The following is a 113,739-nucleotide window of genomic DNA, read 5'->3' on the forward strand; positions in this document are numbered from 1 at the left end:
CGGCGTCGAGCCGGGCGTCTGGTTGTACTTCAATGGCGAACTGATGCATGGCGCGCGCGTCACCAAGCTGCGCAGCGAGGCCTTCGATGCCTTCGCGGTACTGCCGCGCGAGCGCAAGGGTGAGCGTGCGGCGCTGCTTCCTGGCGAACTGGATTACCGCCAGCCGCGCCAACCGGTGAACCTCTCGGTGCTGCCGCTGTTCCCCGGCCTGCGTGCCGAACACCTGCGCGCGTTGCTGGGCAGTGGCGTACAGGCGCTGTTGCTGGAGTGCTACGGCAGTGGCACCGGTCCGTCGGATAACGAGGAATTGCTGGCGGTATTGCGTGAGGCGCACGCCCGTGGCGTGGTGTTGCCCGCCATCAGCCAGTGTCCGCAAGGGCACGTGGCGTTCGACGTCTATGCCGCGGGCAGCCGCCTGCGCGATGCCGGATTGGTGTCGGGAGGGGGAATGACCCGCGAAGCCGCGCTGGGTAAGCTGTTCAGCCTGATCGGCAGTGGTCTGGCGCAAGACGAGGTGGAACGCCTGTTCGCCCTCGACCTGTGCGGCGAGCGCGTCGACACCGAGTAAAGGAAGGCGCCCCGTTCAGGGGCGCGATTCTTCCAGCGGCACGTTGAGCACTTCGCGCACCAGCATGGCGATGCTGCTCACGCCCATCTTTTCCTTGATCTTGGTGCGGTGCACATCGACCGTCTTGACGCTGATATTCAGCTCGCGGGCGATGACCTTGCTGGCCTTGCCGTCCACCACCATCATCAGGATTTCCCGCTCCCGCCCGGTCAAAAGGTCCAGCTTGTGCTGCAGGACCTGCTTCTGCTCCTGCCCGGCATGCACCTGCACTGCGCTTTTCAGCGCCGCCTGGATGCGATCGAGCATCTGCTGCGGGTTGTAGGGCTTCTCGACGAAATCCAGCGCGCCGTTCTTCATCGCCTTCACCGACATCGGGATATCGCCGTGGGCGGTGACGAAGATGGTCGGCAGGGCGATGCCCTTGTCGTTGAGCATCTCCTGCAGCTGGAAGCCGCTGGTCTCGGGCATGCGCACGTCGAGCACCAGACAGGCGGGAAGCTTGGGGTCGTATTCGCGCAGGAACTCCTCGGCGCCGCCGTAGCACAGCGATTCGATGCTGACCGATTCGAGCAGCCAGGCGAGGGAGGTACGCAGGTCCTTGTCGTCGTCGACGATGTAGACCACGGGTTTTCTAGCATCCATCAGGCGTTGCCACTTTCTTTTTTATCGTTGTAGAGCTGCACGTAGGCCGCGTACGCCGGGCTTTGGCCCGGTCGCCGCAATGGCATGCCCCGGAGCATACCCATAGTCGGCGATGCTGACGATAAAGAAACCACCTACATGACTAGCGGCCACCACCCTCTGGCGTGGTAATCGTCTGAATGTTTCGCGCCCTGGCGCTGCCCTACGCTGGCCCCATACAAGAAAGGCCGGGCGTGCCGGCCACTCCAGCACAAGGGGCGATGACATGGCCAACACCCTCAGCCAGACCCAGATCGATTTCCGCAACGCCATGGCGCAACTGCCGGCGGCGGTGAACATCATTACCACCAATGGCCCGGAAGGCCGCTGCGGCATCACCGCCAGCGCGGTCTGCTCGGTCACCGACTCGCCACCCACCGTGCTGGTCTGCGTCAACCGCGGCAGCGCCACCCACGACGTGTTCCGCAGCAACGGCCACCTGTGCGTCAACGTGCTCTGTGGCGAGCAGGAAGAGCTGGCCAAGCACTTCGCCGGGATGACCAAGGTGTCCATGGAAGAACGCTTCGCCTGGGATCTCTGGGACGACGGCTACGCCGGCCTGCCAGTGCTGCGCCAGGCACTGGTCAGCCTGGAAGGGCGGATCAGCGACTGCAAGGAAGTCGGCTCGCACACCGTGATGTTCGTCGAGCTGGAAAAGGTCGCGGTGCGCGAGCGCCAGGACAGCCTGGTGTACTTCAACCGCGTGTTCCATCGCGTCGACCGCGAGGCCGTGCGCTGCGCGAGCTGACCCCCTGCGGTTTTCGAGATCAATAACAAGAACGAGGTGATTCAGCATGACCGTGAAGATTTCCCAGACTGCCGATATCCAGAGCTTCTTCGAAGAGGCCAGCGGCGCCCTGAACGATGCCGGTAACCCGCGGGTGAAGAGCCTCGTCCTGCGCATCCTGCAGGACACCGCGAAGCTCATCGAGGACATGCACGTCACCCCGGACGAGTTCTGGAAAGCCGTGGACTACCTCAACCACCTGGGCGCTCGCCAGGAAGCCGGCCTGGTGGTTGCCGGCCTGGGCATCGAGCATTACCTCGACCTGCTGCTGGACGCCCAGGACGCCGCCGTCGGCATCGAAGGCGGCACCCCGCGCACCATCGAAGGCCCGCTGTACGTGGCCGGTGCGCCGCTGTCCGAAGGCGAGGCGCGCATGGACGATGGAAAAGACGCCGGCACCGTGATGTTCCTCTCCGGCCGCGTGTTCGACCTCGACGGCAAGCCGCTGGCCGGCGCCGTGGTCGACCTCTGGCACGCCAACACCAAGGGCACGTACTCCTACTTCGACAGCACCCAGTCCGAGTACAACCTGCGCCGGCGCATCGTCACCGACGCCGAAGGCCGCTACCAGGCGCGCAGCATCGTGCCCAGCGGCTACGGCTGCCCGCCGGACGGCCCGACCCAGGAGCTGCTGAACCAGCTAGGCCGCCACGGCCAGCGCCCGGCGCACATCCACTTCTTCATCTCCGCGCCAGGGCATCGCCACCTGACCACGCAGATCAACCTGGCCGGCGACCAGTACCTGTGGGACGACTTCGCCTACGCCACCCGTGATGGATTGATCGGCGAGGTGCGTTTCGTCGAGGACGCAGCCGCCGCCAAGGCGCGCGGAGTGGAAGGGCGCTTCGCCGAGATCGAGTTCGATTTCCAGCTGCAGCAGGCGGTCAGTGCCGACGCGGAAGACCGCAGCAATCGTCCTCGCGCCTTGCAGGAAGCCTGATTCTCTAACTGCTCTGACCCTGCCGATGACCCCGCCGTAGGATGGCGTGGAGCGAAGCGATACCCATCAATCCATGCACTGGCAGCATGGGTATCGCTGCGCTCCACCCATCCTACCCAGCTCGCTGCTCGCCTCGGTCAGGCCGGGGAGCAATCGCGGACGCAGTCCGCTCCTACGCCCTCGGAGCCTTTCTCGCAAGGTGCGTAGGAGCGGACTTCGTCCGCGATGGTTTTCCATCCATGCCGATGCATCGGCGCGTGCGATTCGCGAGCAGGCTCGCTCTTGCCCGCTTTAGCCCCGACGCTCCCGATGCATCAGCCAAAGGAAGTACGGGCAACCGATGAACGCCGCCAGCAAGCCCGCCGAGACCGGCCAGGGATAGGCAATGTTGCGACCCAGCCAATCCGCTATCACCATGATCAAGGCACCGGCCAGCGCGCTCAGCAGCAGTTGCGGCGCGGCGCGGCGCACGCCGAGGTGGCGGGCGATGTGCGGGCCGATCAGGCCGACGAAGCTCAGTGGGCCGACGATGATGGTCGCGGTGGCGGTCAGCACGGCGGCGGTCAGCAGGATTGCCAGGTGACTGCCGCGCAACCGCAAGCCCAGCGCGGTGGCGGTGCCGTTGCCGAGGGTCAGCAGGTCCAGCGGGCGGGCCAGCAACAGGCTCACCCCGATCATCACGGCACCGACGGCCAGCCCGGTGCTCGCGGACGTCACATCCACCTGGTAGGTCGAGCCGGTCATCCAGCTCATCATCGCGGTCATGCGCGGGTCACCGCTGGCCAGTAGCAGCGTGCTCAACGAATGCAGCAGGGTGGTCAGGCACACGCCGGTGAGCAGCAGGCGCTCGGCATTGAAGGTCCTGCGCCAGGCAAACCACAGCAGCAGGCCGAGCGTCAGCAGTGCGCCAATACTGGCCGCCGGCACCATGTAGGTCTGCGGCTGCGGCATCACCAGGAACAGCACCAGCACGGCGATGGCCGCGCCGGACGTGGCGCCCAGCACTTCCGGGCTGGCCATGGGGTTGCCGGTCAGGCGCTGCACCAGCAGGCCGGCGACGGCCAGCATGGCGCCGGCGGCGAGCGAGCCGAGCACGCGGGGTACGCGCCATTGTGCGATGGCGTCGCTGAGCCCAGCGTCGCCCCAGTGCCAGCCGTTGGCGTCCACCGCGAAGTAGATCGCCGGCAGGGTCAGCAAGGCGAGCAGGACGGCCATGCCGATGATCAGCCGCCTAGGATGTTGCCGTTGCGGCTGGGCCGGCGCCGGTCGCGGGATGATCCCGCCGCTGCGCTGGCGACTGAGCAGCCACAGCAGCAGCGGCACGCTGAAAATGCCGGTAAGGATGCCGGCGGGAATCTCCCCGGCGAAGCGCGATAGTTCGCGGGCGATCTGGTCCACCACGCAAAGGAGCGCGGCGCCCAGCAGCGGCGCCCAGATCAGCCGTTGCTTCAGCGTGCGGGCACCGCACAGCCGGGCAATGGCGGGAGCGGCAAGACCGACGAAGGCGAGCATGCCCACCGCACTGGTCACGAAGGCACTCAGCGCCACGGCCACGGCGAGGCCCAGCACGCGGGTGCGGCGCAGGTTGACGCCCACCGCCGCCGCGCCTTCATCCTCCAGGCCCAGGGCTGCCAGCGGGCGCACCATCAGCAGGGCGATGACCATAGCTACCGCCAGGCGCGGGGCGAGGTACAGCACGCCGTCCCAGCCGCTCTGGTTCAGCGAGCCGGCCTGCCAGAGCAGCAGGTCGATCAGGTAGTCGTGGTTAAACAGCACCAGCAGCGCGTTGAGCGACACGCAGTAGAGGCTGATGACCATGCCGGCGAGGATGAAACGCAGCGGCGACAGCGTGCGACCCCAGGCAAAGGCGAACAGCAGGGCCGTGGCGAGCGCGGCGCCGGTCAGGGTGACGGCTTCCAGGCCATGCACCAGCAGCGTCGGGGCGAAGATGGTGGCGGCCGACAGCGCCAGGTTGGCGCCGGCGGAAACACCCAGCGTCACCGGTTCGGCCAGCGGGTTGCGCAGTATCTGCTGGAACAGCGTGCCGGCCAGGGCCAGCGCGGCCCCGGCCATCAGGCTCACCGCCAGGCGCGGGAAGAAGCTGAAATGCAGCAGCACCTGGCGCACGTCGTCCAGGTCCGGCGACCACAGCGCCTGCCACCAGAGTTCGCGGGGCAGGGCGCCTTGCAGGCCGTGGAAGACCAGCAGGCCCGCGAGGATCGCCAGCACCAGCGTGCAGATCGCCGGACCCAGCGGCAGGCCGTTGCGCGGGGCTGCGAGGCCCAGGGTCGATTCAGACATGGGCGACCTCCGTGGCGCTGTCCAGGTAGGCCGCGATGCGCTCGGCGAGGTCCAGCACCGAAGCCGCGCCGGCGTAGGGGTAGAAGCGCTGCAGCGTCAGGGTATGGCCCTGGCGCACGGCGGGCAGGTTGGCCCAGAGGTCGTTGGGCTGCCGCAGGCTCTGCAGGCGCGCCGAGGTGGTGGGGATGTCGACGTAGACCAGGTGCGCGTCCGGGCGCTCGGCCAGCCGCTCGATGCTGACCATGGCCAGCCCCACCGGGCCGACTGGCCCTTGCCAGGCATTCTCGACGCCGAGGCGGTCGAGCACGTCCTGCACCATGCTGTTCCTGCCGTAGACAGCGGCGTGGCGGCCGTCCTGGTTGAGCACGGCAACGCAGACCGGCGGCAGGCTGCGGTTGGCCAGTTTGGCGCGTAGTTCGGCCAGGCGCTGTTCGCCGGCAGCGATGTAGTCGGCAGCGACCTGCTCGACGCCCAATCGCCGCGCCAGGTCATTCATGAAGTCGGTCGTGGCCTTCCAGGCGCCCTCGGCAGCCGGGTAGATGGCGACCTTTTCGGTCGGCGCAATACCGTTGAGTCGGCGCTGCAAGGTTGGCGTCATCGGGTCGCTGAGGATCAGCTGTGGCTGCAGCTGCTGAATCAGTTCGAGGTTCGGTTCCCAGTACGGGCCCACGTCACGCACGCTGTCGGGCAACGCCATCGTCGGCATGCGCACCCGGTAGTAGCGGTCGTCGGAAATCGCCAGGGGCGGCACCCCCAGGGTTAGCAGCGTTTCAGCGGCCACCCAGTTGAGCGCGACGATCCGCGTCAGGCGCTCACCGGCGAAAACCGGTAGGCCGCAGGCGCAGGCCAGTCCGCCCAGGGCAAGGCGCTGCAGCAGGTGGCGACGGGTGAGGGACATGCACTACTCCTCGCGTGAAACAACAGGCTCTTGAAACAGCCGATTCTTGAAACTACCGATTCTTGGAACTACCGGCTCTTGAAACAACAAAGGGCCCCCTGCGAACAGGGAGCCCGGGAGCAGCGGACGGAAGCGACACGGGGCCGCTGCCGTCGGTGCCTTACCAGCTGTACTTCACGCTGGTCATGACGGTGCGGCGCAGGCCCGGGTAGCAGGAGATCGGGCTGTCGCAGGTGGCGGCATAGTCCTCGTCCAGCAGGTTCTGCGCGTTCACCGAGAGGGTCACGTTCTTGTTCAGCGGGTAGCTCACGCCGGCGTCGAACAGGGTGTAGTTGTCGACGTGGTAGGTGTTGGCGTTGTTGCCGTAGAGCGAGCCGGTGTAGCGCACGCCGCCGCCGATGGAGAGGCCGTCGACCGCGCCTTCGTGGAAGGTGTAGTTCAGCCAGCCATTGGCCATGTGCTCGGGTACGTTGGCCGGGCGGTTGCCCTCGTTGGCGTCGTTGCTCTTGGTGATCTTGGCCTTGGTGTAGGTGTAGGAAGCCAGCAGGTCCCAGTTCTCATCCAGCTTGGCCTTCAGCTCGGCCTCGATGCCGCGCGAGCGCTGCTCGCCGGTGGGCTCGTTGAAGCCAGTCGGCACGCCGTTGGCACTGAGCTGCGGGGTGAGGATGTTTTCCTTGGTCAGCTCGTAGGCGGCCAGGGTGATCAGCAGCGTCTCGTCCGGCTGGAACTTCACGCCGGCCTCGTACTGGTGGGCTTCGCTGGACTTGAACGCGCCGCCATCCGGGCCGAGGCCGGAGTTCGGCACGAAGGACTCGGAGTAGCTGACGTAGGGCGCCAGGCCGAAGTCGGTCAGGTAGGTCACGCCGACGCGGCCGGTGAAGGCGTTGTCCTTCTGCATGCTGTGCGCGCCGGTATGGCTGTCCAGGTCATTGCGCACGTAGTCGTAGCGGCCACCGGCGGTGAGGATCCAGTGGTCGTCGAACTTGACCTGATCCTGCAGGTAGGCGCCGACCTGCTCGATGTTCTGGTTGTAGTCGATCGCCTGGCCGGGGAGGGTGGTGTCCTTGGTCGGGCGCTGCACGCTCTGGCCGTACTGCGGGTTGTCCAGGTTCAGCGACGGGCCGAGGGTGCGCCAGCGGGCGATGTCGGCGTCCTGCCAGCTGTAATCGACGCCCATCAGCAGGGTGTGCTTGATGGAACCGGTGTCGAAGTTGGCCTGGAGCTGGTTGTCCAGGTTGAAGGTGTCCATGTGCTGGTCGAAACGGTCGGCGGTACGGATGATGTTGCGACCGACCTGGGCTTGCGGCAACAGGTTGGCGAACACCAGGTCGACCTGGCCATAACGCGCGTTCTGGCGGAACTCCCAGACATCGTCGAAGCGATGGCGGAACTCGTAGCCGAGGGTGTACTGGTCCTGGCTGAAGTGGTTGTAGCTATGGTCGCCCAGCAACGTGCCGGTGGTGTGGCCGTTGACGCTGTAGTCGAAGATCGAGCCGGAGTTGCGGTCACGCAGGAAGTCGGTGAGCACGGTCAGGCTGGTGTCTTCGTCCGGCGCCCAGGTGAAGGACGGGGCGATGTAGTAGCGGTCGTCCTCGACCTCGTGGCCGTCGTCGTATTCGGCCTGGGTGTTGGCATCGCGGGCCAGGCCCACCACGCGGTAGAGGAACTGGTTCTGCTCGTCCAGGGCGCCGCCGAGGTCGAACTGGCCCTGCTTGCGGTCATGGTTGCCGCCGGTCAGCTGGACTTCGTTGATGTGATTGGCAGTGGGTTTCTTGCTCACGCGGTTGACGATGCCGCCGGCGTCGCCCAGGCCGAACAGGCTGGAGGACGGGCCACGCACCACGTCGATACGCTCGAAGGCATAGGGCTCGCTGCGAAAGAACGCATAGCTGTTGTTCTGCTGACGCAGGCCGTTGAGGTAGTCACTGGTGGCCTGCGCGTTGAAGCCGCGGATGTACATCCAGTCGAAGCCCTTGGGGTCCAGGCCATAGGCTTCCACCTTGACGCCCGGCACGTAGCGCAGCGCTTCGGTTACTGTCTGGGCGCCCTGGGCGTCCATCTGCTTGCGGGTGATCACCGAGATCGACTGGGGGATTTCCAGCAGCGGGGTGTCGGTCTTGCTGCCGCTGTTGGAGGTGCGCGGCACATAGCTGTCTTCACCCTCGACGGTGCCGGTGATGACCTGGGCGGACATGTTCAGGGTGTCGCCACTGGCGGAGTCGGCGCCCAGCAGGGTCACGCGGCTGCCTTCCACCTGGTACTTGATGCCGGTGCCCTGCAGCAGACGCTCCAGCGCCTGGGTAGGCTCCATCTCGCCGCGTACACCGGGCGCCCGCAGGTTCTGCACCTGGGTCTGGTTGAAGACGATCTGCAGGTTCGACTGCGCACCCAGGCTGGTGAGGGCGGAGGCCAGCGACTGGGCCGGGATGTCGATACGGACCGGGGCGGCCTCGGCGGCGGAGGCCGCCAGTACCATCCCCAGGGCGGTGGCGCGGACCAGGCGGGCCAGGGGCTTCACCGGGTGCCGGGATTGCAGCGCAGTGCGGGTGCGACTCACTTTGTTAGCTCCTATGATCTTAATGCAGTTTCTAATAAGAATGATTCAGCTTTATGTGACGCGCCGGCTGAAAAAAACCGGAAGAATCCGTTCGATCTTTTTTTATTGCTGAGCGACGACCGCGGGAAAGGCGGCCATCCAGGCCGCCGGGCCGTCAGTGCAGCGCCACGCCAGAAGCACCAGGCGTGGCTGCGCTGCGCTGCTCCTCGACCGCCACGATCTGCCCGGCGCGCATGCGCAGCAGGCGGTCGGCGACGTTGAAATAACGGTCATCGTGGGAAATCACGATCAGCGTCTTGCCCTGGGCGCGCAGCTCGGGCAACAGCTCGGTGTAGAAAATCCGCCGGAACTCGGGGTCCTGGTCCGCGGCCCATTCGTCGAACACCAGCACCGGGCGCTTCTCCAGCCACGCCTGCACCAGCGCCAGGCGCTTGCGCTGGCCGGTGGACAGGTCGATCGTCGAGAACTCCTGGCCGTGCAGGCTGACCTTATGGGCGATCTCCAGGCGCTCCAGGTAGCGACCGGCTTCGACCGGGATGTCCTGGCTGCCCTTGAGCAGGTCCTCGAACAGGAAGTAGTCGGCGAAGATGGTGGTGAACAGTTGGCGGTAGTCGTCGCGATTGCCATCGCCGACCGCTTCGCCATTGAGCAGCAGCTCGCCAGCGCGCGGGGCGTAGAGGCCGAGCAGCAGCTTGATCATGGTGGTCTTGCCGCAGCCGTTGTCGCCGGCGATGAAGAGGATTTCCCCGCGATTCACCGTCAGGTTCAGCGGGCCGACGGCGAAGCCACTGGAACCGTCGTCGGTGGGGTAGTGGTAGGCCAGGTCGCGCAGCTCGATGGAGTGGAACTCCTGTGCCGGGCGACCATCGTCGGCCAGCAGCAGGTTCGGTTCCGGGGAGGAGAAACGCACCGACAACTCGGCGATGCGGCGGAACGCGACCTGTGCACGGGTGACCACCGGCAGCTGGCCGATCAGTCCTTCCAGCGGGCCCTTCATGTACAGCAGCACCAGGATGAAGCCGGACAGCGTCGCCTGGTCGGTGCTCGGCCACAGCGACTGGTAGGCCAGGGCCACGCCGATGACGATGAAGAACAGCGTCGAACCGAAACCCTTGGCCACGTTGAACAGGTTGATCGAGCGCAGCTGGATGTCGCAAATCTCGTCGGCGGTGCCTTGCAGGCGCTCGCTGTAATGCTGGAAGCGGCGCGGGCGGCTGATGCGCAGCTCCTTGGCGCCCTCGGCGATGGCGCGGTAGTGCTTCTGCAGCTCGTCTTCCTTGTCCCGTGCTTCGAAGAAGCCCTTGATGCCCTTGGCCCGTGCGACGTACTGCACGGCGCTGCCGACGACGATGGCGATAGCGGTGGCGAGGAACATCGGCGGCGACAGCCAGGCCAGGTAGCCCAGGCAACCCAGCGTCGTGGTCAGCGCGACGGCCAGCGGCGCGAAGGCGAAGGCGAAGTCGCTGATGGTGTCGATGTCGTGGGTCAGCACGGGGATCAGGCGATGGCTGCGGTAGCGCTCGATCTGCTCGATGGGCGCGGAAATGATCTTGCTGCCCAGGTCCTTGCGCAGCCGTGCTATCACGTGCTGGCCGACGTAATTGGTGCCCATGTCGGAAATGATCGAGCCCAGCAGCGCCAGTACGCACAGCCCGGCGAAACCCAGCAGCAGGCCGGCGGGCATGCCACCCTGCGAATGCAGGCTGTAGTTGATGGTGGCGAGCAGCGCGGTGATGGCCGAGCCGCCGAGAATCCCCAGCAGGGTGGCGGCGGTCAGCGGCAGCCAGTGCGGCCGCAGCAGTTTGAGCATCTCGCGCAAGGCGCTTGGAGCGGGTGTCTGCATCGTCTTTTCCTGGACCCGGCCTGCCGGAAAGCAGGCCGCACAACGGGACGAGACGGCGCGCGAATCAGCAAATCATCGGCAAATCCGAATCGTTGCTATCAAGACGAATGAGCCGGGAGAAAACTGAAGAGAATTTGCGAATTTATCGCAAATGAGTCGGCACAGATGCTGAGGTCTCTGTAGGAGCGGACTCTGTCCGCGATCGGTGTCCGGCGCGAAGCGAGGCCAATCGCGGACAGAGTCCGCTCCTACAGTGGGGTTAGAGCTGAACGTAGCGGCTGGCGAGCACCATGCGGCCCTGGTGGTCCTTGCGCAGTTCCAGCGGCAGGACCTTGGGTAGCGAGTCCACCAGCGCCTGCAGGTCGTCGGTGCGGTAGATGCCGCCAATGCGCATGGCGGCAACGGTCGCATCGTCGAGGAACACCGGCTGCTTGAGGTAGCGATTGATCAGCGGGATGGCTGCTTGCAGCGTCAGGTCGTCGATCACCAGCTTGCCCTCGATCCAGGCGATGGCGCCCGCAGGCGCCACCTGGGCCAGCTCGATGCGCTGGCTGCCCTGGCTGTAGCGCGCCTGCATGCCCGGCGTGAGCTGGGCGCTGTTGCCGTCGACGCTGTCGGGCGGGCTGACCACCACCGAGCCTTCGAGCAGGGTGACCAGCATCTGGTGCGGGTCGGTCCAGACGTTGAAGCGCGTGCCGGTGACCCGTACGCTGCCGTTGTCGGTGTAGACCGAGAAGGGCTGCAAGGTGTCGTGGGTGACCCGGAAGTATGCTTCGCCGCCGCTTTTCAGCCAGGCACTGCGGCGATCGCGGAAGTCGGCGAAGATCAGTTGCGAATGGCTGTTGAGCTCGACTATCGAGCCGTCGGCCAACTCGACCTCGCGTGCGCCGGGTTGCGCGGCGTAGTAGCCGACCTTCGACGGCAGCCAGCCAGCGGACCAGCCGGCCGACCACAGGGCGCCAATGGCCACCAGCATGCCAGCGGCCACGGCGACGATGCGCTTGCCACGGCGTGGGCGACGGGCACTGCTGTGGCGGCGATCGTTCGAAGGCGTCGCTGCGATCGGGGCGGGCGCTACTCGCGGAGTCGCTGGCAGCAGTTCCGAAAGCTGCCAGATCTCCAGCATCGCCTGGTACTCCTCCTCGTGGCGCGGGTCGACTTCGAGCCACTGCGCGAATTCGGCGCGCTCGGCATCGCTGCACTCTTCATCGTGCAGACGCGCGCACCAGTGCGCGGCTTCGGCGCTGACGCGGTCATCGTCGAACGGGGCGGGGGAGCTGGTCATCAGGAATCTCGGTGAGGCCGTTTGCGGCCGATATCACACTTTCTTTTCGCGTTGATGCGAGTGATTATAAATAAGCCTGACTCGGACTGTCAGCAGGCGCCTACAGCCTCGACTGTTTTTCATAGGATGCCCGACGGGGTGGAAAGCGCGTTCATCCGTTATTACAAGGAATTGGTCCTGTACCTCAATCGCCGCCTTGGCGACCGGCAGGTGGCTGCCGATCTGACGCAGGAGGCTTTCCTGCGCCTGCTCGACCGCAAGGGTGACGAGCATATCGAACAACCCCGCGCATTTCTCTATCGCACTGCCGTCAACCTGAGCATCGACCTGCACCGGCGTGGCCGCGTGCGCCGCACCGAAGAACTGGAAAGCCTCGACCGCGAAGGCTGCCTCGATGAGCGCTGCCCGCAGGAAGAGGCCAGCCGGCAGCAGCAACTGCAATTGCTCCAGCGCGCCCTCAGGGAGTTGCCCGAGGCCTGCCGTCGCGCTTTCCTGCTGCGCAAGGTCGATGGCTGCAGCCATGTCGAGATCGCCGAAGCCATGGGTATCTCCCGCGACATGGTGGAGAAGCACATCGTCAACGCGATGAAGCACTGCCGGCTGCGGCTCAGGGCCTGGGGCGGGCAGGGCTAGGCGCGGTTCGTCAGCCGCCCTCGCGTAGGAGCGGACTTCGTCCGCGATCGAATCATTGCCACTCCAATCGGTCAGGGAGCGGGGTCATCACATCGCGGACGGAGTCCGCTCCTACGCTACGCTGATGCATTCACATGGAAAGACGCGCCAGCTCCGCCGGGATTTAGTCCCGCGCGGCTCCTGCGCATTTTTCGAGCCCCGCCTGGCACGCCGTCATTCTGAAATTTTCATGACTTAGTGAGAATCATTCTAAATTTCCGAAAGCCTGTCTCGTCTCTCCAGATAACGCGCTATCGACAGCGCAAATCACGGGCGACACGCAGGAGCGAGCGCCGACCGCCGGATGGCGGGGCGCTCCGGGCAGAGCAGTAAGCCGCCGCCTCCTGCGTGATCCCGCCCCACGGCCATCGCGATACAGGACATTGGCACCATGACCCAGATGATTACCCCGACCTACGACGTGCTCGGCATCGGTTTCGGCCCCTCCAACCTGGCGCTGGCGATCGCCCTGCAGGAGCAGGCGCGACGCGAGGGCCGCCACTACCACGCGCTGTTCCTCGACAAGCAGGCCGACTATCGCTGGCACGGCAATACCCTGGTGGCACAGAGCGAGCTGCAGATTTCCTTCCTCAAGGACCTGGTCACCCTGCGCAACCCCACCAGCCCCTACAGCTTCGTCAACTACCTGCATGCGATGGGGCGGCTGATCGACTTCACCAACCTGGGCACCTTCTACCCGTGCCGCATGGAGTACAACGACTACCTGCGCTGGGTCAGCGAGCAGTTCGCCGAGCAGCGCGTCTGTGGCGAGACGGTCAGCCGCGTGGAGCCGGTGCAGGGCCCGGACGGCATCGAGCTGGTCAAGGTGCTGTCCACCGATGCCCGCGGCCACGAGCGCTTCCGCCTGGCCCGCAGCGTGGTGGTGAGCACCGGCGGTACGCCGCGCTTCCCGTCCGCCTTCAGCCACCTGCGTGACGACCCGCGCGTGTTCCACCACGCCCGTTACCTGGAGTGCATGGCCAAGCAGCGCTGCAACCAGAACGAGCCGATGCGCATCGCGGTGATCGGCGGCGGCCAGAGTGCGGCGGAAGCCTTCATCGACCTGAACGACAGCTTCCCCTCGGTGCAGGTCGACATGGTCCTGCGCGCCGCCGTGCTCAAGCCGGCCGACGACAGCCCCTTCGTCAACGAAATCTTCGCCCCGCGCTACACCGACCTGGTGTTCAACGAGCCCAAGGCCGAGCGCGAGAAGCTCATCCAGGAGTTCCACAACACCAACTACTCGGTGGTCGACCTTGACCTGATCGAGCGCATCTACGGCATCTTCTACCGCCAGAAGGTAGCGGGCGTGGATCGCCATGCCTTCCTTTGCCGGCGCAATGTCGAGGCCGCCAAGGCTGACGCCGATGGCATCGAGCTGACCCTGCGCGACAGCGCTACCGGCGCCGTGGAAACTCATCGCTACGACGCCGTGATCCTCGCCACCGGTTACGAGCGCAAATCGCACCGCGAACTGCTCGCACCGCTGCAGGATTACCTGGGTGATTTCGAGGTGGGCCGCGATTACCGCGTGCTGGCGGATGAGCGCCTGCATGCCGGCATCTACCTGCAGGGCTTCACCCAGGACAGCCACGGCCTGAGCGACACGCTGCTGTCGGTGTTGCCGATGCGCGCGGAAGAAATCGCCGCGTCGCTGTTCGAGCACCTGCCACCGCACGAAGCCGCGCACAAGCCGACGCGCCCGCTGACCGCGGAAAGCGCCTGAGCCAAATGGCCCGGAACTGATTTCCGGGCCGACTAAATTCCTGCCGACCCTGCTCGTCTTACGGGCGGGGTCGTTGCATTCACCAAAGGGTACCCACTATGACACCCAGCTTTTCCCTGCCGTTGCCCGATGGCCGCCAGCTCTCCGCCGACCTTGGCGCGCAGAGCCTGACGCTGCTGCTGGACGGCCAGCCATTGCTGACGGCGCAACGCGAAGGCGAGTGCTGGCAGCTCGACGCTGCAGTCAGTCGCGATGCCCTGTGGGCCCTGGCCTATTGGAGCTTCGCCAGTGACCCGCAGAGCGAGCGTGTGCAGTTCGCTGCCGCCAACGTGCCCGCCGAGGCCTTCGAGCAAGGCCTGGTGAGCCGCGATGAAGTTGGCGGGCGCCTGCAGATCGAGCGTGCGACGTTCTGGCAATTGCCTGCTGCCTGGCACAAGGGCATCGCCAGTGCCGATTACCCGCAGGTCTATCGCATGAGCAGCGGCCGTCGTCATCCGCTGCGCGCACCCAAGCCGCAGGGCGAAGTCTATCGCCGCTTCGATGTGAAGCTGGGGCAATGGATTTCCCTGCGCAGCCTGGACATCGAACTGGACCTTGAGCGCTTCAACCGCTGGCAGAACAGCCCCCGCGTGCTCGAGTTCTGGCAGGAAGGCGGCACCCTGGAACAGCACCGCGCCTACCTGGAAAAAGCCGCTGCCGACCCGCACACCACTACCCTGATCGGCTGTTTCGACGATCAGCCCTTCGCCTACTACGAAGCCTACTGGGCCAAGGAAGACCGCATCGCGCCGTTCTACGAAGTGGGCGATTACGACCGCGGCATCCACATGCTGGTCGGCGAGGAATCCCATCGCGGCCCGCACAAGGTGGAAAGCTGGATGACCGCCCTGGTGCACTACCTGCTGCTGGACGACCCGCGCACCCAGCGCATCGTCGCCGAGCCGCGCGCCGATAACGCGAAGATGATCGGCCACATGCAGCGCCTGGGCTTCTGGCGCGAGAAGGAATTCAACTTCCCGCACAAGCGCGCCGCGCTGATGGTGCAGAGCCGGGAAACCTTCTTCGAGCGTTGCACGCTGTGCTGATAGCGCTGCTCTGCTGGATCGAGGGCCGTGTGACCGAGGGCTGCCGGTGATCGCAGCCCTCGCGCCGCTGTACTTCGGCGAGTTCGCCAGCTATCGCGAAGTGCTGGTGACCCGCGACGACCCACGCCCGTCCGTACCGGCCCGCACGCTGCTCGAGCGCGAGATGCTCGACAGCGTGCTGCGCCGCTTCGATCCCGCGCATGCCGACGGCGACCGTCGCGCACTGGCCTCGCAGTGGTCGAAGTGGTATCTGGTGCGGATCATCCCGCCAGTCGTCGCCGCAGCGTTGGTGCTGGGCCGCTCGCTGCCGCTGGACTTCGACGAGGTGGAAGTGGTGCTGGATGCCGCGGGCATTCCCGAGGCTTTCAAATTGCCGGGGGAGGGCGGGCAGTTCGCTGCACCGCCGGGAGATCCGTTCCAGCGCTTTGCCCATCTGCTGGAAGGCCACCTGCGGCCCTTCATCCAGACCCTCGCCGCTGAGGTGCGCCTGTCGCCCAGGGTGCTCTGGAGCAATGCCGGGAATTACTTCGAGTGGTTCATCGGCGAGATGGGCAAGTTGCCGCCGCTGGCACCGATGCTCGGGCACGGTCGCGAGCTGCTGGAGACCGAGCGCCGCCCGGATGGCACGCGCAATCCGCTGTACAAGCCGATCCAGTATGTCGAGGTGTCCTGCGCGCAGCGCCCGGACGGGCTCTGGCGGCAGCGGCGAACCTGCTGCATTCGCTATCGCCTGGATGAGATGGGCAATTGCGATAATTGCCCGCTGATCGATGAGCCGCCGGTAGAACCCAGCGATCTCTAGCTTAAGAGCTGGAAGTACGCGCAACGCTGGATTTCAGCGCCGCATCGGCGCGAGTTGAAATATCTGGTTTCGCCCCCTCGGGCGACTCACTTTGGAAAGACCCAAAGTAAGCAAAGGTCTTGCCCCTCCATCCGGTTTTTCGCTTAGGCGAAAAATTCCCTCGTTGAAGCGCAGTTTCAGGGGCACGCCGCGAAGGGCCTTCCCTGGCCCATCACGGCTCTCGCGGCATCCATGCCGCTCAACCCCTGAAACTGCGCTTCAACGAGGCCTCCTGAAAGGGGCTGACCGGAGTGTGCGGATATTTCTGTGGAAATCCTGAAGAGCAAAATCCGAAGCTATGGACATGCGCCGGTTCTGCTCTCGTAGGAGCGGGCTCCGTCCGCGATCGGTCAGGCGCCGCTGTGGATTCGTAGGCTGAATCCGCGCTCAGCAACTCAGCGCAGATAACTGATCGGCGAGCCATCCACCGGGTTGCTCAGCACGCCCATGGGAATGCCATAGATGTCTTCCAGCGTGTCGCCACGCATCAGCTCGGCCGGCGAGCCCTGGGCCAGCAGGCGGCCGCCGTGCAGGGCGATCAGGTGGTCGCAGTAACGTGCCGCCATGTTGATGTCGTGCAGCACCACCAGCACGCCCAGGCCCAGCTCGCGGCTCAGTTCATGGACGCGGGAAAGCACTTCCACCTGGTGGGCGATGTCCAGCGCCGAGGTCGGTTCGTCCAGCAGCAGGTAGCGGCTGTTCTGCGCCAGCAGCATGGCCAGCCAGACGCGCTGGCGCTCGCCGCCGGAGAGCAGGTCTACCGGGCGCTCGGCGAAGGCGAGGGTGTCGGTCAGGTCCAGCGCGCGGTCGATCTGCTTGCGGTCTTCGCCAGTCACGCGGCCCAGCGCGCCATGCCAGGGGTAACGGCCAAAGGCGACCAGCTCGCGCACGGTCAGGCCGTCGGTCTGCGGCAGCTGTTGCGGCAGGTAGGCGACCTGGCGCGCGAAGTCGCGGTTGCCCCAGTCCTGCAGCGGCTTGCCATCCAGGCGGATGCTGCCGCTGCTGGCCTGTTGCTGGCGGGCCAGCAGCTTGAGCAGGGTGGATTTGCCCGAGCCGTTGTGGCCGATCAGGCCGATCATGTTGCCGTCGGCCAACTGCAGGCTCAGCGGTTGCAGAAGGGTGCGACCGGGGACGCTGAAACTGACATTTTCCAGTTCGAACATGGGGTCATCCATCAGGGCGGCAGGGCCGGAAAAAGCGGGAGCCCGACTCTAATCCAATCGCTAATGGTTATCAATTTTCCCGGACCTCGCGGAACCGCCGGATCGATTGCCTGTCCCTGAGCGAAAGCGCTTATGATTCAACGCTGTAATTGATCGGATGGGCCCATGGAGTCTGCTGTCGAACGCTACAAACGCCTGCTCGCCGAGGCCATGGCGCGTTATTTCCCCCGTACCACCGAATACCTGCGCGCCGAGCGCGAAGCGGCGCAGCCGCAGCCTCGTGGACGCGGCAAGACCAAGGGCAATGCCAAGGCACCGGCCAAGCGCACGGCGAAAACCAGGAAGGATGGCGAGGGGCCTGCGCCAAGGCGCCCGCGCGCTCCTGCCGTAGCCGGCATCTACGGCACCGCCAAGGCGCCCGATGAACAGCTTGCCCTGGACATGCGCCAGCGCGTGGCCCAGGCCGCCGCCCACGGCGTGATCAGCCAGCCTTCGGACGAACAGTGGGCGATGATCCTCGCGCCCGAACCGCTGACCCGCATCTTCGCCGGCGCCGGCTCTGGCAAGTCCACCACACTAGTCCTGCGCGTGGTCTACATGCTCTGCCACCTGGGCATCGAGGCCGAGCGGGTAACGGTTATTTCCTTCACCAATGCGTCCTGCGCGCAACTGCGCGAGCAACTGGTGAAAGTGCTCGGCTACTGGGGGCATCCGCTCGACGCGGCCCAGGCGCGCCAGTGCGTGCGTACCTTCCACTCGGCCATGGGCACACTGGCAAAGGTGGCGCTGAAGAACCCACGCTGGTTCGAGCAACTGGACGAACGCACGCCGGCAGACGAGCTGGACAACCCGCTGCTCGCTGGGCGCCTGCGCCCGGCGCAGCAACGCCTGCTCAAGCAGGTCTACCAGCAGTGCTATGCCGACCAGCATGAATTCCGCGTTCTGGTACACCAGCTGCTGGAACTGTCGCCACCGCCGGAGGCCGGCGAGGACGGCAAGCCGCCGCGCATCGGCAAGGCACCACTGGATGCTTTCAAACTGTCTGGCGAATTCGTCGCCCTGCCGCTGTTCGAGGCCTTCCATTCCCAGTCCGGGTTCATCGAGAGCATCGGCCTGCGCATCGCCCAATTGCAGCCGAAGAAGCTCGCTTGCCCGCCGCGCGAACGGCAGTTCATCGAAGCGCTGCAACTGTACTGGGCAGCCTTCGAGGTGGTCTTGCAGGAGCAGGGCCTGCTGACCTTCAACCTGGCCTTCCAGCGTCTGACTGACCAGCTCGGCGACGGCAAGCTGCCGGCTGCGGCCCTGGCGCCGTTCCAGCATCTGCTGATCGACGAGTTCCAGGATGTTTCGCCGCAGATCGTGCAGTGGTTGCAGGCGCTGCATCGCGACCTGGCCAAGCGCGGCGAAGCCGTCAGCCTGATGGCCATTGGTGACGACTGGCAGTCGATCTACGCCTGGCGCGGCAGCTCGCCGGAGCTGTTCATGGACTTCGACCGACACTTCCCCAGCAAGGGCCGGCGCAAGAGTCGCGTGCTGCTGCTGGAAACCAACTACCGCAGCATCGACCCGGTGATCCGTGACGGCGATCGCGTGCTCGCAGGCGTGGCCAGCAAACAGGCCAAGACCTGCCGCGCATTTAAGACAGCGGAGGCGGGCGATCATGGGGTCAGGCTGGTGCAGCGTTTCGATGCACGCAACAACCTGCCGATTCTGCTCGAAGAGATCCGCAAGCAGTGCGAGCACGTCGCCACGCGCGGATCACGGGAGAAGACTGCCGTGCTGCTGCTCAGCCGCCGCAACGAGACCCTGCAGACGATCCTCGGCGAGCTGGACCGCAAGCTGCCGGTGAAGGGCATGACCATCCACCGCGCCAAGGGCCTGCAGGCAGAAGTGGCGATCATCGTCGACGACTGCGCGTCGGCGGAGAAACACCCGCTGCGCAGCGCGCTGTACGCGGCCTCGGGCTTCTTTGCCAGCAGCTATGACCAGGCCCAGCAGGATGAGCAGTTGCGCCTTGCCTACGTGGCGATCACCCGCGGCGTGAGCCGGGTGTTCTGGTTCACCCGCAAGGCGCAGGGGCCGACGGCGATCCTGGCGATGCGGCGCAACGTGGAAACGGCTCCGGCCTGAGCCTGGATGTAAGCATCAATCGTCGCGGGTGAGGACTTCCAGCAGTTCGATTTCGAACAGCAGGTTGGAGTTGGGCTGGATGTGCGCACCGACCTGGCGCTCGCCGTAGGCCAGGTGCGCCGGCACGAAAAGCTTGCGCTTGCCGCCGACCTTCATGCCCATCAGGCCCTGGTCCCAACCCTTGATTACCCGGCCGGTGCCGATCACGCACTGGAAGGGGCGGCCCTTGTCGTAGGACGAATCGAAGACGCTGCCGTCTTCCAGGGTGCCCTTGTACTGGGTGGTGATCAGGGCGCCCTTGACCACGGCCTTGCCGTCGCCGACGACGATATCTTCGATCTGCAGTTCGTTGCTCATGGCGTTCTCCGCTGTAGCAGATGCGGCTCAAGCGCCGCGAGGGCGTGCGTTTTCGCAGGAAAGCGCGGCAAAGACAAGCCCTGGCGGCAAGGCTGGCGCACCCGCGTGGCGTGCTCCGACCGTCCGTCGCAATCCCTGGCGGGGCCGGGCAATTCGGCGAATCCGGCCAATGCTCAGCAGGCTGGGTGGCACGCACCGCCGGAGTCGGCAATCAACCCAACCAAGGAGATCGCCATGCACCGTATCAACCACGGATTTCTCATCGGCTTCATCGTCCTGGGCCTCAGCGCCTGCGCCGCAATGCCGGGCGGTGGTAGTGGAAGTGCCGGCGCGCCGGGGGAAATGGAGATTCGCACCGGCGTGGTCGAACAGGTCACCGAGACCCAGGTGCAGAGCAACCACGATACCGGTGTAGGGGCCATTCTCGGCGGCCTGGGTGGCGTGGCGCTGGGCAGCCTGATCGGTCGCGGCAGCGGCCGCGACGTGGCGATGATTGCCGGCGCGCTGGCCGGCGGCGTGGGCGGCAACTATGCCGAGCAGCGCCAGTACGACAAGCCGCAGGAGGCGCAGCAGGTCATCGTGCGGGTGAAGAGTGGCGTGCTGGTGTCGGTGACCCAGCCGGTGAATGCCGATCTCAAACCGGGGACGAAGGTCTACATCGAGGGCCAGGGCGCCGGTGCGCGGGTGGTGCCGCAGAGCGACTGAGTCAGACCGCCAGCTCGCGCAGAATCCAGTCGCGGAAGGCCCTGACTCGCGGATCATCGGCGCTGGCCTGCGGGTACACCAGGTTGTAGGCGTAGTCTTCGGCGACCCGCACGCCCAGCTCGAACGGCTGCACCAGCAGGCCCTGTTCCAGCTCGCGGGCGACCATGGCGTGGTCGGCCAGCCCGACCGCGCCACCCTCCAGCACCGCTTGGACCACGTGGCTGGTGTCTTCAAAGGTAACGCAGGCGCTGGCATCGAAATCGTCCACGCCGGCCGCGGCCATCCAGCGTGACCAGTCCGGCCAGGCTGCGCCTTCGGTTTCACACACCACGTGGCACAAGGTGTGGGCCTGCAGGTCGCGCGGCTCGCGCAATGGCGGCCCGTCCTCGAGCAGGCTCGGGCAGCACACCGGCACGATCTGGGTATCGAACAGGCGCTCGGCCACGAGGCCGGGATAGCGCCCGCTGCCGAAGCGAATGGCCAGGTCGATGTCGTCGACGGCGAAGTCGCGCAGTTCGTCGCTGACGTCGAAGCTGAGCTTCAGCCCGGGGTGCAACGCGCGGAACTGCGGCAGGCGCGGCAACAGCCAGTGCGTGGCGAAGCGCGCGGTGAGCGAGACCCGCAATTGCTCGGACGACCGCGCCAGCCGCCGCGCCCGCACGGTGGCACGGTGCAGCAGGCCGAGGGATTCGACGGCCGCTTCCAGCAGCAGGGCGCCCGCCGGGGTCAGTTGGATACTGCGGCTGGTGCGCACGAACAGGCCAAGGCCGAGCTGGTCTTCCAGCTCCTTGATCTGGTGGCTGACCGCCGCGGGCGTCAGGCCGACCTCTTCGGCAGCACGGGTAAAATTCAGGTGGCGGCCGGCGGCCTCGAAAGTGCGCAGCGAGCGAATGCCGGGGAAGGGTCGGCCCATTGATCTTCAAATCCTATTTGATGATCTGACGAGAAATACTCGTTTCTCCTGGATTCGTCAAAGGCTGATAGTGATCTCACCTGATGTTGAATTTGAAGATCACCGAGCAGAGGAAGCCAAGCCATGTCAGCCGCCATCCATCCCTACATCACCCAACGCAATGCCCGCCCCGCCAGCGCCGATGATCTGGCGCCCCTGGCTTTCGCCGGCTACGCGCACTTCACCGCCATGCAGGTGCGCGACGGCGGCATCCGTGGCCTGGACCTGCACCTGGAGCGCCTGCGCAATGCCTCGCAGCGCTTGTTCGGCCAGGGCCACTCCGATGAGGAGATTCGTGCCGCCTTGCGTACCGCGCTGGAGCAGGCACCGGAAGACGTATCCCTGATGGCGACGGTCTACTCGCCCGCTGGGGAATTCACCGTCGCCGGCCCCGAGCATCGCCCCGAGCTGCTGGTGCGCACCGCACCGCCGTCCGATGGCCCACAGGGACCGCTGGCCCTCGCTATTGCCGGGCACGAGCGGGTGCTGCCGGAGATCAAGCACGTCGGCGAGATCGCCAAGACCTGGTACTTGCGTGAAGCGGTGGCCGCCGGCTTCGACGATGCGGTGTTCACCGACCACCGTGGCCGCTTCAGCGAGGCAACCATCTGGAACCTGGCGTTCTGGGACGGTGAAAGCGTGGTCTGGCCGCGGGCGAAAATGCTTACCGGCACCACCATGGGCATCCTCCAGCGGCAACTGGAACGGCAGGGCGTGCGCCAGGTCACGCGCGCCATCGACCAGCAGGACCTGCCGCGCCTGGCCGGCGCGGTGGTGATGAACTCGTGGACGCCGGCGGTGCCGGTGAGTCGTATCGGCGACGTGGAAATCCCGGCGGCGCCGGAGTTCGTTGAACTGCTGCAGCGCGCCTTCGAGGCGGAGCCGCGTGTACAGCCCTGAGGATTGGGCTGTTCGCGAGCAAGCTCGCCCAATAATCAGGCTGGCAGACTGTAGGGCGAATAACCTGGAACAGGTTATCCGCCGGCGATGGTTCGGCGGATAACGCTGACGCGTTATGCGCCCTACGAAAATCCTGCAGGTGCATGCGCGCAGCTCTTTGTAGGAGCGAGCTTGCTCGCGAACAGGGGCTCAATCCAGATGCGCAGTAAAACCGGTTGCCTGAGGATTGATCTCCTCGCGCAGGATCAGCTCGGGAATCTGGTAATCGCCGCCGTTCTGCCGGCGGAAGGGGATGGGAGCGGTGGTCTGGAGCGTGTCCAAACGCTCGCCGAGCTCCCGTTCGATCTGTCTGTAGCGCTCGCCATCCACCCGGCTGGTGCGGTAGACCAGGTACGCCGGCAGCACCTCGAAGCCGGGGTAATACAGCATGCCGTGGTGGATCGGGAACAGCAGGTCGTCGATCGGGCCGTTGATGCCGCGGGGGCTGTAGTGCGACTCCCAGCCGCCGGTGGTGACCACCAGCATGGCGCGTTTGCCGGCGAGGTTGCCTTCGCCATAGCGGTCGCCCCAGCGCGCGTCGGAGTGCTCGCCGACGCCATAGGCGAAACCGTAGGCATAGACCCGCTCGAACCAGCCCTTGAGGATCGCCGGCATGCTGAACCACCAGAGTGGGAATTGCAGGATCACAGTGTCGGCCCAGCGCAGCTTTTCCTGCTCGGCGGCGATGTCCGTGCTCTGCCGGCCGGCGGCGTAGGCGCGCTGGGAGTCCAGCGAGGGGTCGAAACGCGCTTCGGGATCGCGATCGAGGCTGTCGGAAGCGTCGATCTGGGCCTTCCAGTTCATCGCGTACAGGTCCGAGACCTGCACGGCATGGCCAGCCGCCTGCAGGTGGCGCACGGCGAAGTCCTTCAGCGAGCCATTGAGCGAACGCGGTTCGGGGTGGGCGTAGACGATCAGTACGTTCATGAGTGCCTTCCTGTGAGTCATCCGGTGAGAGGGGATGAACGCAGGATGCGGATTGCCGGGGTATAGTTGAAATGAATATCCCGTATCCCAGGTATATCAATGAATAATCTGCGCAGGCTCGACCTCAACCTGCTGGTGACCCTCGACGTGCTGCTATCCGAGCACAACGTGACCCGCGCGGCCGAACGCTTGAACTTCTCGCAGCCTTCGGTGAGCGTGCATCTGGCCAAGCTGCGCGACATCTTCGACGACCCGTTGCTGCTGCCCGGCCCACGCGGCATGCGCCCGACAGCGCGGGCGGAATCCCTGCGCGAGCCATTGCGCCTGGCCCTGGAAGCGCTGGAACAGGCGGTGGCGCCATCAGCGCCCTTTGATCCGGCGCAGGCGAACAACACCTGGCGCATCGCCGCGACCGACTATGGCGAATCAACCATTCTGCTGCCGGCCTTGAGCGCCATTCGCCGTAGCGCACCGGGCACTCGCCTGGCTCTGCTGGAACTGTCGCCGCCGCGCATCGCTCGGCAGGCGGAGCAGGGCGAAATCGATCTGGCGTTCCATACCAGCGAAGGCAGCCCACCGGGCATGCGCCGGCGCACGTTGTTCACCGAGCGCTATGTGCTGGCCGGCCGCGCCGGGCATCCGAAGCTCAAGCGCAGACCGACCCTGGCGCAGTTCTGCCAGCTGGAGCATGTGATGGTGTCGCCCGATGGCGGCGGCTTCAGCGGTGTGACCGACGAGACGCTGGCGGCGGTTGGCCTGAGCCGGAAGGTGGCGCTGTCGGTGCCGCATTTTCTTTTCGTGATATCGGCCGTCGCCAGCAGCGACCTGGTGGCCATGGTGCCGGCGCGGCTGGTGCGGGATAACCCGGCGTTGCGGGTGGTGGAGGCGCCGGTAGAGGTTCCGGGTTACGAGATGTCGATGCTCTGGGACGAACGCTCGCACCGCGACCCGGCGCACCGCTGGTTGCGGGAGCAGATCGCCGCGTCAGTCTGAGCGTCAATGGCGTTTATGTAGGAGCGAGCTTGCTCGCGAACCGCCCAGCGTCGAAGTCGCCGGTAAGTCCTTGTTCGCGAGCAAGCTCGCTCCTACAGGGCCAAGTCCTGCGTTGGGCCTTCCCTCACCCCAACCCTCTCCCAAGGGGAGAGGGGGCCATCCGTGCCGGCTGACGATGTGGTTTCATCCTGTGCCGATCAGTTCCCTCCCACTTTGCAGCGGGGTGCGCAGCCAGGGCTAGGGTGCGGGGAATACAGGTGGCAGAGGCGTTCACCGTTACTGCGTAAATCGCATCCGCAACAGGTGCTTCAGCGAAGCCTCCAGCGTCTGCCCATGACTCATGCCGTCGAAGGCGTGGAACCGCGCCTGCATGCCGGGCACTTTGCCCACGCTTTCCACCAATTGCTGGGCAGCACGCGGCGCGCTGGGGGTGATGTCTTCGCGCGGTTTGAACGGTTCCTTGCCGCCGCGCATCAACAGCAGTTGCGCGGAGTGCCCGGCCAGCCGGGAGGCGAAGCCGTCCTGCTCATTGAGGATGGCGCCGTCACCCCACCACAGCGAAGGACTGGCCGGTGCGTAGAAACTGAACTGCTGCGGGCGGGTCAGCAACGCGTGCAGGGTCAGCAGGCCGCCATAGGAATGCCCCCAGAGCGTCTGGTTCGAGCGATCGATGGGCGCCCGGGCGGCAACGGCGGGAAGCATGCTGTCGCGCATCAGGTCGAGGAAGGCATCGGCGCCGCCGCTGGGGTCGCCGGTGAGTGGGTCTTTCTGTTCGGCCAGCTGCGGGCGCGGCGGGGTGTAGTCGCGGGTGCGGCCGCTGCGGTCGATGCGCAGTGGCGTCTGATATCCCACGGCGACCAATAACGGTGCCTTGCCGTTGTTCAGCTCAGCGAGGAGTTTCTCGTCCAGCGCACCGATGGCGGCGTTGCCGTCGAGCATCCACACCAGCGGATAGCCGGCGGCGGGTGCGGGATGGTTCGGGCGGGCAATCCACAGCTGGTAGTGGCGCTGGCCATCGGCGGAATCCAGCTTCAGCGCGCTGAAACGGTAGGCAAGGTCGCTGCGCTGCAGCAGGGTGGTGTCCATTTTCTGGTCGGGGGCAGGCGCGGCGTGCGCTGCCAGCCCCGGCACGGCGAAAGCCAGTGCCAGGGCCAGGAGGCGAAATCTCATCAGGCTGTTCTCGTGCTACGAATCAGAAGGACGCGGTGAGGCTGGTGTACAGGGTGCGGCCCGGTTCGTTGTAGGTGGCGGCGCCGGCGCCCTCGATGCCGTTCACCCCCTGGGCGTTGCCCTCGCGGAACAGGCGCTTGTCGAAGACGTTGTCGACCCCGGCGGTGAAGCTCAGGTACTTGGTGAACACGTAGGTGCCGCTCAGCCCGGCGATCGCATACGGCGAGAGCTGGTTGTTGGCGCTGCCGGTGACGCGGTCGCCGTGGTAGTCGTACTTCTTCGGCTTCTGCTTGCCGTACCAGGCGACGCTGGCCTGCAGCGACAGGGCGTCGGTGGCTTGCCAGTCGAGCATGGAGTTGAGGGTGTACTTCGGCGTTACCGAGAGCACGTCACCGGTTTCCTTGTTCTTCGATTGCAGCATGTAGGTGAAGTTGTTGCTCCACTTCAGCTGTTCCATCAACGGGATGGTCAGAGTGCCCTCCAGCCCTTCGACCAGCGCCTTGGGTACGTTCTCCCATTGGTAGATCGCCGCGTTGGCGTAGCTGCCGCTGCCGCCGCTGGCCTGATCGACCGGCGACAGGCCGGATTCGATCTTGTTCTTGTAGTCGTTGCGGAAGTAGGTCAGGCCGGCGATCAGGCCGTCCTGGTTGAACTCGATGCCCAGTTCCTTGTTGACGCTGGTTTCCGCCTTGAGGTCGTCGTTGCCCTGCAGGTAGCAGCTGGTGCTCTGCCCGTAGCAGCCCTGGCCACGGCTGTAGAGCAGGTAGTCGGGGTTGAGCTGGTACAGGTTCGGCGCCTTGTAGGCGCGGGCGATGCCGGCCTTCAGGGTGACGCTCTGGGTCAGTGCGTGGGAGATGTTCAGCGACGGGCTGAAGTTGTCGCCGACGATGCTGTGGTGGTCCCAGCGCAGGCCCGGGGTGAGCATGGTGCCGGGCAGCAGCTCGATGTTGTCCTCGGCGAACAGCGAGAAGATCTGCGCCTGCGAGGTAGTGTCGCGGTTGCTGCCGGCCAGGCCCGGTACCGAGCCGCCTTCGCTGGTGGTCTGGGTGTTGGCGCTGGGGTCGTCGAGCTTCTGCTGCACCCATTCGCTGCCCAGGGTCAGGGTCTGGTCGCGCCAGGCGTGCAGTGGCAGGTTCACTTCGCCGTGGGCGGTGAGGTCGCGCAGGGTGGCGGTGTAGAAGTCGGTGTTGCTGAAGATGCCCTCGGTGCCGCCAGCCAACCCTTCGTTGATGCGGCTGTTGCGGGTCTTCTCGTACTGCAGGTAGGCCATGGAACTGCCGAAGTCCCACTCGCCGCGATGGGTGATCGAGTAGTTCTCGCGGTACATGCGGTTGGTCTCGTGACCGAGCATGGACTTCACGTTGGCGTTGCTGTTGGTGTTCTGCGTATCGCCGGTATAGATGTTGCCCTGGCGGCTGAAACCGGCCTCGAAATCGAGGGTCTGCTCGGGTGTCAGGTGCCAGTTGAGCAGGCCGTTGACGTCCTTGTTGCGCACGCCTTCGCGGCCGGCGGGGAGGGTGCCGACCTGGTTGCCAGTGCGGTTGGATTCGTGGCCGGCGTTGATGTCCCAGTCGTCCGAATCGGTCTTGGCGACGTTGCCGTAGACGCGGTAGCTCAGGGTGTCGGTCAGCGGTCCGTTGAGGCCGAAGGTCATGCGCTGGGTGGCGCCTTCGTCCTTGTGCTGCGGGAAGTTGCTGTAGACAGTGACGTCGCCGTGGGTTTCCTTGCCGGCCTGCTTGGTGATGATGTTCACCACGCCGCCGGCCGCGCCGTTGCCGTAGCGCGCCGCCGCCGGGCCGCGCAGCACTTCGATGCGCTCCACCTGGTCGGCCGGCACCCAGTTGGTGTCGCCACGCGAGTCGCGCTCGCCGCGCCAGCCGTAGCGCACGGCGTTGCGGCTGCTGACCGGCTTGCCGTCGACCAGGATCATGGTGTTCTCCGGGCCCATGCCGCGGATGTCGATCTGCCGGTTGTTGCCGCGCTGGCCGCTGGTGGAGTTGCCGGTCAGGTTGACGCCGGGCATGGTGCGGATGATCTGCGACAGGTCGCTGGCCGGCGGGCGTTTCTTGATGTCCTCGGCGGTGATGATCGACACCCCGGGCATCTGCTTGGCTTCCTCGGCGGCGGTGGCGACGATGGTCTCGCTGTCGAACTCGACCACGTCGGAATCGGCGCTGGCGGCCTGCACGGCGAAGGACAGCAGGCAGCTGGAAAGCAGCAGGAAGGGCGGAAGGAACTGCATCGGACGGGAGGACATCGGTGATCTCCGGCGGAGGGCTATTACTGAGAGATCACAAATGATAATGAATGCTATTTGCCAGTAAAGCGCATTAACTTTCTAAACACTTGCATCAGCCTGTGGGGCCGGCGCGGCGGGCAGCAGCAGGTGCAGGCAGAGCCCGGCCTGGCCATTTTTTGCGCCGTTTTCAGCCCACAGACGGCCCTCCGCGAGCTCGATGCCGCGCCGCGCAATGGCCAGGCCGAGGCCGAATCCGCTGGACTCGGATGGCTGGAGGCGCTGGTACGGCTGGAAAATACGCTCCAGGTCTGCCTCGGCGACGCCGGGGCCATCGTCACTGACGCAGAGGTGCCAGAACGCGCCCTCGCGCCAACCATCCAGGCGTACTTTCCCGTTGCGCGGTGAATGACGGATGCCATTGCGCAGCAGGTTCTCGATGGCCTGGGCGAAGCTGTCCAGGTGCACCTGCACCGTGCAGTCGGTGCCCAGCGAGCAAGGCAGGCGTTCGGCATCCCAGCCGCTCTCGAAGCAGGCGTCTTCGCGCAGTGCTTCCCATACCGACAGCACCAGCACCGGCTCGCGTTCCAGCTGTGGCCGTTCGGTATCCATCCAGGCCAGGTCCAGGGTGTCTTCGAGCAGGCGCTGCATGTCGTTGATCTCACGGTCCAGCCGTTCGCGCAGTTGCTCCGCCGCCAAGTCGCTGTCGTGGGCGATGCGCAGGCGCGCCAGCGGCGTGCGCAGTTCGTGGGACAGGGTGCGCAGCAGCAGTCGTTGCTGGGCAAGGCTGTGGCGTAGCCGCTCGGCCATGTGATCGAAGGCCAGTGCCAGTTCACCCAGTTCATCGCGGCGATGGGCCAGTGGCGTGCCGGGTCCTTCGCTGTCCAGGTCGTCGGCGCGCAGGGCGTCGGCACGGGCGCGCAGGCGATTGAGCGGCAGCACCAGGTGGCGGTAGATCAGCAGGCCGAGGAGGGCGGCGAGCAGGGTCGGCACCACGCCGTGGCTGAACAGGTGCGTCCAGGGTGTCAGGCCACCGGGCAGCAGGCGCTCGGGCAATTGCATGACCAGCCGGCCGCGTTCGGGATGTGCGGGAAACTCGATGCTGACGTAGGGCAGTTCGTCCTGCAGGCGCCGGCTCATCGGCCAGTCGAGCTTGCGCATGAAGGTCAGGTGGCTGGATTCCTCGGCCGTCAGCGGCGTGGTGCCCAGGCTCTGCAGGTGCTCGCCGATCACCGCCACCCAGGTGTCCTCGGCGGCGGACAGCTCCTGGCGGAAGCGCTCGACACCTTCGGCGCCGTGCTGCTCGAAGACCATTTCGGCCTGCTCGGCATAGCGCGCGAGGTAGTCGCGATCGGCTTCGCCGAGGAAGTAGGTGCTGCGCTCCAGCGACAGGCCCCAGGTCCAGATCAGCCAGGTCAGCAGCAGGCAGAAGCCGACCTGCAACGCGGCAAGCTTCCACAGCAGCGGATGGCGACGCATCAGTGGCGCTCCGCGTCCACCAGGATGTAGCCCTGGCCGCGCACGGCCTGGATCTGCACCTGCTGCGCACCGATCGCGGCGAGCTTGCGGCGCAGGTTGCAGACGTGCACGTCGAGCCCGCGGTCGAGGCGCGTGTAGGCGCGGTGCAGCACGCTCTGGTAGAGGAAGCTCTTGCTCAGCGCTTCGCCGGCATGGGCGTTCAGCGTGGCCAACAGGCGATATTCGGAATGCGTCAGCCCGGCGTGTTCACCATGGCGGGAAACGTCCTGCAACTCATCGTCGAACTGCAACGAGCCCTGCACCGGTGGCGCGGCGCGTGCGCGATCCAGATTGACCCGGCGCAGCAGCGCATCGATGCGCGCATCCAGCTCCGCCAGGCTGAAGGGCTTGGGCAGGTAGTCGTCGGCGCCACGGGTGAAGCCGGTGATGCGGTCCTGTTCGGCGCCCAGTGCAGACATCAGCATCACCGGCGTAGCACGCTGGCTGCGCAGGGTATCGAGCAGGGACAGGCCATCGACGCCGGGCAGCATGATGTCCAGCAGGACCAGGTCGAAGTCGTTCTGGTGAACGGCTACGAGGCCCTGGTCACCGTTGGCGCAGGTGGTGACAGAAAAGCCGCGCTGACAGAAATGGCGTTCGAGGTCCAGGCGGAGACGGGAATCGTCTTCCACCAGCAAGAGGGAAGGGGACACAGCAGACCTTGATGAGCATTGCTTTGATGAGAATGTTTAGCATTTGCAAATATCTCATCTCTCCCGGCCAGAAGGCAATGGCAATCTGCCGCGAAGCCCTCAGACCCAGCGTCGCACCCGCTCGCAGAACGCGTCGAACTCGCTACCGAACAGCTCGCGCAGTGCATGTTCCTCCGGGCGGATCTGGAAACGCCCGATATACAGCACGAAGGCTGCGACGCCGAGCAGTGCCGGCACCGAACCGAGGAGTACGCACCAGCCCAGCAGGATGATGGCGAAGCCCAGGTACATGGGGTTGCGGGTATGCCGGTAGATGCCGGCGACCACCAGGGACGAGGCGCTCTCCGGCTTCAGCGGATTGACCGTAGTGCGCGCGCGACGGAAGGACGCCACGCCCGCCAGGCAGATCGCGACTCCGGCCAGCACCACCAGCAGGGCCAGCCACAGGCGGTTGCCCAGCGGGTCGATCGGGCGTACGGCGAGCCACATCAGCGCAGCGCTGATGATCGCCACCAGGGGCGGGGGAATACGGTGTTCCAGCCAATCCATGAGCGTTCTCCGGGCCAGTGCGGCCATCTCCAGTGAGGTGCCAACACTAGCCCAGATTGCTTTCGTTAGCGTGCCTCAGCGCGGTCGGCGCACCGCGCGGACCTTGCCGCTGTTGCCGCCACCGCAGTAGAAGCGCTCGGCGCCATCGGCTTCCAGCCCGGAAACATGCACGCCCTCGGGCATGTCCAGTTGCTCCAGAACCGCCCCGGACTGCGGGTCGATGCGGCGTAGCTCGCTGTAGGTCGCTTCCGGCTCCCAGGTGCCATGCCAGAGTTGGCCGTCGACCCAGGTCACGCCGGTGACGAAACGATTTGAATCAATCGTGCGCAGGATTTCGCCGCTCTCCGGGTCGATCTGGTGAATCTTCCGCGCGCGGTACTCGCCGACCCAGAGTGACCCTTCCGCCCAGGCCATGCCGGAATCGCCGCCATTGCCGGGTGCGGGAATGCTCGAGAGCACCTTGCCGCTGCCGGGGTCGATCTTCTGGATTCGGCTTTCGGCGATCTGGTAGAGGTAGGTGCCGTCGAACGCGGTGCCGGCGTGGGCCGGTACGTCGATGCTGCGCTCCAGGCGACCGTCCTGCGGGTCGAGGCTCTGCAGGCGCTCGCCGACGGCGAACCAGACCCGCTGGCCATCGAAGGTCAGGCCATGCACGCTGCTGACGCCGGGGAACGGGCCGTACTCCTGCAGCACCTGCGCCGGGGATTGCTTGTAATGGGTGGTCATGATGTTGCCCTGCACGTTGTGGTTGAGAGCCTTCAGCCTATTCAGGCGCCGAAGGGCGCGGGGAGTAACAAGGTCGTCGCGAATCCCGCTACTGGCGGCAGCGTCCAGCGCCGTGCGCGCCCTTGCCCCAGCACCTGTACCCGGCCGGCCTCGCTCAGTGCTTCGAGGGCGCGTTGCACGCTGCGCTGGCTGGTGTCCAGCGCCAGCGCCAGGGCCGAGCTGGACCAGGCCTGGCCATCGCTGAGCAGTGCCAGCACTTCAGCGTTGGCGTCCTCTAGCGGCGGTGCAAGGACCACCGGATTGGCGGCGACCAGCCGATAACCGCGTGGCGTCGACTCGATACCCGCCAAAGGCTGCAACAAGCGCCGCAAGCGGCCCATTTCCACCCGCAGGCGCGCACGGTGGGTTTCGTCCGGCTGGCGGATGCGGAACACGCGGGCGATCAGCTCGGTGCGCGAGGCATCGCCCGGCCAGGCTTCCGCCAGCGCTCGGGCAAGGGCAAAGATCACCGGACGGCTGCCCAGCGACAGGCTGCCGACGCGGTTGCGGCAGGCGTCCACCACCAGGGCATCGGAGCGCAGCAGGCTTTCCACTTCATCCAGCGACAGCAGGCGCGCGGCTGGCCGGGCAATCTGCCGGGCGGCGGGTGCATCGAGCGTGCGCGTCGCCTGCTCGACTTCCGCGCGCAGGGCGGCGATACCCGACGCTGCCGCCGCCTCACTGGCCCTTTGCAGCGCAGCGCGGGCCTTGCCCGCCTGCAGCCGGCGGACGGCGATGCCGGAGGCGATCAGCCAATGCACCGTGCGCAAGGAAGGCGGCAGCGCATCCGGCTCCAGCGTGCTCAACGCTGCATCGGCGTCATCGAGCTTGCCGATCAGCAACCCACGACGGATCAGCAGGTAGCGGGCATGCGCGGCATTCAGCCGGTCGCCGTGATCCAGTAGCGCCTGCGCGGCCTGCTCCAGCGGTTCGCTCGGCCAGTTCAGCTCGCGGCTGGCCAGCGCCACTTCCGCCTCGGCCACCTGGCAACGGGCGCGCTCCATTGGCTCGTGGGCGCCGAAGGCCCGGGCGGCCTGGCGCAACAGGGTGCGGGCGCGGGGAAAGTCGCCCAATTGCGCCATGGCAATGCCACGCAAGGCCAGCGCTGGCGGGTCCGCGCGCAGTGCCACGCGGTTCAATGCGCCCAGCGGATCGCCTGCTGCCAGCGCGCGGGCAGCCGCGGTGATCAGCGAATCCATGGAAATCCCGCCACCTTTGTCACTCCCGTAGACGTCGGCCCGCTGCCTAGTCTATGCCATGCCCACCGAGCCGCCGCTGGCGGAGGAGAACTGCCATGACTGCCCATTCCATCGGCACCCGCGAAGAATGGCTGGCCGCACGCCTGGCGCTGCTGGCCGAGGAAAAGGCGCTGACCCGGCGTAGCGACGAACTGGCGCGCAAACGCCAGGCGCTGCCCTGGGTGCTGGTCGACAAGGACTACCGATTCGACACCGAGCGAGGCCCGGCGGCCCTTGCGGAGCTGTTCGACGGACGCTCGCAACTGTTGGTCTACCACTTCATGTTCGGCCCGGACTACCGCGCCGGCTGCCCGTCCTGCTCGAACATCGCCGATGGTTTCGACGGCTACGCCAGCCACCTGGCGAACCACGATGTGAGCCTGGTGGCGGTGTCCCGCGCACCGCTGGAAAGGCTGCTGGGATATCGGCGACGCATGGGCTGGAGCTTCCCCTGGGCGTCATCCCACGGCAGCGGTTTCAACTACGACTTCAACGTGTCCTTCACCGAGGCCCAGCAGCGCGGCGGGGAAGTCGACTACAACTTCCGCCGCGAAGGCCCGGCAAAGGGGCCGGCACCGGCGCCCGTGGTGGAAACCGCCGCCTGCTGCGGCACCGATGTGGCGACTTTTACCCGCGATCTGCCCGGCATGAGCAGCTTCGTTCGCGAAGGCGAGCGCATCTATCACTGCTACTCCACCTACGCCCGTGGCCTGGATGCACTCTGGGGGCTGTTCCAGTGGCTCGACCGTGCTCCGCTGGGGCGCAACGAGCAGGGCATGTGGTGGCGCCGACACGATGAATACTGAGGCTCACACGGGCTTGCGATAAGCCGGCCGCAGCCTCGTCAGCAACGCGGCCGCCAGGTCCAGCGCCGAGCACAGTACGAAGTAGAGCAGGGCGACGAACAGGAACACTTCCGTGGGATGCACCATCACCCGGTTGCTCACCTGGGTGGCGACGAAAGACAGTTCGCCAACGCCGATCACGTAGGCCAGGGAGGTGTCCTTGATCAGCGAGACCCACTGGTTGAGGAACGACGGCAGCATGATCGGCAGCGCCTGCGGCAGGATCACCAGGGTGAGCACCTGCCAAGGGCGCAGACCCAGTGCGCGGGCGGCGTCCCACTGGCCCTTGGGCAGGCTTTCGATGCCCGCGTGCACCGAGTGCGCCAGATAGGCCCCGCCGATCAGCGACAGCGCGCAGACCACCGTGCCCAGCGCCGGCACGTCGATGTGCAGGACGATGGGCAGCAGGAAGTAGACCCAGAAGATCAGCATCAGCACCGGAATGGCGCGGAAGAAACCGAGGAACGCCACCAGCAGCAGGCGTGGTTTGCCGCGCAGCACCGAGAGGGCGATGCCCAGTGCCAGGCCGATCACTGCCGAGACGAGGCCGGAGGCCAGCGCGAGAATCACCGTGAGTGCGGCGCCGCCGAGCGGGCCGTCCGGGTAGGCGCCGAGCAGGAAGTAGGACAGGTTGTCCGAGATCACCGAAAAGTCCATGTCAGGCCCCCTGGCGGTAGCGGCGCGTTTGCTGGATTGCCTGGCCCAGCGCCTCGATCAGCGCGATGGCGCCGACGTACAGCAGGGTGGCGATGCCGAACGCCTGGAAGGTCTTGAAAGTCTGCGTCTCCACCTGGCGCGAGGCATAGGAAAGCTCCGCCAGGCCGATGGCCATGGCCAGCGAGGAATTCTTCAGCGCATTCATGTATTGCCCCATCAATGGCGGCAGCGCGGTGCGCAGTGCCTGCGGCAGGATCACCCAGCGCCACACCTGCAGCGGACGCAGGCCCAGGGCCATGCCGGCCTCGCGCTGCTGCGCGCTGACCGAGGTGATGCCGGCGCGGAATTCCTCGGCAATGAACGCCGTGGTGTAGAGCGTCAGTCCCCAGGCGGCGGCGAGGAATTCGAAGGACGGCCAGGCCAGCCAGCCAAGCTCATGGGGCGTGTTCAGCCAGAAGACGAAGTCCTCCGGCAGCAGCGCCGGTACGCCGAAGTACCAGAAGAACAACTGCACCAGCAGCGGTGTATTGCGCAACAGCGCGAGATAGGCCCGCGCCGGCCAGGACAGCCAGCGCGATTTCGCCTGCCGGGCGATGGCCAGCGGCGCGCCGAGCAGGGTGGCGATAAGGCAGCAGAACAGGGAGATACCCAGGGTCAGCAGGAAGCCGTCGAGCAACCAGCGCAGGTAGGTCGGGGCGAGCAGTTCGCCGAACATGTCACGAATCCATCAGTGGAAGAAACGGCCACGCCCCGGCGAGCCGGGGCGTGGGGTGGCGCGCAGTGGAATGTGGGTCAGCTCTTGTCGCCGATCTTGTACAGGCGGGCCAGCGGGGTCTTGGTGTCCGGGCCGAACCAGGTGTCGTAGATCTTCTGCGCCTGGCCCTGGGCTTCCAGTTCGGTGAGGCTCTGGTTGACGAACTCGGCCAGGGCCTTCTCGCCCTTGGGAATGCCAACGCCGATCAGATCATTGGAAATGGTGAAGGGCGGCACTTCGTACTTGTCCTTGTCCGGCACGTTGGCCAGCAGGCCGATCAGTTTCGGGCCGTCCTGGGTGATGGCCTGGACCTGGCCGTTGCGCAGGGCGGTGAAGGCGAATGGAGTGTCGTCGTAGGCGATGACCTTGGCGCCGGGGAATTTCTCGCGCAGCACGCCTTCGTTGACGGTGCCCTTGTCGACACCGACGCGCCATTTGTTCAGCTCGTCCGGCGACTTCAGGCTGCCCTTGCGCACGATGAACTGCTGGCCGGAGGAGAAGTAGGGGATGCTGAAATCGACCTGCTCGGCTCGTTCGGGGGTGATGGTGAAGTTGGCCAGCACCAGGTCGACCTTGTTCGCGGTCAGCAGCGGAATGCGATTTGCCGGGTTGGTCGGCAGTACCTGCAGCTTGACGCCGAGCTTGTCGGCCAGCGCCTTGGCGTAATCCACGTCGAGGCCTTCGATCTGCTTGCTCTTGGCATCGACAAAGCCGAACGGCGGGTTGCTGTCGAAGGCGGCGACGCGCAGCACGCCGGCCTTCTTGATGTCGTCCAGGCGGTCGGCGTGGGCCAGGCCGGAGATGACGGCCAGGGCGAGGGCGGTAACGGCAGTGAGTTTCTTCATGAACATCCAGCTCCTTGTCGGGCCGCGCTCGTTTGACGGGGTCCCGGAATGATCGAGAGCGGGCGCTCGAGGGTGGGAGAAGCCCGCTGTAGAGCGGCGGGGGTCGCCCGCCGGCGGGGCCGAGTGTGGCAGCGCGACAGGGCGGCGGAGAAGGAATGAATTGGTCTATCTAATAACCAGACGAAATATCAGAAATAAGTCAGATAACCATTTCCATGTTTTTCGCATGCGCGCAGGAGCGGACTCCGTCCGCGATTGCTACGCCCTAGGCGCATGGGCACGGCTTGAGGACATCGCGGACGAAGTCCGCTCCTATCGCACGCCGGTCTCGTGGAAGTGCACCTGTAGGAGCGAGCTTGCTCGCGAACGAGGTTCCCGGCGACTCAAGTGCTGGGCGGTTCGCGAGCAAGCTCGCTCCTACGAAGAGCAGAAGCTGTCAGGGTTTCCAGCGGGCGGCACTGATGTCGACGGCGCGCGGCAGGATGCGTTCGGCGAGGAACAGGTCGGCGGTGCGTTGCTGCGTGGCGATGTCGGCAGCGTCCAGCGGGCGGATCGGCGAATGAGGGCGATGCTTGAAAGTTTCCGCGATCACTTGCGGGGCGAGGCCGGTAACGCGCGCCATGATTGCCACGCTGCCGGCCTCGTCGCTGCGAGTCAGTGCTTCGGCCTGGTTGAGGCTGTCCAGCACCTGGCGGATGAACTCGGGATTCTTTCCTGCGTACTCACGGCTGGACAGGTAGAACGGCCCGCTCAGCCCCACCTCGGAACCATCCGCCAATAGCCGCGCGTTGCCGCCCAGCAGCAGCGCCGAGTACCACGGGTCCCAGATGGCCCAGGCGTCCAGCTTGCCGCTCTCGAAGGCGGCGCGGGCGTCGGCCGGGGTCAAGTACAGCGGCTGGATATCGCGCAGGCTCAGGCCGGCCTGCTGCAACAGGCGCAGCAGCAGGTTGTGCGAGCTGGAGCCTTTCTGGAAGGCCACGCGCTTGCCCTTGAGCTCGGCTACGCTGTGGATCGGGCTGTCCCTGGGCACCACGACGGTTTCCGCCTGCGGCTTGGGCGGCTCGACGCCGACATAGAGCAGGTCGGCGCCGGCGGCCTGGGCGAAGATCGGCGGGATGTCGCCGGTGGAGCCCAGGTCCAGGCTGCCGACGTTCAGCGCTTCGAGCATCTGCGGGCCGGCGGGGAATTCGATCCACTGGATCTGTGTCTGCGGGAAGCGCTGCTCCAGCAGGCCATGCTCCTTGGCCAGTACCAGGCTGACGGAAGCCTTCTGATAGCCGATGCGCAATTGCGCCGGGTCCTGCGCCTGGGCGGCGCAGGCCACGACCAGCAGCAACCCGGCGAGCAGTCGTTGAAGCGGTTTCACAGGCTCATTCCTTCCAGTCGCGGGACGGTTTTTCCCAGAGGTTGATCCCGCCTTCCACGGCGTGGCGATCGATCTCCGCCAGTTCTTCTGCGCTGAAGGTGAGGTTGTCCAGGGCGGCGACGTTCTCGACGATCTGCTCGGGGCGGCTTGCGCCGATCAGCGCGGAGGTCACGCGGGCATCACGCAGCACCCAGGCCAGCGCCAGTTGCGCCAGGCTCTGGCCGCGGCGCTGGGCGATTTCATTCAGCGCGCGGGCGCGGCGGAGGTTGTCCCCGGAGAGATGCTCCGGCCGCAGCGACGCGCCGCCCGGTTGATTGACCCGCGCATCAGCCGGCACGCCATTCAGGTAGCGGTCGGTCAGCAGTCCCTGGGCCAGCGGAGTGAAGGCGATGACGCCCGTGCCCAGTTCGTCGGTGGTGGCCAGCAGGTCCTTCTCCACCCAGCGGTTGAACAGGTTGTAGGCCGGCTGATGGATCAGCAGCGGCACTTTCCACTCCTTCAGTAAGCTGGCCAGTTCGGCGGTCTTGCCGGCGGAGTAGGACGAAATACCGACGTACAGCGCCTTGCCCTGCTGCACGGCGCTGGCCAGTGCGCCGGCGGTTTCCTCCAATGGCGTGTCCGGGTCGAAGCGATGGGAATAGAAGATGTCCACGTAGTCCGCGCCCAGGCGTTGCAGGCTCTGGTCGAGGCTGGACAGCAGGTACTTGCGCGAGCTGCCGCCCTGGCCGTAGGGGCCGGGCCACATGTCCCAGCCGGCCTTGGTGGAGATGATCAGCTCGTCGCGGTAGCCGGCGAAGTCCTCGCGCAGCAGGCGGCCGAAGTTGATTTCGGCGCTGCCGTAGGGCGGGCCGTAGTTGTTGGCGAGATCGAAGTGGTTGATGCCCAGGTCGAAGGCGGTGCGCAGCAGGGCGCGCTGGCGGTCCAGCGGTACGCTGTCGCCGAAGTTGTGCCACAGGCCGAGGGAGAGGGCGGGCAGCACCAGTCCGCTGCGGCCGACACGGCGGTACGGGATGCGCTGGTAGCGGTCGGGGTGGGCGAGGTAGGTCATGAAAACTCCATTGGGTACGGGCCGCCATGGAGGCCGGCCCGTGAATCGTCAGATCGTGTAGCGATTGGCCGGGCGCTTGAGCCCGAGGTGGTCGCGCAGGGTGCTGCCGCTGTAGTCGCGACGGAACACTCCGCGACGCTGCAGTTCCGGCACCACGAAGTTGGCGACATCTTCCAGTCCGCCCGGCAGGTGCGGCACCAGTACGTTGAAGCCGTCGGCGGCGCCGCCTTCGAACCAGGCCTGGAGTTCGTCGGCGATCTGCGTCGGCGTGCCGATCAGGCTGTAGTGCCCGCGACCACCGGCGATGCGCCGGCCAAGCTGGGCCAGGGTCAGGTTCTCGCGCCCGGCCAGTTCGGTGAGCAGCAGCTGGCGGCTACGCTGGCCGCTGTCGGTCAGCGGCAGCTCGGGCAGGGGGCCGTCCAGCGGGTAGGCGGAGAGATCGAAGTTGCCGAGCATGCGCGAGAGCAGGGCGACGCCAACCTGCGGCTCCACCAGTTCCTGGAATTCCTCGAATTTCTCCTGCGCCTCGCTCTGGCTCTGGCCAACCACCACGAACACGCCCGGCATGATCTTCAGCTCATCCGGCGTACGGCCGAACTGGCCCAGGCGGCCCTTCAGGTCGCTGTAGAAGTCGCGCGCGGCAGCCAGTGAAGTCTGCGCGGTGAACACCACTTCGGCGGTCTGTGCGGCCAGCTCGCGGCCGGTCTCGGAACTACCGGCCTGGACGATCACCGGGCGGCCCTGGGGCGAGCGCGCGACGTTCAGCGGGCCTTGCACGTGGAAGTGTTCGCCTTCGTGGTTCAGCACGTGCAGCTTGGCCGGGTCGTAGTACTGCCCGCTGGCCTTGTCGCGGGTGAAGGCATCGTCTTCCCAGCTGTCCCACAGTCCCGTCACCACGTCATGGAATTCCCGTGCGCGGGCATAGCGCTCGGCGAGGCCGAAGTGTTCCTGGCGGTTGAAGTTCAGCGCCTCGGCGGCGGCATCGGAAGTCACCAGGTTCCAGCCTGAGCGACCGTTGGAGAGGTGGTCCAGCGAGGCGAACTTGCGCGCCACGTGGTAGGGCTCGTTGTAGCTGGTGGTTACGGTGGCGACCAGGCCGATGCGCTCGGTCACCGCGGCCAGCGCCGAGAGCAGCGTCAGCGGTTCGAAGTGATCGGAGCGGGCCATGCGGCTGGCGATCTCCGCCGTGGGTGCGGCGACGCTGTCGGCAACGAAGACGGCGTCGAACTTCGCCGCCTCGGCGACCTGCGCCAGGCGCTTGTACAGGCGGAAATCCAGGCCGCCATCGGCCGGGACGTCGGGGTGCCTCCAGGCGGCGACGTGGTGACCGGTGGCCATGAGAAAGGCGCCAAGGGAGAGAGTGCGTGTCATGTCGGGTTTCCTGTGTGTCCGTTGGGAGGACGCAAGGCTGTGGGGTCGATCTCATGGGCGGCGCCGGGGCGAGCCTGTGCCGCATCGGCTCAGAAGTCCTTGCGCAGCTCCACGCCGAAGTAGCGCCCGTCGTCACGCGGCACCATGCGGTAGATGTAGCTGCCGCCGCTGGCCAGCAGCGGCGAGTAGGACTTGTCGGTGAGGTTCTTGCCGAGCAGGGCGACGCGCCAGCCGTCGTTGTAGTCGGCCAGGGCGACGCTGGCGTTCCACAGGCCGTAGGCGCCCTGGATGGTGTCGGGGTTCTGGCTGAGGTCGTACTGCACCTTGTCCTGCCAGCTGTAGTCGGTGCCCAGCTCCACATCCAGGCCGTTGTCCAGCGGGATGCTGTAGTCGGCGCGCACGTAGCTCTTCCAGTCCGGGGTGAAGGGCAGCGGCTTGCCGTCGACATTGCAGCTGGACGCCGCACCCGGCGGGCAGGCGAAGCTGTCGACCCGGGCCTTGGTGTAGGCGAGGGCGCCGGAGAGTTTCAACTGGCGGGTGGCCTGGTAGCTGAAGTCCAGCTCGGCGCCTTCGGTCTTGACCTTGCCGGCGTTGATCAGGCGGGTCACCACCTGCCCGGCGACGGTGTCGTAGAAGTTCGCCTGGTAGTTGTCGTAGACGGTGTGGAACACCGCCAGGTTGGCAGTCAGGCGATTGTCCAGCGCGGTGGCCTTCAGGCCGGCTTCCCAGGAGTTGGAAGTTTCCGGCTTGAGCGCCTCGGTATCGCGCGGTTGCATGTTGAAGAACACGTTGTACGCCGGGCCCTTGTAGCCGCGCGAGTAGGTGACGTAGCTGGTGAGCTGCTCGCTGAGGTCGTACTGCAGACCGAGGCGGCCGGACCAGCCGTCCTCGTCGGTGGAGCCGGAGCTGGACGTGGACGGCTGGATGCCGGTGACCGCCGTGGCCGAGGTGGAGCGCCGGCGGTGGTCGTACTCGAGGTCATCGTGGGTGTAGCGCAGGCCGGCGATGCCGCGGAAATCATCGGTGAAGTTCAGCGTGCTCTCGCCAAACACCGCGTAGGTGTCGCTGCGCGTTCCGTAGTCGGCCACGCCGCTGTTCTGCGCCGTGGTGGAGGTCACCACGCGGCGGTAGGTTTCGTCGTCCACGGCGTGCATGTAGTACAGGCCGCCGACGTACTCGAGGAACTCGCCCCTGGGCGAGGCGAGGCGAAGCTCCTGGGAGTACTGGTCGTAGTTCAGCTCGCCCTTGTCGTGGGAGCTGGGAATGCTCGCGGTGACCTGCGACAGGCGGTCGCCATCCTGCCACTGGGTGTTGTCCCAACCGCGCCAGGCGCTGATGGACGTCAGCGTGTAGTCGCCCAGGTTCCAGTCCAGCTGCGCCGACAGGCCCTTGTTGGTGTCGTCGACGTGGGTGCGGTAATCGCTGTTGATCTTGCGGTTGTCGCTGTCCGCAGTCACCGGGCGCAGGGCGTTGGCGAACGCCGGGCTGGTGGTGCTGGTGATCACGCCGCTGGGGCCGTCATCGTTGCCCTTCATGTAGTCGGCAATCAGCGTGACCTTGAGGTCGTCGTTCGGCGTGAGTTCGAACCTGGTGCGCGCGCCGGCGCGGTTGTAGCCGTTCACCTCGTGGCCGTTGTAGACGTTGTCGACGTTGCCGTCGTAGCTGCCCACCAGGGTGGTGACGCTGGCCTTGAGCTTGCCGGGGATCAGCGTGCCGCCGATGCCAAAGCGGGTGCGGTTCTCGTTGCCGCCGCCAAAATGCGAGTAGTCGATGTAGCCGGTGGTTTCGTCGGGCACCGCGCGGGTCACCACGTTGAGCACGCCGGCCGAGGCGTTCTTGCCGAACAGCGTGCCCTGCGGGCCGCGCAGCACTTCGATGCGTTCCACGTCGAGCAGGTCCAGGGTCGCCTGGCCGGGGCGGCCGAGCACCACGCCGTCGATCACCGTCGAGACGCTCGGCTCCACGCCGGGAGAGGTGGAAATGGTGCCCACGCCACGGACGAACAGCGAGGTGTCCTTGTTCGAGGCGCCGGTGCGGAAATTCAGGGTCGGCACCTGCTGCACGATGCTGGAAATGTTGTTGCGGTTGTCGCGCTCCAGCTGTTCGCCATCGACCACCGAGACGGCCACCGGGACCTTCTGCAGCGACTCCTCGCGGCGGGTCGCGGTGACGGTCACTGCCTTGAGCGTCGGTGCCGAGTCGGCGGACTGGGTATCGCTGCCGGTGGTTTCGGCGGCCTGCACGCTGCAGGCCAGCGCGCCGATCACGCTGGCGATGCCCAGGGCCAGCGCGCTGCGTCGGCCAGTGAATTGCGGACGGCCGAGCGTCCCCCGTTGTTGCGATTGCATAGCCACTCCTTCGTGCCCTGGTCCGCCCTCGGTTCTCTTTGCCGGGGCGCCTTTTTCTACGGGACTGTTTTCTACGGGGCTGTCACGAGCGCTCGCTCGTGCGAGTGGCTGGGATCGTTGCGGACAGTTTGTGTTGTTAGCGCTAACATCGGCGAGTATCCTGAATCGCCAGATAGATCGTCAAATAATTAAAAATTAAGTTTATATTCCTGAAATACAGTAACGGGAGTGCCGAATTGGCCAACCAGACACCGCGCAAACGCCGTGGGGCAGGGCGCGTGACGCTGACCGCCGTGGCAGAACTGGCAAAGGTCTCCGCCATCAGCGTGTCGCGCTACTTCAATCAGCCGGCGCAACTGTCGGATGACCTGCGCGAGCGCATCGGCGCGGCGGTGGAGGAGCTGGGCTATGTGCCCAACCAGGTCGCCGGCGGGCTGGCTTCAGCGCGGGGCAGGGTAGTGGGGATGGTGGTGCCGAACATTTCCGGGCCGATCTTCGCCGACACCATCCAGGCCTTCAGCGACACCCTGGCGGCCCACGGCTACCAACTGTTGCTGGCGTCCAGTTACTTCTCCGAAGACAAGGAGGAAAACGCCGTGCGCGCCTTCCTCGGCTGGAACCCGGCAGCGCTGGTACTGACCAGCCATTTCCATACGCCCGCCACCGAGAAACTCATTGCGGCGGCGGACATGCCGGTGGTGGAGGTGTGGGACTACCAGCCCGGGCGCGCGCCGATCCAGGTCGGCTTTTCCCATTACCAGGTCGGCGTGGATGCCGTGCACTATCTGCACGGCAAGGGCTACCGGCGCATCGCTTTCGTGCAGAACAGCGCAGCGGGCGACTTCAGCGCCCTGGATCGCCGCGACGGCTATGCCGATACCTTGCGCGAACTGGGCGGCGAGCCCTGGATGTTCGTGCCCACCGAAAGTGCACCCTTCGAAGCCGGGCGGCAGGCCATGGAAGCATTGATGGCACGAGGGGCGGAGCGCCCCGAGGCGATCGTCTTCGCCAACGATAACCTTGCTGCCGGTGGCCTGCTCGCGGGGCAGCGCGCGGGGCTGAAGATTCCTGATGAATGCGCGGTGCTGGGGTTCGGTGATTACCCGTTCGCGCTGATGCTGCTGCCCAGCCTGTCCACCATCAAGCCGCCAGCCCGCGAGATTGGCGAGATCGCTGCGCTACGCGTGTTGCAATCCATCGGCGTGGTGCCCCTCGACGGCCCAGTGGAGCGACTGAACCTGCTCGGCTGCCGGTTGCTGGAACGCGAAAGCGCCTGAATCCCGCTGTCTGTCCGCCTACTGTAGGAGCGAGCTTGCTCGCGAACGAGTATCTCGGCGGCTCCGTAGTCGAGCAGTTCGCGAGCAAGCTCGCTCCTGCGAAATCTCAAGCGCTTACTTCGCCAGCAGGTCGATCACTTCCTGGTCGCTGAGTTGGTGGAAGTCCCGGTAATGATCGCCCACCGCACGGAACGGCGACGGGGTATCCAGGCACACCAGCGCGTCCACTTCATCGCGCAGCTTCTGTACGGTTTCTGCCGGGCCGACCGGCACAGCCAGCACCACCTTGTGCGGATGATGACTGCGCAGGCACTGCAGCGCGGCACGCATACTGCTGCCGGTAGCCAGGCCGTCATCGACGACGATCAGGTCGCGATCCGCCAGGCGCGCCGGAGCCTTTGCACCGCGATAGAGCAGGCGTCGGCGCTCAAGATCTGCTCCAGCACCTGTTGCTCGAACCACTCTGGCGGCGGGTCATAGCGTTCGAGCATCTGCTCGTCCACCACCCAGTTCGGCTCCGGGCCATCGACGATGGCGCCCAGGGCGAACTCTTCGTTGCCCGGCGCGCCAATCTTGCGCACCAGCAGCACGTCCAGCGGCGCGCCCAGGGCGCGGGCGATCTCCTTGCCAACCGGTACGCCACCACGGGGCAGGGCGAGAACCAGTGGATTCTCCAGCGGCATGTCACGCAGGACCATCGCCAGCGCCACCCCGGCATGGCGACGGTTGGTGTATTGCACTGAGGGCATCTGAACCTCCTTTCGCGAGTCTCGGCAGCGTGTCCAGGGTAAAAGGGCCGCTCGCGGATGCGTTTCCCGATTGCAGGGTAGACGGACCTGGCGGCGCCTGCGACCTGCCGGAAAGCGTTTGCCCGAGCCCGAGCGGAAGGAGCCGGGCGCGCGCAGTCTGTCCTAAGCTGTGAGCGGTAACCCGATCGAAGGTTCGGGTGTTGCGCCTGAACGGCTGTCGGCGCGCGCGAGAATCGGTGAGATACGCCAGCGTGCCGTCGCCGCCGAGGGAGCGCGGTGCGTTTCCTCGATCATGAGTGTGCTGCGGGCGGCGGGCATGCGAGGAGCAGGGCAAAAAGAAGCCCCGTCGGAAAGGGGCCAGGGGAAACGCTGGGAAGTCCGCTCACCCTAACAGCCTGAGCTTGTCAGCCAAGCAACTTGTGGCGATAGCCCGCTCCGGTTGGGGGCATATGCGCTGCGCTGGAGTTTCAGGCGTCATGCCTAGGTCACCAGGCTTCGAGGCCAGCATTGGGCAGACGCTGGCCAGTTCACCCGTGCCGCCCCGGCAACTGAACTAGACTGCTGCGCACAAAGGCCATCCACCTACTGGCATGGCCACCTTCGCCGGGAGGAATCACCATGCACGCGTACTTGATCCGCTACAGCCGCAATGGCCAACCCATGAGCACGGTGCTGCTGCAGGAGCGCCTGAGCCGCGAGCAGGCGCAGCAATTCGTCCGTGCGCTGCATGGCCCTGTGGGGCGTGACTCACGTTCGGATATCCAGGTGAATGAGGTGCTCTGCACCCAGTGAACGGGCCTGTCGAGCCTTTGAACGAATAAAACGGCGCCGATCCTTCGGCGCCGTTTGCGTAGCGGCGGGGAGCGCTGTTCAAGCGCCGGAACGCCCGCTCACCGGGAATTCAGCGGCCACTACCGTGACTGCGCTGACCGCCCTTGCGACCCGCGTCAGCTGCGCGTGCCGGATCATTCTTGAAGTTGCCGCCGCTGTGCTGGCCGCCTTTCCTGCCGGCTTCGGACGCACGTTGGGGGTCTTCTGCAAAGTTGCCTTTACCGCCTCTATGTTCGGCCATGGGAACTACTCCGTGGGAAATGTCCGTGAGAAGTGAATAGGCGAATGCCGTGCATTCACTTCATCCGAAACATATCGCGCAGGGGTGTTCGACTCTTTTTCAGAACGATCCGGCATGGCGTTGGCGAAATGCCGTTATATGTAAAGTCTTGCCGCCGGTCCGGGTGGTTTTATTGGCGGTCCCCGGAAAATGCCCCTGCATCCCGCTCAAATCCCTCAATTCATTGATATTCGCCGCAGCGGAAATGAACGCTGCGCAGCAGCTAATGGCAAGTGGCCACGGTTTCATTTTCAGCGCAGCGGCGCACGATGACTCGGGCCATGCAGGAGAGACCGATGAATCCGCCAAGCTGTCACGACGTTGCCGAGCTCCTACAGCGCAGTTACCCGCTATTCGACTTCACCTGTAACCGCCAGGAAGATGGCCGCTACCTGATCAGCCTGCAGAGCCGCTACTCATCAAGGCCGCCAACCCAGGTAATCGGGGTTCACGGCAATGAGCTGCGCACCGATCGGCAGGTCAGGAAGCTTGGCATGGAGCTCATAGGTGCACTGATGTAAGAGCGCTCAAACGACGCGTTTGCGCAGGCGGGCAATGAGTTTCTGCCGCTGTTCGCCGTCGGCTTCCCAGACCTTGCCATCCAGGGCATGGCAGATCAGCCATATTTCCTCGTTATTGAGCATCACGGCGCCGCCACCTGCTTCCGCCCGGCGCTTGCGATAGGCAGCCTGTTTCTCGGCATTGGTCATGGCGCCTTCCTTGCGGGGGCGGCCCTTGCGGGGTGCTTCGAAAGCGTCGCGCGTGGCTTTGTCCTTGGCGTCTTTCATCCGTGCTCCTTTTGCATGGTAACGCGTTACGTTTTTCGGGATGAATTTCAGGTAACGCGTTACCGATCATAGGCGCGAACGCCGGCTACGCCAATCGCCGAGAGGCGGAGCAAGGAAATTGCGCAAGCCCGTTCCGGTGATCCCCACCTACACGCAATGGAGGCTGAAGTGGAGCGACTGCGAAAGGTACTGATGGCCTCGGCTTTCAATGAGACCTGCGTCGTCCAGGTGCTGCGCGAGGCCGCACTCAAGGCTTCCACTGTGGATACCGCCACCGCGCTGATCGCGGCCGCGCAATTGCTCGAGCGCGACGCGGAAACCCTGCTTCACGCCGCCCACCGGATTGATCTCGTCCTGCACCATGCAACTGGCGAAGGCGGCGCCGTCGCGCTGGTTGTGATGGACTGACCGGCAAGCCGATAGCCGCCTTTCATTCTGTTTGAACCGTCCATGCCGGCGCCCGGTCAGTGCTTGAAGTACAGCCAGCAACCGGAGGCCCCCATGCAGGACGAATCCCTGACAAAGCGCTACCACGTCAGCTTTGTGAGAGATGGGCGGGAATTCGAGTTCGAAGCCGAGGACGAGTCCATGAGCGAGGCGCGGGCGTGGAGCCATGTCGCGCGCCACCTGCACATCCCGACCCATGATCTTCGCGGCTACCAGCAGCGTTACCACACCATCCGGCGCAACGTGGAGGCGCACAATGTGCAGGACGTCTCCTTTCGCATCGCCTGAGCAGGGCGCCTGCCAATCAGCTCAGGCCTGCGAGGAGATAAGGCGGACGTCGCTGATGGTGATGCCACAGGCGCCCAGCCATGACTCGACCCTGGCGGAGGAATGCTGCGGCCGGGGCTGCTCGGGAAATTCCCGGACGTAGATGGAGAAGGCGATCGCCTTGAGGTGGGGGATGGTCCGCGACCGCATGAGCAGGTGCCGGTCCTCGCCATTGAGTCGATACTCGATCAGCCATTGCATGGTCGCGCTGCTTCCCTGGCAGAGCCGAACTCCGATAAATACTGCAGCAAGAGTAGCCCCTGATCGCTCAGGGGCAATATCGTCAAGGGCTCGCCGTGGCGCACCGGCGACTCAGGCGGCCGCCTCCTTGCCCTGCTCGCGCCCGGCGCGGACATCGAAAGCGCCGCCGGTGAGCACGCCATCCACTGTCACGCGCCCTTTGCCTGGCAGCAGCGGAAACACCAGTTCGGCAAAACGGTAGGCCTCTTCCAGGTGCGGATAGCCCGACAGCACGAAACTGTCGACACCCAGGGCGGCGTACTCCAGCAGGCGCGCGGCAACCGTTTGCGGGTCGCCCACCAGCGCAGTGCCGGCGCCGCCGCGCACCAGGCCGACGCCCGCCCAGAGGTTCGGTGCTACCTCCAGCTTGTTGCGATCACCCCCGTGCAGCGCAGCCATGCGCTGCTGACCCACCGAATCCATCTTCGCGTAGTTGGATTGCGCAGCGGCGATGGTGGCGTCGTCCAGGTGGCTGATCAGCTCGTCGGCGGCGGCCCAGGCTTTCTCGTTGGTTTCGCGTACGATCACGTGCAGGCGCACGCCGAATCGCACCGTTCGACCCTGGCGAGCGGCACGCTCGCGCACGTCGGCGATCTTCTCGGCCACCGCGGCAGGCGGTTCGCCCCAGGTCAGGTAGGCATCCACATGCTTGGCGGCCAGGTCGTGGGCGGCAGGGGAGGAGCCACCAAAATACAGCGGCGGATAAGGCTTCTGCAGCGGCGGGAAAAAGTTCTGCGCGCCGTTCACCTTCAGATGCTTGCCGTCGAAGTCTACGGTTTCGCCCGACAGCAGGCGGCGCCAGATGGTCAGGAACTCGTCGGAAGCGCTGTAACGCTCGTCGTGACTGAGGAACACGCCGTCAGCTTCAAGCTCGGTACTGTCGCCGCCGGGGACGACATTCAGCAGCAGGCGACCGCCGCTGGCCTGGTCCAGCGTGGCGGCCTGGCGCGCCGAGGCAGTGGGATTGCCCAGCGAGGTGCGCAGGGCCACCAGCAGTTTGATACGCCGGGTGACCGGCACCAGGCTGGCGGCGGTCACCCACGGATCGAGACAGCTGCTGCCGGTGGGAATCAGCAGGCCGTCGTAGCCGAGTTGATCGGCAGCCACGGCGATCTGCCGCATGTATTCGTTGGTAGCGGGGCGGCCACTGGTGGAATGACCCAGGTAGCGGGTGTCACCGGAAGTCGGCAGGAACCAGAAAATATCGAGACTCATGGGGTGTCCTCGTTGCCATCATCGAAGTGGGGCGTTGCCCCGTCGGTGCACGCGTGGCAAGTCTTCATTGGAATTCGGGCCCGGCAGCCGTCCTTGTCGGTACGCTCGGTCAGGCAGAAGGGAAAGGGCAACTGCGTTGCGGGTTCTGCACGGCAGCAAGGCCTGTGCCAGAGCGGGAACTCGCGGTTTTTCGGGTATCCGAAGGCAGGGCGCTGTTGCTGCAGCAACAGCGCTGTTGGTTCAGTGTTGCTGTGGAAACACTCCGTACTACGAAAAAGGCATTAGGTTATGCCTTCCGGCGATTTGTCCTGGGCGGCGCGACCGATCAGGATAGGCAATCGTGATTGAAGCCTCTGAAGATCAAGGAACACAGCAAGCGATGAACGACGCCAACCGACTGAACGAACATGGCCCGGTGAACTGGCAACTGGCGCAGATCGTCGACGACCTGCGCGGCGCGCGCAATGAATGGCGCAGCCGTACTGGCCGCCATCCGGAGCAAGGCGGCCGCGAACTGCCGTCGCGCCAGTCCATCGAGGAAGTAGTGGAACGTCTGGCGAGCGCACTGTTCCCCATGCGCCTGGGGCCGAATGACCTGCGCGAAGAAAGCGAGGACTTCTTCGTCGGCCACACCCTGGACGCCGCCTTGAACGCACTTCTGCTGCAGGCTCGCCTGGAATTGCGCTATAGCGCGCGGCAGCGCGGTGACGTGGTGGATAGCCGGATCGACGAGCACGCCGTGGTGCTGGTGCGCGATTTCGCCCGGGCGCTGCCGGAAATGCGCAAACTGCTCGACGCCGATGTGCTTGCGGCCTATCAGGGCGACCCGGCAGCACGCAGCGTTGACGAGGTGCTGCTGTGCTATCCCGGCGTCGTGGCGATCATTCACCACCGCCTGGCGCATCACCTGTACAACGCCGGCTTGCCGCTACTGGCGCGGATCATCTCGGAGCTGGCGCACTCCGCGACAGGCATCGATATCCACCCTGGCGCGCAGATCGGCAGCAGCTTCTTCATCGACCATGGCACTGGTGTGGTGATCGGCGAAACCGCGATCATCGGCAAGCAGGTGCGTATCTACCAGGCGGTGACCCTGGGGGCGAAGCGCTTCACCTCCGACGAGACCGGCCAGTTGCACAAGGGCGAGCCGCGCCACCCGATCGTCGAGGATGAAGTGGTGATCTACGCCGGCGCCACCATCCTGGGGCGCGTCACCATTGGCAAGGGTTCGACCATTGGCGGCAATGTCTGGCTGACCCGCAGCGTGCCGCCTGGCAGCCAGGTGAGCCAGGCCAGCCTGCAACACGATGAGAGTCGCTGCGGAAAGGACTGAAGCCGGCGAAGCGGAGCGGGGGAGTTGACAGCTCCACCGCTCCTTCAGCAGTATCCGTCAGACATTTCGTGCAACGGCAATTTCATGCTTCCCATTCTCGACCACTCGCTCTCCGCTTCGGGCCTTCCTGCCCGGGCATGCGCGTGCGTCGTCGTTGCCAAGAAATCGAAGAAACAGTCGCTCATTTGACCGGGGCGCTGTCCCGTCAGATGGGCTGACAGGACACAAGGCGCAAGGTCGAACCCCCCCGCTTGATTCCCGCATCCCACCCTGACGGCGACCCGACGGTCAGCCAACAGGAGTTTTTGCATGTCGAATTTTCGCGGGATCTGGGTGGCACTGATCACTCCCTTTCGTGATGGCGCAGTGGACTACCCGGCACTGCAGGGGCTGGTTGCCCAGCTACTGGAACAAGGGGTCGCCGGCCTGGTGGTTTGCGGCACCACGGGTGAGGCCGCCGCGCTGAGCCAGGAAGAACAGCTCGACGTGCTAGATGCCGTTCTGCAGTGGGTTCCTTCGCAGCAGGTAATCATGGGGCTGGCTGGCAACAACCAGCGCGAGCTGCTGGCCTTCCTCGAAGATATTCAGCGTCGCCCGATAGCCGCCGTCCTGGTGCCCGCGCCGTACTACATCCGACCGTCCCAGGCGGGGCTGGAAGCCTTCTTCCGCACCGTGGCCGATGCCGCCCGCGTCCCGGTCGTGCTTTACGACATTCCCTACCGCAGCGGGGTGCGCATCGAGCGCGAGACGCTGCGCCGCATCGTGCGCCACCCCAATATTGCCGCGATCAAGGATTGCGCCGGCGACCCGGAAACGACCATGGCCCTGATCGCCGATGGGCAGGTCTCGGTTCTCACCGGCGAGGACCTGCAGATTTTCAGCAACCTCTGCCTGGGTGGCGCCGGAGCGATATCGGCGTCCTCGCATGTTCGCGCCGACCTCTATGTGCAGATGTTCCGGCAGATGGAGGAGGGCGACGTGAACTCCGCCAGGCGCACCTTCTACCGGTTGCTGCCGTGGATGCAGGCAGCGTTTGCCGAGCCGAATCCGGCAGCCGTGAAAGGTGCGCTGGCACTCCTGGGCTCTATCGCCAATGAAGTACGCGAGCCGATGCAGGCCTGCACGCCGGCGACTCTGGAGCGTTTGAAAGGCGTACTGGCGGAACTGGCTGACTAGGCGTTACTGGCGCTCGCGCAGCGACCAGGAGATTGCACGGAACGCAACAGGTAACGCGTTACTGTTATTGACCGCAATAAAGAGTAACGCGTTACGTTTATTGGCTAGGCCTTGTCTGGCACAGGCGCATCGTTGAAGCCTGCCGGTAGCAGCGACCCGGCGCAGTGATCGCGCCCGGGCAAACGGTTTATGGCCTCGATGCCTTTCCGACAATTGCCAGGAGCATTCGCCAAGAATCACTTCGGCGCAGCGAGAGACTGATCGCGAGGAACGAGGCACTCAATGCGCCACGGGAAACGATGTCGCGCTTCGATGCGCAGCGTGCCTGTCACGCCCGGGCGCACTTTCTGCTCGATGGGGATATCGAAGCCGATACCGACGGCGCTGATCGAATCGATTGCTGATGCGCGCTCATCACGATGTCGAACGATGGATGAATTCGTCCAGTGCAGCGCGACGATTCTTCGTGAAGAGAATCGCAGGACAAATTTCCCCACGAACGAGCAGGACCGCTAGCCGCCATGAAGCCAGACTGAGGCAATGATGCAAAAGACAAAAAACAGCCGAACTAGAGGTTTCGGCAGATTAAAATCCGCGACACTGGGCTCAGCGTTCCCTACAGGTAACTTCGCATAATGTATATTATGTTAAATTGCATATAGGGATGCAGATAGCTTTCTACCCAGGCCTCTGTTCCTGCCGAACTGATTCGCCACACTCTTACCCTATCCGCCGGCTCCGGCAAAACAGCTCAGCCTCACTTTGCCTGGACGGCCCCCTCAACTGCTTCGCCAGGGAGTTCCCTTCACAGGATGTCGGGTTTGCCATTTCCCAGCGCAAACCCGATCGATACGTCCTTCTGCTGTCAGTTGCTTCCACGTGCGGTTGAGTTCCACGGTCGTGCTTCGATGCGCAGCGTGCCTGTCACGCCCGGGCGCACTTTCTGCTCGATGGGGATATCGAAGCCGATACCGCCGGCAATCACTTTGCTGTTTGCGGCAATGCCCGGCTTGCCGGGGTTGTTCTCCTGGAAGCCGTACTTCAGGCTCCAGCCAACCGGTGATGCCGGATCACGCACGGCCTCGACCAGGATCTGCTTCTGCAGGATGTAACTGCCCTCGTAATGGCGCTTGAGGAAAAGCACGCCATCCACCTCGTAGTCCGGCACCAGAATGCGTAGTTCGAAGGCGAAACTGACCGACTTGGAGGTCTTCACGCTCTTGTCCGGGTCGAGGAATACCGAAAACAGATGCGGGCTCTGGCTGCGGTCTGGCGGCCTGACGCGGCCGGCATTGCCGGGGAACAGTTGTTCGTAGGAGCGGAAAATCGCTGAATTTTCCCGCACTTCTCGCCGTGTGATCTGCCACTGGCTGCCGCGGATGCTCACCGCCACCTCGAACTGGTATGACGCCCTCACCTGCTTGCCGTCCTTCATCTGCTTGTCGACTTCGGCAGGCAGGGTGATGTCGTCAATGTCGAGCACGCCGTCGAAGCGCAGTTTTCCGAACAGGAATCGCGTCAGGTTCTGGAAACCCTCCTCGGAATTGACGATGCCGTAGTACCCGGAATGGCTGCGATGGACGAAAGCCCTGGGTGAGCTGACATCCTTGCCGTCGGCGTCCGTTCCATGAGTCGTTGCATTCTCGATGCGTACCAGGCCGTCGCTCTCGTCGCCGGCGGCCCAGGCCGATGCGCCTGCCATGACCCTGTAGTCCTTGGGATTGGTACCGACCAGATTGAAAATCCAGTCGGCCGGAAAGCCACGGACTTCGGACACATCCTCGGTGCCCTTGGGCAGGCTCAGGTAATCGGCCATGCGCTCGCGGTTGAAGTTGTTGACGTCGCCGAAGGTCAGCCAGCCCGGTACGTTGCGCACGATGCGCATGTCGATGCCGTTGTGCGGCGTGGCATAGGTGAAGAGTTTTTCTACTGCATCGCGTGCCTCCTGTGTGCCCAGGCTGGCGTTCTGCAAAAAGGCCCGGCAGACCAGGCCGCCCATGGAATGGGCCACCAGATTGACGCGGAAATTCTGCGCGGTTACGCCGGCGGCAAGGTTTTCCGGGTTGTCCAGGACCTTGCGCTTGAGGGCGAGAATCAGGTCGTTCAAACCTTGGGCGAAGTGTGTGATCGGCGGTGTCTCACCAGAGCCGAAGACGCTGGAAGCCTCATCGTAGAAACGATGGATGACCACGCAGCGATAAGGAACCGCTTCGTTGCCGACGCCAAGCTTGTCGATGCCATCGAAGTACAGGTCGTCGTACTGGTATTCGCCCATCAGGCGCACCAGCGGCGATTCGAAATAGAAACGCTGGGTTTCGCCGGTCCAGCTCCGGCGCGATCGGGTGGAGCCGATGTTGAACCCCATGTAGGGATCGGAAACGGTATCTTCGATTTCCCCGGCGGTCGCGGCAAAACCGCGGACGTAAATGATCGGATGGAACGGGTGCAGTGGCGATGCAGGCATGACGAGGCTCTCCTTGCTGGACATGGCCGGGCATGACCCGGGCTGTGTGACGAGGAGCAACCTCCCGCTCTTCCTGGCAGAGCCACACCTGCTCATCGGCGTTGATCAATAGGGTTAGTCGAGGCGCTTGCGTGCGTCTACCGAGCGCCCTGGCCAGACGACGAATTGCATCTGCTGCAATCGCGCAAGCCGGGCGCCCTGCTCCGCCTGGCGCTATCCAGCGCAAGCGGCGAACTTCGTCCGGCGTCGAGGCGAGACGCAGCTATCCTGAGTTCGAACGGCCCAACGGCGACAAGGAGACGCTGCTTGAATCGGACCCGACTGTTCATCGCATCCTGCCTGTTGCTGACACCAATCCTGAGCCTTGCCGACAGCGCGGCGGCCTTCCTGCATGGCCGCGTCTACGAGCTGCGCCGCGATATGAAGCAGCCCTCCTGCGTCGAGTGGCCAAGCGGCCTTCCGAATGGCGTCTGGGGCAACGGCGGCGAATACCTGCCCGACAGTGACTATCTGAGCGCCGATGGCGAGGTGCTGATCACCTCCGCGATCTACAAGCCCGCTGGCGTTCGGGTCTCACACACCTTCTACAGGAACCGCCAGGCGTGCCAGGCCGAGCTCGCCGGAAAGCCTTCCGCTGTGCCGAGCGCTGTTCCAGCAAAGGACGTCGCCCAAGGCACCTACGTCGACAGGCTCCAGCGCGATGTCGGCAGCCGCCTGTATTTCAGCTCTGCCGAAGCCGAGACGCTGGTGAAGAAGATCAATATCGACTGCAAGGCTCCGGATGGCCGCTACCTCCCCCTCTATAACGCGCTGCTGGCCCGCCTGGATGAAGCCAGTACGCCCGAGGCCTGGATGGAGACCAGCGTGGTCAATACCGGCAAGAAGCTGCAGGTGTTCGACAGCGTTCGCCTCAAGAGTGGCAAGGAGCTCACCCCGCAATTGACCCTGGAGATCAATGAATTCGGCGGTTATGAAGCCCACGGTGTGCGCCAGCAAGCGCTGTCTAACGCGTGCTTTGGCACCTACGGCCCCATCTGGAAGCTCTAGCGGCGGCGGTATCGGCGCGGAGCCCCTGCCCCGCCTGCTGCCCGGCTGGTTTTTCCTGCGCCCTGCTGGTCAGGGCTTCCAGTCCACGCCGGAATCGGCCAGATAGGCGTCCACGGCGGCCCCCACGGTCGGATGGAACGCCGATTCGCCGAGCCCCTCGAACAACTCGAACTGTTTCATCTTGTCCTTCACCGGGTCTTTCATCTCGGCGAACTGCAACTCGACGCCACGCTGCTCCAGGATCCTGTCCAGCTCGGCGAGCATGTCGGCGGAGGTAATGTCGATGCTGGTCACCGGGCCGGCGGCGATCACCAGCCGCTGCACAGGCGTCGGCGACTCGGCCAGCGCGGCCAGTACCTGGGCCTGGAACTGTTCGGCGTTGGCAAAGAACAATGGCGCATCCCAGCGCAGCAACACCAGGCCGGGGATGCGCCGGGCATTCGGGTAACGCGTTACATCATGATAGCCGCGCACCCCGTCTACCCGCGCGAGCACGGCGTGGTGCGGCCGCCAGCCATCCCAGAGGAATTCGATTACGGAGATCGCCACGGCGATGCAGATGCCCGGAATCGCACCGAACACCGCCACGCCGGCAAAGCAACTGATGGATAGCCAGAACTCCCACTGCTGCAAGCGGAAGATGCGCTTGAGGTCAGTGAACTCGAACAGCCCGATCGCGGCGGCGATCACCACGGCTGCCAGCGCGCTGTTAGGCAGGTATTGCAGGAGATCGGGGGCGAACAGGAGCAACAGGGTAACCGCCAGGGCGCCGACGACACCGGTGAGCTGCGTCTGCGCCCCGGCCGCTTCAGCCACCGGCGTGCGCGAGGAGCTGCTGCTGATCGGAATGCCCTGGAACAGCCCTGAGGCGACGTTCGCCACACCGAGACCGAACATTTCCTGGTTCGGGTTCACCGGGGCCTTCAATCGCGCCGCATAGGTGCGCGACAGTACGCTGGTGTCGGCGAAGGACACCAGCGCCACTGCCACGCCACCAAGCAGTACTTCGACCAGGTCGATATCGCTCAGCCACGGCAAGGCGAACGACGGCAGTCCTTGCGGCAACTGCCCCAGCACCTTCACGCCGTGGCTGCCCAGGCCGAACAGGCTGACTGCCAGTGTCGCCAGGATCACCGCAATGAGGATGCCCGGAATGCGCTTGCAGGGCTTGAGCAGCAGGATCAGCAGCAGGCTGCCGGCGCCCACGGCGAAGCTGGTCCAGTTGGCCTTCCCCTCCAGCAACGCCTGGCCGAGGTGCCAGAGATCGCGCAGTGGCCCCTCGCTGTCGAGCGTAAGGCCGAACAACCTGGGCAACTGACTGATCAGCACGGTGAGCGCGATGCCATTCATGTAGCCGTAGCGGATCGGTTTCGACAGCAGTTCGGTGATGAAGCCCAGGCGCAGCAGCCCGGCGATCATGCACACGGCACCTGACACCAGCGCCATCAGACTGGCGATGGCAATGGCTCGCTGTGGGTCGCTCGCCGCGTATTGCACCACCACCGCGAGGATCGGCGCGGCCAGCGCCGAATCAGGGCCGAGCACCAGGATGCGGCTGGGTCCGAACAGCGCGTAGGCGAGCAGCGGGATGATGGTCGCGTACAACCCGTAGATGCCCGGCACGCCGGATGCCTCGGCATAGGCGATGCCCACCGGCACCAGCATGGTGGTCAGCACCAGGCCGGCGGCCAGGTCCTTGGGCAGCCAGCGCGCCTGGTAATCGCGCAAGGTGGCGAGGCCTGGCAACCAGCGCTGCCAGTCGAAGCCGGAACGGGCTCGCGACGGGGTGTCGGACATCGGCAATGTGACTCCAGGCGAAGACGGCGCGCTGTTCGAGCGAAGCGGCCAGCTGACCGTGATGCAGCGTAGTTCAGCGTTCGGGCAAAGAGTGGCGCGGGTTCGGCGCCGGACTGCCGATTCGCACCTAAACTCCAGTCCAGCCCGACACCAGCGGAGGCGCCCGGCCATGAGCAGTTTGTTCGACGCTATCCTACTTGGGCTGCTCGCCTTGCTGCCCCTGATCAATCCACCGACGACAGTGGCGCTGTTTCTTGCCCTGTCCCAGGGGTTCAGCCACGAAGAGAAGAATCAGCAGGCGCTGCGGACCGCCTGCTACGTGTTCATCATCATGGCGCTGACCTACTACATCGGCGAGTTCATCATGGGGGTGTTCAGCATCTCGATTCCGGGGCTGCGCGTCGCCGGGGGCGGCATCCTCTGCATCATCGGCGGGCGCATGCTGTTTCCCGCCCCCATGCCCTCCCCTGATGCCCGTGAGGAGGCGCCCGAGCGCACCAGCTTCGCCTTCATCCCGCTGGCCATGCCCAGCACCGCCGGGCCCGGCACCATCGCGATGATCATCAGCTCTTCAGCCAGCATCAAGCACAGCACCAGCTTTCCACCCTGGGTGATTCTGGTCGCGCCACCGCTGATCTTCCTCTGCACCGCGCTGATCCTCTGGGGCTGCCTGCGCGCCTCGGACCTGATCATGAAAGCCACGGGCAAGTCCGGCATCGATGCGATTTCGCGGCTGATGGGCTTCCTGCTGGTGTGCATGGGCGTGCAGTTCGCCATCAACGGCTTGGTGGAGGTCATGCAGGGGCTGATCAATGCCAACGCGCATCTATTGCAGCAGCCTTGAGATCGACCGGCGCCTGCTGGGAGCAAGAGCAAGCATGTTGGCGAACGATTGACACCGCTGCCGGCGGAAAAATGTTCGCGAGCAAGCTCGCTCCTACAGATAGTCGCTCAGTTGCCGGCGCTGGCCAGCAGCCGACGGGCGCGGCCGAGCACTGGCGCGTCGACCATCTGGCCGTCGACCTGGAAGGCTGCCGCGCCGCTCTCCGCCGCAGCCACCACCCGCCGGGCCCAGTCCAGTTCGTCGGTGCTAGGGGCCAGTGCTGCATGGGCGACGCCGACTTGCCTGGGGTGGATGCACAGCGCACCGAGCAACCCGAGGTCGCGGCCATGGCGGATGGTCGCGGCGAAGCCTTCGGCGTCGTCGAATGCGGGGAAGACGGTATCCAGCGGTGGCTGCAGGTCATTCACCCGCGAATGCAGCAGCAGGCTCAGACGAACCTGGTCGTAGACCACGGCGGCCGCCGCAGTGCCGCTGCTCATGCCGATATCCAGCGCCAGGTCGAGGCCGCCGAACGTCAGGCGTTCCACGCCTTCGCAGGCGGCAATTTCGCCCAGCGCAAGCAGGCCGCGGGCGCTCTCGATCAGCGGCCACACCGGCTTGCCGCAGGACGCGGCGATGCGCACCTGCATGGCGCGCTCGGCCTTGGGCAGCAGGATGCCGATGACGCCAGGCAGGCGCCCGCACAGCTCGAGATCGGCCGCCTGCTGCGGATCGCCAGCGGCGTTCACCCGCACGCGCACGCGGGCGTCAGGATTGGCGCCGAGGAAGGCTTCAAGGTTGTCGCGGGCCTGGCTCTTGAGCGACGCCTCGACAGCATCCTCGAAGTCGACGATCACGGCGTCGGCACCGCTGGCCAAGGCCTTGGCGAAACGTTCCGGGCGGCTGCCGGGCACGAACAACGCGGTTCGCACAACTGGATTCATGGGGCTTTCCTGACTCACGGGGTTCTCCTGGGTCATACCGCGCCCTGCTCATGCAGGCGTTGGATATCACCGGGGGTATAACCCAGTTCCTGCAGCAGGTCATCCGTCTGTTCACCCAGCGCCGGCACGGCATCCATGCGCGGGGCGTAGGCATTGCTGTTCACTGGCGGCAGCAGCGCGGGCAAGCGCCCGGCCGGGCTGTCGATGTCGCGCCAGCGATTGCGAGCGGCCAGTTGCGGGTGCTGCCACAAACCGCGCATGTCGTTGACGTGGGCATTGGCAATCTGCGCCTGCTCCAGGCGTTCGATGACTTGCCCGGCGGCCAGCCCTGCGAAGGATTCCACGATCAGCGCGCGCAAGGCATCGCGATTGGCCACACGCAGGCTGGTCGCGGTGAAGCGCGGGTCGCTCGCCAGCTCCGGCCGCTGCAACACCACCTCGCAGAACTGCTTCCATTCCCGCTCGTTCTGCACACCGAGCATGACGCTGCCGCCATCGCCAGTGGGGAACGGCCCGTAGGGATAGATGGTGGCGTGGGCGGCGCCGGCGCGTGGTGGCTGCGACTGTCCTTCGAAGGCGTAGTACATGGGGAAGCCCATCCACTCGGCCATGCCTTCGAGCATCGATACTTCGACGCGGCTGCCCTCCCCCGTGCGGCCGCGCAGCAGCAGCGCGGAGAGAATGCCGCTGTAGGCGTACATGCCGGCGGAAATGTCGGCGATCGAACAGCCGGCCTTGGCCATCTCGTCGGCTCCAGGCCCGCCGGTGACCGAGAGGAAGCCGCTCTCGCTCTGGATCAGCAGGTCATAGGCTTTCTTCTGTTCGTAGGGGCCACCTTCGCCATAGCCGGAAATGTCGCAGACGATCAGCCGCGGGAAACGCTCGTGCAGTGCCTCGAACGACAGCCCCAGGCGTGCCGCAGCACCTGGCGCGAGGTTCTGCACCAGCACGTCGGCCTGCTCGAGCAACTGTTCCAGCACAGCCTGGGCCGGCTCCTGCTTGAGGTCCAGGGACAGGCTTTCCTTGGAACGGTTGGTCCAGACGAAGTGCGAGGCCAGGCCGCGCACGCGCTCGTCATAGCCACGGGCGAAATCGCCGACGCCGGGGCGCTCGATCTTGATCACACGGGCGCCGAGGTCGGCCAGCTGGCGGGTGCAGAACGGCGCGGCAATGGCGTGTTCCAGGCTGACGACGGTAATCCCGTCGAGGGGACGCGAACTCATGGGCAACTCCAGACGCCGGCCGAGCGGCCGACGCTACGATTCAGTGGGATCGGGCGGCGGAGTCGCCCGCGAGTCTCTTTCAATGGAAGTCGTCGAGGTTCGACAGCTGGTGCAGCCGCCAGCTGGCCTGTACCAGTCGATCCGCTTCGCTCTCGCTGCGCTGGCCGGCGAAGGCCAGCAGGCGGCGGAACTTGTCCTCCAGCTCCGCCCGGCTCAGGCCGTTGCCCGGGTCGCCCTTGGGCTCATCGATGGCGCCGTGCAGTTGGCGGCCATCGGTGGTGAGCACATCGACCCGGCCGAGCCAGCGGCGTGGGTAGGCGCCGTCCACTTCCCCATCGAGCTGCATGCTGACCTTCTCGCGGAACGCGGAAACCGCGGCGTCGCTCAGGGCGAACTCTTCGAACTCCACCAGCCCGGCCTTGCCGTGCACGGCAATCAGGCCCAGCACGGTGCCCATGGAGAACTTCGCCTGGTGCACAGTCTGCGGCACCACCACGCGGCCAAGCACATCGATGGCGCCCTGGTGCACGCGGGTGGTGACCTTGGCGATATCGCCGTGCGCCAGCCCTTCGCGCTGCATCAGGCCGAGCAGTGCGTCGGCGGCAGGATGGGTGTGGCGGCAGGAGGCGTGGAACTTGTAGGAGGTCTCGCAGAGCGCCCAGCGGGTGCCCAGGCCATCCACCAGCCGGCTCGGATCGGCGTCGCTGGACATGCCAGCCGCCATGCCCTGCTCGCCTTCGAGGATATTCTGCGCGCCGGTCAGGCCATCGGCCGTCAGGTAGGCGGCGAGCAGACCGTCAGCCGCAGCTTTCGCGGTGTGCAGTTGCTTGGAGTCGGCGGCGTCGCGGAGGAACTCCCAGAGCCCGGCGGCCTGGGTACCGGCACTGCCCAGGCAGTTGACGAACTGCCGGCTGTCCAGCCCCAGCAGCTTGCCCACCGCCACCGCAGCGGCCAGGGTGCCGACCGTGGCGGTGGTGTGGAAGATGCGGTAGTGCGAGCGACCGAGGAACTCGCCGATGCGGATGCCCGCCTCGTAGCCGGCGACGCTGGCGAGGATCAGCTCGCGGCCGGACTTGCCCAGTTCCTGCGCGGCCGCCAGGGCCGCCGGGAAGACCACGGTGGCCGGGTGCAGCACGGAGCTGTTGTGCAGGTCGTCCTGTTCCACCAGGTGCGAACTGGCGCCGTTGACCAGCGCGGCGAAGTACGCGGAAGTCGAGCTGCCGTCCACCAGCACGCGGCTCTTCCCGGTTGCCGGGCCCATGCGCTGGGCATAGCGCTGGAACAGCGGGATCGGGTGGCGGTTCTGGCTGGCCAGGGCCGAGCCGAGCCAGTCGAGGAAAAGTTCTTCGGTGTACTCGACCACTGCCGCGGGCAGGTCTTCGTAACGCAGGCCGGCAAGGAATTCGGCCAGGGCGTGGGTATTGTTCATCGCTTGTCGTCCCGGTTCGTCAGAAGGAGCGCGGCAGTTCGAGCAGGTGCTCGGCCACGTAGGACAGGATCAGGTTGGTGGAGATCGGCGCCACCTGGTACAGGCGCGTCTCGCGGAACTTGCGCTCGACGTCGTACTCGTTGGCGAAGCCGAAACCGCCGTGGGTCTGCAGGCAGGCGTTGGCCGCTTCCCAGCTGGCCTTGGCTGCCAGGTACTTGGCCATGTTGGCGGCGGCGCCGGCGTTCTTGCCGCTGTCGTACTCCTGGCAGGCGCGCCAGCGCATCAGGTCGGCCGCCTCGATCTCGATGTGGGCCTCGGCGATGGGGAACTGCACGCCCTGGTTCTGCCCGATCGGGCGGCCGAACACCACGCGGTCGCGGGCGTACTGTGCGGATTTTTCGGTGAACCAGCGGCCATCGCCGATGCACTCGGCGGCGATCAGCGTGCGCTCGGCATTGAGGCCGTCGAGGATGTACTTGAAGCCCTTGCCCTCTTCGCCGATCAGGTTGCCAGCGGGGATTTCCAGGTTGTCGAAGAACAGCTCGTTGGTCTCGTGGTTGACCATGTTGGCGATCGGCTGGACGGTCAGGCCGTTGCCGATGGCTTCGCGCAGGTCGACCAGGAAGATCGACATGCCCTCGGACTTCTTCTTCACCTCGGCCAGCGGCGTGGTGCGGGCCAGCAGGATCATCAGGTCGGAGTGCTGGATACGCGAGATCCACACCTTCTGGCCGTTGATCACGTATTTGTCGCCACGGCGCACGGCAGTGGTCTTGATCTTGGTGGTATCGGTGCCGGTGGTGGGCTCGGTGACACCCATGGACTGCAGGCGCAGTTCGCCGCTGGCGAGCCTGGGCAGATAGTAGGCCTTCTGCTCGGCGCTGCCGTTCCGCAGCAGGGTGAACATGTTGTACATCTGCCCGTGGATGGTCCCGGAGTTGCCGCCGCAGTGATTCACCTCTTCGAGGATCACCGACGCCTCGGCCAGGCCGAGGCCCGAGCCGCCGTACTCTTCCGGGATCATCGCCGACAGCCAGCCGGCTTCGGTCATGGCGCGGACGAAGTCCTCGGGAAAGCCCTTCTCTTCATCGATCCTGCGCCAGTATTCAGCGGGGAACTCCGCGCAGAGGGCGCGCACGCCGTCACGGATTGCCTGGAGTTCTTCGGGGGTGGACGTCATCGAATCACCTCATGTCTTTCTTGTTGGAGGCACCGGAGGCGGTGCGGTCAGTCGAATTCCACTTCGCCGCGCTGGGCGATGCCGGCACCGTTGCCAGCCCAGACCTCGGCCTTGCCGGGGCCACTGAGGCGGCCACCGACGGCGAACGGTTCAGGGCTGATCAGCGGGCGCAAGCCACGGTAGGCATAGCGGCGCAGGCGCGCTGCGGGGTTGGCGCGGCAGAACGCGCGCAGATTCAGGGTGCCGATCAGCGGGCCGTGCACCACCAGCCCGGGGTAGCCCTCGGCCTCGGTGACGTAGGGCCAGTCGTAATGGATGCGGTGGCCGTTGAAGGTCAGCGCGGAATAGCGGAACAGCAGGATCGGTGTCGGCTCGACGGTCTCGCTCCAGTCGCCGGCGGGCAGCGCTTCGCCGCTGGAGAGCTTGGGTGGAGTCGGTTCGCGGTAGACGATGTCCTGCTCTTCGCTGAAGGCCAGGTGGTTGTCCTGGTGAAAATCGTGGCGCAGGGTGACGAACAGCAGCGAGCCGGTGCGGCCGTGCTTTTCCTCGACATTGAGGATGGTGGTGGTGCGCTTGGCCACGCCGCCGACGCGCAGGGGCTGGTGAAACTCCAGGCGGCCACCGGCCCACATGCGGTTGCGCCCATCGGCCGGCGGCAGGAAGCCTCCGCGCGCCGGATGGCCGTCGGCCCCCAGGCCCGCCTCGCCTACTTCGTCCTGAAAGAACATCCAGTGCCACAGCGGCGGCAGCGCTTCACCCTTGGCCGGCACCTCTTCGCCAAGGGTTACGGCCAGGCGGCGGACCAGCACGGCACTCAGTTCTTCCTCGCGCTCCTGGGAGCGGCCGATCCAGTCGGCGTAGGGCGAATCGCTCATTTCGGACCTCTTGGCGTTGTGGTGAACGGAGCATGCAACAGGGCTTGCGTTCGTCGAATCCACATTTTCATAATCCAGCATTCGGAAATCCCGAACGCCAATCCTCCATTCAAAGACTAGCGGGGACCTGTTCCATGCACTTCGACCTGGCCGACCTGCGCCTCTTCGCGCATATCGCCGAAGCCCCCAGCCTCACCCAGGGCGCACGCCGCGCCCATCTTTCGGCGGCTGCCGCCAGCGCACGGATCAAGGCGCTGGAAGGACAGCTCGACTGCCGCCTGCTGTATCGCGACAACCGCGGGGTCGAACTGACTCCCGCCGGCCAGCGCCTGCTGCAGCATGCGCGGCTGATCCTGCGCCAGGTGGACCACCTGAAAAGCGACTTCAGCGGCCAGGCCGGCGACCAGGTCGGGCACATCCGCATCTTCGCCAACACCACGGCGGTGACCGAGTTCCTCCCGGAGCTGCTGGCGGACTTTCTCGCCGATCGCCCCGGCGTCAGCGTCGACCTGCAGGAACGCCTGAACCGCGATATCGTCCGAGCCATCCTCGATGGCTCGGCGGACCTCGGCATCGTCGCCGGCCCGGTACGTGCGGAGGGGTTGCAGGTGGTCCACTTCAGTACCGACCGGCTGGTGCTTGCCGTCGCACCGGACCACCCGCTGTGCGCCCTGCCCCGCCTGACCCTGGCCGACACGCTGGATTACCCGCACATCGCCCTGCATGAGGGCAGCACCCTGCAGAGCTTTCTGCGCGAACGGGTTGACCGCATGGGTGGCGAGCTCAACCTGCGCATCCAGGTGGCCAGCTTCGAGGCCATCTGCCGGATGGTCGAGGCCGGGGTCGGTATCGGCGTCATCCCGGAAACCGCCGCTGTGCGCCACAGCCGCACCATGAACCTGCGAATCCTGCCGCTGGACGAGCCCTGGGTGGTCCGCGAACGCAGCGTGCTGCTGCGCGACCGTGAAGCCCTGCCCGCTTGCGCCCGTGCGCTGGTTGACCTGCTGCGCGGCCTGCAGGACAGCCCCCCGGCGCAGCCCTCCGCTTGAGCGCCGAGGGCAGGTCGCTTTTGCATTGAATCTGCCGAAGCCATATGCTTGATATATGTTTTGTTATGTTTCATATGGAGATTCGCGACACATGGGCATCATCAACCTGGATGACGACCTGCACGATCAACTGCGCCGCGCCAGTTCGGTGACCTGCCGCTCGATCAACGCCCAGGCCGCGTTCTGGATCAGGATAGGTATGCTCTGCGAGTTGGAGCCGACCCTGAGCTTCAACCAGATTGTCACCCGCGAACTGCAGGAAGCCGGGGTGAAATGCCCGGCCGCGGTCGGCGCAAGATGATCAAGAGCGCGGCGGAACTGGCGTTGATGGCCGAGTCCGGCCGGCTGCTGGCGAAGGTCTTCGGCTTCGTCGACACGCTGCCGCTGGGGGGCATGACGACCCTGGAAGTGAACGACCGTGTCGAGCGCTACATAGTCGGCGAACTGCAGGCGCGGCCTGCCAGCAAGGGCCAGTACGGCTTTGCCTACGTGCTCAATTCCTCACCCAACCAGGTGGTCTGCCATGGTGTGCCGTCCGCGGCGGACCGGCTGCAGGATGGCGACATCGTCAACTTCGACATCACCCTGGAGAAGAACGGCTTCATCGCCGATTCGAGCAAGACCTACCTCGTCGGTAACGTTTCACCCGCCGCCCGGCGCCTGGTGGACATCACCTACGAGGCCATGTGGAAAGGCATTCGTGCGGTGAAGCCCGGCGCTCGCCTGGGTGATATCGGCCACGCCATCGAGCGGCATGCCCGCCAGCACGGCTACAGCGTGGTCGAGGACTACTGCGGCCATGGCATCGGCCGCGAGATGCACGAGCCGCCGCAGGTGCTGCATGTTGGGCGCCCGCGCACCGGGCAGGTGCTCCGCCCAGGCATGGTCTTCACCATCGAGCCCATGCTCAACGAGGGACTTTCCGGCGTGAAAACCCTGAACGACGAGTGGACCGTGGTGACCCTCGACGGCAAGCTCTCCGCGCAGTTCGAACACACCGTGGCGGTGACCGCCAAGGGCTTCGAAGTGCTCACGCTGCGCCCCGAGGAGCGCAGCGCCGGACGCTGACTTGCACCTCAGCCGTCGGTGGAACGAGTCAGCGTTTCCCAGCGGGTGATTTCCTCTTCCAGTGCTGAAAGCTTCTGCCGCACCAGGCCCAGCGCATCGCTGCCCAGCAGGAGGTGCCGCGGCGGCACGGCTGCCTCGATGGCCGCCAGCATGGCCCGCGCGGCTTTCCTCGGGTCGCCCGGCTGCTTGCCGCTTTTTTCCTGCCGCGCCTGGCGTACCGGGTCGAACAGCGCGTCGTAATCGGCAATGGAGCGCGGGCTGCGGACCATGGAGCGCCCTGCCCAATCGGTGCGAAAGGACCCTGGCGCCACGGCGGTCACCGCGATGCCGAAGCCTTCGACTTCCTTGCCCAGCGCATCGCTGATGCCCTCCAGGGCGAACTTGCTGCCGCAGTAGTAGGCGATCCCCGGCATCGTGATGTAGCCGCCCATGGACGTGATGTTGAGGATGTGGCCACGCCGGCGCTGGCGCATGCACGGCAGGACTGCCCTGATCATCGCCACGGCGCCGAAGACGTTGACCTCGAACTGCCGGCGCATTGCCTCCAGCGGCGATTCCTCGAGGATGCCTTCATGGCCGTAGCCGGCGCTGTTCACCAGCACGTCCAGGGGGCCGACGCTGGCCTCGACCTCCGCGACCAGGCCCGGAATGGCATCGAAATCGGTCACGTCGAGCAGGCGCCCGAAGATTTGCCCGGGTGCCAAGGCTTCAAGTTCGGCGCGGGCCTGTTCGTTGCGCACCGTGCCTACCACGCGATGCCCGGCGGCGAGCGCCTCGCGAGCCAGGGCGAGGCCGAAGCCACTGCTGGCGCCGGTGATCAGCAGGTTTTTGCGAGATGACATCAGGTGACTCCACTTCAGGGATTTGAGTGCACAATACTCAGCATCACCGCCATCTCGCAGACCTCAATCTCTGACTTTATTGCCTGATTCTATGAATGCGGAAATTGAAGCATCCTGCACCGGGCAGGCACGCATGGCCGCCCTGCTCGGCGCATTGGCTCCCCAGGAGGGCTACAACCTCACCGCGCTGGCGGGCGTGCGACTGCTCCGCTCGAATCGCCCGCTGGCGCGCACCCCGGTGCTCTACGACCCCGGTATCGTGATCGTCAGCCAGGGCCGCAAGCGCGGCTATTTCGGCGATGAAATCTATCTCTACGACGAACAGCACTACCTTGCGGTCGCCGTGCCGGTGCCCTTCACCATGGAAACCGACGCCACACCGGAGCGCCCGCTCCTGGCCATCTACCTGCACCTGGACTTCCAGCTCGCCGCCGAACTGATGTTGCAGATCGACCAGATGGGCAAACCTTCTGTCGAGGACGCACCACGCAGCCTGTTCTCCAGCCCGATGGCCCCGGCGCTGACGCAGTCAGTGCTGCGATTGCTCGAAGCGCTGAGCGAGCCGCTGGAAGCGGCAATCCTCGCGCCGGCGCTGCTGCGCGAGCTGTATTTCCGCGTGCTCACCGGCGCCCAGGGCAATGCCATGCGCGGCCGCTTCGGCAATATCGCCAGGGCCCTGCAACGCATCCATACGAGCTACGCGCAACCCATCGACCTGCCGCACTTGGCGAGCGAAGCCGGTATGAGCGTTCCGTCCTTCCACAGCCACTTCAAGGCCGTCACCCGCACCTCGCCCATGCAGTACCTCAAGTGCACGCGGTTGCACCAGGCACGGCTGCTGATCGTGCGCCAGGGCATGACGGCGCAGGCGGCGAGCCTCGCCGTCGGCTATGCCAGCGCCTCGCAGTTCAACCGCGAGTTCAAGCGCCTGTTCGGCCGAACACCACTGGCGGAGGCACAGCGCATGCGGGAGAACTTCGCGATTCCGCCAGCGCAGGAGGCCTCGGGTTATGTCTCCTCTCACTGAACAGAACAATACTTATCGATAATCCCAATATTCTTCTGATTTTTGATGTGTTATTGCTCGCGACTTATTATTCCGGCAATACAACGCCAATTCATGCCGGATTGCCTCATTTAGAATGCTGGCTCAACCAGGAGGCCCGCATGAAGCCGCTCGACATTCCCGACCGCCGTAAAGGACAGGCAGCATGACCTGCGCCATGTCCCTCGAAGCGCTGGCCTACGACCACCGGGATGGCGAGGAAATCCTCCCGCACTGCCACAACCAGGCGCAGCTGATTCACTCGATTTCCGGCGTAATGCTGGTTGGCGCCGCCCAGAAGAACTGGGTGGTGCCGCCCGGCCATGCGCTCTGGGTTCCGCCCGGTACCGAGCATCAGATCCGCATGTTCGGCAGCGTGCGGATGCGCACGCTGTTCATGCCGGCATCAACCTGGCCCTGGGGCGGCCAGCAGTGCCAGCTGATCGACGTGACGCCGCTGCTGCGCGAGCTGCTGGTCGCTGCCAGTGCGATGCAGGCCGGCGTTGGCAACGAGCAGCGCCGGCGCTGCCTGCACGAACTGCTGCTGGTGGAGATGGATGCGGCGCAGACGGTCGGCATTCACCTCGCCATGCCCACCGACCCTCGCCTGCAGCGCCTGTGCAATGCGGTGATCGGCGCCCCGGCGGATGAAACCGGCATGGAGGATTGGGCGCAGCGGCTGAACATGAGCAGCCGCACCCTCGCCCGCCTGTTCCAGCGCGAGCTGGGGATGAACTTCGGCGATTGGCGCACCCGCGTGCGCATGGTGCTCAGCCTGCAACGGCTGATCGCCGGCGCTTCGGTACTGGAAGTCGCCCTGGAACATGGCTACCAGAGCCCGAGCGCCTTCTCGCAGACCTTCAAGCGCATCCTCGGGCAATCGCCCAGCCATTACCTGGCCGCGCGTTCCTGAGGCAGGCCGCCAGCGGGTTGTCATTTTCGCGAGGCTGGTTGTCGGGGCGGCGAGAGAGCCGTAGCGGCGCAATCCCTAACCTGCGGGAGTCCGAAACGAAATGACTCCCCGATATGCCAATACCTACATCCAACCCACGCCATGCTCTGCTCACGCTGGCCTGCGCCGGCCTGCTGCTGGGCGGCTGTGCGGCGGTCAGCGAGCATCAGCCGCCCTCTTCCGGCGCTTCCCCCGGTGCCGACTGGCGAGCACTGGCCAGCAACGTCGCTGCGCAGGACCCGCCCGCCCACTGGTGGCGGCTCTACCAGGACCCGCTGCTTGACCAGCTGGTAATCCAGGCCCTGCAACACAATCAGCAGTTGCAGGCGTCCCTGGCCCATGTCGACGAACTGCTCGCCTTGCTCGGGCAGGCACAGGCGCAGCGCTGGCCGACGACCACGGCGAGCTGGCAGACCGTCTACGGCCGCAGCAGCGACGACCAGACCGAAGCCAAGGCCAGCGGCAGCCGCGCCGGCTCGCAGTGGAACCAGATACCGGGGTTCGCGCTCGACTACCAGATCGATCTCTGGGGTCGGGTGCGCCAGTCGATCCTCGCCGCCCAGGCCAACGCCGAGGCGGCACAGGCGGCCCACGACCAGTTGCGCGTGAGTGTCGCCGCCGCCACGGCGCGCGCCTACGCCAATGCCTGCGCCTATGCCGGCCGGGCCGTCATCCAGCAGCACTCGGTGGCGACCGTCGAGCGCAGCCTCGATCTCACCCTTCGCCAGCGCCGCGCCGGGCTGCTCACCGACCTGGAAGTGGAGCGCATGCGCAGCCTGCTGGCGGAAACCCGCGCCGCTCTGCCGCGCCTGCAAGCCGAGCAGCAAGCCGCGCTGGAAGAACTCAACGTGCTCACCGGTAGCCAGGCAGGGCAACTGCCGGCTGCGCTCAGTGACTGCCGCAGCGTGCCACAGCTGCACCAGGCGCTCCCGGTTGGCGATGGCTGGGCGCTGCTGCAGCGGCGTCCGGATATTCGCGCGGCGCAGCGCGAGCTGGCCGCCGCTGGGCACGAAGTCGGCGTGCGCCAGGCCGACTTCTACCCGAGTGTGTCGTTCGGGGCGTCGATCACCTCATCGGCCTCACGCCTCTCCGACCTTGGCGCGCACGAGGCGATCACCTATGCCGTCGGGCCGCTGATCAGCTGGAGCTTTCCCAACCTGCTTGGCACTCGAGCCCGTCTCGCCGCTGCACAGGCCCGCGAGAATCAGCAGCTCGCACGTTTCCAGCAGCAGGCGCTGGTGGCGCTCAAGGAGGTTCGCCAGAGCCTCGCGCGCTACAGCGGCGAGGCTGGCCACCGCGCGGCACTGGGCAGCGCCCTGGACAGCAGCCGCAACGCCTATCGCCTGGCACAGGTGAACTACCAGGCCGGCGCGCTGGACTTCCTCGATGTACTCGATAGCGAACGCGCCATGGTCCGCCTTGAAGCGGACACGGCCGAAGCCGATCAGCAACTGGCTGAGCGCCAGATCGATCTCTTCCACGCCCTCGGCGGTGGCTGGCAGGACACGCCAGCCAACCAGCTGGCCGGGCACACCACCACTGCCACGGAACCCGCAAGATGAATATGGCCGTCGCCGAACAACAAGCCGAAGCCGCCGAACACAAAGCTCAGCGCGAAAGCAGGCGTCGCCAGCGCTGCCTGCTGTGGCTGGGCAGCTGCGTGCTGCTGCTCGCCGTGCTGGGGTACGGCTCCTACTGGGCGAGCATCGGTCGCTACCTGGAGGAAACCGATGACGCCTACGTGCGTGCCGACTGGATCACCATCAGCCCGAAGGTGTCCGGCTACGTCGCCGAGGTGCTGGTCGCTGACAACCAGAGCGTCAGCGCCGGCACGGCGCTGGTACGCATTCAGGATCGCGATTATCAGGCACGACTGGCGCAGGCCCGGGCACGGCAGGTCGAAGCGCGTGCCGCCATCGCCGCGCAACAGGCCGCGCTGGTGACATTCGACGCCCAGTTGCAGGAACAGCAGGCGCTGATCGACCAGGCCGTCGCCGAGATCGACAGCGCCCGTGCCGAACGCCAGCGCGCGCAACTGGACTTCCAGCGCTACCGCGACCTCGTCGCCCAGCAGGCCGCCAGCAGCCAGCGCCTGGAGAGCGTCACCGCCGACTTCGCGCGGGCCCGCTCCACGCTCAGCCGCGCCGAAGCCGCGGCCAGCCGGCAGCGCACCCGCCTGAACGTACTCCAGGCCGGCCGCGCACAAGCCGCCGCGCAATTGCAACAGCGTCAGGCCCGCGCCGCCGAGGCAGATGCCAGCCTGGCCCTGGCGGAACATGAACTGGAGGACACCTTGATCCGCGCGCCCATCGCCGGCGTCGTTGGCCAACGCCGGGTACGCCAGCGCCAGTACGTCACGCCCGGCCTGCCACTGCTGGCCCTGGTGCCGCTGGAGCAGTCCTACGTGGTGGCCAACTACAAGGAAACCCAACTGCGCCGCATGCGCCCCGGCCAGTCGGTGGAGCTGCGCCTGGACAGTTTCCCGCAGGTGCGGCTGCATGGCCGTATCGAGAGTCTCTCGCCCGGCTCGGGGTCGATCTTCGCCTTGCTGCCGCCGGACAACGCCACGGGCAACTTCACCAAGATCGTCCAGCGCTTCCCGGTGAAGATTGCCCTGGACCCCGGCGCTCGCGAGCAGTTGCCGATCCTCCCCGGCATGTCGGTGATCGCCGAGGTGGATACCCGCGATGGCGGCGAGGCGCAAGCCGATGGCCAGTGAGAGCGAAAAAACCTCGCTGAAAGCCTGGGTAGCGGTGATCGGCGGGCTGCTCGGCTGCTTCATGGCCGGCATGAATGTGCACGTGACCAGCGCCGCCCTGCCGGAAATCCAGGGTTCGCTGAGTGCCAGCTTCGAGGAAGGCTCGTGGATTTCCACGGCTTACCTGGTCGCCGAGATCGTGATGATCCCGCTGACCGCCTGGCTGGTCGAAGTGTTTTCCCTGCGCCGGGTGATGCTGGTCGGCTCGGGGATCTTCCTGGCGGCCTCGGTGGCCTGCTCGTTCTCGCCGAACCTTGCCACCCTGATCGCTATCCGCGTGATCCAGGGGGCGGCCGGCGCGGTGCTGATCCCACTGTCGTTCCAGCTGATCATCACCGAGCTGCCGGCATCGCGGGTAGCCATGGGCATGGCGTTGTTCAGCCTGTCCAACAGCGTCGCCCAGGCTGCCGGGCCGTCCATCGGTGGCTGGCTTACCGACGCCTACAGTTGGCGCTGGATCTTCTACCTGCAACTGATCCCCGGCCTGCTCCTGCTGGCTGCCGTGGCCTGGGCGATAGCGCCGCAAGCCATGCAGGTGCACAAGCTGCGCAACGGCGACTGGCTGGGCATCGTCAGCATGATCATCGGCCTGGGGGCGATCCAGGTCGTGCTGGAGGAAGGTGGGCGCAAGGACTGGTTCGGTTCCGACTTCATCACTGGCATGTTGCTCGTCGGCGTACTCGCGCTTCTCCTGTTCATCCATACGCAGCTGTTCGGCCGGCGCTCGTTCATCAACCTGCGCCTGCTGGCCGGCTACAACTTCGGCGTGGCCAGCGCGGCAATGTTTATTTTCGGCGCAGCGACCTTCGGCCTGGTGTTCCTGGTGCCGAACTACCTGTCCCAGTTGCATGGCTACAATGCCCGCGAGATCGGCGTCAGCCTGATCGCCTATGGCCTCGTGCAATTGCTCCTGGCACCGCTGATGCCGCGCCTGATGCGCTGGCTGAACGCCAAGCTGATGGTCGCCAGCGGCTTCGCCATCATGGCGCTGGGCTGTTATCTCGGTGCACACCTGGATGCCGACAGCGCGGCCAACGTGATCATTCCCTCCACCGTAGTCCGCGGCATCGGCCAGCCGTTCATCATGGTGGCGCTGTCGGTGCTGGCGGTTTCCGGGTTGTCCAAACAGCAGGCCGGTTCTGCCTCGGCGCTGTTCTCCATGCTGCGCAACCTCGGCGGCGCGGTGGGGACGGCGGCGCTGACACAGATCGTCTCGCAGCGCGAGCGCTTCCACTCCGAGCGCATCGGCGAACAGCTGACGCTCTTCTCGCCAGCCCTGCAGGAACGCCTGCAAGACGACCCCGGCAGCGCCTTCGCGCTCAACGAATGGCTGCCGGCGCAGGCCGAAACCCTCGCCCGCCTGGGCGCGAACATTCGCCACGAGGCATTCCTCATGGCCTACGGTGATGCGTTCTATCTGTCTTTCATCGCCCTGCTGGCCTGTGCGGTGGCCGCACTGGCCCTGCGCGGCAACCCGCGTTCCTAGAGGAATCTGCATGCCTTTCGATATCTTCAAGCACAATCAGCTTGCCTGGGACCGCCAGGCCCGCGAGCAAGGGCCATGGAGCCAGCCGGTCGGCCCGGAGATCACGGCGGCCGCGCGGCGCGGCGACTGGCAGGTGCATCTCACGCCTTCCCCGCTGCCGCCGGCATGGCTGGGCGACGTCGGCGGCCAGCGCATCCTCTGCCTGGCCTCCGGTGGCGGGCAGCAGGCGCCCGTGCTGGCGGCCGCCGGGGCACAGGTGACGGTGCTGGATGCCAGCCCCGAGCAACTGGCGCGGGATCGCCACGTAGCCGAGCGCGACGGCCTGCAATTGGAAACCGTGCTGGGCGACATGCGTGATCTGTCGGCCTTCGCCGATGGCCACTTCGACTGCATCTTCCAGCCGATTTCCAATCTCTATGTACCGGATATCCGCCCGGTCTGGCGCGAGTGCTTCCGCACCTTGCGCAGCGGTGGCCGGTTGCTCGCCAGTTTCTACAATCCGGTGGTGTTCATCGGCGCGCGCGACCCGGCGCTGGCCGAGCAAGGGCTGCTGCGCCCGGCCTTCAAGCTGCCCTATTCCGACCTGCGCGACCTGCCGGCCGAGGCCCTGAAGGACAAGCAGCAGCGCGGTGAGGCACTGGTGTTCGGCCATAGCCTGGCCGAGCAGATCGGCGGGCAACTGCAAGCGGGCTTCGTCCTGCGCGGCTTCATCGAGGACGAACAGCCCAACCCACGCTTCGTGGTGGATCGTTTCCTGCCGACCTTCCTGGCGACCTGGGCCGAGAAGCCCTGAGTCGCCAGCCAGGCGGGTCGCGTGTCACTCGATACTGAAGTGGATGCTGTAGTTCACCGTTTCGCCGCGCCGTGCGCTCGCACGCATCTGGTAGACCTGCACGCTGTAGGTTCCCGAGGCCGGCAACGCGCCGCTCCAGTCCTGACCGACGGAGCCAGCGCCCAGGGCCGTCGACTCGCCCGGCTTGTCGCCCGGAACGAAGAGGTTGAAGTTGGCGTTGCTGCTACCGGTGACGCCGACTTTCATGTGTTGCCCGGCCTTGGCCGAGAGGGTGTAGAGGACCGTGTCGTAACCCTTGAAGCTGCCCTTGATGGCGGTGCTGCTCGCGCCCTTGGCGAAGTGCACCGGGACCGTCGTGACGGTGTCGGCAGCCAGTGCGAATGAAGGCGTGACGCCGAGCAGGCAGAACAGCAGCAGTGAAGTTTTCATGGTGATCAAGCTCTCGTTTGGCTAACAGGAAATGGCAAGCCTCATGACGCCGCCCGCCAGTGGTGGCTGGCGACATAGGCCAGGAACTCGTCGCGTGGCATCGCCTTGCCGAACAGCCAGCCCTGGCCGTAATGCACGCCGCGCTGACGCAGGTACTGCAATTGTTCGTCGCTCTCGATGCCTTCGGCCACCAGCAGCAACTCCAGCTGGCGGGCCATGGCGATAGTGTGGTCGGTCACCGGGCAAGGCGTACCGGCCGACAGCGACTGGACGAAGGAACGGTCGATCTTCAGCAGGTCCAGCGGCAGGCGCCGCAGGTACTGCAGGCTGGAATAGCCGGTGCCGAAGTCGTCCAGGGCAATCGGGTGGCCGGCCTCGCGGCTTTGCGCCAGCGTGCGGTGCGCGGCGTCGATGCTCAGCAGGCTGCCCTCGGTTACTTCCAGCCAGATGCTCTGGGCAGCGATGCCCGCACGCTGCCGCGCTTCGAGCAGGCGCGGGAGGAAGTTCCCGCTCGCCACGTCCTGCGCCGACAGGTTGATCGACACATGCTGCAGCTGCCCGGAAGCGAGGCTGGGGCCCAGCTCGCGGCAGGCCGTCGATATCACCTGCGCGGTGATTGCCTCGATCAGGCCGCTGGATTCGGCCAGCGCAAGAAAACCTTCCGGCATGACCACCGAGCCATCCGCGCGAGGCCAGCGCACCAGGGCTTCTGCGCCAATGCAGCGGCCGTCGCGCAGGTCCAGGATGGGCTGGTAGAAGGCGCTGAACTCGCCGTTGGCCACCGCTCGCGTCAGCATCGCCAGCGGCGACAGACTGGCACGCACTCGGCGCGCCACCAGCCAGCACCAGAGGCCGGACAGCAGCAGCGCCAACGGTGCGAGCATGAGCAGCTCGCGCCACAGATCGCGAAGAATTTCCTCGCGGGTGACGGCCGCCACCGTTTGCCAGTTGCCATGCCTGACCCGGGTATACAGATAGCCGTCGCGCAGCGTGGTGTGCGGTTCGCCGTGGATTCGCGCGAGGAAGTGGGCAAAACCGCCCGCGGGCGTTCCCAGCCAGTGCCCAGCCGGCGTACCCAGCGCCAGGCTGACACCGGGCGCGAGGGAAGTCTCGAGGAAATGTTCGGGGTCGATCAGCAGGTTGAACGCGGCATCGCGCAAGGCCAGCATCGGCTTGGCCGACGCCACGGAGGGCTGCACGTTGATCGACACTGCGATGCCGTCAGCGGTGCGCAGGTCTTCCGACCACTGCTCCAGCGCGTGCCCTTCCACACCCCAGGAGCTGCAGGCGAATACCTCTTCCTCGACGTACCCCACCGCCTTCACCGCCAGCGTGTCGATCACCAGCAGGCGCATCTGCTCGATGCCCTCTGCCGAGCACGGCGGTAGCGGTGAACGGTTCAGCTCGCGCAATGCAGCGGCAGCCTGGGCGACGGTGCTGTCGGCGCGCTGCGAGGCGAGCCTGGCCAGGGTCTCCAGACGCTCCGCGGTGTGCTGCACAACCAGGGTCCAGGCCAGGTAACCAGTGCCGGCCATTAGCAGAGCGACACCCAGCAGGCCGGCACCGATGCCGGTCCTGACGATGCGAGCGCGACTCATGTGGGTCACCTTGAGGTGAAAGTGGGAGAGTTTTGTAAGCGCATTCTTTCCCTGCAATCGCCTCGTGAGGATGCGAAATCCAGTCAAGATTTGTAGGAAAATGATTACACGAAGGCGATCAGCATGCCCTAGAGTCAAACCCACACCAGGGGGACGAGATGGCGCGAATACTGATTGCCGACGAACACCCGATGACCCGTTACGCGGTGCGCATGCTGCTGCAGGCGGAGCGCCACACGGTCATCGGCGAGGCCTGCAACGGTCTCGAGGCGCTGAGCCTGACCAGCCGCCTGGCGCCGGACCTGCTGATCATCGATATCGACCTGTCGCAGCTCACCGGCCTGGACGTCATCGCGCGCCTGCGCGGCCGTGGCATGACGCTGCCGATACTGGGCTACAGCACCCAGGACTCCGAGCACTATGTCGGACGCTTCCTGCAGGCCGGCGCCTCGGGCTTCGTCAGCAAGCACCAGGACATCGACCGGCTCAAGGAAGCCCTGGCGGTGCTGCTGCGCGGACACAGCTACTTTCCCGCCGACATGCTCGGCAGCGTGCACCGCGGCAGCCTGCAGGAGAACGATGCCGAGCGCGTCGCCGCGCTGTCCAACCGCGAGCTGAGCGTGCTCAGCCTGCTCGCCAGCGGTTACAGCAACCAGGAGATCGCCCACGAGCTGACCATCAGCGAGAAGTCCGTCAGCACCTACCGGGCGCGCATGCGCAGCAAGCTCAACCTCTCCAGCATGCTCGAGCTGATCGACTTCGCCCGCCGCAACCGCCTCGCCGCGCCCGCCAGCGAAACTCACCCAGCGGCCGCCGAGGGAGGCGAAGCGCCCCTGTGGCGCGCCATGGTCGAGAGCCTGCCGGCAGCCTTCTACGTTCGCGATACCGAAGCACGCCTGGTGTACGCCAATCCGGCGCACCTGGAGCTGTACCAGGCGCAGCTGGACGATGTGCTCGGCACCCGCACCACCGAGGTGGACTGGTACCCGCCCAGCGACGCGCGCAACATGCTGCGCTTCCTGCAACGCGCCATCGCCCAGGAGCAGCCTTTCAACAAGGACATCGAACTCAGCGTCCATGGCGAGCGCCGCGTGCTGCACCACTGGGGTACGCCGTATCGCGATGGCGACGGCAAGCTGCTCGGGATGATCTGCTGCAGCACCGATATCACCGAGCGCTACGACCAGCTCAACGAGCTGCGCAGCCGGGCCGAAGCCAGCGAACTGGCGCACCAGCAACTGACCGACCTGTTCAGCAGCGCGACCAGCCACCTGAACGAGCGCATCCAGGCCCTCGCCGACACCCTCGAGCAGCCCGGGCCGTCGTCTCTCGGCCAGGCCCTGTCGATCCTCGAGGAGCTGCGGGTACACGGCGCCTCCCTCAAGCGGGCGCTCATCGCCCAGGAACAGGTTCCCCTGCTGCCGACGCGGCTGGACGAGCTCGCCACCGAGGTGCTCGACATCCTGCACGTCGCGGCCGAGCAGAAGCAGCTGCGCCTTGAACTGGACATCGACAGGCGCTCGCGGACAACCCTGCTGGTCGACGCCAAGTCCCTGCGCGAGGCCCTGCGGCACCTGGGCCTGTATGTGATCGACCTGGCCGAGGACGGCGGCGTCCGCCTGCGCATCGCCGCCAGCCCGAGGCAGGAGCGGATGGACGTGCGCATCACCATCGAAGGCCTGCCGGGCACCCGGCGCCGCGAAATGCGCGCCTATTCCCTCGCCGAACTGACCCGCGACTATCCCGCGCACACCTCGTCGCGCAACAGCCTCAGCCTGAACATCGCCCAGCACCTGATCAGCAGCATCGGCGGCGAGCTGCAGGTTTCCCATGCCCCCGGCCAAGGCTGCTGCGCCGTCGTGGACCTGCAGCTGTCTCGCCAGGAGCAGCACCCCTAGCACGGGCTCGGCGCGCGCCCGTCTGCCGAACCGCCGCACGGGAAAAGCCTCGTTCATACGATCGTACAGGCCCCTGCGCGGCACTTCTTACCTTGGGTGAATTGTCCCTCCGGGCCCATCCCTGCACCCTCTGCCTCCCCCTTGCCGGCCTCTGGATACGGGCTCCTGCCGCCTGTAGCCGGCAAAAGAAAGCTGCCTGCCCGGCCACTTATAAATTCAACAAAGGTTGTACCCATGAGCGTGTTTGATGTCATTGAACATTCCCCGGTATCGAAATTTCACCGGAAACTGCTGCTGGCCTGCTGCGGCGGGCCCTTCCTCGACGGCTACATTCTCAGCCTGATCGGCATTGCACTGATCGGCTTCGGCCAGGACATCGCCGCCACTTCGGTGGAAACCGGGCTGATCGGCGCGGCCTCGCTGCTGGGCATCTTCTTCGGCGCGACGGTGTTCGGCGCCATCACCGACCGCATCGGCCGGGAAACCATGTACGCCCTCGATCTCACCGTGCTGGTGCTCGCCTGCGGCCTGTCCGCCTTCGTCACCGAGGCCTGGCAACTGATCGTGCTGCGCTTCGTCATCGGCCTCGCGGTGGGTGCGGACTATCCCATCGCCACCTCGCTGCTGACCGAGTTCACCCCGTCCAAGCGCCGTGGCTTCATGATCGGTGTATCCGGCCTGGCCTGGTCCTGCGGCGCGATGACGGCGTTCATCGTCGGCTACCTGATGGTTTCCTGGACCGGCGACCATTCGCTGTGGCGCTGGATGCTGTTCAGCGGCGCAGTGGTCGGCATCATCGTCGTGCTGATCCGCCGCGGTATCCCGGAATCGCCGCGCTGGCTGGCCAGCAAGGGGCGTATCGAGGAAGCGCAGCAGGTGATCAGGCTGGTCTACGCCAAGGACGTGGTGATCACCCCGGCGGATGTCGCCGAGCTGAACGACGGCGGTCGCCACCGCTCGTGGAAGAGCGACCTGAAGATGATTTCCTCGGGCGGCTACCTCAAGCGCACCATCATGTGCGGCATGCTCTACTTCGCGCAGATCACCCCGCAGTACGTGCTCTACACCTTCGGCAGCATGATCCTGCTGACCGCCGGCATCAAAGGCGAGAACTCCTCGACCCTGGGCGAGCTGATGATCGCCATTCTCTTCGCCATCGGCGTGATCCCGGCGCTGAAGCTGGTGGAAACCTGGGGTCGCCGCCCCATGGTGGTGGTGCCCTTCGCACTGATGGCACTGCCGCTGCTGGCCCTGGGCCTGTGGGCGGATGCGCCGGCCTGGTTCATCGTCGGCGCCTTTGCCTTTTATGCCTTCGTCTCCGGCGGGCCGAGCATCCTGGAGTGGATCTACCCCAACGAGCTGTTCCCCACCTCCGTGCGCGCCACCGCTGTCGGCGTAGCGGTCGGTTTCAGCCGCATCGGCGCAGCCACCGGCACCTACCTGATGCCGATTGGCATCGAGTCCATCGGTTTGCAGGCAACCCTGCTGATCGGCGCGGCGATCACCCTGCTGGCGTTCTTCATCTGCCTGGCCTGGGCGCCGGAAACCAAGGGCCGCTCGCTGCAGCAGTCGGCATCGCTGAGCCTGGCGACCTGATTCGTTATCCAGCCTGCCCCCCAAGCCCATCGGTGACCCCGGTGGGCTTTTTTGTGGGCGAGCTACCGGCGTTCCGGTAAGAGCAGACCTTGTCCGCAAGCCGTTCCCGGCCGTGCCGGTCCTGGTTCGCGAGCAAGCTCGCTCCTACAAAAAATGCCAAGCCCATCTGTAGGGCCGAGGGGGACGCCTAGTCCTTGCTCGCCAACATCGAGGCACATGGCATCCGGATGGACAGGCGAAAGTCGAGCACCGAAGCAGTCGTCTCACCTCGAAATCCCGCCCCTCCACCCACAAAAAAGGCCGCCCGAAGGCGGCCTGAAAGTGCGGGCGGGACCGCACACCGGGAAACGTTACTGCTTGGCGGCCCAGGCGTTGAAGCGCTGCTCCAGCTGCTCGCCATGGTCAGCCCAGAAGGCGGCGTTCATTGCCACCTGACCGGCCAGGTTGGCCTCGTCGGTGGGCATGTTGCTGCGGCGCGCGGCGTCCACCAGCGGGACGGCGGCACGATTCACCGGGCCATAGGCAATCTGCTGCGCGTAGTTCTTCTGCGGCTCGGTCTGCAGCACGTACTGGATGAAACGCAGCCCTTCTTCGGTGTTCTTCGCGCCCTTGGGAATGGCGAAGGCGTCCATGTCGTAGATGCCACCGTTCCACACCACGCGCAGCTGGCTTTCATCCTGCACGGCGGCGATCCGGCCGTTGTAGGCGGAGCTCATCACCACGTCGCCGGACGCGAGGTACTGCGGCGGCTGCGCACCGGCTTCCCACCACTGGATGCTCGGCTTGATCTGGTCGAGCTTCCTGAATGCGCGGTCCTGGCCTTCCTTGGTGGCGAGCACGCTGTACACATCCTTGGGCGCCACACCGTCGGCCATCAGGGCGAACTCCAGGGTGTACATGGCGCCCTTGCGCAGACCGCGCTTGCCGGGGAATTTCTGCGTGTCCCAGAAATCCGCCCAGCCGGTGGGCGCGCTCTTCAGCTTGTCGGCGTTGTAGGCCAGCACCGTGGACCAGACGAAGAAGCCCACGCCGCAGGGCTGCACCGCGCCGTCCAGCAGTTCAGGGGCGAGCTTGGCAATGCCCGGTTGTTCGCCGATCTCCTGCAGCAGGCCCTCGTCGCAGGCGCGCGCCAGTTCCGGCATCTCCATCTCGACGACGTCCCAGGAAACGCTGCCGGTGTCCACCTGCACCTTGACCTTGGCCATTTCGCCGTTGAACTCGTCGGCGATCAGCCGGCTGCCGCTCTGCTGCATGTAGGGCTGGTAGAAGGCCTTGACCTGGGCGGCCTTGTTGGCGCCGCCGTGGGAGACCACGGTGAGGTCGGCCAAAGCAGGGAAAGTCGCCGCGCAACCCAGGGCGCAGGCGATGGAGGAACTCAGGATCTTGTTCATTGTTATGGTCTCCGGTGAGTGGACGGCCCGCCTCGCGGCAGGCGGCGCCATCCGCGGCCTCGAGGGCTTGCATGGCGCACTGCCAGCTAGTCTTGGGGCACGCGGGCAAGCTCCACAATCAGACGGAACTACAATTCGGAAGACCCCGCTCGTATCCCGGTACGAAGCCTGCGATATCCACTCAAGCCAGGCGCGACAAGGCCTCGCGCTTGGTGGCATGCTTGCCGGCCGTCTCTCTTCGCTGCGGACCCGCCATGCCTTTCCATATCCAGGACATCCTCGACAACGCCTCCCTGCGCACCCGCCTGCTCGGCGGCAGCGAAGGCGTCGGCCGGCGCCTGCGCTGGGCGCACGTGTGCGAGCTGGCGGACCCCACCGAATGGCTCGGCGAAGGTGACCTGCTGATGACCACCGGCATCGGCATTCCCGCGCAGGCACAGGCACAGCGCGACTACCTGCAACGCCTGGCCGGGGCACGGATATCGGGGCTGATGATCGGCGAGAACATGCAGGCGCCGGCGGATATCCAGGCACTGCAGGACGAAGCCTGCCGGCTGGGTTTCCCGCTGCTGATGACCGACTACGCGGTGCCCTTCTCCGCCGTCACCCGCGCCATCGTCGACGCCAGCAAACAGGAAGAACACGAACGCCGTAGCGCCGTGACGCGCATCTATGAAAGCGCACGCATCGGCTTGCGCGGGCTGGGCCTTGCCGGATTGCTGCGGCGACTGTGCAGCGACGTCCGCACCCAGCTCTACCTGTTCGATACGGCCACCCTGCAGCCCTGGCAGGAGGGTTTGCCGCCACTGCCGGACAGCTGGCGGGCGATGCTCGCCCAGCGCCGTTCGGTGCCGGACACCGTGACCCGCTGCAGCAATGGCGAGCAGGAAGCACTGGTGATGCCGCTGCCGTCGTTGGCCACCTGCGAGATTCTCGCTACCGGCGGCGAGCTGCTCGACTACGGCCTGCTGCACCACATCGTCGCGGTGCTGGGCATCGAGCTGGAGCGCGCCCAGGTCGAGCACGAGCGCATGCTGCGCCTGGGCTCGGAGTTACTGGATGACCTGCTGCAGCAGCGTCTCACCGAACGCGCCGCGCAGGAACGCCTGGTACAGCTGAACTGCCCGCTAGAAGCCGCCTGCCTGGTGCTCGCGCGCGCCACCGGCGAACTGCCGAAGCACTGGCAGCAGCGCCTGCAGCGGCTGGGAATGGGGCTGCTGGTGCGCCACCAGGGCAACGAGCTGATCCTGCTGCTGAGCGACCCGGCACAGGCCCAGGCCCTGCAGGCTGAATTGGACTGCACACTCGGTCACAGCAACCCGCTGGGGCATGCATTGCGTGCGGTCGAGGCATTGCGCGAGGCACGCCTGGCGCTGGCCCATGCCAACCGCCAGCGCCCGCTGGTGGCCTACGCCGATGCGCAGGGCGAGCAGTCCTGGCTGCCGGCGAGCCTGGAAGAAGCGCGGCGCGTGCATCGCCGGGTACTGGGTGCGCTGGCGGATTACGACGCGCAACAGGGTGGCCAGTTGCAGCACACCCTGCGCGTCTTCCTCGAACAGAACCGTTCCTGGCAGAAAGCCGCGCAGCTGCTCAACGTACACAAGCAGACGCTGGTCTACCGAATCCGCCGCATCGAGGAAATCACCGAGCGCTCGCTGGACTCCACCGAGGACGTCGCCGTCCTCTGGATCGCGCTGCGCTCAGCGCAGATTGCCGGGATGGACCTGGGGGTCAGGGAATGATCACGAAGCTCTTGCGCACCGTCTCGCGGATATCCCAGGTGCCCTGACAGTTCGCCGGGAACAGCACGGCGTCGCCGGCGCGCAGTTCGATGGGCTCGCCGTCGTCCGGGATGAACAGGCAGTGGCCGCTGACGAAATGGCTGAACTCCCGCGACAGCACCTGGCGCCGCCAGCGGCCGGGCGTGCATTCCCAGACACCGGTGAGCAGCCCGCCCTCGCCTTCCTCGGCGTGGGTCGCGGTGCTGGACACGGGCGCACCCAGGGGTTCCTTCACCGGCTGCGGTGCCGGCAGTTCAAATCCGGCGGTGCCGGTAAGCAGAATCGGTTGGGGCATCAGGCGCTCCTTCACAGGTCTTTGTCTTCGAGGCCCGCCGGCGCGAAGCCAACGAGAATGCGGTCAAGCCAGGCGCCCTTGCGGTTCTGCGCCTCGGCCTGCTCCTTGCGTTGCACCGCACCGCGCACCATCAGGCCGCCGATGTAGCGCAGCGGTTCGAGCGGGAAGCGCTTGGGCTGCCGGCCGACCAGGCCGCAGCGGCTCCATTCGTCATCGAGGCCCAGCGCGAGGCTGGCGAGGATGCGCCCGCCCAGGCGGCTCGGGCCGACGCCGTTGCCGCTCCAGCCGATGCCGTAGACGATGTGCGGCGCGCCGTTCAGATGGCCGAACACCGGCAGGCTGTCGTAGGTGCGGTCGATCGGGCCGGACCAGCTATGGGTCACCGGCACGTCGTGCAGTTGTGGGTAGGTGCGGCGCAGGTCCTGTTCGGTGTCGTCATTGAGCTGCGGGTTGTGGTCGTAGCCCTCGTCGATGCGGCTGGCGAAGCTGATCATCCCGGTGCCCTTGCCAAAGGCGATGCGGCCGTCCCGGGTGGTGCGGTAGTAGTCGACCATCAGCTGCGAATCGGTGACGGCTTCGCCGCCGGTCCAGCCGATCTGCTCCAGGCGCTCGGGAATCGGCGCGGTGGCAACCACCGTGCTGGTCACCGGCAGGATGGTGCGGCGCAATTCGGGAATCGCCGCGGCCCAGGCGTTGGTTGCCATCACTACCTTGGGTGCGCGCAGTTCGCCGCCGGGCGTGCGGATCACGGCCGGCTGGCCGCGATCCAGGCTGAGCATCGGGGTGTTCTCGAAGATCCGCACGCCCTTCTCCAGCGCCACCCGGCGCAGGCCGCGTACCAGGCGGGCCGGCTGTACGGTGGCGTTGCTGGCCTCCAGCACGCCTTCGAGGTGCTTCGGCGAGCCGGCGCGGCGGGCCACTTCGCTGTCGGAGAGTGACTGGAAGACCGGCTCGCCGAGGCGCTCGCAGGTCTGCTGTACGCCCTTCCAGGCGCCACGTTGCGCATCGGTGGTGGCGGTCCACAACCAGCCTGCGCGGCGGAAGTGTGCGTCGATAGCGTGAGCCTTGCAGAATTCCTCGATCTCGCCGATGGCCGCCGCTGAGGCACGGGCCAGGCGCAGCGCCTCATCCTTGCCGCACTGTGCGGCCAGGGAGCTGATCTTCGGCCACCAGGACATGACGAAACCGCCGTTACGCCCCGAGGCGCCGCCGCCGCAGATGTCGCGCTCGATGATCGCGATGCGGCAGTCGGGCTTGAGTTCCAGCAGACGCAGCGCGGTCCAGAGGCCAACGAAGCCGCCGCCGACGATAGCCACGTCGACATCGAGGTTGCCCTCCAGGGCAGGCAGCGGAGTCAGCTCGGAGGCGATTTCCTCCAGCCACAGGGAACGTTTCATGTGCGGATTCCAGGTTGAACGGTAGTGCGCCACTGTCCTGTGTCAGGCCAGTGGCGAACAATCGTCCGTTCCATGCAATCCGGGGTGAGGCCTCATACGAAGATATGAAGCCGAAGGGCTCCTGCGAGTTACCTCTGCGTCATGGACAAACCCTCACCCTAACCCTCTCCCAGAAGGAGAGGGGACCGTTCGGTGCAGGATGAAACCGTCGTGTCAGTCGGCTCGGACTGCCCCCTCTCCCTCTGGGAGAGGGCTGGGGTGAGGGAAATACGTCGCGACGGACTCCCCAGGGGAAGGCTGTTGCTCCTGCGCTCAACCCTTGGCTTTCTTCGGCGCCAGGCCCGGTTTGGCGAACTTCACGATCAGCCAGTTCTCCGACTTGCCGTGCTTAACCGTGACCTCGGCCACGCGAATGTTCGCCGGCACCGTGGCCAGCACCTGGCGGGCGTCCAGGCCCGGCTTGATGTACTTGTCGAGCTGTTCGTAGAGGCGGTAGCTGATCATGCCGTTGCGCAGCGCATGGGTCTCGAAGTCGCCGATGGCCTTGGCGTCGGCCTCGGTGCGGTTCGGGTTGAGGGTATGCGCCAGCACGTCGACCACGTTCTTGTCGTCGGCGATCGCCACCAGCATGAAGCGCTTCGCCACTTCCTGCAGCACGCGCCGGTACGCCGCGTCGTTGTATTGGCTGTACAGCACCGCCTCGACCAGTTTCTGCTTGTCGAAGGTCAGCGCCAGGCGATAGCGCGTGCCGGCATAGTCGACACCGTCCTTGCAGCGCGCGGTGACGCCCATGGGCTGCAGGCATTCGACGAAGCCCTGCTGCTTGCCGAAACCCTTCTGCGCCGCGCCGTAGTTGTACTTGCCGAACAGCGGGTCAGCCGCCGACGCCATGCCCGCCACGCACATCAACAGTGCGCCCATTGCCCATCTGCCCATCACACGCATGTCCTGATCAATGCAAAGGACGCGAGGATAGAGGATTCGCAGGATCTATGGTCACCGGATGTCGATGATCGGCGACGGAGAAATGCAGGTTCGCGAGCAAGGACTAGGCGTCCCCCTCAGTCCTACGAAAAGCTCTGCAGAGCTGACCTGTAGGAGCGAGCTTGCTCGCGAACCCGCACGGCACCGATCAGGACCGTAGGGCGCATAACCTGGAACAGGTTATCCGCCAACCGATTTGCGGCGGATAACGCTGCCATGTAATGCGCCCTGCGCAAAACCTCGGTCAGGACGCTCAGTCGAAGCGATACTCCAGCCCCGCCCCCGCATACCACGACCGCCCTGGCGCCGCCTCGTAGTAGCGGCCGTTGCTGTCACCGACGATCACCGAGCCGACGTACTGGCGATCCAGCAGGTTGTCCAGCCGCACCAACTGGTGGAAGGTCCAGGGCCCGACATGCTGCTCGAAGCGGGTGCGCCAGTTGAACACCGCGTAGCTGGGCGCCGGCTTGTCCTCGTTGCTGTCCTCGACGTAGACCTTGCTGCGGTACTGGCCTTCGAAGCCCATGCTGATGTCGTCCTGCGGCTTCCACACCAGCTCGCCGAACAGGCTGCTGCCGGGCACGCCGGGCAGGTGGTTGCCCTTTTCGATCACGCTGCCGCTCTCGACGAAATCCTCGTCATAGGTGGCGTCCAGCCGGGTGTAGGCGAGATTGGCTTGCCAGTGTTCGGAGAGATCGCTCTGCACGCCCAGCTCGAAGCCCCGGCGCAGGGTCTTGCCGGCGTTCTGGTAGCTGGTGCGGCCGTCGGTGGAGGTGGCAACGACGATCTCGTCGTCGGTACGGATTTCGAATATCGCCGCGTTGACCCGCGTGTTGCCGGCAACCTTCGCCTTGAGGCCGACTTCGTACTGGGTGCTGGTGGCCGGATCGAGGCCGAAGTTGAAGCTTTCCGCCAGTCCCGGCGCGTAGGCCATCTCTGCCTGGGTCGGCGTTTCGAAGCCCTTGCCGGCACTGACATAGCCATGCAGGTTCGGGGTAAAGGCGTACATCACCGACAGCGACGGGTTGTTCTGCTGGTACTTCTTCGAGCCGCTGGAATCGCCGTTGCTCAGGTAATGGTCGTCCACTTCCATCTTCATGGTGCTGTGGCGCAGGCCGGCGTCGAAGGTCCAGTTGCCCAGCTCCCAGCGCGCCTGCACATAGGGGTCGAGGCTGGTGGCGATATCGTTCTCGTTGCGGCGCATCTCGCCCTTCACGCCGAGCTGGTCGCCGCTGAAGTTCTGGAAGCCCTTGCGGTCGTCTTCGCTACGGTCGTAGTCCACCCCGCTGGTGACGGTCAGCTCACCCGGCACGCCTTGCACCGGCTGGATCCAGCGCAGGGTGCCGCCGTGGAATTCGCGGTTGAAGTCCACCACCCCGCCGCCGCGCTGGGCATTGGACGCCACGCCCTTGGGGATCGACAGGTACTGCACCACGCTGCGCTGGCCGGCGTAGAGGTTGAACTGCAGGGTCGCGTCGCCGAAATAGCGCTCGTAGTTCATGCCCAACTGCTGGTGGTCGATGCTCTTGCGCGTGTTGTACAACTCGGCAGCCGGCGCCACGGAACGCGGGTCGTGCTGGTACGCGGCCCAGGTCTGGCCCAGCGGGTCCTGCGTGCCGTTCTGCTCCAGGCTGCTGTAGATCAGCGCCAGGCGGCTGTCTTCGTCGGGCTTGAAGTTGAGCTTGGCGAAGGTCTGGTCGCGGCGCGCGGCGCTGTGGTCGCGGTAGCCGTCGGTGTCCATGCGCGAGGCGTCGAGCAGGAAGCCGGCCTGCTCGGTGCCGCCCTCGGCATACAGGTGGTTCTTGTTGAAGCCGTCGCTGCCGAAGGTGGTTTCCGCACCGACTTTCGGCGGGCCATAGCCGTCGCGGGAGAACATCTGGATCACCCCGCCGCTGTTGCTGCCATAAAGCGTCGAGGCCGGGCCGCGGAGCACTTCGATGCGCTCGGCGACATCGAGGTTCAGCGTTGCCGCCTGGCCCTGGCCGTCCGGCGTGCTGGCCGGAATACCGTCGCTGAGCAACTTCAGCCCGCGAATACCGAAGGCCGAGCGCGCGCCGTAGCCACGGGAGGAAATCTGCAGGTCCTGGGCGTAGTTCTGGCGGTTCTGCACCACCAGGCCGGGCACCCGTTGCAGCACTTCGGAGGCATTCACGCCGAGCTGGCCGTCACTGAGCTGCGGTTGCTGCACGGTGTCGATGGAGAACGGCAGGTCAAAGCTCGATACCGGCGCATAGGCGCCCGCCACCACCATGGGCGCAAGCTGCACTTCACTGTCCGCCTCCGCGGCTTCGGCGCGGGTCAGTTGGCCGTGGGCGACGCCGCAGATCAACAGCGGCAGCAGTTTGAGTGGGACAGGTACGACAGAGCGGGTAGCAGGCACGGCGACGGGATTCTTCTGTAGGACCGAACGGCGATGCTGCCAGTCTCGGCAGCCGCTGCACAGGGCTTTCGTGGGTCGGGATGTTGTGAGTGGTCGAGCGTGCAAAAGGCTAATCCATTCGTCTGCGCTCTGATCTTCGACTATTGTACTATCTAGTTAATTAGCATGCTAAGCGTATAATCGACCGATCCAACAGCGAGAACCTTCTGTATGAAACCGGTACAGCGTGCCTCCCGTGCAAGCACTTTCATCCTCCTCGGCCTGGGTGTGGTCATCGCCCTCCTCGGCCTCGCCCTGGCTGCTGGCGGCATCCGCCTGGTCAGCCTCGGTGGCTCCTGGTACTTCCTCGTCGGTGGCCTGGCCATGGCGCTCTCGGGTCTGCTGATCGCGTTGCGCAAGCCGGTCGGTGCCTGGTTGTTCGCCGCCTTCCTGATTGGCACCGCGCTATGGGCCGTGTCCGACACCGGCCTGGTGTTCTGGCCGCTGTTTTCGCGGCTGTTCATGTTCAGCGCCATCGGCGTGGTGGTCGCGCTGGTCTATCCGATGCTGTCCCGCTCGGCAGGCGGCAACGCTGGGCGTGGAGCCTATGGCATCGCCGGCGTGCTGGCCGTGCTGGTGGTGATTGCCGCCGGCAACATGTTCGTCGCCCATCCCAGCGTGGCGCCCACTGGCAAGGGCCCTGGCCTGACGCCGGTGGACCCGGCCCATGCGCAGAAGGACTGGGCGCACTACGGCAACACCGAGGGCGGCAGTCGCTTCGCCGCGCTGGACCAGATCAACCGTGGCAACGTCGAAAAACTGAAAGTGGCCTGGACCTACCACACCGGCGACGTGGCGGTCAGCGACGGCAACGGCGCGGAAGACCAGCTGACCCCGTTGCAGGTCGGCGACAAGGTGTTCATCTGCACCCCGCACAACAACCTGATCGCGCTGGACGCGGACACCGGCAAGGAGCTGTGGAAGAACGAGATCAACGCGCAGTCCAAGGTCTGGCAACGCTGCCGAGGCATGGCCTATTTCGACGCCACCAGGGAAATCGCCCAGCCGACCCAGCCGAACAGCACACCGGTCATCGCCGCCAGCGTTCCGGCCGGCGCCAACTGCCAGCGCCGCCTGCTGACCAATACCATCGACGCGCGCCTGATCGCGGTGGACGCCGACACCGGCGAGTTCTGCCAGGGCTTCGGCACTAACGGCCAGGTCGACCTGAAGGCCGGCCTGGGTGATGTACCCGACTCGTACTACCAGCTCTCCTCCGCCCCGCTGATGGCCGGTACCACGGTGGTGGTCGGCGGCCGCGTCGCGGACAATGTCCAGACTGACATGCCCGGCGGCGTGATCCGTGGTTTCGATGTCATCACTGGCGCCATGCGCTGGGCCTTCGATCCGGGCAACCCGGAAGACAAGCAGGCCCCGGCGGATGGCAAGAGCTACGTGCGCAGCACGCCCAACAGCTGGGCGCCGATGTCCTACGACCCGGCGATGAACACCGTCTTCCTGCCCATGGGTAGCTCTTCCACCGACATCTATGGCGTGGAGCGGACGAAACTCGACCACACCTACGGCGCGTCGATCCTTGCCGTGGACGCCACCAGCGGCGCCGAAAAGTGGGTCTACCAGACCGTGCACAACGACCTCTGGGACTTCGACCTGCCGATGCAGCCGAGCCTCGTGGACTTCCCCGTGGCCGACGGCAAGACCGTTCCGGCAGTCGTCATCGGCACCAAGGCCGGGCAGATCTACGTGCTCGACCGCGCCACCGGCAAGCCGCTGACCGAGGTCAGGGATGTGCCGGTGAAGCCGGGCGACATCCCCGACGAGCCCTATTCGCCGACCCAGCCGAAATCCGTCGGCATGCCGCAGATCGGCGCGCAGACCCTCAGCGAGTCGGACATGTGGGGCGCCACGCCCTATGACCAGCTGCTGTGCCGCATCGACTTCAAGAAGATGCGCTACGACGGCCTCTACACCGCGCCGGGCACCGACCTGTCGCTGAGCTTCCCCGGCTCCCTGGGCGGCATGAACTGGGGCAGCCTGTCCACCGACCCGGTGCACGGCTTCATCTTCGTCAACGACATGCGCCTGGGCCTGTGGATCCAGATGATCCCCTCGGCCAACAAGGGCGCGGCCGCTGGCGGCGGCGAGGCGCTGAACACCGGCATGGGCGCCGTGCCGCTCAAGGGCACGCCCTACGCGGTGAACAAGAACCGCTTCCTCTCGGTGGCCGGCATCCCGTGCCAGGCGCCGCCATTCGGCACCCTCACCGCCATCGACCTGAAGACCCGCCAGGTGGCCTGGCAGGTACCGGTGGGCACTGTGGAAGACACCGGCCCGCTGGGTATCCGCATGCACCTGCCGATCCCCATCGGCCTGCCGACCCTTGGCGGCACGCTTTCCACCCAGGGCGGCCTGGTGTTCATCGCCGGCACCCAGGACTTCTACCTGCGCGCCTACGACAGCAGCAACGGCAAGGAAATCTGGAAATCCCGCCTGCCCGTCGGCAGCCAGGGCGGCCCGATGACCTACGTGTCGCCGAAGACCGGCAAGCAGTTCGTCGTCATCACCGCCGGTGGTGCGCGGCAGTCCAGCGACCGTGGCGACTACGTGCTGGCCTACGCGCTGCCGGACGGCCAGTAACCCTCCCATCGCGCCCGCCGCGTGCGGGCGCCTCCTTCCGGCGCGGCACTCCCACCGCGCCTTTTTTTATTCGCTTCAAGCTCAGGAAATTCCATGCGCACTTCCCTTCGCCTCACGCCCGGCCTGCTGCTGTGCGTCGCCTCGCTGCCGGCGCTGGCCGCAGAAGGCCTGCTCGAACGTTCCACGATGACCGGCGACTGGGGCGGCCTGCGCCACCAGTTGGAAGAAGGCGGCGTCGGGTTCACCGGCGACTACAGCGGCGAGACTGCCTACAACGCCCACGGCGGCCTGCATCGTTCGGCGCGCTATTCGCAGAACATCAAGCTGGGCGTGCAGTTCGACCTGTCCAGACTCTACGGCCTGGAGAATGGCGGCAAGGTCCAGCTGACCATCAACGACCGCCGCGGCAACAGTGCCTCGGAAGACCTGGTGGGCAACCGCCTGCCGATCCAGGAAAACTACGGCGGCCTCTACACGCGCCTGACCGAGCTGAGCTACGAGCGTGACCTGGGCCAGGCGCTGAACCTCAAGCTCGGCTACATGGCCATGGGCAATGACGTCGGCGGGCTCGACAGCGGCATCCTCTGCAACTTCATGAACGCCGGCTTCTGCGGCCACCCACTGAACATGTCCGGCGGCAGCGGCTGGACCAACTACCCCAACGCACACCTGGGTGCACGGGTGAAGTACAGCTTCGCACCCGACTGGCAGCTGCGCATCGCGCCTTCAACGTCGACCCGCAAAGCAACGGCAACTCCAGCCGCGCCTGGCACCTCACGCCCAAGCACACCACCGGCACCGTGGTGCCCATCGAGCTGATCTACAAACCCCAGGGCGAATTGCCCGGCGAGTACAAGCTCGGCTGGTACTACGACAGCTCCAACGTGCAGCGCATCGGTAGCGCCAAAGAAGAGTCCGGCCGCAGCGGCCACTACCTGCTGGTCGATCAGGCGGTGTGGAACGACCCGGCCTCGAAGGGGCGCAGCCTGCATCTGTTCGGCCAGGCCTCGGCCGCCAGCAGCGCCGCCTCGCCCTTCACCAAGTGGTACGGCGCGGGTGTCGTCCTCTACAAGCCCTTCGAAGGCCGCCCGAAAGACAGTCTCGCGCTGGGTTACGGTCGCGCCGTACCCAACCCGCGCAGCCGTGAAATGCAGGAGAACAACGCCCTCGCCAACGGTCAGGACTACCCGAACCTGGACAGCGGCGAACAGCTCGTCGAACTGAGCTACGGCTACCAGGCCACGCCCTGGCTGACCCTGCGCCCGGACCTGCAGTACGTCATCGAACCGGGAGCCTTCTCCGGCAAGGACATCGACAACGCCCTGCTGCTCGGCCTGCAGGTGAAAGCCAGCTTCTGAGAAAAGCGATCCTGAGACAAATTGATACAGTAACCTCATGATTAATAGGACTTTTCCTATACAAATAGAACGCCCGCACTCCTAAACTGGCCTGTCACCCTGCGGGGCCACCCGCAGGACGTTGACACCGGTTATATGGAGCTACACATGCCCGGTTGGTATGAAATCAAGGAACTCAGCAGCGGCAACCGTCGCGTTCTGCTCAAGAACACTGCCCACGGAACCCTGCTGGAAACTCTGGCCTACCCGACACAGGAGGCAGCCGAGCAGGCCATCAACAGCCTCCGCAGCTCCTGTGCGGCCGTCGAGCGCTACAAGCGCCAGATGTCCCCCGGCGGCAAGAATTTCTTCGTGATCCGCGATAACACCGGTGCAGAACTGCTGACCAGCAAGCTGTACGACTCCGAGGCCGCACGCGAACAGGCGATTGCAACGATCGCCCAGGCCGGCCTCAGCTCCGAGCTGCGTGCACACGCCTGAGTAACGAGCCAATGAAAAGCCCCGCGCAATGCGGGGCTTTTTTGTGGGCGTGCCGCCGGCAAAGCATTGCCCGAGCCGCAGCCGGGGCCGCACACGCCGCCCCTCGGCAACGTCGTCCGGGGCACGTCGCCTGCCGGCAACGCCCAGCAGGCAATAGCCAGCCCGGACCACTGATTCGCCCCGCAACATGTGACTGGCGGCGCATCCCTGCCTATCCTCAAGCTCAGCCCGTCTCGGACAGACGGACCAGGCAGCCCGCCCCAGCACGGACCCGGCCCCATGGACAGCCCCCTGACATCGCGCCCCGGCGCAGAGAACTGCTTCCCTGACGAGGCCCCCGGCGCGCCACGCCCAGCCACGGTGGCCGCATGAAGCGCTGGAGCCGCAAGCCCCTGACGTTACGGGTGCTGATCCTGGTCTTCGTCCTGCTCGCCGCCCTGGCCACTCTCGGCAACAGCCTGTACGTGGCCTACACCGTGCAGCGCTCGGCGCTGATCCATTCGACCCTGGAGGCCAATCGCGCCTATGCCGCCAAGGTTGCCTCAAGCATCGGCGAGTTCATCGACTCGGCGCAGCGCAACCTGGCCTTCAGCGCCAGGATCCTCGCGGCGCACCAGGGTGATCGCACGGTGCTGCGCGCCGAGGCGATGCGCCTGCAGTCGCAGGACGCCTACTTCAACTCGATCGCCATCGTCGACGCCCAGGGCAAGGTGCTCGAAGCCTACCCGGACTCCCTGCAGATAGTCGGCACCACACTGCGCTCGATTGGTGTGCAGCAGGCCCTGCAACTCAAGCGGCCGATGGTCAGCCAGGCCTATGTATCCATCGCCGGCAACCTGGTGGTGTTCATCTCGCAACCCATCGTCAGCCCCACCGGCGAGTACCTCGGCCTGGTCGGCGGGTCGGTCTACATCTTCAAGCAGAGCGTGCTGCATACCATCATCGGCAGCCACTTCCACCACGAGGGCACCTACGCCTTCGTCGCCGATGCCAACCGGCGGTTGCTGCACCACCCCGAGGCGCAGCGGGTCGGCGAGGTGCTGAAGGGCAACCCGACCGTAGAGGCAGCGCTGCGCGGAGAAACCGGCTCGATGGAGGTGCCCAATACCCTTGGCGTGGAAATGCTCGCCGGCTACGCCCAGGTGCCCGACGCCAACTGGGCAGTGGTCGCGCAACAACCTCGCGACCTGAGCCTGGCGCCGCTGGGCCTGCTGATGAAGGACATGTTCTTCGGCCTGATCCCCGCCAGCCTGCTCGGCGTGCTGCTGATCTGGGGCGGCGCCCTGCTGATCACCCGCCCGCTGCGGCAACTGGCCTACAGCGCCGAGCGCCTGTCGGCGCCGGAAACACCGAGCGAGCTGCGCGCCATCGATACGTGGTACCGCGAGGCCGCCGCCATCCGCCAGGCGTTGCTGAGCGGCGTCGGACTGATGCAGCAGAAGCTTGGCCGGCTCAGCCAGGAAGCCCAGAGCGATGCGCTCACCGGGCTGGCCAACCGCCGCGCCCTCGACGCCGCCCTGGCCGCGCTGGAGCAGTCCGGCCTGCCCTATGCGGTATTGCTGCTGGATATCGACCACTTCAAGCGGGTCAACGACAGCTGGGGGCACGACGCTGGCGACGAAGCCCTGCGCCGGGTCGCCGCTGTGCTGCGTGACTCGTCCCGCGCCGAAGACCTGGCCTGTCGTTCGGGTGGCGAAGAGTTCGTCCTGCTGCTGCCGGGAACCAGCCTGGAAGCAGCCCGCAGCATCGCCGAGCGCATCCGCGAAACGGTCGCCGGCACGCTGATTCCCCGCGTCGGCAAGGTCACCCTGTCCATCGGCGTTGCCGATCTAGGTGAGCCGGCGCCGAGCGCCGAAGCGGTGCTCAAGCTGGCCGACCAGCGCCTGTACAGCGCCAAGCAGGCAGGCCGCAACCGGGTGGTCAGCAGCGACCGCCCCTGACCTGCGTCCAGCGGCCAGGGCTGGCTGCAACCGTTCGTCCCATACGCTGAACAGCGCCGCATCCGACCGGTCTTCCAATAAGGCGGCGCAACAGACGTCGTCCACTGCCGGAACTCATAGCGAGCCGCTCACGCTGAACCACTCTCGCTGCAACAGATTTGGGAGGTGCGAACGATGGGCTGCAACGAACACCGCGACCTTGAACGCTCAGACGGCCTGAATCGACTGCTGGACAGCGGAACACTGGCTGCCGGAAGTCGCCAGGAAATCCTCGCCCGCTACATTCTCAATCACGGCTTTGCCGCGCTCTCCGAGGCTCAGCAGCAGGAGTTTCACGATGACCTGCTGCCATTGCTCGAGCGCCGCGATCGCAGTGAAGGCCTGATGCCCCAAGGCAACCTGGACCCAGCCCTCGCCGACCCGCTGATCAACGACCCGGGCAATGAAGACCCCGGCTCGCTGATCGAAATGGAGGTTGCCGAAGGCCTGCGCCCGGCGCGTCGTGGCACACCGCACTGAGGTCCGGTGCGCACCACCGCCTGCGGCGCAGTGGCTGCACAGCGGAAAGCCTGGCGCATTCCCGGAAACCTCCGCCGGCCGCTGCCCGCGCGGCGGAGGTTGGGTTTTTCCTATTCGCTGTTCTTCACCCGCAGCAACAGCCCGAGCAATTGCTCACGGTCGAACGGCTTGGGCAGGCGCAGCACCGAATCGGTCAGGGTGTCCAGGCGCCCGGCGTAGCCAGTGGTGAGTGCGCAGGTCAGCGCAGGATACGTCTGGCGCACCTGCTGGATCAGCAACATGCCGTCCATGTCGGGCATGGCGAAGTCGGTGATCATCAGGTCGAAGTCCGATTCCCCCAGCAATTGCAGCGCCGCTCGTGCCGAGTCGCTGCGCACGGGCTGGCAGCCGAGGTCCGCCAGCAGGGCACTGGTGCCGGCCAGCACCAGTGCATCGTCGTCCACGACCAGCACCCGCAGCCCCAGGGGTTCGGCGGGTTCGCTCTGGGTGTCCGCGGCCAGCACTTCGTCGACAACGCCGGGTTGCGTCCCCGCCTTCACCGCCGGCAACCAGATTTCCACAGTGGTGCCGGATCCCGGTGTACTGCGCAGCAGCAGCGCCCCGCCCTGCTGCTGCGCCAGCCCGTGGACGATGGAAAGCCCCAGCCCGGTGCCCTTGCCGGTCGGTTTGGTGGTGAAGAAAGGTTCGGCGGCGCGGCGCAGGGTGTCCTCGTCCATGCCCTGGCCAGAGTCGGTAACGGCCACGCACACGTAGTCACCCGGCGCCAGCTTGCCGCTCTGCCGCGGCCCGACCTGGGCGTTGCGCGCCGAGAAGGTGATGCTGCCGCCGCCAGGCATGGCGTCGCGGGCGTTGGTGGCGAGGTTGATGATCGCCAGCTCCAGCTGGTTCTGGTCGCTCATCACGCTATCCAGCTGCAAGGGGAAGCGAGTCTCCAGGCTGATGGTCGGGCCCAGGGAGCTGACCAGCAACTCACTCATGTCCTGCAGCAGCGCCGGTAGCTGGATGGGCTGCGGGAACAACCGCTGCTTGCGGGCGAAGGCCAGCATCCGCTGGGTCAGCTGGGCACCTCGGCGGGTGGCTTCCAGGGCGTTGCGCCAGATGCTCTGAACCTTGTCGTTATCCTTCGGCAGTTGCCGTTCGAGCAGTTGCAGGCCGCCAAGGATCACCGTCAGCAGATTATTGAAGTCATGCGCGACGCCGCCGGTGAGCTGGCCCAGCGACTCCATCTTCTGCGACTGGATCAGCTCGTCGCGGGCGCGCTCCAGCTCTTCCTGGGCTCGCCGCTTGTCGGTGATGTCGCGGGTGATCTTGGCGAAGCCCAGCAGCTTGCCGGCTTCGTCGAACACCGGGTCGATGACGATGTTGGCCCAGAAGCGCGAGCCGTCCTTGCGCATCTGCAGGCGCTCTTCCTCGTAACGCCCTTCGGCCAGCGCGGTGTTCAGGCTGGTCTCCGGCACGCCGCCCTGGCGGTCATCGTCGCAGTAGAAGCAGTCGAAGCGACGGCCAATGATTTCTTCCGGGTGGTAGCCCTTGATCCGCTCGGCGCCGGGGTTCCAGCTGGTGACATTGCCTTCGGGGTCGAGCATGTACAGCGCGTAGTCGGTGACGCCGTTCACCAGCAGGCGGAAATGCTGCTCGCTGCGGCGCAAGGCCTGCTCGGTCTCGTGCTGTTCGGTGCGGTCGCGGGTAATCTTGGCGAAGCCCAGCAGCGCGCCGGAAGCATCGCGGATGGCGTCGATCACCACGTGCGCCCAGAACGAGCTGCCATCGCGGTGCAGGCGCCAGCCTTCACTCTCGTAGCGGCCCACCCGCGCCGCTTCGCCCAGGGCATGCTCCGGCAAGCCGGCGGCGCGGTCGGCCGGCGTGTAGAAACGCGAGAAGTGCTCACCGAGGATCTCGTCGGCGGCGTAGCCCTTCAGGCGCTGCGCGCCGGAGCTCCAGCTGCTGACCCGGCCATCGGGGTCGAGCATGTAGATGGCATAGTCGGTCACGGCTTCGACGAGCAGGCGGTAGCGCGCGTCTTCCACGAGTTGGGCGGTGCTGGCGGTCGTTTCAGGCATGCAGTCGGCTCTCCTGGCTCATTGCAGCAAAGCATAGGCGCGAGCGCGCCACCGCACCTGCCGCCAGACGGCGTGCCGCGCTGCCTGGCCGGCTTTCAGCCGCGCTCCACGGGCCGCGCCTTGAGCCACAGGCCGAAGGTCCTGACGACCTCCACCACCGGGCGCAGTCGATCACCGTCGGCGCTGAGGCAATACTCCACCCGTGGCGGAACCTCGGGATAGACCGTGCGAGTCACCAGCCCCGCGTCCTCCAGTGCCCGGAGTTCGGCCGTGAGAATGCGCTGGGATATCTCCGGCATGTCACGGCGCAACTCGTTGAAGCGCTTGCTGCCCTCAAGCAGGTACGACACCAGCAACAGGCGCCAGCGGCCGCCGATCACGCGCATGGCTTCCTCGACCGAACAGCCCGAAACGTTCTTCTTCATCGCTACTTCCCGGTAACCTTTTTGTGCCCAGGCCACAAAAAAGTGCGTTCTTACGCGCTGCATCGGGCTCGGCAATACTGGCCGCCCATTACCGGCCAGAGCCTGCCCCGATGAAACTCTACTTTGCCCCCAATGCCTGCTCACTCGCCCCGCACATCATCCTGCGCGAGCTGGGCCTGCCGTTCGCGCTGATACGCGTGAACAACCAGAGCAAACGAACCGCCGATGGCCGGGACTTCTACCAGATCAACCCCAAGGGCTACGTGGCGGCGCTGCAACTGCCCGACGGCACGGTGCTCACCGAGGGCGCGGCGATTCTACAGTACCTCGCCGACCAGCGACCCGAAGCGGGCCTCGCACCACTCAATGGCACCCTGGAACGTACGCTGCTGCAGGCGCAGCTCAATTTCATCGGCAGCGAACTGCACGCGGCGATGAGCCCGCTGTTCGACAGCGCGATAGCCGAGCCGGTGAAGGATCTGCTGCGATCGAAACTCGCCCGGCGCCTGGGCTACCTGGACCAGGCCATGGCCGCCAGCGGCTACGCCTTCGGCGACCGCTTCAGCATCGCCGACGCCTACCTGTTCAGCGTGCTGGGCTGGTCCGAACAACTGAAAATCGACCTCGGGGCTTATCCGGCGATCCGCCGCTTCCGCGCAACAGTCGCTGCGCGCCCGGCGGTCGTCGAGGCGTTGCGCGCCGAAGCCGAGGCGCCCGCCGTCGCCTGAACCGCCCGGCGGCCAGCACTCGCCTAGGGCGCACAACCGCTCGGCGGAAAATTCGCCGCTGCATCGCGCAAGCCGCACCTTCCGTGGTCCATCACACTAGCCCGGCCCGCCATGTGCCGGGTTTGCTGCAATGAGCACAGGAGATACTGGATGAGCGCTGACCCCGAGAGTTTCGCCAATGCCTACCAGAACGCCCTGGTGGAAGTGGCCCTGCCCGTCTTCGCCCGCGCCAGCGAGTTCGCCCGCAAGCACGGCCTGGAATGCAGCGTGGAGTTGCTGGATGGCCGCCGCGACCTGCCGCAGCTGAGCCTGAAGGTGCGCCACTCCTGCCATGATGCCGAATGCATCTGCCGCATCAGCGCCGACCCGCAGACGCAGCGCCTGTGCCACGAAAACCGCTGCGGCGAGACCGAAGCCGACGTGCAGCAGGTGATCGGATCACTCGCCTCGCTCAATGAAATGGTGCTGGACACCCGCCTGCTGGAGTTTTTCCAGAGCTCCTTCGCCCTGCACCTGGACTACGCGTCCAGCCGGCACGCCGGGGGCTTCTGGTAGCCGGCAGAGGTAGCTCAGCAGCCGCAGGCCGCCCGGCGTGCGGTCCAGGACATGCGTGTCTCGGGATGCCCGGTGTGTTCGTCCGCGCGTTCCTCCAGCACCTCGAAACCATGCCGCTGGTAGAACGCCAGTGCGCCGGCATTGGCCGAGTAGACTGCCAGCTCCAGCATCGGCAGGTGGATCTTGGCATCGCTCAGCAGGTGCGAGCCCAGCCCCTTGCCCTGGCATTCCGGGGCGACGAAGAGCGCGGCCAGGGCGCCATCATGCAGGCTGTAGAAACCGCTCACGCAGCCGTCGCTCTCGACGACGCGCGAGGCGGCGGCCGGCAGATAGACGTCGCGCATGTCCTGCAGACGCTGCTGCCAGAAATCGCTATCGATGAAGTGATGGGCCTGCTGCGAAGCGCGCAGCCAGATATCCAGCACCCGCTCCATGTCGTCGTCGCGAAAGTCACGGATCAGCATCGGCAGTCGTCTCCCGGTTCGTTGAAGTGCTCATGGCGTGGCGGGCGGCATCCTCGCACAAGCGATCGCCCCTGCGCGCCCCCGCGCGCTGCCACCAATCGTCGCACCTGCCCAGCCTCCAACGATGGCAAAAAACGGCCGGCGAGCGCCTCTTGCACTCAAGCACGCCCGGCAGCGGCCGTCAGGTTCCACTCATCAGAATCAGTGAACGCCTGCAGGCCTGGAGGTTCTCTGCAATGGGTCCGGCAAATCCGCGAACGCGCAACGCAGAGCGGCCACGCCCGCTCACAGCGCGACAGCGAACGGCGCTGCCGGCTCGGTGAAATTCATCCACAAACACTCAAGGAGACACTCGAATGGGCAGCTATCGCTGGTTCCCCTCCAACCGCCAGACTGGCGTGCAGGAACTGCAGTCCCTGGTAAACGACCTCGAAACCCTGCTGGCCGGCAGCCGCGAGTTGACGACGGAACAATTGCCGGCCTTCAGGAGCAGGCTGCGCGAACTGGTGGCCGACGGCCGCGACACCAGCGAGCACCTGATCCAGCGCAGCCGCCGGGCCATCCGCGCGGGTGGCGAGTACGCCGGCGAACACCCCTGGCAGACTGCGGCAGTACTGGCGACGGCCGCGGGCCTGCTGGCGGCGGTCTGTGCGTTCAGCCGCCAGCAACGCTGAGTGAGGCGCCGGGCGCTGGCATGGCGCACGCACGCTAGTCGATGAAGCTGTCGATCAGCTCCAGCCCCAAGCTGCGCACCCGCCCGGCGCTGCTCAGCTCGTCGCCATGGATGCCGACCACAATGGTCGAGGGCATGTCCGCCGGTTGGCTGCTGAGGCGGATCGAATAGCGACCGCCGGCCTCCCGGTAGCAGGAGAAATTGAACAGCGGGTAGGCTTCGTGGAGCACCGCTTCCACATCCAGGCGTCGGAACTGCGTCATGGCCACCTCCTCTCCCTGGCTAAACCCTGCCCGCTCGGCCAGGCGAGGGAAATACTGGCGATTGGCCCAGGCACTGCGCCTCGCGGCTGCCGCCGGGCGGATCGCCAGCGCTGGCAGGCGCGCTGGGCGTCACGATGCAGACCGAAACCGTTGCGGATTTCAGACGGAAGGCCCGGCCCTGTGGCAAACGGCTTGGGGCAGCGCCTGGCCGTGCATTTTCCAGCGCTTTGCCGCTGCGACCTTGCATCCTGCAAATGACCAATCGCCAGCATGCCTGGGCGATTCCCTGCAATAACAACCTGTTAAGCGGATGAAACAGTCTCTCCCGGCGTGGCACGGCTGATGCGAGGTTCCAGGCTCAAGCCAGCGCCCTGGCTTTTGCCAACCAGCGGGAGGGAAAGATCATGTCCAGTTACCACGACACGGCCATCGAACATCTCAGCCAGCAGTTCCGCGACTACCGCCCACAGTTCTCGACCAGGCCCGATGGCACGCTGCTGATCAGCCTGCGCAATACCGCAGGCAAGCGCCTGATCTCACGTGTGATCCAGCACGAAGAACAGTCCAGCAGCGTGTTGCTGAACGATCTCGTGGAGCGTATCCGCCGCGACCTGATGACCGTGGAGGGGCCGCTGGAAGAGGTCAACGTCGAGTGGTTCCTCAAGCGTATCGAGTTGCAGACGTTCATCCCGCTGAACCCGACCCACCGGCCGCGCAAGGTGGTGGTGGCCGGAGCACGCCTGCGCGCCCAGGCTGGCAAGCACGCCCGGCAAGCGCGCTGAGCATGAAAACATCCCAGGACACCCCCGCCCCGATCCTCAGGCGGCCCGCGAGGAGTCGCTGGAGGAACGGGTAGACATCGAACCGCAGGGCAGTCGGCAAGTACCCCACCCGTCCGCCGCCGACCAGGGCGGCCTCAGGGAAGAGCCCGCATGAGCGAGCGAGACACAGCAGCAAACTGGCCCGCCCGGCTCGAAGCCCATGCCGGTGCCGCCGTCAGTCCGGACAGTCGGGCGGCTACCGGCTTTCTCCGTGCCGGATGCGTGGCGCCAGATGCGTGCCAACGTCCCTCCCGCCAGACCGCGGGCAGGAAAGGACGCTGGGACGCCGGCCTTCAGCGCGCCAGGAATGGCGGCGGCGCGTCGATTACGCCGGTCTCGTTGACGTATTGCTTGTAGTGCTCGATCAGCGCTTCCAGCTTGGCCGGCTCGCTCTTGGCCAGGTCACGGGTCTCGCCGGGGTCGCTGGCCAGGTCATACAGCTGCCAGGTTGCCGGGCCGACCGGAGCCGGTAGGTACACCGCCTTCCAGTCGCCCTGGCGGATGGCGCGCATGCCGAACAGCTCCCAGCCGGTAACGGTCTTTTCGTCGTGGGCCTGTTCGGTCTCGCCGGACAGCCAGCCCAGCCACGACTTGCCGCGCACCTCGGCCACCTCGCGGCCATGCCAGTGCTTGCCCGGATGGCGCACGCCGGCCAGGTCGAGAATGGTCGGGGTAATGTCCATCACGGTGGAAAACGAGTGGCTGATCTCACCCTGGCGTTGCAGCGCGGGGTAGCGCACCAGTGCCGGCACGCGGATGCCGCCCTCGGTGGTGAAGGCCTTGTACAGCCGCGACGGCGCGGTGGCCGCCTGTGCCCAGCGCGGGCCGTACCAGATGTACGAGTTGGCGCGGCCGATGTTCTCCAGGCTGTTGTCATAGTGCTGGTCGAGGAAACTCAGCAGGTCCGGGCCGAAGCGCGGGAAGGCTTCCAGCAGCGCACCCTCGGCGCCGTTGTCGGACATGAACAGGACGAAGGTGTTGTCCAGCTCGCCCTGCTGGCGCAGGTACTCGACGACGCGGCCGACGTTCCAGTCCAGGCGCTCGACCATCGCCGCGTAGACCTCCATGGCCCGCGCCGATTTCGCCCTCTCCTCGTCGGTCAGGCGCGCCCACTCCTTGCTGATCGCCAGTACCGGATGCGCCTGCACGTCGGCGTCGATCAGGCCCAATTGCTTGAGCCGCTCCAGGCGTTCCAGGCGCAGCGCCTCGGGGCCGGCGTCGTAACGCCCCCGGTACCTGTCGACCACCTCCTTGGGCGCCTGCAGCGGCCAGTGCGGCGCGGAGAACGGCAGGTAGGCGAAGAACGGCCGGCTCTGGTCGCGCTCCTTGAGGTACTCGATCAGCTTGTCGCCGAAGGCATCGGAGGAATAGAAGTCGGCCGGCAACTCGTCGATGAACTGATCATCTTCGACATACAGCGCCGGCGTGCCCTTGAGGATGCGCGGCGTGGTTTCGTCATAGGGCGGCTCGAAGCCATAGTGGTTGGCCGCGCCGGGCAGCAATGAGAAGGAGCGCTCGAAGCCGCGCGCATGGGGCGCTTGCTCCAGCTTCAGGCCCAGGTGCCATTTGCCGGACAGCAGCGTCTGGTAGCCGGCCTCGCGCAGCAGTTCGGGTAGCGCCACGACACGGTCGTTCAGGTAACCCTCGTAGCCCGGCTTGCCTTCCAGCTCCGGGGTCAGCGCCTCGGCCATGGTGCCGATGCCGGCAATGTGGTGGTCGGTGCCGGTGAGCAGCATCGAGCGCGTCGGCGAGCAGGTCGGCGCGGTGTGGAAATCGGTCAGGCGCAGGCCTTCAAGGGCCAGTGCATCCAGGTGCGGCGTGGCGATCTCGCCACCGAAGGCGCCGAGATCGGAGAAGCCGAGGTCGTCGGCGACGATGACGAGGAAGTTGGGGCGTTTGCTCATGGAAAGCCTCGTGAAATGGAAAAGTCGGTGTACTCGGCGCCCCCTCACCCCAGCCCTCTCCCAGAGGGAGAGGGAGCCGTCCGTGCCGGCTGAAACCACAGTTTCAACCCGCGCCAATCGGTCCCCTCTCCCTCTGGGAGAGGGTTAGGGTGAGGGAACTCGTGCCCTCAGCAGGCAAGAAACTCGAACGGCAGGTCTTCCACCCGCTTGAGCTGCGGCGCGACGTAGTCGCCCTCGCCCGTCAGCTCGTGCAGCAGCGCCTCACGCTGGCGCAGGAAGTCGTAGCCGCCACGCTCGCGCGGGTGCTCCAGCGGCACCCCGACAATGCGCTTGATGCGCCCGGGTCGCGGCGCCATCACCACCACGCGGTCGGCGAGGAACAGCGCCTCCTCCACATCGTGGGTCACCAGCACCGTGGTGATGCGCTCGCGCTGGCGGATGCGCAACAACTCGCCCTGCAACTGCTGGCGGGTCAGCGCGTCCAGGGCGCCGAAGGGCTCGTCCAGCAGCAGGATGCGCGGGCTGGCGACCAATCCGCGGGCAATCGCCACGCGTTGCGCCATGCCACCGGAGAGCTGGTGCGGATAGGCTCGGGCAAAGGCGGACAGGCCCACCAGTTGCAGATAGTCGGCAACCTTCGCGGCCTTGCCGGTTTCGCTCAGCGCTTCGTTGACCAGTCCGAGGGCGACGTTCTGTTCCACCGTCAGCCAGGGGAACAGACGGTGCTCCTGGAACACGATGCCGCGCTCGCCACCGATGCCGTCGATGGGCGCGCCATCAATGCGGATCTCGCCCTGAAACTCGCGATCGAGCCCTACCAGCAGACGCAGCAGCGTGGACTTGCCACAGCCGCTGGCGCCGACGATGGCGATGAATTCGCCATCGGCGATCTCCAGGTCGAAACGTTCGATGGCCTGCAACTCGCGACCGTCCACGGGGAAACTCTTGGCCACCTGGCGAAAGCTCACCAGGGCCGGGGAAGCGAAGGCGTTCATGCGTGTCTCCAGCGCGTCACGCGCGCTTCGATGCGCTGGCCGAGGGCGGCCAGCAGGGCTCCGGTGAGGCCGACCAGCAACATGCCGGCGCCGACCAGGTCCATGCGGAAGAGTTGTTGTGCGCCGATCATCAGACTGCCGATGCCGCCATCCGAGGGCATGAAGTACTCGGCGCCGATGGTGCCGAGCCAGGCGTAGATCAGCGCCAGGCGCACCCCGGCGAACACCGAGGGTGCGGCCCCCGGCAGTACCAGTCGACGCAGGCGCTGCCAGGGCGAGAGGCGCAGGGCGATGGCCGCCTCGCTCAGCTGCGCCGGCAGGCTGGCGATGCCGCGCTGGGTCGCCAGCAGCAGCGGGAAGAACGCGGCCAGGCCGACGAATACCACCTTGGCCAGTTCGCCCAGGCCGAACCAGGCGGTGAGCAGCGGCACCCAGGCAAAGATCGCCACCTGCCGCAGCGCGGCGAAGGATGGGCCGAGCAGCCGTTCCGCCGGGCGCCACAGGCCCAGCCCGAGGCCGAGCAGGAAGCCCAGCGAGCCGCCGAGCAGCAATCCACCGAGGGTACGTTGCAGGCTCGCCAGCAGCGCACCGGTCAGGCTGTTGTCGAGCAAGCCGCTCCACAGCGCGCGAGCGACAGAAGCCGGGCTGGCGAGAATCGCCGGATCGACCCACTGCAGCGCGCTCGCCGCCTGCCAGATCGCCAGCAAGGCCAGCGGCAGCAGCCAGGGCTGCCAGCCCTGCCCCGAGGCACTGCGGCGAAACTCGCCGACGGCCTGCTGCGGCCAATGCACCAGGTGCCGGTCCAGCGCCTGGATGCCACGGTCCATGGCTGCCCCCACCAGGCCGATGACCAGGATGCAGACGAACACGATGTCGAGCATGAAGAGTTGCCGCGCCTGCACCATCAGGTAACCGATGCCTTCGCTGGAGGCCAGCAGCTCCACGGCCAGCAGCGAAGTCCAGCCTTGCGCCAGTGCCAGGCGCACGCCGGTAAGGAACGCGGGAAGCGCCGCCGGCAGGATCAGCCGCCACAGCAACAGCCGGCGCGGCAGGCGCAGCACGGCGGCGGCTTCGCGCAGACGCGGCTGGGCATCGCGCACGCCCACCAGGGTGTGCAGCGTCACCGGCACGATGATCGCCTTGATCAGCACCACCAGCTTGAGCAGCTCGCCGATGCCGAAGAACAGCATGAACAGCGGAATCCAGGCCAGCGTCGGAACCTGCGCCAGGGCACTGAAGGTGGGCAGCACCAGACGCTCGGCGCGGCGACTGAAGCCGAGCCAGGCGCCCAGTGCCAGCCCGCTGAGGATGCCGGCCAGCAGGCCCCAAAGCAGACGCTTCAGGCTGATGCCCAACTGCTCCCAGAGTTCGCCGGCGAGCAGCTCGCGGCCGGCCTGCAGCACCAGTTCGGGCGTGGGAAGAATCTGCGCGGACATCCAGTGCCGGTGGCTGGCAGTCCACCAGAGCGCCGCAATGGCCAGCGGCACCAGCCACGGCAGGATGGCTTCGAACCCGCGCCCAGCGATCATGGAAGGCCTCGGGCGAGAACTGGGAAGAGCAAGGCGATAAGGCTTCGAGATATTCTTCATTGGAATATAAATAGTTATATCAATGCATTTATGAGCTAACACAGGCCATTTAAGGGAAGGCCCCCGCGCTCATCCAATGCATTCGCCGAATATTTTTTATGCCCTCCGGGCATCTGCCCGCGAAGCCTTGTGCTCTCTCGCTTAGCTCGAATAATTACTAAAAAATGAATTTTTATTATTTTGTTGGCGATCAGCCCCATGCCTTTAGTGCGGGCGCCGGAGCCGCATGCGCTCCCCTACTGCAGGAGGCAGGCGCCATGAAGGCCCTCACCCAACAATTGCTCTCCCTCTTCGCCGCGCCAGTACTGGCCGGCCTGCTCGGCGCCTACCCGCTGGTGACCCAGGCGGCCGACCCGCTGAAGGAAATCCGCATCGCCGTGCCCGACGTCAGCGCCGGGCAGAACCACTCCGGCGGCGGCGTGGTGGACATCCTCTATACCAGCCAGTTGCTGGAGAAGGAGTTCGCCAAGGACGGCATCCAGGTGAAATGGAGCTTCTTCAAGGGCGCAGGCCCAGTGGTCAACGAAGCCTTCGCCAACGGCCAGGTAGACTTCGCCTACCTGGGCGATCTGGCCGCGATCATCGGCAAGTCCAGCGGGCTGGATAGCCGCGTGCTGGCCGCCACCGCGCGCGGCGTCAACCATTACCTGGGCGTGCAGCCGGGCTCGGGGATCAAGACCCTGGCCGACCTCAAGGGCAAGCGCGTGGGCATCTTCCGCGGCACCGCCAGCCAGCTGTCATTCGACAATGCCCTGGCCAGCGCCGGGCTCTCCGAGAAGGACCTGAAGGTGATCAACCTCGACTTCAGCGCCGCTCTCGCCGCCCTGGCGGCCAAGCAGATCGACGCCACCTGGGGCCTGGCCGGCCTGTTCGCCCTGCGCGACAAGGGCCTGGCGGAGATCCCCCTGAGCACCCATGACCTCGGCGGCGCCGGGACCCTGCAGGCATTGCTGGTGGGCAACGGCGAATTCGTCGACGCCCACCCGGAGATCACCGAGCGTCTGCTCAAGGTGCAGCTGCAAGCCGTGCAGTGGGCCAGCGCCGAGGCCAACCGCGATGCGTACATCGAGCTGGTATCCAGGCAGGCCAATTATCCGTCGGTGATCTTCAAGAGCGAATTCCAGGGCCGTCCGCTGGTGGAGGTCCTGTCACCGAAGCTCGACGCCGATTTCCTCGGCCGCCTGGATGCGTCCATCACGGCAGCCAGGAGCTACGGCCTGATCCGCCGCGAATTCAAGGCCGCCGACTGGGCCAGCCCGGCGCTGCAGGACGCCGCCAGCCGCGACTTGGCTGCGCAGCCGGTGGCGGCGGTGCAGTAGTCTTCCGGCCTTCATCTGTAGGATGGGTGGAGCTTGCGATACCCATGCTGCCCCGAGCGCATCATCATCGATGGGTATCGCTGCGCTCCACGCCATCCTACGTTCGCTCTCCACCGTGACGCAGTATCGTAGGGCGCCTACCGCGCCAGCGTTATCCGCCGCCATGTGGCCGGCGGATAACCTGTTCCAGGTTATTCACCCTACGGTCCTGCCGGAAGCGGCGAGCCGTGACTTGGCTGCGCAGCCGGTGGCGGCGGTGCAATAGCCTTCCGGCCTTCATCTGTAGGATGGGTGGAGCTTGCGATACCCATGCTGCCCCGAGCGCATCATCATCGATGGGTATCGCTGCGCTCCACGCCATCCTACATTCGCTCTCCACCGTGACGCAGTATCGTAGGGCGCCTAACGCGCCAGTGTTATCCGCCGCCATGTGGCCGGTGGCGGCACTCCAATAGCCAACCCCGTGCTCGCTCCTACAGGAAAGCTCACCAGCGCGCCGCAAGAAACTCCGCCACGCGCCGGTAATACCCCTCCACCTCCGGCACCAGGTTGCCCATGCGCAGGAAGTCATGGGTCATCCCGCAGCAGCGCTCGGCCTCCACTTCCACGCCCTGCGCCACCAGCGCGTGGGCATAGGCCAGGCCTTCGTCCAGCAACGGATCGAACTCCGCGGCAAACAGCAGTGCCGGAGCGCTGCCTTGCAGGGCCGCGCCCGCATGCAACGGTGAGCAACGCCAATCGCGGCGCAGGGAAACGTCAGGCACGTACTGCTGGTAGAACCAATCCAGGCTGGCCGTCTCCAGCAGATAACCTTCGGCGAACAGCTCCTGGGATTCGCTGCGTGCACCGGCATCCGCCGCCGGATAGAACAGCAACTGAGCGCAGGGCTGTTCGGCGCCCTCGCCCGCCAGCTCGGCGCAGAGCACGGTCGCCAGGGTGGCGCCGGCACTGTCGCCACCCACCGCCAGGCGGCGCGGGTTCAAGCCCAGGCTGGCGGCAGAGGCCAGCAGCCAGTTCCAGGCATCGCGGGCGTCGTGAGTGGCGGCCGGGAAAGGCGCCTCCGGTGCCAGTCGATAGCCCAGCGAAATCACCGGGCAATTGCAGTGCTTCGCCAGCAACCGACACAAGCCATCGTGGGAGTCCAGGCTGCCGACCGTATAGCCGCCGCCGTGGAAATACAGGATCGCCGCGTCCCCTGCGCCGTTTCCTGCGAAAGCGGGCCGATACAAGCGTGCGGGCAGTTCGCGCCCCTCCCGAGCCGGAATCCGCAATGCCTCCACGGGCATCGACGGCGCCCCGGCCCTGAGCGACTCCGAGGAAGCCTCGAAGTCCGCCCGCGCCTGTTCCACCGGCAGTTCATGCAGCGCCGGCCGACCACTGCGGCGGCCCTCGTCGACCATATCGAGAAACGCGGAAATCTCCGGATGCAGCATGCCGACCTCTTTCATCAATGCATTCATACCGTGGCCTTTTCCTTGGCGGTTTCAACCTGCGCGCAGCAGTGGCCGATCACCCCGACCAGCTCTTCTCGCAGCTGCGCCATCAGCGCCTCGATGCGCGACGGGCGGAACACCCGGCGGCTGAACATGCAGCGCAGGGTCAGCTCACCGTCGTAGACCTGGCCGACGATCTCCAGCCAGTTGTTCATCGGCGTGCTGGCGGCATAGGTGTCGCCGGGCTTCTCCTGCAAGGGCACGAACAGCGCCTGGTCGTCGAAGCTCTGGTCGAACTGGCCGAGGTAGTTGAAGGTGACCCGCGGTTCGGCGCGGGCGGCGAGCTGGCGGCGCAGCGCGCTGTCACCCAGGTAGCGCAGGGCGCCGTAGCCGATGCCCTTGTCCGGCACCGCGCGCAGTTGCTGGCGGATCGCCGGGATGGCGTGGGCGTAACCGCCCTGCCCCGGCGTCAGGCGCAGCGGGAACAGGCTGGTGAACCAGCCCAGGGTGCGGCTGTGGTCGACGCTGTCGAGGATGTCCTCGCGGCCGTGGCCTTCCAGGCCGATCAGCACCGACTCGCTCTCGCACCACTGGCACAGCGTGCGGCCCAGGGCGGTCAGCAGCAGGTCGTTGATCTGCGTGCGGTAGGCCTCGGGCGCGACCTTCAGCAGGCGCTGGGTCTGCTCGCGGTCCAGGCGCAGGAACGTCTGCTCCAGCTGTGCCATGCGCTCGGTGCCGCGCGGGTTGTCGCGCTGCGGCTGGCCCAGCCCGGCGCTTTCGGTCTGCTCCAGCCAGTACGGCAGGTCGCCTTGCGCCAGTTGGCTGTCGGCATACTCGCGCAGGCCTTCGGCCCAGGCGCGGTAGGCGCTGGTGCGCTCGAAGCGTGGCGCCGGCTCGCCGCTGACCTGCGCGGCGTATCGCTGTTGCAGTTCCTCCAGCAGGATGCGCCAGGACACACCGTCAACGCCCAGGTGGTGGATCACCAGCAGCAGGCGCTGGGTGCCGTCGGCCATGTCGGTGAGCACGCCGCGCAGCAGACGACCTTCGCTCAGGTCGAGACTGCGCTGCGCCTGGTTGGCGATCAGCAGCGCCTCCTCGGAATTCGCTGCCTGACGCTGCCAGAGCAACGCACCGGTGATCTCGCTGGCCTCGCGATAACGCTGGCGCCACTGGCCGTCAGTCCCGCGTGCAAACGACAGGCGCAGGCTGCCGTGCTCGGCCAGCAAGCCTTGCAGCGCCGCCTCCAGCGCATCGGCATCCAGGCGCTGGCGGCACTCCAGCAACACCGCCTGGTTGAAGTGGTTCGGCTCCTCCAGCTGCTGCTCGAACATCCAGTGCTGGATCGGCACCAGGCCGAAGGATTCGCCATCATCGACGACTTCCACGGTATTCACCGGCACCGCCTCGGCCACGCTCTCGGCGCGCTCCAGCAGGCCGGCGATGGTCTGGTACTGCAACAGGTCGCGCAGACGGATTTCCACGCCCTCGCCCAACGCCTGCCGCGCTCGCGAGACAATCTGCAGGCTGAGGATGGAGTCGCCGCCGAGGTCGAAGAAGTTGTCGCGGATGCCGACGCGCTCCACCTGCAGCACGTCCTGCCAGATGTCGGCCAGGGCCTGCTCGCGCTCGTTGCGCGGCGCTTCGTAGGCCTCACCCTGCCACGTTGGCTCGGGCAATGCCTTGCGGTCGATCTTGCCGTTGGGCGACAGCGGGAAGCGCGCAAGCTGGAGGATCTGCGCCGGCACCATGTAGTCCGGCACCTGCTCGCGGAGGAAGCTGCGCAGCGTGTCGCCGTCCGCTTCGCCAACCACGTAGCCCACCAACTGCTTGCCGCTGATGCCGTCGCGGGCGACCACCAGCGCCTCGCTGACCTGCGGGTGATCCTGCAGGCGCGCCTCGATTTCGCCCAGCTCGATGCGGAAGCCGCGAATCTTCACCTGGTGGTCGATCCGCCCGACGTAGTCGATCACGCCGTCAGCGCGGCCGCGCACCAGGTCGCCGGAGCGGTAGAGCCGGCCGCCATGCTCTTGGGACAGATCAAACGGGTCCGCCACGAAACGCTCGGCGGTCAACCCGGCGCGTTCGTGATAGCCCCGCGCCAGACCATCACCACCGATGTACAGCTCACCCGCTACGCCCAGCGGAACCTGGCGTAGTTGCTCGTCGAGGATGTACAGCGTGCGCGCGCCAACGCCCTTGCCGATGGGGGCATAGGCGGCATCGCAGGCCGTGGCGCGATCAGCCTTCCACAGCAGCGGCGTGACCACGGTTTCCGTGGGACCGTAGCCGTTGATCAGGTGTTCGGCGCGCAGGGCGCGCTTGGCCAGTTCGAAGCTGGCGTTGGGCACCGCATCGCCCCCGAAACAGTAGATGCGCACCGGTGGCGGGTTGCCGTCACGCAGGGCGTGCTCGGCTAGTTGTTGCAGGTACACCGGCGGGAAGGCCGCCACGCTCACCTGCTTGTCGTGCAGCACGCGGTAGGTCTGCTCCGGCGTCCACAGCTCATCGCCGCGCAGCACCAGGCTGCCGCCATGCACCAGGGTGGTCAGCCAGCGCTCGTGGGCGCCGTCGAAGGCGAAGGACATGAAGTGCAGCTCGCAGGTCGCCGCGTCCATCCGGTACAGCTCGCCGATGGCCGCGCAGTGCATGGCCAGTGGGCCATGGCTGACCGCCACGCCCTTGGGCTTGCCGGTGGAGCCGGAGGTGTAGATCAGGTAGGCGAGGTTTTCCGGCTCCAGGCCGACCACCGGCAGATTGCTGTCTTCGCCAGAAAGATCAAGGCCATCCAGCTCCAGGCAAGCCACGCCCGCTGGCAGCGGCAGGCGCTCGCGCAGGCGGCTGTCGGTGATCAGCAGCGCGATGCCGGCGTCACTCATCTGGAATTCCAGGCGCTCGCGCGGGTACTCGGCGTCCAGCGGCACGTAGGCGCCGCCGGCCTTGAGCACCGCCAGCAGCGCCAAGGGAATGCGTACGCTGCGCGGCAACGCCACGCCGACGCGGACCTCCGGGCCGACACCCAGCGCCATCAGCCGATGGGCCAGGCGGTTGGAGTCGCGCTCCAGCGCCGCGTAGTCGATCTCCTCGTCGCCGCAGATCAGCGCCACGTCAGCGCCGCGCAGAGCGGCCTGGCGCGCGATGGCCAGGTGCACCGGCTCGGCCGGCGGCAAGGACTGCTGCGGGCCACGGCAGGCGGCCAGCGCCGCGCGGTCGTTGGCGGACAGGCACTGCAGCTCGCCGACGCGCTTGCCGGCGCCGTGCAGCAGGCTGTCCAGCACCTGTTCCAGGTTGCCGCGCAGGCGCGCCACGGCCGGTGCGCTGAAGTGCGCGCGCAGGTACTGGTATTCGATCTCCAGTCGGTCGCCGACGCGCACCGCGAGGTCCATCGGAATGCTGGTCTCGTCCTTGGATTTCAGCTCGCCGAAGCGCGGGCCCCGGGCGCTGCGCAGCACCTCATCCACCGGGTAGTTCTCGAACACAATGATGCTGTCGAACAGCGCCTGCCCGGCCTGGCCGGCCCAGCGCTGGATGTCGTACAGCGGCGTGTGCTCGAACTCGCGCACGTCCAGGTTGTAGGCCTGCAGTTCGCGCAGCCAGTCGCCCAGGTCGGCGTGTTCGGCCGGCGCCTGGACGATGGGCAGCGTGTTGATGAACAGGCCCAGCAGGCTGTCGGCGCCGGCCAGTTGCGCCGGGCGGCCGGCGACGGTGGCGCCGAAGGCCACGCGCTGCTGCCCGGTGTAGCGTTGCAGCAGGAGAATCCACGCCGCCTGCACCAGAGTGTTCAGCGTTACCCGCTGGCTGCGGGCGAATGCCTTCAGACGCTCGGTAGCCGCCGCATCGTAGCGGCTGTATTCCAGGCCGTGGCCGCTGCCCTCGGCCGGGCGCGCCAGGCTGTCGGCGAGCACGGTGGGCTGGGCGAAACCTTGCAGGCGCGCGCTCCAGAAGTCCTGCGCCTGCTGCTGATCCTGCGCTTGCAGCCAGTGGATGTAGTCGCGGTAGCGGCCCTGCTCGGCGATGGACTCGCCGTTGTAGCGGCGCAGCGCTTCGGCGAACAGCTGGGCGTTGCTCCAGCCGTCGAGCAGGATGTGGTGATGGGTATAGACCAACTGGTGGCTGTCCTCGGCGCTGCGCACCAGCACCAGGCGCAGTAGCGGCGGACGCTCCAGGTCGAAGCTGCGGCTGCGTTCGGCGGTAGCCAGCTCGTCCAGCGCCGCATCCATGTCCTCGCGGCCGCGCCAGTCCAGGACTTCCAGCGGCAGCTCGACGCGCTTGTGCACGGCCTGAAGCGGCTTATCGAGGCCTTGCCAGTGCACGCCTGCACGCAGGTTGTCATGGGCATCCAGCGCGGCCTGCCAGGCGCTGCGGAAACGCTCGACGTCCAGCCCGTGCACTTCCACGCGCAGCTGGTTGACGTAGACGCCGCCTTCGCTGCCGTCCACGCCGTGGAACAGCATGCCCTGCTGCATGGGCGACAGCGGGTAGAGGTCTTCGATCTGGTCGGGGTTCAGACCGAGCGCGGCCAGTTGCGCGGCATCCGGCGCATCGATGGCCGCGCTGCTTACCGACGGCGCTTCAAGCGCTGCGAAATCACCGGCCACACGAGCCAGTGCCTGCAGCGTCTGATGCTGGAACAGATCCTTCGGGCTCAGCTGCAGGCCAGCGGCGCGGGCGCGGCTGACCACCTGGATGGAAACGATGGAGTCGCCGCCCAGCTCGAAGAAGTTGTCGTCCAGGCCGACCCGTTCCAGGCCCAGTACGGCGCACCAGATGGCCGCGAGCGTCTGCTCACGCTCGCTCTCCGGTGCGCGGTAGCTCTTCTGCAACAGGCTGAAGTCCGGCTCCGGCAGGGCCTTGCGGTCCAGTTTGCCGTTGGGCGTGAGCGGCATGCGCTGCAACTGGACGATCTGCGCGGGGACCATGTAGTCCGGCAGCTCTTCCAGCAACGCGGCGCGCAGGTCGCTATCGATCTGGCCGGTCACGTAGCCCACCAGCTGTTTCACCTGCCCCGCGTCGCGGGCGATCACCACCGCCTCGCGCACGCCGGGTTGGCCGAGCAGGCGCGACTCGATCTCGCCCAGTTCGATACGGAAGCCGCGAATCTTCACCTGGTGGTCGATACGCCCGAGGTATTCCAGCACACCATCGGCGCGCCAGCGCGCGAGGTCGCCGGTGCGGTACATGCGCCGGCCTGGCTGGCCGTATAAACCAGCGTAGGGATCGGCGACGAAGCGTTCGGCGGTCAGTTCGGGGCGGCCATGGTAGCCGCGCGCCAGGCCGTCGCCGGCGATGTACAGCTCGCCGGCCACACCGATGGGCGACGGTTGCAGCTCGCCATCGAGGATGTACAGCTGGGTGTTGGCGATGGGCTTGCCGAGCAGTGCGCGGGCGCCCTTGTCGATCTTCCAGGCCGCCGACCAGATGGTGGTTTCGGTGGGGCCGTAGAGGTTCCACAGGGCATCGCCGCTCTCCTTATCGAAGCGTGCGGTGAGCTTGTCCGCCAGTTCGGCGGACAGCGCCTCGCCGCCGCAGAAGAAGCGGCAGCCAGTCAGGCGCGGGAATTCCTCGTGGCCGCTGAGCAGCGTCCAGGTGCTCGGCGTCGCCTGGATCACCGTCACGCCCTGTTCCAGCGCCACGCCCAGCAGGCGCGCCGGGGCGCGGGCGACGTCGCGGTCCACCAGCACCACGCGGCCGCCGACCAGCAGCGGCAGGTACAGCTCCAGCGCGGAGATGTCGAAGGACAGCGAGGTCAGCGCGAGCACGCGGTCCCGCGCGTCCAGCCCTGGTTCACGGGCCATGCTGAGCATGAAGTTGACCACCCCGCCGTGGCGCACCGCGACTCCCTTGGGCTTGCCGGTGGAGCCGGAGGTGTAGATGACGTAGGCGAGATCGTCCGGGCGCGCGAGATTCGCCAGGTCGCTGTCGGCATAGGCTTCCAGCTGCGCCCAGTCGCGGTCCAGGCAGAAGGCACGGGCGCCGGTCTGCGGCAGTTCGCCGAGCAGGTGCTGCTGAGTCAGCAGCAGGCGTACGCCGCCGTCTTCGAGCATGTGTGCCAGGCGTTCGGCGGGGAATTCCGGGTCCAGCGGCACATAGGCGCCACCCGCCTTGAGCACCGCCAGCAACGCCACCGGCAGCTCCACCGAGCGTTCCAGGGCGACGCCGACGCGGCTGTCCGGGCCGACGCCCTGCTCGCGCAACCAGTGCGCGAGGCGGTTGGCGCGGCTGTTGAGTTCGGCATAGTCGAGGCTGCGCTGGCCGTCAGTCAGCGCAATGTCGTTGGGCGTGCGCGCCACTTGCTGCTCGATCAGCTCGTGCAGACAGGCGTTACGCGGATAGTCCATCCCGGTGGCATTCCAGCCGTAGAGCAGTTGTTCACGCTCACTGCCCTCCAGCAGCGGCAAGCGCGCCACCGGGCAGTGCGGCTCGGCGACGATGCCGCGCAGCAGGTTGAGGAAATGCCCGGCGAGACGCTCGATGGTCGCCGCGTCGAACTGGTCGGTGGCGTACATGAACTGCCCGCGCACCTGGCCGTCGCGGCTTTCCTCGGTGTTCAGGGTCAGGTCGAACTTGGCGATGCCGCTGTCCAGCTCCAGGCTTTCCAGCTGCAGGCCACCGGGCAGCTCACGCAGCGCGTCGCGGCGACTCGGCTGGTGGTTGCAGGCCACCTGGAACAGCGGGTTGTAGCTCAGGCTGCGCTCGGGTTGCAGCGCGTCCACCAGTTGCTCGAATGGCAGGTCTGGGTTGGCCTGGGCGCCCAGCACGGCTTCGCGGGTGCGGGCCAGGAAGGCGTTGAAGGATTCGTCGCCGTCGATACGCCCGGACAGCACCTGGGTGTTGACGAAGAAGCCGATCAGCCGATCGCTCTCGGCGCGGCCCCGGCCGGCGATGGGCACGCCGATGCGCAACTCGCGCTGACCGCTGTAGCGCGACAGCAGCAACTGGTACGCAGCCAGGATCAACATGAACAGCGTGGCGCCCTGCCCCCGCGCCAGTTCGCGCAGGGAGTCGCTCAGCGCGCGCGGCAGCTCGAACTCCAGGGTGGCGCCGCGGTAGCTCTGCACCAGCGGGCGCGGCCGGTCGCCCGGCAGGGTCAGCAGCGGCGATTCGTCGCCCAGCTGTTCCTGCCAGTAGGCCAGTTGCCGCTCGCCCTCGCCGGCCGCCAGCCACAGGCGCTGCCAGCGGGCGATGTCGCTGTACTGGATCGGCAAGGCCTCCAGCTCGGCCTGGGTGCCGTTTACTTCGGCTTTGTATAACTCCGAGAAGTCATCGATCAGTACACCGATGGACCAGCCGTCGGCGATGATGTGATGCAGGTTCACCAGCAGCAGCGCTTCACCCGGCAGCCGCGCCAGGTGCAGGCGCAATAGCGGGCCCTCGGCGAGATCGAAGGAGCGTTGCGCGCACTGGTTCAACCATTGGCGAGCCTCGGCTTCATTCGCGAAGTCCTTTCGCTCCAGATGCGCCGGCACCGGCGGCAGGATGCACTGCATGACCTCGCCATCCGATTCCCGTAGGGCGCATAACGCGCCAGCGTTATCCGCCGTTGCACCCGGCCCAGGTTGCGGCGGATGACGCTGCGCGTCATTCGCCCTACCAGAGCGGCCCTCCACCGTGGGCGGAACCTGACCATCCGGCCCCCGTAGGGCGCATAACGCGTCAGCGTTATCCGCCGTCGCACCCGG

At 66.1% G+C, this 113,739-nt stretch carries 97 protein-coding genes and 1 pseudogene (2 of these 98 cut by a window edge); 43 read left to right on the forward strand and 55 right to left on the reverse strand.

Annotated features, from left to right (window positions below; all coding sequences use genetic code 11):
• Positions 1-568, forward strand: the 3' portion of a protein-coding gene (locus tag N5C91_RS10360) for an asparaginase (RefSeq protein WP_279829396.1). The gene continues 428 nt to the left of window position 1, outside the view; the window shows 568 of its 996 coding nt (coding positions 429-996); its start codon lies beyond the left edge, outside the window; it ends in the stop codon at positions 566-568.
• Between the two features lie 15 nt (positions 569-583).
• Here the strand turns inward: N5C91_RS10360 and N5C91_RS10365 are convergent, their stop codons facing one another.
• A complete protein-coding gene (locus tag N5C91_RS10365; protein WP_024767262.1) occupies positions 584-1,210 on the reverse strand; it encodes a response regulator in 627 nt (208 codons plus the stop codon).
• Between the two features lie 265 nt (positions 1,211-1,475).
• On the opposite strand from N5C91_RS10365, the gene hpaC reads away from it, so the two are divergent.
• Entirely contained in the window at positions 1,476-1,997 is a 522-nt protein-coding gene (hpaC, locus tag N5C91_RS10370; RefSeq protein ID WP_024767261.1) for a 4-hydroxyphenylacetate 3-monooxygenase, reductase component, read from the forward strand.
• 46 nt (positions 1,998-2,043) lie between these two features.
• Positions 2,044-2,976, forward strand: coding sequence for a catechol 1,2-dioxygenase (gene catA / locus N5C91_RS10375; protein WP_279829397.1), 933 nt, complete (start codon positions 2,044-2,046; stop codon positions 2,974-2,976).
• Between the two features lie 291 nt (positions 2,977-3,267).
• Here catA and fhuB read toward each other — a convergent pair whose 3' ends face one another.
• The 5 genes from fhuB to N5C91_RS10400 all read right to left on the reverse strand — a co-directional run bounded on the left by fhuB (position 3,268) and on the right by N5C91_RS10400 (position 11,860).
• Positions 3,268-5,277 carry a Fe(3+)-hydroxamate ABC transporter permease FhuB gene (fhuB, locus tag N5C91_RS10380; protein ID WP_279829398.1) on the reverse strand — a complete coding sequence of 670 codons (2,010 nt, stop codon included), beginning with the start codon at positions 5,275-5,277 and terminating at the stop codon, positions 3,268-3,270.
• On the reverse strand, positions 5,270-6,175 hold the full coding sequence (locus N5C91_RS10385) for an ABC transporter substrate-binding protein (protein ID WP_236202170.1): 906 nt from the start codon (positions 6,173-6,175) through the stop codon (positions 5,270-5,272). The genes fhuB and N5C91_RS10385 overlap by 8 nt, the downstream gene beginning before the upstream one ends.
• 160 nt (positions 6,176-6,335) lie before the next feature.
• A complete protein-coding gene (locus tag N5C91_RS10390) occupies positions 6,336-8,732 on the reverse strand; it encodes a TonB-dependent siderophore receptor (protein ID WP_279829399.1) in 2,397 nt (798 codons plus the stop codon).
• Positions 8,733-8,886: 154 nt separating this feature from the next.
• Positions 8,887-10,575 (reverse strand): cyclic peptide export ABC transporter, encoded by a 1,689-nt coding sequence (locus tag N5C91_RS10395; protein WP_279829401.1) that lies wholly within the window; start codon positions 10,573-10,575, stop codon positions 8,887-8,889.
• Between the two features lie 259 nt (positions 10,576-10,834).
• Positions 10,835-11,860, reverse strand: a complete 1,026-nt coding sequence (locus N5C91_RS10400) for a FecR family protein (protein WP_279829403.1) — start codon at positions 11,858-11,860, stop codon at positions 10,835-10,837.
• A gap of 138 nt (positions 11,861-11,998) precedes the next feature.
• Here N5C91_RS10400 and N5C91_RS10405 point away from each other — a divergent pair, with 138 nt between their 5' ends.
• From N5C91_RS10405 to fhuF, 4 genes are all read left to right on the forward strand, one after another.
• Positions 11,999-12,493 carry a sigma-70 family RNA polymerase sigma factor gene (locus tag N5C91_RS10405; protein ID WP_279829405.1) on the forward strand — a complete coding sequence of 165 codons (495 nt, stop codon included), beginning with the start codon at positions 11,999-12,001 and terminating at the stop codon, positions 12,491-12,493.
• Between the two features lie 430 nt (positions 12,494-12,923).
• Complete coding sequence (locus tag N5C91_RS10410; protein WP_279829407.1) at positions 12,924-14,258, forward strand: SidA/IucD/PvdA family monooxygenase; 1,335 nt, start codon at positions 12,924-12,926, stop codon at positions 14,256-14,258.
• Between the two features lie 98 nt (positions 14,259-14,356).
• Positions 14,357-15,343, forward strand: a complete 987-nt coding sequence (locus N5C91_RS10415; protein ID WP_279829408.1) for a GNAT family N-acetyltransferase — start codon at positions 14,357-14,359, stop codon at positions 15,341-15,343.
• 46 nt (positions 15,344-15,389) lie between these two features.
• Positions 15,390-16,145, forward strand: coding sequence for a siderophore-iron reductase FhuF (fhuF, locus tag N5C91_RS10420; protein ID WP_279829410.1), 756 nt, complete (start codon positions 15,390-15,392; stop codon positions 16,143-16,145).
• Between the two features lie 434 nt (positions 16,146-16,579).
• Here fhuF and N5C91_RS10425 read toward each other — a convergent pair whose 3' ends face one another.
• The gene (locus N5C91_RS10425; protein ID WP_279829412.1) at positions 16,580-17,347 is read right to left on the reverse strand and encodes an ATP-binding cassette domain-containing protein; all 768 of its coding nucleotides are present in this window, start codon (positions 17,345-17,347) and stop codon (positions 16,580-16,582) included.
• A 165-nt stretch (positions 17,348-17,512) separates the two neighbouring features.
• On the opposite strand from N5C91_RS10425, the gene N5C91_RS10430 reads away from it, so the two are divergent.
• A complete protein-coding gene (locus N5C91_RS10430; RefSeq protein ID WP_279829414.1) occupies positions 17,513-19,477 on the forward strand; it encodes a DEAD/DEAH box helicase in 1,965 nt (654 codons plus the stop codon).
• 15 nt (positions 19,478-19,492) lie between these two features.
• Here the strand turns inward: N5C91_RS10430 and N5C91_RS10435 are convergent, their stop codons facing one another.
• Positions 19,493-19,834, reverse strand: a complete 342-nt coding sequence (locus tag N5C91_RS10435; protein ID WP_236175924.1) for an FKBP-type peptidyl-prolyl cis-trans isomerase — start codon at positions 19,832-19,834, stop codon at positions 19,493-19,495.
• A 234-nt stretch (positions 19,835-20,068) separates the two neighbouring features.
• Between N5C91_RS10435 and N5C91_RS10440 the strand changes: the two genes are divergently transcribed.
• A complete protein-coding gene (locus N5C91_RS10440) occupies positions 20,069-20,539 on the forward strand; it encodes a glycine zipper 2TM domain-containing protein (protein ID WP_279829419.1) in 471 nt (156 codons plus the stop codon).
• A gap of 1 nt (position 20,540) precedes the next feature.
• Here N5C91_RS10440 and N5C91_RS10445 read toward each other — a convergent pair whose 3' ends face one another.
• On the reverse strand, positions 20,541-21,452 hold the full coding sequence (locus tag N5C91_RS10445; protein ID WP_279829421.1) for a LysR substrate-binding domain-containing protein: 912 nt from the start codon (positions 21,450-21,452) through the stop codon (positions 20,541-20,543).
• Positions 21,453-21,575: 123 nt separating this feature from the next.
• Here N5C91_RS10445 and N5C91_RS10450 point away from each other — a divergent pair, with 123 nt between their 5' ends.
• Complete coding sequence (locus tag N5C91_RS10450) at positions 21,576-22,391, forward strand: aminotransferase class IV family protein (RefSeq protein WP_279829423.1); 816 nt, start codon at positions 21,576-21,578, stop codon at positions 22,389-22,391.
• Positions 22,392-22,580: 189 nt separating this feature from the next.
• Here the strand turns inward: N5C91_RS10450 and N5C91_RS10455 are convergent, their stop codons facing one another.
• Positions 22,581-23,357 carry an NAD(P)H-dependent oxidoreductase gene (locus N5C91_RS10455; RefSeq protein WP_279829425.1) on the reverse strand — a complete coding sequence of 259 codons (777 nt, stop codon included), beginning with the start codon at positions 23,355-23,357 and terminating at the stop codon, positions 22,581-22,583.
• A 99-nt stretch (positions 23,358-23,456) separates the two neighbouring features.
• Between N5C91_RS10455 and N5C91_RS10460 the strand changes: the two genes are divergently transcribed.
• Positions 23,457-24,350, forward strand: a complete 894-nt coding sequence (locus N5C91_RS10460; protein WP_279829427.1) for a LysR family transcriptional regulator — start codon at positions 23,457-23,459, stop codon at positions 24,348-24,350.
• 276 nt (positions 24,351-24,626) lie between these two features.
• On the opposite strand, the gene N5C91_RS10465 is transcribed toward N5C91_RS10460, so the two are convergent.
• From N5C91_RS10465 to N5C91_RS10495, 7 genes are all read right to left on the reverse strand, one after another.
• On the reverse strand, positions 24,627-25,520 hold the full coding sequence (locus N5C91_RS10465) for an alpha/beta hydrolase (protein WP_279829429.1): 894 nt from the start codon (positions 25,518-25,520) through the stop codon (positions 24,627-24,629).
• 22 nt (positions 25,521-25,542) lie between these two features.
• Positions 25,543-27,777 carry a TonB-dependent siderophore receptor gene (locus N5C91_RS10470; RefSeq protein ID WP_279829431.1) on the reverse strand — a complete coding sequence of 745 codons (2,235 nt, stop codon included), beginning with the start codon at positions 27,775-27,777 and terminating at the stop codon, positions 25,543-25,545.
• Between the two features lie 81 nt (positions 27,778-27,858).
• Positions 27,859-29,235: a sensor histidine kinase gene (locus tag N5C91_RS10475; RefSeq protein ID WP_279829433.1), complete on the reverse strand. Its 1,377-nt coding sequence runs from the start codon at positions 29,233-29,235 to the stop codon at positions 27,859-27,861.
• Entirely contained in the window at positions 29,235-29,927 is a 693-nt protein-coding gene (locus tag N5C91_RS10480) for a response regulator transcription factor (protein ID WP_236202188.1), read from the reverse strand. Before N5C91_RS10480 ends, N5C91_RS10475 begins: the two co-directional genes overlap by 1 nt.
• 99 nt (positions 29,928-30,026) lie before the next feature.
• Positions 30,027-30,476 (reverse strand): isoprenylcysteine carboxylmethyltransferase family protein, encoded by a 450-nt coding sequence (locus N5C91_RS10485; protein WP_279829436.1) that lies wholly within the window; start codon positions 30,474-30,476, stop codon positions 30,027-30,029.
• Positions 30,477-30,551: 75 nt separating this feature from the next.
• Entirely contained in the window at positions 30,552-31,202 is a 651-nt protein-coding gene (locus tag N5C91_RS10490) for a glutamine cyclotransferase (protein WP_236202190.1), read from the reverse strand.
• A 41-nt stretch (positions 31,203-31,243) separates the two neighbouring features.
• Positions 31,244-32,440, reverse strand: coding sequence for a helix-turn-helix domain-containing protein (locus N5C91_RS10495; RefSeq protein WP_279829439.1), 1,197 nt, complete (start codon positions 32,438-32,440; stop codon positions 31,244-31,246).
• 95 nt (positions 32,441-32,535) lie between these two features.
• Between N5C91_RS10495 and N5C91_RS10500 the strand changes: the two genes are divergently transcribed.
• Entirely contained in the window at positions 32,536-33,285 is a 750-nt protein-coding gene (locus tag N5C91_RS10500) for a thioredoxin family protein (RefSeq protein ID WP_279829440.1), read from the forward strand.
• Between the two features lie 3 nt (positions 33,286-33,288).
• On the opposite strand, the gene N5C91_RS10505 is transcribed toward N5C91_RS10500, so the two are convergent.
• From N5C91_RS10505 to N5C91_RS10535, 7 genes are all read right to left on the reverse strand, one after another.
• Positions 33,289-33,981, reverse strand: a complete 693-nt coding sequence (locus tag N5C91_RS10505) for an amino acid ABC transporter permease (RefSeq protein ID WP_279829442.1) — start codon at positions 33,979-33,981, stop codon at positions 33,289-33,291.
• A gap of 1 nt (position 33,982) precedes the next feature.
• Positions 33,983-34,696: an amino acid ABC transporter permease gene (locus tag N5C91_RS10510; protein ID WP_279829444.1), complete on the reverse strand. Its 714-nt coding sequence runs from the start codon at positions 34,694-34,696 to the stop codon at positions 33,983-33,985.
• A gap of 77 nt (positions 34,697-34,773) precedes the next feature.
• Positions 34,774-35,580 (reverse strand): ABC transporter substrate-binding protein, encoded by an 807-nt coding sequence (locus tag N5C91_RS10515; protein ID WP_236175883.1) that lies wholly within the window; start codon positions 35,578-35,580, stop codon positions 34,774-34,776.
• Between the two features lie 436 nt (positions 35,581-36,016).
• On the reverse strand, positions 36,017-36,946 hold the full coding sequence (locus N5C91_RS10520; RefSeq protein WP_279829446.1) for an aliphatic sulfonate ABC transporter substrate-binding protein: 930 nt from the start codon (positions 36,944-36,946) through the stop codon (positions 36,017-36,019).
• Between the two features lie 4 nt (positions 36,947-36,950).
• On the reverse strand, positions 36,951-37,994 hold the full coding sequence (gene mgrA, locus N5C91_RS10525) for an L-glyceraldehyde 3-phosphate reductase (RefSeq protein ID WP_279829448.1): 1,044 nt from the start codon (positions 37,992-37,994) through the stop codon (positions 36,951-36,953).
• Between the two features lie 48 nt (positions 37,995-38,042).
• Positions 38,043-39,365, reverse strand: a complete 1,323-nt coding sequence (locus tag N5C91_RS10530; protein ID WP_279829450.1) for an LLM class flavin-dependent oxidoreductase — start codon at positions 39,363-39,365, stop codon at positions 38,043-38,045.
• An 89-nt stretch (positions 39,366-39,454) separates the two neighbouring features.
• A complete protein-coding gene (locus N5C91_RS10535; protein WP_279829452.1) occupies positions 39,455-41,713 on the reverse strand; it encodes a TonB-dependent receptor in 2,259 nt (752 codons plus the stop codon).
• 236 nt (positions 41,714-41,949) lie between these two features.
• On the opposite strand from N5C91_RS10535, the gene N5C91_RS10540 reads away from it, so the two are divergent.
• Entirely contained in the window at positions 41,950-42,990 is a 1,041-nt protein-coding gene (locus tag N5C91_RS10540; protein ID WP_279829454.1) for a LacI family DNA-binding transcriptional regulator, read from the forward strand.
• A 114-nt stretch (positions 42,991-43,104) separates the two neighbouring features.
• Here N5C91_RS10540 and N5C91_RS31885 read toward each other — a convergent pair whose 3' ends face one another.
• Positions 43,105-43,452, reverse strand: coding sequence for a phosphoribosyltransferase family protein (locus N5C91_RS31885; RefSeq protein ID WP_347881670.1), 348 nt, complete (start codon positions 43,450-43,452; stop codon positions 43,105-43,107).
• Complete coding sequence (locus tag N5C91_RS31890; RefSeq protein WP_347815389.1) at positions 43,356-43,739, reverse strand: hypothetical protein; 384 nt, start codon at positions 43,737-43,739, stop codon at positions 43,356-43,358. The genes N5C91_RS31885 and N5C91_RS31890 overlap by 97 nt, the downstream gene beginning before the upstream one ends.
• A gap of 618 nt (positions 43,740-44,357) precedes the next feature.
• Between N5C91_RS31890 and N5C91_RS10550 the strand changes: the two genes are divergently transcribed.
• Positions 44,358-44,531, forward strand: coding sequence for a hypothetical protein (locus N5C91_RS10550; protein WP_236175889.1), 174 nt, complete (start codon positions 44,358-44,360; stop codon positions 44,529-44,531).
• A gap of 109 nt (positions 44,532-44,640) precedes the next feature.
• Here N5C91_RS10550 and N5C91_RS10555 read toward each other — a convergent pair whose 3' ends face one another.
• On the reverse strand, positions 44,641-44,811 hold the full coding sequence (locus tag N5C91_RS10555) for a general stress protein (RefSeq protein WP_236175890.1): 171 nt from the start codon (positions 44,809-44,811) through the stop codon (positions 44,641-44,643).
• 335 nt (positions 44,812-45,146) lie between these two features.
• Between N5C91_RS10555 and N5C91_RS10560 the strand changes: the two genes are divergently transcribed.
• A complete protein-coding gene (locus tag N5C91_RS10560; protein WP_236175891.1) occupies positions 45,147-45,371 on the forward strand; it encodes a hypothetical protein in 225 nt (74 codons plus the stop codon).
• A 6-nt stretch (positions 45,372-45,377) separates the two neighbouring features.
• Here the strand turns inward: N5C91_RS10560 and N5C91_RS10565 are convergent, their stop codons facing one another.
• Complete coding sequence (locus tag N5C91_RS10565) at positions 45,378-45,638, reverse strand: hypothetical protein (protein WP_236175892.1); 261 nt, start codon at positions 45,636-45,638, stop codon at positions 45,378-45,380.
• Between the two features lie 192 nt (positions 45,639-45,830).
• On the opposite strand from N5C91_RS10565, the gene N5C91_RS10570 reads away from it, so the two are divergent.
• A complete protein-coding gene (locus N5C91_RS10570) occupies positions 45,831-46,046 on the forward strand; it encodes a hypothetical protein (RefSeq protein WP_279829457.1) in 216 nt (71 codons plus the stop codon).
• A gap of 93 nt (positions 46,047-46,139) precedes the next feature.
• Complete coding sequence (locus N5C91_RS10575) at positions 46,140-46,373, forward strand: hypothetical protein (RefSeq protein WP_236200345.1); 234 nt, start codon at positions 46,140-46,142, stop codon at positions 46,371-46,373.
• A 21-nt stretch (positions 46,374-46,394) separates the two neighbouring features.
• Here N5C91_RS10575 and N5C91_RS10580 read toward each other — a convergent pair whose 3' ends face one another.
• Both N5C91_RS10580 and ssuD read right to left on the reverse strand, forming a co-directional pair.
• Positions 46,395-46,613 carry a hypothetical protein gene (locus N5C91_RS10580; RefSeq protein ID WP_236175895.1) on the reverse strand — a complete coding sequence of 73 codons (219 nt, stop codon included), beginning with the start codon at positions 46,611-46,613 and terminating at the stop codon, positions 46,395-46,397.
• 111 nt (positions 46,614-46,724) lie between these two features.
• Positions 46,725-47,867 carry an FMNH2-dependent alkanesulfonate monooxygenase gene (ssuD, locus tag N5C91_RS10585; protein WP_279829462.1) on the reverse strand — a complete coding sequence of 381 codons (1,143 nt, stop codon included), beginning with the start codon at positions 47,865-47,867 and terminating at the stop codon, positions 46,725-46,727.
• A 379-nt stretch (positions 47,868-48,246) separates the two neighbouring features.
• Here ssuD and epsC point away from each other — a divergent pair, with 379 nt between their 5' ends.
• Together epsC and dapA are read left to right on the forward strand one after the other, a co-directional pair.
• The gene (epsC, locus tag N5C91_RS10590; protein WP_236175896.1) at positions 48,247-49,200 is read left to right on the forward strand and encodes a serine O-acetyltransferase EpsC; all 954 of its coding nucleotides are present in this window, start codon (positions 48,247-48,249) and stop codon (positions 49,198-49,200) included.
• Positions 49,201-49,509: 309 nt separating this feature from the next.
• Positions 49,510-50,376, forward strand: coding sequence for a 4-hydroxy-tetrahydrodipicolinate synthase (dapA, locus tag N5C91_RS10595; protein WP_279829466.1), 867 nt, complete (start codon positions 49,510-49,512; stop codon positions 50,374-50,376).
• Positions 50,377-50,612: 236 nt separating this feature from the next.
• Here the strand turns inward: dapA and N5C91_RS10600 are convergent, their stop codons facing one another.
• Complete coding sequence (locus N5C91_RS10600; protein ID WP_279829468.1) at positions 50,613-50,873, reverse strand: hypothetical protein; 261 nt, start codon at positions 50,871-50,873, stop codon at positions 50,613-50,615.
• A gap of 368 nt (positions 50,874-51,241) precedes the next feature.
• On the reverse strand, positions 51,242-52,840 hold the full coding sequence (locus N5C91_RS10605) for a hypothetical protein (protein ID WP_279829470.1): 1,599 nt from the start codon (positions 52,838-52,840) through the stop codon (positions 51,242-51,244).
• A gap of 165 nt (positions 52,841-53,005) precedes the next feature.
• On the opposite strand from N5C91_RS10605, the gene N5C91_RS10610 reads away from it, so the two are divergent.
• Positions 53,006-53,887 (forward strand): hypothetical protein, encoded by an 882-nt coding sequence (locus tag N5C91_RS10610; RefSeq protein WP_279829472.1) that lies wholly within the window; start codon positions 53,006-53,008, stop codon positions 53,885-53,887.
• A 69-nt stretch (positions 53,888-53,956) separates the two neighbouring features.
• On the opposite strand, the gene sulP is transcribed toward N5C91_RS10610, so the two are convergent.
• On the reverse strand, positions 53,957-55,684 hold the full coding sequence (gene sulP, locus N5C91_RS10615) for a sulfate permease (protein ID WP_279829473.1): 1,728 nt from the start codon (positions 55,682-55,684) through the stop codon (positions 53,957-53,959).
• 169 nt (positions 55,685-55,853) lie between these two features.
• On the opposite strand from sulP, the gene N5C91_RS10620 reads away from it, so the two are divergent.
• Positions 55,854-56,528, forward strand: coding sequence for a MarC family NAAT transporter (locus tag N5C91_RS10620; protein ID WP_236200338.1), 675 nt, complete (start codon positions 55,854-55,856; stop codon positions 56,526-56,528).
• Between the two features lie 107 nt (positions 56,529-56,635).
• On the opposite strand, the gene N5C91_RS10625 is transcribed toward N5C91_RS10620, so the two are convergent.
• The 5 genes from N5C91_RS10625 to N5C91_RS10645 form a co-directional block, all read right to left on the reverse strand.
• Entirely contained in the window at positions 56,636-57,451 is an 816-nt protein-coding gene (locus N5C91_RS10625; RefSeq protein ID WP_279829477.1) for a CoA ester lyase, read from the reverse strand.
• A gap of 32 nt (positions 57,452-57,483) precedes the next feature.
• The gene (locus tag N5C91_RS10630) at positions 57,484-58,674 is read right to left on the reverse strand and encodes a CaiB/BaiF CoA-transferase family protein (protein ID WP_279829479.1); all 1,191 of its coding nucleotides are present in this window, start codon (positions 58,672-58,674) and stop codon (positions 57,484-57,486) included.
• Positions 58,675-58,753: 79 nt separating this feature from the next.
• Positions 58,754-60,103: an MmgE/PrpD family protein gene (locus N5C91_RS10635; RefSeq protein WP_279829481.1), complete on the reverse strand. Its 1,350-nt coding sequence runs from the start codon at positions 60,101-60,103 to the stop codon at positions 58,754-58,756.
• Positions 60,104-60,122: 19 nt separating this feature from the next.
• The gene (locus N5C91_RS10640) at positions 60,123-61,283 is read right to left on the reverse strand and encodes an acyl-CoA dehydrogenase family protein (protein ID WP_279829483.1); all 1,161 of its coding nucleotides are present in this window, start codon (positions 61,281-61,283) and stop codon (positions 60,123-60,125) included.
• A gap of 47 nt (positions 61,284-61,330) precedes the next feature.
• Positions 61,331-62,158, reverse strand: coding sequence for a MaoC family dehydratase N-terminal domain-containing protein (locus N5C91_RS10645; RefSeq protein WP_236200333.1), 828 nt, complete (start codon positions 62,156-62,158; stop codon positions 61,331-61,333).
• A 134-nt stretch (positions 62,159-62,292) separates the two neighbouring features.
• Here N5C91_RS10645 and N5C91_RS10650 point away from each other — a divergent pair, with 134 nt between their 5' ends.
• From N5C91_RS10650 to map, 3 genes are all read left to right on the forward strand, one after another.
• Positions 62,293-63,207, forward strand: coding sequence for a LysR substrate-binding domain-containing protein (locus N5C91_RS10650; protein ID WP_236175679.1), 915 nt, complete (start codon positions 62,293-62,295; stop codon positions 63,205-63,207).
• Between the two features lie 91 nt (positions 63,208-63,298).
• Positions 63,299-63,508 (forward strand): ParD-like family protein, encoded by a 210-nt coding sequence (locus tag N5C91_RS10655; RefSeq protein ID WP_236175680.1) that lies wholly within the window; start codon positions 63,299-63,301, stop codon positions 63,506-63,508.
• Positions 63,505-64,275 (forward strand): type I methionyl aminopeptidase, encoded by a 771-nt coding sequence (gene map / locus N5C91_RS10660; RefSeq protein WP_279829568.1) that lies wholly within the window; start codon positions 63,505-63,507, stop codon positions 64,273-64,275. The genes N5C91_RS10655 and map overlap by 4 nt, the downstream gene beginning before the upstream one ends.
• An 8-nt stretch (positions 64,276-64,283) precedes the next feature.
• Here map and N5C91_RS10665 read toward each other — a convergent pair whose 3' ends face one another.
• Positions 64,284-65,117, reverse strand: coding sequence for an oxidoreductase (locus N5C91_RS10665; RefSeq protein ID WP_279829487.1), 834 nt, complete (start codon positions 65,115-65,117; stop codon positions 64,284-64,286).
• Between the two features lie 91 nt (positions 65,118-65,208).
• Between N5C91_RS10665 and N5C91_RS10670 the strand changes: the two genes are divergently transcribed.
• The 6 genes from N5C91_RS10670 (at position 65,209) to N5C91_RS10695 (ending at position 72,151) form a co-directional block, all read left to right on the forward strand.
• A complete protein-coding gene (locus tag N5C91_RS10670; protein WP_279829489.1) occupies positions 65,209-66,144 on the forward strand; it encodes an AraC family transcriptional regulator in 936 nt (311 codons plus the stop codon).
• Positions 66,145-66,328: 184 nt separating this feature from the next.
• On the forward strand, positions 66,329-67,075 hold the full coding sequence (locus tag N5C91_RS10675) for a helix-turn-helix transcriptional regulator (protein WP_279829491.1): 747 nt from the start codon (positions 66,329-66,331) through the stop codon (positions 67,073-67,075).
• Between the two features lie 113 nt (positions 67,076-67,188).
• Entirely contained in the window at positions 67,189-68,676 is a 1,488-nt protein-coding gene (locus N5C91_RS10680) for a TolC family protein (protein WP_279829493.1), read from the forward strand.
• Positions 68,673-69,833, forward strand: coding sequence for an HlyD family secretion protein (locus N5C91_RS10685; protein WP_279829495.1), 1,161 nt, complete (start codon positions 68,673-68,675; stop codon positions 69,831-69,833). The genes N5C91_RS10680 and N5C91_RS10685 overlap by 4 nt, the downstream gene beginning before the upstream one ends.
• Positions 69,823-71,358 (forward strand): MDR family MFS transporter, encoded by a 1,536-nt coding sequence (locus tag N5C91_RS10690; RefSeq protein WP_279829497.1) that lies wholly within the window; start codon positions 69,823-69,825, stop codon positions 71,356-71,358. Before N5C91_RS10685 ends, N5C91_RS10690 begins: the two co-directional genes overlap by 11 nt.
• A 10-nt stretch (positions 71,359-71,368) precedes the next feature.
• On the forward strand, positions 71,369-72,151 hold the full coding sequence (locus N5C91_RS10695; RefSeq protein ID WP_236200326.1) for a class I SAM-dependent methyltransferase: 783 nt from the start codon (positions 71,369-71,371) through the stop codon (positions 72,149-72,151).
• Positions 72,152-72,175: 24 nt separating this feature from the next.
• On the opposite strand, the gene N5C91_RS10700 is transcribed toward N5C91_RS10695, so the two are convergent.
• Entirely contained in the window at positions 72,176-72,580 is a 405-nt protein-coding gene (locus N5C91_RS10700; RefSeq protein WP_236200325.1) for a hypothetical protein, read from the reverse strand.
• A gap of 41 nt (positions 72,581-72,621) precedes the next feature.
• Positions 72,622-74,178, reverse strand: a complete 1,557-nt coding sequence (locus N5C91_RS10705; protein ID WP_279829500.1) for an EAL domain-containing protein — start codon at positions 74,176-74,178, stop codon at positions 72,622-72,624.
• A 158-nt stretch (positions 74,179-74,336) separates the two neighbouring features.
• Between N5C91_RS10705 and N5C91_RS10710 the strand changes: the two genes are divergently transcribed.
• A complete protein-coding gene (locus N5C91_RS10710) occupies positions 74,337-76,076 on the forward strand; it encodes a response regulator (protein ID WP_279829501.1) in 1,740 nt (579 codons plus the stop codon).
• 234 nt (positions 76,077-76,310) lie between these two features.
• Complete coding sequence (locus N5C91_RS10715; protein WP_279829503.1) at positions 76,311-77,672, forward strand: MFS transporter; 1,362 nt, start codon at positions 76,311-76,313, stop codon at positions 77,670-77,672.
• Positions 77,673-78,022: 350 nt separating this feature from the next.
• Here the strand turns inward: N5C91_RS10715 and N5C91_RS10720 are convergent, their stop codons facing one another.
• Positions 78,023-79,063 carry an ABC transporter substrate-binding protein gene (locus tag N5C91_RS10720; RefSeq protein WP_279829505.1) on the reverse strand — a complete coding sequence of 347 codons (1,041 nt, stop codon included), beginning with the start codon at positions 79,061-79,063 and terminating at the stop codon, positions 78,023-78,025.
• 254 nt (positions 79,064-79,317) lie between these two features.
• Here N5C91_RS10720 and N5C91_RS10725 point away from each other — a divergent pair, with 254 nt between their 5' ends.
• Positions 79,318-80,805 (forward strand): PucR family transcriptional regulator, encoded by a 1,488-nt coding sequence (locus N5C91_RS10725; protein ID WP_279829507.1) that lies wholly within the window; start codon positions 79,318-79,320, stop codon positions 80,803-80,805.
• On the opposite strand, the gene N5C91_RS10730 is transcribed toward N5C91_RS10725, so the two are convergent.
• The 4 genes from N5C91_RS10730 to N5C91_RS10745 all read right to left on the reverse strand — a co-directional run bounded on the left by N5C91_RS10730 (position 80,795) and on the right by N5C91_RS10745 (position 85,771).
• The gene (locus N5C91_RS10730; RefSeq protein WP_279829509.1) at positions 80,795-81,139 is read right to left on the reverse strand and encodes a cupin domain-containing protein; all 345 of its coding nucleotides are present in this window, start codon (positions 81,137-81,139) and stop codon (positions 80,795-80,797) included. The genes N5C91_RS10725 and N5C91_RS10730 overlap by 11 nt on opposite strands.
• An 11-nt stretch (positions 81,140-81,150) precedes the next feature.
• On the reverse strand, positions 81,151-82,536 hold the full coding sequence (locus N5C91_RS10735) for an FAD-binding oxidoreductase (RefSeq protein ID WP_279829511.1): 1,386 nt from the start codon (positions 82,534-82,536) through the stop codon (positions 81,151-81,153).
• Positions 82,537-82,848: 312 nt separating this feature from the next.
• On the reverse strand, positions 82,849-83,472 hold the full coding sequence (locus N5C91_RS10740; protein WP_279829513.1) for a hypothetical protein: 624 nt from the start codon (positions 83,470-83,472) through the stop codon (positions 82,849-82,851).
• Positions 83,473-83,773: 301 nt separating this feature from the next.
• Entirely contained in the window at positions 83,774-85,771 is a 1,998-nt protein-coding gene (locus N5C91_RS10745; RefSeq protein WP_279829570.1) for a TonB-dependent receptor, read from the reverse strand.
• Between the two features lie 339 nt (positions 85,772-86,110).
• On the opposite strand from N5C91_RS10745, the gene N5C91_RS10750 reads away from it, so the two are divergent.
• The 5 genes and pseudogenes from N5C91_RS10750 (at position 86,111) to N5C91_RS10770 (ending at position 92,834) form a co-directional block, all read left to right on the forward strand.
• Complete coding sequence (locus tag N5C91_RS10750; RefSeq protein WP_279829515.1) at positions 86,111-88,537, forward strand: glucose/quinate/shikimate family membrane-bound PQQ-dependent dehydrogenase; 2,427 nt, start codon at positions 86,111-86,113, stop codon at positions 88,535-88,537.
• Positions 88,538-88,723: 186 nt separating this feature from the next.
• Positions 88,724-89,895: pseudogene (locus N5C91_RS10755) on the forward strand (carbohydrate porin).
• Between the two features lie 147 nt (positions 89,896-90,042).
• Entirely contained in the window at positions 90,043-90,375 is a 333-nt protein-coding gene (locus tag N5C91_RS10760) for a DUF1508 domain-containing protein (protein ID WP_279829517.1), read from the forward strand.
• A 368-nt stretch (positions 90,376-90,743) separates the two neighbouring features.
• The gene (locus tag N5C91_RS10765; RefSeq protein WP_279829519.1) at positions 90,744-92,315 is read left to right on the forward strand and encodes a sensor domain-containing diguanylate cyclase; all 1,572 of its coding nucleotides are present in this window, start codon (positions 90,744-90,746) and stop codon (positions 92,313-92,315) included.
• A gap of 174 nt (positions 92,316-92,489) precedes the next feature.
• The gene (locus tag N5C91_RS10770) at positions 92,490-92,834 is read left to right on the forward strand and encodes a hypothetical protein (protein WP_236175699.1); all 345 of its coding nucleotides are present in this window, start codon (positions 92,490-92,492) and stop codon (positions 92,832-92,834) included.
• A gap of 110 nt (positions 92,835-92,944) precedes the next feature.
• Here the strand turns inward: N5C91_RS10770 and N5C91_RS10775 are convergent, their stop codons facing one another.
• Entirely contained in the window at positions 92,945-94,894 is a 1,950-nt protein-coding gene (locus N5C91_RS10775; RefSeq protein WP_279829521.1) for a PAS domain S-box protein, read from the reverse strand.
• A 95-nt stretch (positions 94,895-94,989) separates the two neighbouring features.
• Entirely contained in the window at positions 94,990-95,319 is a 330-nt protein-coding gene (locus N5C91_RS10780; RefSeq protein WP_279829522.1) for a helix-turn-helix domain-containing protein, read from the reverse strand.
• A gap of 110 nt (positions 95,320-95,429) precedes the next feature.
• On the opposite strand from N5C91_RS10780, the gene gstA reads away from it, so the two are divergent.
• Both gstA and N5C91_RS10790 read left to right on the forward strand, forming a co-directional pair.
• Entirely contained in the window at positions 95,430-96,047 is a 618-nt protein-coding gene (gene gstA / locus N5C91_RS10785; protein WP_279829524.1) for a glutathione transferase GstA, read from the forward strand.
• A 150-nt stretch (positions 96,048-96,197) separates the two neighbouring features.
• A complete protein-coding gene (locus N5C91_RS10790) occupies positions 96,198-96,602 on the forward strand; it encodes a hypothetical protein (RefSeq protein WP_236175703.1) in 405 nt (134 codons plus the stop codon).
• A gap of 14 nt (positions 96,603-96,616) precedes the next feature.
• Here the strand turns inward: N5C91_RS10790 and N5C91_RS10795 are convergent, their stop codons facing one another.
• Complete coding sequence (locus N5C91_RS10795) at positions 96,617-97,063, reverse strand: N-acetyltransferase (protein WP_236175710.1); 447 nt, start codon at positions 97,061-97,063, stop codon at positions 96,617-96,619.
• A 359-nt stretch (positions 97,064-97,422) separates the two neighbouring features.
• Between N5C91_RS10795 and N5C91_RS10800 the strand changes: the two genes are divergently transcribed.
• On the forward strand, positions 97,423-97,740 hold the full coding sequence (locus N5C91_RS10800) for a hypothetical protein (protein WP_279829526.1): 318 nt from the start codon (positions 97,423-97,425) through the stop codon (positions 97,738-97,740).
• A 34-nt stretch (positions 97,741-97,774) separates the two neighbouring features.
• Here the strand turns inward: N5C91_RS10800 and N5C91_RS10805 are convergent, their stop codons facing one another.
• On the reverse strand, positions 97,775-98,002 hold the full coding sequence (locus tag N5C91_RS10805; RefSeq protein WP_236175705.1) for a hypothetical protein: 228 nt from the start codon (positions 98,000-98,002) through the stop codon (positions 97,775-97,777).
• A 404-nt stretch (positions 98,003-98,406) separates the two neighbouring features.
• Here N5C91_RS10805 and N5C91_RS10810 point away from each other — a divergent pair, with 404 nt between their 5' ends.
• Positions 98,407-98,784 carry a DUF3509 domain-containing protein gene (locus tag N5C91_RS10810; RefSeq protein WP_279829528.1) on the forward strand — a complete coding sequence of 126 codons (378 nt, stop codon included), beginning with the start codon at positions 98,407-98,409 and terminating at the stop codon, positions 98,782-98,784.
• Positions 98,785-99,116: 332 nt separating this feature from the next.
• On the opposite strand, the gene N5C91_RS10815 is transcribed toward N5C91_RS10810, so the two are convergent.
• The 3 genes from N5C91_RS10815 to N5C91_RS10825 all read right to left on the reverse strand — a co-directional run bounded on the left by N5C91_RS10815 (position 99,117) and on the right by N5C91_RS10825 (position 103,251).
• A complete protein-coding gene (locus N5C91_RS10815; RefSeq protein WP_279829530.1) occupies positions 99,117-100,727 on the reverse strand; it encodes an arylsulfatase in 1,611 nt (536 codons plus the stop codon).
• A gap of 167 nt (positions 100,728-100,894) precedes the next feature.
• On the reverse strand, positions 100,895-101,722 hold the full coding sequence (locus N5C91_RS10820) for an ABC transporter ATP-binding protein (protein WP_279829532.1): 828 nt from the start codon (positions 101,720-101,722) through the stop codon (positions 100,895-100,897).
• Positions 101,719-103,251 (reverse strand): ABC transporter permease, encoded by a 1,533-nt coding sequence (locus N5C91_RS10825; protein WP_279829534.1) that lies wholly within the window; start codon positions 103,249-103,251, stop codon positions 101,719-101,721. Before N5C91_RS10825 ends, N5C91_RS10820 begins: the two co-directional genes overlap by 4 nt.
• A gap of 317 nt (positions 103,252-103,568) precedes the next feature.
• On the opposite strand from N5C91_RS10825, the gene N5C91_RS10830 reads away from it, so the two are divergent.
• A complete protein-coding gene (locus N5C91_RS10830; protein ID WP_279829536.1) occupies positions 103,569-104,630 on the forward strand; it encodes an ABC transporter substrate-binding protein in 1,062 nt (353 codons plus the stop codon).
• Between the two features lie 485 nt (positions 104,631-105,115).
• On the opposite strand, the gene N5C91_RS10835 is transcribed toward N5C91_RS10830, so the two are convergent.
• Positions 105,116-106,090, reverse strand: a complete 975-nt coding sequence (locus tag N5C91_RS10835) for an alpha/beta hydrolase (RefSeq protein ID WP_279829538.1) — start codon at positions 106,088-106,090, stop codon at positions 105,116-105,118.
• On the reverse strand, positions 106,087-113,739 hold the 3' portion of the coding sequence (locus N5C91_RS10840) for a non-ribosomal peptide synthetase (protein ID WP_279829540.1). 399 nt of this gene lie beyond the right edge of the window; only the last 7,653 of its 8,052 coding nucleotides appear in the window; its start codon lies off the right edge, out of view; it ends in the stop codon at positions 106,087-106,089. The genes N5C91_RS10835 and N5C91_RS10840 overlap by 4 nt, the downstream gene beginning before the upstream one ends.

The sequence above is a fragment of the Pseudomonas sp. GD03903 genome, assembly GCF_029840045.1.
GTDB lineage: Bacteria > Pseudomonadota > Gammaproteobacteria > Pseudomonadales > Pseudomonadaceae > Pseudomonas > Pseudomonas pseudonitroreducens.

Bases quoted from the DNA above. Each gene is read 5' to 3' on its own strand.
- N5C91_RS10765 (WP_279829519.1), top strand. From the start codon at position 90,744: ATGAAGCGCTGGAGCCGCAAGCCCCTGACGTTACGGGTGCTGATCCTG.
- N5C91_RS10635 (WP_279829481.1), bottom strand. From the start codon at position 60,103: ATGAACAATACCCACGCCCTGGCCGAATTCCTTGCCGGCCTGCGTTAC.
- N5C91_RS10730 (WP_279829509.1), bottom strand. From the start codon at position 81,139: ATGCCCCAACCGATTCTGCTTACCGGCACCGCCGGATTTGAACTGCCG.
- N5C91_RS10725 (WP_279829507.1), top strand. From the start codon at position 79,318: ATGCCTTTCCATATCCAGGACATCCTCGACAACGCCTCCCTGCGCACC.
- N5C91_RS10490 (WP_236202190.1), bottom strand. From the start codon at position 31,202: ATGACCACCCATTACAAGCAATCCCCGGCGCAGGTGCTGCAGGAGTAC.
- N5C91_RS10705 (WP_279829500.1), bottom strand. From the start codon at position 74,178: ATGAGTCGCGCTCGCATCGTCAGGACCGGCATCGGTGCCGGCCTGCTG.
- N5C91_RS10650 (WP_236175679.1), top strand. From the start codon at position 62,293: ATGCACTTCGACCTGGCCGACCTGCGCCTCTTCGCGCATATCGCCGAA.
- N5C91_RS10665 (WP_279829487.1), bottom strand. From the start codon at position 65,117: ATGTCATCTCGCAAAAACCTGCTGATCACCGGCGCCAGCAGTGGCTTC.
- N5C91_RS10440 (WP_279829419.1), top strand. From the start codon at position 20,069: ATGCACCGTATCAACCACGGATTTCTCATCGGCTTCATCGTCCTGGGC.
- N5C91_RS10415 (WP_279829408.1), top strand. From the start codon at position 14,357: ATGACACCCAGCTTTTCCCTGCCGTTGCCCGATGGCCGCCAGCTCTCC.
- N5C91_RS10510 (WP_279829444.1), bottom strand. From the start codon at position 34,696: ATGTTCGGCGAACTGCTCGCCCCGACCTACCTGCGCTGGTTGCTCGAC.
- N5C91_RS10715 (WP_279829503.1), top strand. From the start codon at position 76,311: ATGAGCGTGTTTGATGTCATTGAACATTCCCCGGTATCGAAATTTCAC.
- N5C91_RS10750 (WP_279829515.1), top strand. From the start codon at position 86,111: ATGAAACCGGTACAGCGTGCCTCCCGTGCAAGCACTTTCATCCTCCTC.
- N5C91_RS10400 (WP_279829403.1), bottom strand. From the start codon at position 11,860: ATGACCAGCTCCCCCGCCCCGTTCGACGATGACCGCGTCAGCGCCGAA.
- hpaC (WP_024767261.1), top strand. From the start codon at position 1,476: ATGGCCAACACCCTCAGCCAGACCCAGATCGATTTCCGCAACGCCATG.
- N5C91_RS10775 (WP_279829521.1), bottom strand. From the start codon at position 94,894: ATGCCTGAAACGACCGCCAGCACCGCCCAACTCGTGGAAGACGCGCGC.
- N5C91_RS10475 (WP_279829433.1), bottom strand. From the start codon at position 29,235: ATGCGTCGCCATCCGCTGCTGTGGAAGCTTGCCGCGTTGCAGGTCGGC.
- N5C91_RS10830 (WP_279829536.1), top strand. From the start codon at position 103,569: ATGAAGGCCCTCACCCAACAATTGCTCTCCCTCTTCGCCGCGCCAGTA.
- N5C91_RS10515 (WP_236175883.1), bottom strand. From the start codon at position 35,580: ATGAAGAAACTCACTGCCGTTACCGCCCTCGCCCTGGCCGTCATCTCC.
- N5C91_RS10425 (WP_279829412.1), bottom strand. From the start codon at position 17,347: ATGTTCGAACTGGAAAATGTCAGTTTCAGCGTCCCCGGTCGCACCCTT.
- N5C91_RS10565 (WP_236175892.1), bottom strand. From the start codon at position 45,638: ATGAAAGACGCCAAGGACAAAGCCACGCGCGACGCTTTCGAAGCACCC.
- N5C91_RS10680 (WP_279829493.1), top strand. From the start codon at position 67,189: ATGCCAATACCTACATCCAACCCACGCCATGCTCTGCTCACGCTGGCC.
- N5C91_RS10470 (WP_279829431.1), bottom strand. From the start codon at position 27,777: ATGTCCTCCCGTCCGATGCAGTTCCTTCCGCCCTTCCTGCTGCTTTCC.
- N5C91_RS10740 (WP_279829513.1), bottom strand. From the start codon at position 83,472: ATGGGCAGATGGGCAATGGGCGCACTGTTGATGTGCGTGGCGGGCATG.
- N5C91_RS10580 (WP_236175895.1), bottom strand. From the start codon at position 46,613: ATGCAATGGCTGATCGAGTATCGACTCAATGGCGAGGACCGGCACCTG.
- N5C91_RS10645 (WP_236200333.1), bottom strand. From the start codon at position 62,158: ATGAGCGATTCGCCCTACGCCGACTGGATCGGCCGCTCCCAGGAGCGC.
- N5C91_RS10735 (WP_279829511.1), bottom strand. From the start codon at position 82,536: ATGAAACGTTCCCTGTGGCTGGAGGAAATCGCCTCCGAGCTGACTCCG.
- N5C91_RS10535 (WP_279829452.1), bottom strand. From the start codon at position 41,713: ATGCAATCGCAACAACGGGGGACGCTCGGCCGTCCGCAATTCACTGGC.
- epsC (WP_236175896.1), top strand. From the start codon at position 48,247: ATGAACGACGCCAACCGACTGAACGAACATGGCCCGGTGAACTGGCAA.
- N5C91_RS10450 (WP_279829423.1), top strand. From the start codon at position 21,576: ATGTCAGCCGCCATCCATCCCTACATCACCCAACGCAATGCCCGCCCC.
- N5C91_RS10745 (WP_279829570.1), bottom strand. From the start codon at position 85,771: ATGGTGGTGGCGGGCGCCTATGCGCCGGTATCGAGCTTTGACCTGCCG.
- N5C91_RS10780 (WP_279829522.1), bottom strand. From the start codon at position 95,319: ATGAAGAAGAACGTTTCGGGCTGTTCGGTCGAGGAAGCCATGCGCGTG.
- N5C91_RS10640 (WP_279829483.1), bottom strand. From the start codon at position 61,283: ATGACGTCCACCCCCGAAGAACTCCAGGCAATCCGTGACGGCGTGCGC.
- N5C91_RS10625 (WP_279829477.1), bottom strand. From the start codon at position 57,451: ATGAATCCAGTTGTGCGAACCGCGTTGTTCGTGCCCGGCAGCCGCCCG.
- N5C91_RS10550 (WP_236175889.1), top strand. From the start codon at position 44,358: ATGCACGCGTACTTGATCCGCTACAGCCGCAATGGCCAACCCATGAGC.
- N5C91_RS10820 (WP_279829532.1), bottom strand. From the start codon at position 101,722: ATGAACGCCTTCGCTTCCCCGGCCCTGGTGAGCTTTCGCCAGGTGGCC.
- N5C91_RS10770 (WP_236175699.1), top strand. From the start codon at position 92,490: ATGGGCTGCAACGAACACCGCGACCTTGAACGCTCAGACGGCCTGAAT.
- N5C91_RS10710 (WP_279829501.1), top strand. From the start codon at position 74,337: ATGGCGCGAATACTGATTGCCGACGAACACCCGATGACCCGTTACGCG.
- N5C91_RS10465 (WP_279829429.1), bottom strand. From the start codon at position 25,520: ATGAGATTTCGCCTCCTGGCCCTGGCACTGGCTTTCGCCGTGCCGGGG.
- catA (WP_279829397.1), top strand. From the start codon at position 2,044: ATGACCGTGAAGATTTCCCAGACTGCCGATATCCAGAGCTTCTTCGAA.
- N5C91_RS10485 (WP_279829436.1), bottom strand. From the start codon at position 30,476: ATGGATTGGCTGGAACACCGTATTCCCCCGCCCCTGGTGGCGATCATC.
- N5C91_RS10720 (WP_279829505.1), bottom strand. From the start codon at position 79,063: ATGAACAAGATCCTGAGTTCCTCCATCGCCTGCGCCCTGGGTTGCGCG.
- N5C91_RS10815 (WP_279829530.1), bottom strand. From the start codon at position 100,727: ATGAGCAAACGCCCCAACTTCCTCGTCATCGTCGCCGACGACCTCGGC.
- N5C91_RS10620 (WP_236200338.1), top strand. From the start codon at position 55,854: ATGAGCAGTTTGTTCGACGCTATCCTACTTGGGCTGCTCGCCTTGCTG.
- N5C91_RS10570 (WP_279829457.1), top strand. From the start codon at position 45,831: ATGGCCTCGGCTTTCAATGAGACCTGCGTCGTCCAGGTGCTGCGCGAG.
- N5C91_RS10805 (WP_236175705.1), bottom strand. From the start codon at position 98,002: ATGACGCAGTTCCGACGCCTGGATGTGGAAGCGGTGCTCCACGAAGCC.
- N5C91_RS10810 (WP_279829528.1), top strand. From the start codon at position 98,407: ATGTCCAGTTACCACGACACGGCCATCGAACATCTCAGCCAGCAGTTC.
- N5C91_RS10675 (WP_279829491.1), top strand. From the start codon at position 66,329: ATGACCTGCGCCATGTCCCTCGAAGCGCTGGCCTACGACCACCGGGAT.
- N5C91_RS10760 (WP_279829517.1), top strand. From the start codon at position 90,043: ATGCCCGGTTGGTATGAAATCAAGGAACTCAGCAGCGGCAACCGTCGC.
- N5C91_RS10530 (WP_279829450.1), bottom strand. From the start codon at position 39,365: ATGACACGCACTCTCTCCCTTGGCGCCTTTCTCATGGCCACCGGTCAC.
- N5C91_RS10445 (WP_279829421.1), bottom strand. From the start codon at position 21,452: ATGGGCCGACCCTTCCCCGGCATTCGCTCGCTGCGCACTTTCGAGGCC.
- N5C91_RS10410 (WP_279829407.1), top strand. From the start codon at position 12,924: ATGACCCAGATGATTACCCCGACCTACGACGTGCTCGGCATCGGTTTC.
- N5C91_RS31890 (WP_347815389.1), bottom strand. From the start codon at position 43,739: ATGCCCTCAGTGCAATACACCAACCGTCGCCATGCCGGGGTGGCGCTG.
- N5C91_RS10385 (WP_236202170.1), bottom strand. From the start codon at position 6,175: ATGTCCCTCACCCGTCGCCACCTGCTGCAGCGCCTTGCCCTGGGCGGA.
- N5C91_RS10500 (WP_279829440.1), top strand. From the start codon at position 32,536: ATGACTGCCCATTCCATCGGCACCCGCGAAGAATGGCTGGCCGCACGC.
- N5C91_RS10835 (WP_279829538.1), bottom strand. From the start codon at position 106,090: ATGAATGCATTGATGAAAGAGGTCGGCATGCTGCATCCGGAGATTTCC.
- sulP (WP_279829473.1), bottom strand. From the start codon at position 55,684: ATGTCCGACACCCCGTCGCGAGCCCGTTCCGGCTTCGACTGGCAGCGC.
- ssuD (WP_279829462.1), bottom strand. From the start codon at position 47,867: ATGAGTCTCGATATTTTCTGGTTCCTGCCGACTTCCGGTGACACCCGC.
- N5C91_RS10655 (WP_236175680.1), top strand. From the start codon at position 63,299: ATGGGCATCATCAACCTGGATGACGACCTGCACGATCAACTGCGCCGC.
- mgrA (WP_279829448.1), bottom strand. From the start codon at position 37,994: ATGACCTACCTCGCCCACCCCGACCGCTACCAGCGCATCCCGTACCGC.
- N5C91_RS10505 (WP_279829442.1), bottom strand. From the start codon at position 33,981: ATGGACTTTTCGGTGATCTCGGACAACCTGTCCTACTTCCTGCTCGGC.
- N5C91_RS10685 (WP_279829495.1), top strand. From the start codon at position 68,673: ATGAATATGGCCGTCGCCGAACAACAAGCCGAAGCCGCCGAACACAAA.
- dapA (WP_279829466.1), top strand. From the start codon at position 49,510: ATGTCGAATTTTCGCGGGATCTGGGTGGCACTGATCACTCCCTTTCGT.
- N5C91_RS10365 (WP_024767262.1), bottom strand. From the start codon at position 1,210: ATGGATGCTAGAAAACCCGTGGTCTACATCGTCGACGACGACAAGGAC.
- fhuB (WP_279829398.1), bottom strand. From the start codon at position 5,277: ATGTCTGAATCGACCCTGGGCCTCGCAGCCCCGCGCAACGGCCTGCCG.
- N5C91_RS10825 (WP_279829534.1), bottom strand. From the start codon at position 103,251: ATGATCGCTGGGCGCGGGTTCGAAGCCATCCTGCCGTGGCTGGTGCCG.
- N5C91_RS10395 (WP_279829401.1), bottom strand. From the start codon at position 10,575: ATGCAGACACCCGCTCCAAGCGCCTTGCGCGAGATGCTCAAACTGCTG.
- N5C91_RS10800 (WP_279829526.1), top strand. From the start codon at position 97,423: ATGGGCAGCTATCGCTGGTTCCCCTCCAACCGCCAGACTGGCGTGCAG.
- N5C91_RS10435 (WP_236175924.1), bottom strand. From the start codon at position 19,834: ATGAGCAACGAACTGCAGATCGAAGATATCGTCGTCGGCGACGGCAAG.
- N5C91_RS10605 (WP_279829470.1), bottom strand. From the start codon at position 52,840: ATGCCTGCATCGCCACTGCACCCGTTCCATCCGATCATTTACGTCCGC.
- map (WP_279829568.1), top strand. From the start codon at position 63,505: ATGATCAAGAGCGCGGCGGAACTGGCGTTGATGGCCGAGTCCGGCCGG.
- N5C91_RS10555 (WP_236175890.1), bottom strand. From the start codon at position 44,811: ATGGCCGAACATAGAGGCGGTAAAGGCAACTTTGCAGAAGACCCCCAA.
- N5C91_RS10670 (WP_279829489.1), top strand. From the start codon at position 65,209: ATGAATGCGGAAATTGAAGCATCCTGCACCGGGCAGGCACGCATGGCC.
- gstA (WP_279829524.1), top strand. From the start codon at position 95,430: ATGAAACTCTACTTTGCCCCCAATGCCTGCTCACTCGCCCCGCACATC.
- N5C91_RS10460 (WP_279829427.1), top strand. From the start codon at position 23,457: ATGAATAATCTGCGCAGGCTCGACCTCAACCTGCTGGTGACCCTCGAC.
- N5C91_RS10430 (WP_279829414.1), top strand. From the start codon at position 17,513: ATGGAGTCTGCTGTCGAACGCTACAAACGCCTGCTCGCCGAGGCCATG.
- N5C91_RS10560 (WP_236175891.1), top strand. From the start codon at position 45,147: ATGAATCCGCCAAGCTGTCACGACGTTGCCGAGCTCCTACAGCGCAGT.
- N5C91_RS10455 (WP_279829425.1), bottom strand. From the start codon at position 23,357: ATGAACGTACTGATCGTCTACGCCCACCCCGAACCGCGTTCGCTCAAT.
- N5C91_RS10690 (WP_279829497.1), top strand. From the start codon at position 69,823: ATGGCCAGTGAGAGCGAAAAAACCTCGCTGAAAGCCTGGGTAGCGGTG.
- N5C91_RS10495 (WP_279829439.1), bottom strand. From the start codon at position 32,440: ATGGATTCGCTGATCACCGCGGCTGCCCGCGCGCTGGCAGCAGGCGAT.
- N5C91_RS10575 (WP_236200345.1), top strand. From the start codon at position 46,140: ATGCAGGACGAATCCCTGACAAAGCGCTACCACGTCAGCTTTGTGAGA.
- N5C91_RS10790 (WP_236175703.1), top strand. From the start codon at position 96,198: ATGAGCGCTGACCCCGAGAGTTTCGCCAATGCCTACCAGAACGCCCTG.
- N5C91_RS10630 (WP_279829479.1), bottom strand. From the start codon at position 58,674: ATGAGTTCGCGTCCCCTCGACGGGATTACCGTCGTCAGCCTGGAACAC.
- N5C91_RS10695 (WP_236200326.1), top strand. From the start codon at position 71,369: ATGCCTTTCGATATCTTCAAGCACAATCAGCTTGCCTGGGACCGCCAG.
- N5C91_RS10700 (WP_236200325.1), bottom strand. From the start codon at position 72,580: ATGAAAACTTCACTGCTGCTGTTCTGCCTGCTCGGCGTCACGCCTTCA.